A 112,621-nucleotide genomic window follows, 5' to 3' on the forward strand; every position below is an offset into this window, starting at 1 on the left:
TCTCTTTCAAAGAACCCAATCTCTTGAGTTCCGCAAGCTCCGCCGCCCACGTTTCTCTTTCTTCTCATCTTCAATTGTCAAATAACAGACGACACACAAAGCCGTCACAAAATCAACGCCCCTAACTTCCGCCAAGAGCAACAAACCAGCATTCCGCCAATCCGCTTGATTTCTTTAGAACGAGAGACTTCGTCGCCAGCAGCGCCGCCGCCCTCGTCAGTGAGTGGGCTTATAATCCCACACCCTCGAAACAGTCAACAGGCCTTTTTCAAAAAAATCATCTTTCTCGTATCCTGTTGTTTTCTCACGATATTTTATAGAGGCCATTGGAATTCGTCGATTTCCCGGATTCTGATCACGCTGGAAAGCCTGAAAAACATGACTGTTTGTCGGTTTTGTTGTGGAAGATGCGATTTTGCTCCTCTTCGCCCCGACATCATCACATTCTGCTGGTGAGAGGAAACACGTAGGATTCACGCAGGCATGCGCACGTAAGGTGCCATTCCCGGTGTGATTTGACTTCAGTGCCCAAAATATGCACATCTTTCGCCCCAGCCAGGATGGCCCGCGGATGCTCAGAACGACATCGAATGTAAGGATGCGAACTCCACTGCCATGATGACGGAGAAAATGATGATCCGCTCGCTCGGCAGCGAGCCTCCGCTTCTGGCAGACGGGCGACGCGCGCCCGACCGACGCGAAGTTTCGCTTCGCTGGCTTTCGGGCACGTTCCTCACCGGCATTACCTCTTCCATCCTCATGGGTGTCGCACTCTTTGCTGCGCTCGACGGCAGGCAGCAGCTGGCAATCCCGGCCGAAGCCTATGCAAGCGCATCGGCAGACGCACATCAGGATACATCTGTTACCCGCGGCGGTCGTCTGATCGCCCCAGTCATCGCCGCCAAACCATCCGACCGTGCCATCATGGAGGTCTCGACCGTTGTCCATGACGGCGAGAAGGAAGTCGTTCGCCGCCAGCCCTTCTCTCATGTGAAGATGATGCTGGCTGCCAATCACGTGGCAACTGAGGATTATCCGGACTTCGATCCGCTGGCGATCTTCTCAGCCGACGAGCCCCAGCCGGCACCGCAAAGCCGTACCGGCGCAATCTACGGCTCCGACGTCGAATCCGAAGTGGCATTGAAGACCGTTCCCTTCCCCACCGGCAAATCCGATCTCAACATGGCCCCTGGCCTGTCGCTTGACGAGGTTGAGGAAAACGTCCGCTCCAACGGATCCGTTCTGACGGATGGAAATGCCCAGCTAGCGGCCCTTTACTATGTGGATCCGCGCCGCTTCTCGGCCGAGGACAATGACGTCGATTTGACGGCCGGCCTTGCCGCACGCGTGCTCGAACAGAACATGACAGTCTCGGCACCGGAATCCATTACGCCGCAGACCGAGGAATTCGCCGACGACATCCTGCCTGTGCGCCAGGATACGACAATCGCCAAGGCGCTTGCCGATTCCGGCTATCCGCAGTTACAGGCAGACGGCATGTCCGGCTATATCGCCCCGCTGTTCGGCACGGATACGCTCTCGAAGGGCGACGTCCTGCGCATCGGCATCATTCAGAAGGGCGAGCAGGCGAAGATCATCCGCGCCAGCATCTATCGCGGGACACGCCATCTCATCACGGTCGCCCTCGACGACAAGGGCCGTTTCGTGGCCGGCAGCGAACCACCGATGCTGGATGCGATCGCCACCGCTTTCGAAGACAATTCCTTCGCTCCGCCCGCCGGCCAGAATCTGCCGCGCGTCTATGACGGCATTTACCGCGCAGCCCTTTCCTATGGCATGACCAAGGATATGACGGCGCTGATCATCAAGCTGCTTGCAGCCAACGTCGACTTCCAGGCGCAGTTGAAGCCGACGGATTACCTCGAAGCCTTCTTCTCGGTGGCTGACAGCAACGGCCAGGCGACCGAGGATTCCGACCTTCTCTATGTCAACGCCCGTTTTGGCGACACGTTGACGCGCTTCTACCGCTTTCAGGACCCGGAAGACGGCACGATCGACTACTTCGATCAGGAGGGCAAGAGCATCCGGCAGTTCCTGCTGCGCAACCCTGTCCCGAACGGCATTTTCAAATCCGGCTTCGGCATGCGCCGCCATCCGATCCTCGGCTTCGCGCGCATGCATACGGGTGTAGACTGGGCAGCGCCGCGCGGAACGGCAATCATCGCAGCCGGTAATGGTACGGTCGAAAAGGCCGGCTGGGATTCCGGCGGCTACGGCAACCAGACGATCGTCCGCCATGCCAATGGCTATGAATCCTCCTATAACCACCAGAGCGCCATCGCCAAGGGCATCGTGCCGGGAGCAAAGGTGCGACAGGGTCAGGTCATCGGCTGGGTGGGCACGACGGGTGAATCCACCGGCCCGCATCTGCATTACGAACTGATCGTCAATGGCACCAAGGTCGACCCACTGCGCATCCGCCTGCCGGGCGGCAAGTCGCTCCAGGGCGATGCACTCGCCAAGTTCGAGGACGAGCGCAAACGCATCGACACGCTGCTGAACAACCAGCCCGCCTCGGACCAGGTCGCCAGCAAGTAATCCTCCGTCTGCAGAAACAAAAACGGCGGCCCGAAGGCCGCCGTTTTCAATTCTCGCCAACGCGGCCTTACGCCGCTTCGCTCACCGACTGTTTCGACCGGAACAGCAAGCGATCCGAGCCGCCGGTGATCGTCACCGTCGACCCGTCCGGTACTTGGCCCGAGAGGATCTGCTCGGCGAGTGGATCCTGGACGAATTTCTGGATCACTCGCTTCAGCGGACGAGCGCCGTAGACAGGATCGTATCCCTTGTTCGCCAGCCAGTTGCGGGCGTCCTCATCGAGGTCGAGCACGATCTTGCGCTCGGACAACAACGAAACCAGCCGCTTCAGCTGGATATCGACGATCGCGCCCATTTCCTCACGCTTCAGGCGATGGAAGAGGATGATCTCATCGATACGGTTCAGGAACTCCGGCCGGAAATGACCGCGAACGACATCCATCACCTGCTCGCGAACGGTCTCGCTGTCCTCGCCCTCGCGCAACTGCGTCAGGTATTCGGCACCGAGATTCGAGGTCATGATGATCATCGTGTTGCGGAAATCGACCGTCCGGCCCTGACCATCGGTCAGACGACCGTCGTCAAGCACCTGCAACAGGACGTTGAAGACGTCAGGATGCGCCTTCTCGATCTCATCGAACAGCACGACCTGATAAGGCCTGCGGCGGACGGCTTCCGTCAGCGCACCACCTTCATCATAACCGACATAGCCGGGAGGCGCGCCGATCAGCCGGGCGACGGAGTGCTTTTCCATGTACTCGGACATATCCATGCGCACCATCGCCGTCTCGTCATCGAAGAGGAAGCGGGCGAGCGCCTTGGTGAGCTCGGTCTTGCCGACACCCGTCGGGCCGAGGAAGATGAACGAGCCAATCGGCCGGTTGGGATCCTGAAGGCCTGCGCGGGCACGGCGCACCGCACGCGAAACGGCCTGAACCGCATCGCCCTGGCCGATCACCGACTTCGCCAGCTCGTCTTCCATCCGAAGCAGTTTGTCGCGTTCGCCTTCCAGCATCTTGTCGACAGGAATGCCGGTCCAGCGGGAGACGACATGGGCGATATTGTCGGGGGTCACGACCTCCTGCACCATCGCGTTGCGGCTGTTGTCTTCCTGGTTTTCGGCATCGGCAAGCTGCTTTTCGAGACCCGGAATTACGCCATAGGCGAGCTCGCCGGCGCGCTGGAATTCACCCTTGCGTTGGGCAATCGCCAACTCGTTGCGGGCATCATCGAGCTGCTTTTTCAGGTCAGCGGCGAGACCGAGCTTCTGTTTTTCCGCCTGCCAGCGGGCCGTCAGCGCGTCTGCCTCTTCCTCAAGGGAAGTCAACTCGCCTTCCAGCCGCTTCAGCCGGTCGGCGGAGGCGACATCGGTTTCCTTCTTCAGCGCCTCGCGTTCGATCTTAAGCTGGATGATGCGGCGGTCGAGCTCATCGAGTTCTTCCGGTTTTGAATCCACCTGCATACGCAGGCGGGCGGCCGCCTCGTCCATTAAGTCGATCGCCTTGTCTGGCAGGAAACGGTCGGTAATATAGCGGTTCGACAGGGTTGCGGCGGCAACCAGCGCGGCATCGGCAATGCGCACCTTGTGATGCTGCTCGTACTTTTCCTTCAGACCGCGCAGGATCGAGATCGTGTCCTCCACCGTCGGCTCCTCGACCATGACCGGTTGGAAACGGCGGGCAAGGGCCGGATCCTTCTCGACATGCTTGCGATATTCATCCAGCGTCGTTGCGCCGACGCAATGCAGCTCGCCGCGGGCAAGGGCAGGCTTCAGCAGGTTGGAGGCGTCCATCGCTCCGTCCGCCTTGCCGGCGCCGACCAGCGTGTGCATTTCATCGATGAAGAGGATGATCTCGCCGTTTTCCGACTGAACCTCGTTCAGCACAGCCTTCAGGCGCTCCTCGAACTCGCCGCGGTACTTCGCACCGGCAATCAACGCTCCCATGTCGAGCGCCATCAGCTTCTTGTCCTTCAGGCTCTCCGGCACATCGCCATTGACGATGCGCAGTGCAAGGCCTTCGACGATGGCAGTTTTACCGACACCCGGCTCACCGATCAGGACGGGATTGTTCTTGGTGCGGCGCGAGAGGACCTGGATCGTGCGGCGGATTTCGTCGTCGCGGCCGATAACCGGATCGAGCTTACCTTCGCGGGCTTCGCCCGTCAGATCGCGCGCATATTTTTTCAGGCTGTCGAAGCCTTGCTCGGCACTCGCCGTATCTGCCGTACGGCCCTTGCGGATTTCGTTGATGACCTGATTGAGTGCCTGCGCGGTCACGCCGGCATTTTTCAGCGACTGATAGGTCGAGGCAGAGGTTTCGATCGCCAGCGCCTGCAGCAGACGCTCGACCGTAACGAAGCTGTCGCCGCCTTTCTTCGCAGCCTCCTCGGCCGTGGAGAAGACTTTTGCGAGCGGCTGGGCGAGATAGATATTGCCGTTGCCGCCGGAAATTTTCGGCAGTTTGGCAAGTGCGGCATCATTGGCAAGCCGTGCCGCCTTTGCGTCGCCGCCGGCGCGCTCAATCAGCGAAGCAGCCATGCCCTGATCGTCATCGAGCAGGACTTTCAGCACATGTTCTGCGGTGAATTGCTGGTGCCCTTGCGCCAGCGCATAGGTCTGGGCGGACTGAACGAAACCGCGCACCCGCTCGGAGTATTTCTCGATATTCATATGTTACCTCCATGAATCGCCCTGCCCTTCATAAGGCACAGACCGATGATTGAGATTGAGCTCCCTCAAAGGCAAGCCCCTGTTTGTCGCCATTAGGATTTGCGGCAAACAATCTGGTCAGGATATGGTGGAGAATCCGGAGAGTTTAAAGGGGTAAGACACTGGAAAACTGACGCCTGCGAGCACCTCCTTCGCAGACGCTATTTGCCCACCGACACGACGCCTGACAGCACCTATTCCTTGCTGAAGTCGCCTTTGGTCGCACCCTAGGCAAGGAACCCCATGACGCTCCTGGCCCCGCAGCGGCAAGGGCAACGCGACTGCGCAAAAAAGAAAGGCCGCCCGAGAGGGCAGCCTTTCAAGTTACGCGTATGAATCGAGCTTATTCGGAAGCAGCTTCAGCCAGAACCGGCGCTTCGGCGGAAGCACCTTCCTCGCCGGCGGCCTCACCTTCAGCGCCGCGGCGCGGACGGCGCGGGCGGCTTCCGGCATTGCGGCGGCGAGGCTGGCGTTCGCGCTGCGGCGCAGCAGAGCCTTCCTCTTCCATCGCAACTTCGGCAGGGATGCCTTCGATGTCAGGCTGCGGGCCGGTACCGTCGATCACTTCCGCCTGAGACTGTGCGGGCACCGGTGCGGCGGCAGCTGGCCGCTGCTGTTCGCGCTGTTGCTGGTGGGGCGGCTGAACGATGACGACGTCGTCACTATCCGCCGTGTCCAGTTCGTCGCCGTCACGGTCCGCATTATCGCGATCGTTAAAGTCGTGGCGATCATCGCGCTGGAAACGTTCCTGCATCTGCGCCTGTGCGGCAGCAATGATGCGGTTGTAGTGTTCAGCATGCTGCAGATAGTTCTCAGCTATGACGCGGTCGCCGGAACTTTGGGCGTCACGAGCGAGCTGCGCATATTTCTCGGCAATGTGCTGGGCAGTGCCGCGGATTTTCACATCGGGACCGGAACTGTCATAGGTCCGGGTCAGCGGATTGCCGCCCTTGCGGTTGAAATTGTTGTTATTGTTATTTCCACCGCCGCCATTATTATTGTTGTTATTGCCACGCCCTCGACCGCGCTTGTTCTGCTGTCCTGGCCTCATCGATCGTTCACCTGAATTCTCTGTTTGTGATTGGATACATGGCACCAACCGCCAAGACCGGTCCATCCGGATCAGGGCCTTCGTGCCGCAAGCATAGTGCGCCTTCGCGCCGACCTGCCGCTTGTCTTCAAGTCAGTTTGACTGATTCACGCATTGGGTCGTGTTCAACCTTTGAAACTCTCGTTTAAAAGAGCAGACCCCCGAAGCTGAGCAAGTACCGAACGAATCCCGTTCATTCCTATGCGCCCAACGCGTGAAGGCAACCTATATTGCTTCCTCGGGAAATCCAAGCCTTTTCTTCGCAATAGCAACAATGTCCAGTTCGATGCTGCAATTTGTCGCCGGTCATGCCAGCGTAAACACGAGCACTCTGTCGTTCTGACCATAATCCTTCACGGATTTGAGGCACTTGAAGCCTTCCGCTTCAAAGATCGCCGTCACATCGTTTCGCTGATCGTAGCCGATTTCCAGTCCGACGATCCCATTGGATCGCATGAACCTAGCCGAATCCTTTGCTATGGCTTTGTAAGCGTCAAGCCCATCCGGGCCGCCGTCCAGAGCTGCAGCCGGATCAAATTTCGTCACTTCGGGAGCGAGATCATCAATGACATTGGAAGCAATATAGGGCGGATTTGAGACAACCGCATGAAACGTCCCGTGGATGTTCTCGAACCAGTTCGATCGAATGGTCGTGAATCGATCCTGCAATCCGTTTCTTTCTGCGTTTGATCTTGCCGTCTCAAGTGCATCGGTCGAAATGTCACTGCCGATGCCTGATGCTTCCGGACATTCACTCAGGAGCGCAAGGCAAATCGCTCCGGTCCCGGTTCCTATGTCCAGAATGTGGAGATTGCCTTCCGTTTTTGCAAGGTCACGCAGATAAGGAATAATCGTATCGACAAGAATTTCCGTATCTGGCCGCGGCTCCAGCGTGCTGGCGGACAGCGAAAGCGGCAGGCCGTAAAATTCCCGCTCTCCGAGAATGCGATGCACCGGCTCGTGCTTCAGCCGCCTTTCGATCGCGCGGCCGATAGTGCCTGCCTGTTCCTCCGAAACCGACTGGCGACCTGCCGTCAGCATCTCGGTCGGCGAAAGCTTCAGCAGTCCCGAAATCAGTAACCGCGCATCGGTCTGTGGATCGGCTATGCCCGCCTCCGTGAAACGGCGCCTAGCCTCGGCAAGCATCTCGGAAACCATCGGCCCCGACACGGTCATTGTTGTTCACCAAGCTGTGCGAGCTGGCTCGCTTGATAGTCCGCCAGCAAGGCGTCCACCACTTCGTCGATTTCACCTTCCATCATTCGGTCGAGCTTATAGAGCGTCAGGTTGATGCGATGGTCGGTGATGCGGCCCTGCGGGAAATTATAGGTGCGGATACGTTCGGAACGGTCGCCGGAACCGACCTGGCTCTTACGGTCGGCGGAGCGTTCGCTATCGGCCCTCTGCCGCTCGGCATCATAAAGACGCGAGCGCAGCACCTGCATGGCCTTGGCGCGGTTCTGGTGCTGGGACTTTTCTGAGCTGGTCACGACAATGCCCGTCGGCAGGTGGGTGATGCGCACGGCAGAGTCCGTGGTATTGACGTGCTGTCCGCCTGCACCCGAGGAGCGCATCGTATCGATGCGGATATCTTCCGGCCGAATCTCGATATCGATCTCCTCGGCCTCGGGCAGAACGGCGACCGTTGCCGCCGAGGTGTGAATGCGTCCGCCCGCTTCCGTCTCAGGCACGCGCTGCACGCGGTGCACGCCGGATTCGAACTTCAGCTTGGCGAACACGCCCTTGCCGGTGATCGTTGCGATGATTTCCTTGAACCCTCCGGCTTCGCCCTCGCTCGACGAAAGTACGTCGACCTTCCAGCCATGCGTTGCCGCATAGCGCTCATACATGCGGAAGAGGTCACCGGCAAAAAGGGCCGCCTCGTTGCCGCCGGTACCGGCGCGAATTTCCAGGATCGCGCTCTTCTCGTCGGCAGCGTCCTTCGGCAAGAGCAGGATCTGGATTTCGTTCTCCAACGCCTCGATCTGCTCCTTCACATCAGGAAGTTCGAGTTCGGCAAGCTCGCGCATATCACGGTCGACAGACTTGTCCTCGAGCAGCACCTCCAGATCGGCAAGCTCCCCGACGGCCTTTTGATAGGCGCGGATCTTGGTGACGACCGGCTGCAATTCGGAATATTCGGATGCGAGCTTTACATAAACATCAGCCGAGGGGCCGGCCGACATGCGGGCTTCGATCTCGCCGAAGCGGCGCTCAAGCTCGCGCATCTTTTCAATGGGAAGCTTCGCCACCCCTTACTCCAATTCTTCTTATATATGTCTAAAGGGGAATATTGTGGCTCTCGGCGAAGTGGGCAAGCACCTCGCGCATCGGCACAGTCGCATTCCGGTCGTCCAGCGCCTCATCGACGGCCTTCGTCAGAGCCTCGGCGTTAAGGCCGAGCAGCATCGCCTTAACCGGTCCGATCGAGGCCGGCGACATGGAGATCGAACGGAACCCGACACCGAGCAACGCCATGGCCGAAAGCGGCTTGCCCGCCAGTTCGCCGCAGAGTGTCACCGGTGTTTTATTGCGACCCGCGCCACGTACGATATCACGAAGGATCCGCAGGAACGGCCGCTCCAACGGATCGAAACGCTCGGAAACCCGTGCGTTGCCGCGATCGACCGCCATGGCGAACTGGAAGAGGTCATTGGAACCGACGGAGACGAAGTCGACCGCGTCCATCAGCTCATCGAGCTGCCAAAGAAGTGCCGGCACTTCCAGCATCGCGCCAAATTGGAGCTTGCGCGGCAGCCCGTGACCGAAACGCGAAAGATGCTGCACTTCCTTCTGCAGGAGTTCGCGCACCTGCCTGATTTCCGAAACCTCGGTCACCATCGGCACCATCAGCTTCAGCTCGGCGCCGGCAGCCGCCTTGAGCATGGCGCGCAACTGCGTGCGCAACAGTCCCGGCCGGTCGAGCGACAGGCGGATTGCCCGCCAGCCTAGCGCCGGATTCTCTTCCTCATGACCGCGGAAATAAGGAACAACCTTGTCTCCGCCGATATCGAGTGTGCGGAAGGTCACGACACGCCCGCCTGCCTGCTTCAGCACATTGCGGTAGAACATCTCCTGCTCTTCCGCCTTCGGCATGGTCGAGGCGATCATGAATTGCAGCTCAGTGCGGAACAGACCAATACCCTCCGCTCCGGATTCCGCCAGCTGCGGCAGATCGACCAGCAGGCCGGCATTCATCAGAAGCTGGATGCGCTGCCCATCCCGGGTCACCGGCTCAACGGAACGCAGCGCCCGGAATTGCTCTTGCCGCCTGGCGCGGAAGCGTACCTTTTCTTCATAGGAGCGCTGATGCTCCGGCATCGGCCGGATATGCACATGCCCTTCGTCGCCATCGATAATGACGGCATCACCGTTTTCGGCAAGCGCCACGACACCCGCCGCCTGGCCGATAACAGGAATGCCCATGGCGCGTGCGACGATCACCACATGGCTGGTCACCGCGCCTTCTTCCAGCACCAGCCCGCGTACATTGGCACGCGGATAGTCGAGGAGTTCCGCCGCACCCATGGCGCGCGCCAGGATGATCGCGTCGTTCGGAAAACCCTCGGCCGTCGTGCGGCCCGTATAACCGGTCAATACGCGCAGCAGCCGGTTTGCCAGATCTTCGAAATCGTGCATGCGTTCGCGCAGATAGGGATCGGTCAGGCGTATCATGCGCGCCTTGGTGTCGCTCTGGACCTTCTCGACAGCCGCCTCCGCCGTCAGGCCGTTGCGGATCGCCTCTTCCAGCTTGCGCACCCAGCCCTGGTCGTGGGCGAACATGCGATAGGTCTCGAGCACTTCGCGGTGCTCGCCTTCCATGGAAACATCGCGGCGCGACAGCATGTCGTCGATGGAGATCCTAAGCGAGCCCATGGCTTCCGCCAGCCGCCGGATTTCCTTCTCCGCATCTTCGTTGAGCAGATTGGTGACGACGATGCGCGGCTCGTGGAGGACGACGTAACCAAGGCCGATCCCGTCATTATAGGTATCGCCATCGACTGTAACCGAACGGGTAAGATCGAGTTCGAGACCCGGCTTGGTGATCTTCTTCAGTTCGCCGGTCGCGATCATCTCGGCAAGAACCATCGCCGTCGTCTCGAGCGCCTCCAGCTCTTCATCGCGATAATTGCGGCTTGCCTTGTTCTGCACGACGAGAACCCCAAGGGAGCGCCCCGTCCGTAGGATCGGCACGCCCAGGAAGGAATGGTAGATCTCTTCACCCGTTTCCGGCAGGTAGCGGAAGGCCGGATGCGACTGCGCGTCGGAAAGATTGAGCGGCTGGGCCGAGGCGGCAATCGTGCCGACGAGACCCTGTCCCATCTTCAGCTGCGAGAGATGGACGGCTTCCTTGTTGAGACCTTCGGTAGCATAAAGCTCGAGAACACCGTCGGCGCGCAGAACGTAAACGGAGCAAACCTCCGCTACCATGTTGCTGGCGATCTGACGCACGATCCGGTCGAGTCGCTCCTGCGGCTCCAGTGGCTCCGCCATCAATTCGCGCAGCCGCTTGAGCAATACGCGCGGACCGCCGGAAAGGTCTCTCATTGCGTCTCAAGCTCCCTGAAACAAACACCTTATGCGGCCACGAGAACTGGCCGCATCTTCAACCTGAAGGGGCAGGCCGCCCGCTGGAATCAATTCTTATCCAGACCGTAGCAGGAATGCAAAGTTCTGACAGCGAGTTCTGCATAAGGACCGTCGATCAGGATCGAAATCTTGATCTCCGAGGTTGTAATTGCCTTGATGTTGATGCCTTTTTCAGCAAGTGCCCGGAAGGCAGTCGCCGCAACGCCTGCATGGCTGCGCATGCCGATGCCGATGACGGAGACTTTCACCAGACCCGATTCGCTCTGCGCAACGTCATAGCCGATCTTCTCCTTGTTGTCGGAGAGAACCTTGATGGCCTTCTCGACATCGCCCGAGGGCACGGTGAAGGTCATATCCGTCTTCGAACCATCTTCAGAAATGTTCTGGACGATCATATCGACGTTGATGTGGCTTTCTGCGAGCGGACCGAAGATCGCGGCAGAAACGCCCGGCCGGTCGGCAAGACGGCGAAGCGAAATCTGAGCCTCATCTTTAGCATAGGCAATGCCGGTGACTACTTCCTGTTCCACGATTTCATCCTCGTCACAAATCAACGTTCCGGGCGGGTTCAAGAGGTCGCCCATGCCCGGAGCATCGGGATCCTCGAAAGAAGAACGCACGAAAGTGCGCACCTTGTGCACCATGGCAAGCTCGACCGAACGCACCTGAAGAACCTTGGCGCCGAGCGACGCCATTTCCAGCATTTCTTCGAAAGCGATCTTCTTCAGGCGCCGTGCCTTGGGTTCGATGCGTGGATCCGTCGTGTAGACGCCATCGACATCGGTATAGATGTCACAGCGATCGGCTTTGACAGCAGCCGCGATCGCTACAGCCGAAGTGTCCGATCCGCCGCGTCCAAGCGTCGAGATACGATTATCCGGACCGAGACCCTGGAAACCGGCGACGACGGCAACCTGCCCCTCACCCATACGCTTAATGATGTCGGCCCCGTCAATCTCCATGATGCGAGCCGCTCCATGCGCATTGTCCGTGCGGATCGGAATCTGCCAGCCCTGCCAGGAACGGGCATTGATGCCCATACTCTGCAATGCAATCGCAAGAAGACCTGACGTCACTTGTTCGCCGGAGGCAACGACAGCATCGTATTCACGCGCGTCATAGAAAGGCGAGTTGGCGCCAATCACCTTGGGCGCGTTTTGCACCCAGCCGACAAGTTCGTTGGTCTTGCCGGACATGGCGGAGACGACGACTGCCACTTCATGGCCGGCATCGACTTCACGTTTAACATGGCGGGCAACGTTCTTGATGCGGTCCAGATCCGCGACGGAGGTTCCGCCGAATTTCATAACGATGCGTGCCATAAGCCTCTACCATGACCCGCGCGAGATTGCCGGAAAACGGATTTGCTTCCGGTACGTCACGCGCATTCGTAAACTGCCCGGAAACGCAGCGCCCTCCCGGACATCAAAAAACCCGGCTGTCCAACGGCCGAAGAGCCCGGAAATAGTGGTTTCTGGAACGCTTCTAAAGCCCCGCCAACCAAGGACGAAAGTTGGCGCGTCTCTTAGCGAGTTTGGCAGGGGGTGGCAAGGGCGGGGAAAATGTGAAGTGGAAGCGGCAGGATTTCGTCAAAAAATGGTCACTGCGACTACTGCAAAGCGCCCTGGTCCATGCCGGTGAAAGAGGCGTGGAAGCGATTGAAACTTAATGGCCTCGAATGCGTTTAAACCGCAATAGATGTGTCCAGAAAGCTGGTGAGTAGAATGAGAAGATTAGCGATAATTGCACTGTCGATAACGACTGCATTCTCCGGAATGCCCGCCTGGGCAGGACCGATCTATACGGCAACCCCGGTTCAGTCGGCAGCGCAATCGCAAACCGCCAGCAGCCAAGCCGACCTTCTTCAGGTGGGCTGCAATAACTTCACGAACTGCCCTCGTTACGACTACGGAGGCCGAGGATGGGGCAATTATCGCTACTCGGACCGTTATCGGTACGACCGCAGATGGGATCGCCGCTATTATGGGGACCGCTACCGCGACCGCTATTATCGCCGCCATGACAATACCGGCGCCATTATCGGCGGCCTGGCTGCCGGCGCGATCATCGGCAGTATCATAGCCTCGCAGCCACGCGTGCGTGCGGGCAGCTCGCATGCCGACTATTGCTACAGCCGTTATCGCTCGTACCGGGCATACGACAATACGTATCAGCCCACGTACGGCCCGCGCCGTCAGTGCCGCTAAATCGGCATCACCAGTATCCGCAACCCCGCGACGACGCGGGGTTTTAACCGCCGTCAGACGTCCTCCATTTTTACGGTCCTTTCCAAGCCTCCGGCGCGACCTGACCGCTCTTGACTTATCGCCTCGATCGTCCGACTTCACTGACAGGGACATTAAGGAGCGGCAGATGAACGAAGCGGCCAAAACCACCATCGACCAGAGCGAAGTCGATCGCTTTTCCGCCATGGCGGCCGAATGGTGGAGTCCGGCGGGCAAGTTCAAGCCGCTACACAAGTTCAATCCTGTTCGCCTGGCCTATATCCGCGACAAGGCGGCGGAGAATTTTTCACGCAATCCGAAGAGTGCCAGGCCGCTTGAAGGCCTGCGCGTGCTCGATATCGGCTGTGGTGGCGGCCTCCTATCGGAGCCGGTTGCCCGTATGGGCGCTGAAGTCGTCGGTGCCGATCCCTCGGAAAAGAACATCGGCATCGCCTCAACCCACGCCAAGGCATCGGGTGTTGCGGTCGACTATCGTGCCGTGACGGCCGAGCAGCTTGCCGAGGCAGGCGAGACCTTCGATATCGTGCTTAACATGGAAGTGGTGGAGCATGTGGCCGATGTCGAGCTTTTCATGAATACCTGCGCCAGGATGGTCAGGCCGGGCGGCCTGATGTTCGTCGCCACGATCAACCGCACCATGAAGGCCGCCGCGCTTGCCATTTTCGCTGCCGAAAACGTCCTGCGCTGGCTGCCGCGCGGCACGCATCAGTATGAGAAACTGGTGCGCCCGGAAGAACTGGAAAAGCCGCTTGCCGCAAGCGGTCTCGATATTATCGACCGCACGGGCGTCTTCTTCAATCCGCTGGCAAACCAGTGGAACCTGTCGAAGGATATGGATGTGAACTATATGCTGCTGGCAAAACGGCCGACCTGATCGCGCCGCCCGAGGATCAAAATCATATTAACCCACCCGCCCGCAAATCAGTTCACGTCTTCGGGCAGAACCGGCAGGGCCGCGATCTCGATGCCTTCTTCCACCAGCGCCTCGGCTTCGTCGGGCGTTGCCTGGCCGATGATACCGCGGGCATCCGCCTCACCGTAGTGGATCTTGCGAGCTTCCTCGGGAAAGCGGGTTCCAACATCCTCGGAAGTCGCCTTGATTGCGGCGACAGCTTCCTTGAGCTTCAGGAAGGCTTCGCGGCGGGCCGTGTCCATCGCGACCGTCTGCATCTCTTCCTTCTTGCGCGCGGTTGAGACGGAGGGAGCCATGAGCGACTTGGAGATGGAAGCGGAATTGCAGACGGGACAGGTCAGAAAGCCGCTTGCGACCTGCCGGTCAAAATCGGCGCTTTCAGAAAACCAGCCTTCAAATTCGTGAGCATTTTCGCAAATAAGGGAATAGCGGATCAAGCTGCAACGCCTCCTGAAATTCCCCCCGCAATCCTCTCGATGGAAAACTCCCGGCCGTTCTTAAGGTTCGGAATCTTGTCATGCGCAGCCTTCACCGCCGCCGGATCGATCTCCGCCAAAATGACGGCCTCGCCGGTCGGACCGGCTGATGCCAGCACCTTGCCCCAGGGATCGATGATCATCGAATGGCCGAATGTTTCGCGTCCATCTTCATGCAGGCCGGCCTGCGCTGCGGCGATGACGAAGACACCGTTTTCAATGGCGCGCGCCCGCAGCAGGATTTCCCAATGTGCCTCGCCGGTCTGCTTCGTGAAAGCGGCCGGAACGGTCATCACTTCAGCACCGGCAACAGCCTGCGCGCGGAAAAGCTGCGGGAAACGCACGTCGTAACAGATCGTGAAACCCATCTCGGCAAACGGCAACGACAGAACGCGCGCTTCCGACCCCGGCCTGTAAGCGGCACTTTCGCGCCAGCTCTCGCCATTGTCGAGATCGACGTCGAACATGTGAATCTTGTCGTAGCGATTCAGGACCTTGCCGTCGGGGCCGAACAAGAAACCGCGGTTGGCCATCTTGCCGTCATCGAGCGCAATCGCCGTTGAGCCGACATGCACGAAGATGCCGAGCTCGGCCGCAAGCGCCGAGCCGGTTTCGACGATAATGTCGTTGCTCTCATCACGCAGAACTTCCTTTGCCGCCGCGCGGTTACGCTGCAGCATGCCGGTCATTTCAGGCGTCTGCACGTAAGTTGCGCCCTTTGCAGCAGCCTCTCGGACGAGGCGCCTCATCGAATCGGCATTCCGCTCCGGATCGACACCGGAACACATCTGGATGGCGGCGGCCATGAAGCTCATCGCTCTTCCTCAGGCTGCCAGCAACGGATCGAGCTTGCCTGCCCGATCTAGCGCATAGAGATCGTCACAACCGCCGACATGCGTGCTGCCGATGAAAATCTGCGGAAAGGTGGTGCGGCCGTTCGATTTGCCAAGCATTTCCTGGCGAAGCTCTGGTGAGAAGGTCGCATCATATTCGACATAGTCAACGCCCTTCTCTTCAAGAAGAGATTTGGCGCGTGCACAATAGCCGCAGAACTGACGGGTATAGATGGCAACAGGTACCATGACGTCTCCAGACCGTGCTGTTTTCTTTCTGTCATATAGTTTCTGCAAGTGCCCTTGCAAAGGTTAAAACCGTTATATCGGCAGCTCCCGCCTTGCGCAGCGCGCGCGTTGCCGCACCAACTGTCGCCCCTGTTGTAAAGACGTCGTCGACAAGCACGATGCGTTTGCCGAAGACATCGCTTTCCCTGCCTGCGGCGACCGCAAAAGCGCCACGGACATTGTCCTCGCGCGCCCGCACGCCAAGACCGACCTGCTGGCTGGTACGCTTCACACGTAGAAGCGTTGCCGGCAGCAGCGGTTTTCCCGCAAGCTTCGCCAAATGCCGGGCAAGTTCCGCGGCTTGATTGAATTTGCGCGAGACCATGCGGGTACGATGAAGTGGAACCGGAATGACAGCGTCGCAGCGCTCGACCATGCCGTCCGAGGCGCGCAGCATCCAGCCGGCCATCATCGGCGCGAGATCCGTGCGATCCCGGTATTTGAGGCCATGCACCAGATTGCGAACGGCATGGTCGTGGGTGGCTGCTGAACGCAGCCGATCAAAGGGCGGCGGATTGGCGATCGCCTCGGCGCTCAGGATGCCGGCCCCGAGATCATGGGAAAAGGGAAGGCCCAGCACCTCGCAATAAGGCCGCTCTATGAAGCGGATCTCGGACCAGCATTCGGCACAAAGCCCGCGATGACCGGCTGTCGAAATACCGCAAGCCGCGCATGCAGGCGGATAGACAAGATCGGCAAGCATCGAAAAAGGTCGCAAAAGCTGCGCCCATATCCGCCTCGTCTCACTTTTCATCTCGATCGTCCCCATATGAGGCAGACTAAAGCATGTCGCGCAAAAGTGTGTAGCGGTTTTGCGATAACGACATGCGTAAAAACAAAGACCGAAAGCGCGGCTAGCGGATGAAGATCGCAACGCGCTTTGGCGCGTCGCGAGCCAAAGGAAAATCGCCTTGCCGCCTGCTGGACGGGGGAATATGGACATCGCCATGGATATCATCTTTGACAAGACGCAGATCGCCACAAATCGTCGGCGCGCACTCGCAAATAATGACCCGAAAGCAGCCTTCCTGCTCGATATAGCCGCCGAGGAACTGGCAGACCGTTTGGCCGTCGTCGAGCGCAGCTTTGAACATGCGGTGGAACTGCACGGCACTACAGGTGCCGTCGCCCGTGCGGCGGTCGCGACCGGCAAGGTCGGTAACCTCATCCGCGTGGAAAGCGACATACACTATGTCGCGCCGGGCGAATCTTTTCTCGAAGCGCCACTCGAAGACGTGCCGCTCGCGCCCCAATCGGCCAATCTGGTGATTGCACCGCTCAGTCTGCACCTGACCAACGACACACCCGGCGTCTTCATCCAGATCCGGCGCGCATTGAAGCCGGACGGCCTGTTCCTGGCCGCCATTCCGGGCGCCGGTACGCTGCAAGAACTGCGCGAGGTACTGCTTGCGACCGAGATCGAGATGACCGGCGGTGCAAGCCCGCGCGTCATCCCTTTCGCCGATGTCCGCGATGTCGGCGGTCTGCTGCAGCGCGCAGGCTTTGCCCTGCCCGTCATCGACGCGGAGAATTATACGGTACGCTATGATTCAATTTTTCCGCTGATGCGGGACCTGAGAGCGATGGGCATGGCCAATCCTCTCGCTGCCCGCAGCCGCAAGCCGCTGACGCGCGCCTTCTTCCTGCGCGCCGCTGAAATCTATGCCGAGCGCTATTCGGATCCGGACGGCCGTATCCGCGCGACATTTTCAGTGATCTATGTGTCTGGCTGGGCACCGCATGAAAGCCAGCAGCAGCCGCTGAAACCAGGAACGGCCAAGGCGCGGCTTGCTGACGCACTGAAGGTGGAGGAGCAGAAGCTCAGGCAGTGAGATCTTTAGCATTGGCCCAAAATCGGAATCGATTTCCGGAAAGCCTGATGCGTGGATTCAAAGAGTTGGAGCGTCCTTAATGCGTCCGAATGGCCGCACGGCGCTCTAACAGATAGCTCAGTTGATGGTCAGGTTATTCTCGACGGTGTTGAACACGCCGCGCAGGCCGTTGGTGAACACACCCAGCCCTCCAATGAGGGCAACCGACATCAGCGCTGCGATCAATCCATATTCGATCGCCGTCGCACCGCTTCTGTCCGCCACAAATTTCCTTAGCAAATTCATCAACCCGACCTTTTGCGCTCAAGACAGCAATGAAATTCATGGCTCCCTGGGATGGAGCTTCATTTCCTCAGCAGCCGGCGCCGACGCCGTAGCCCTGGACGACGCAGACGGAACCAGGCGTATCCTGGAGCACGCTGCGGCGGATTGTATAGCGCTTGCCGCTCTCGCTCTTCGGACCATTCTCGGTCTTCGGGATGGAGCCGGTGGTAATCGTGTCGAAATCTGCCGGCGCGCTGGCGAGCACGCTCTTCTTCGAAGAATCCGCCAGCATCGGCGTCAGGATGAGAGTCAGCGCCACTACGGCCGTACCGAAGAGAAGGGCAATATTCAGCGCTCCTGTCCTGCGCGAAGCAGACGAAGAAGCGCGTTCCTTCTCGCGCACAGCTTTCCAGAAATCGTCGTCCATGACGTCAAGCCCTTAAATACACACACGCCAGTTGCTTGAGTGAGGCCGATCATTGCCAGAAGGTGCTAAATGATCGATTAATATCCACAGGCGAAATCGACGTTTCGCCCCAATAATCAGCAAAAGCTAAAGTAAATCCTGCAGTACCGGGATGAGCGGCTCGTCGGCCGGCGGCATCGGGTAATCGCGCAGCGCCTGCGGGCGCACCCATTTGATTGCCTGGCCCTCGCGGCCCTGCGGAATGCCTTCATAGCGGCGGCAGACATAAAGCGGCATCAGCAGGTGGAACGTATCATAGCTGTGGCTGGCGAAAGTCAGCGGCGCAAGGCACGGGACCTTTGTCATAATGCCGAGCTCTTCGTTCAGTTCGCGCACCAGCGTTTCCTCCGGCGTCTCGCCGGGTTCGACCTTGCCGCCGGGGAATTCCCACAGGCCGGCAAGGGACTTTCCTTCCGGCCGCTGTGCCAGAAGGATACGCCCGTCCGTATCGATCAGCGCGCAGGCCGCGACCAGGAGCAGCTTCCTTCCGGCTTCGCTCATTCGCAGCGTTCCTGCCAATAGCAATAGTGATAGGCATCACGGAAACCAAGACGCTCATAAAGAGCGATCGCCGGCGCATTGGAGAGTTTCACCTGCAGCCAAGCCGTTCGGGCGCTGCGCATCCGCGCCCAGCGCAAGGCCGAGGTCAGAATCTCGATACCGAGACCTCTGCGGCGATGGCTACCCGCGACCGACAGCGACATGATGCCGGCAAGATCGTTGTCCTGCACGCAGAGGACCGTTGCCAGCGACCCATGGATGGCATCTTCGATCATGAACAGCCCGGATGGCGGCTTAATCGCAGAAATAATCTCGGCAAGCGCCGGCTTCAGAGAAAGCTGCGCCTGATCGACGGAGAGATTGGCATCGACGAACCGGCCGACATCGTGGGTAGGAAGATGATCGAGCGTATCGGGCAGATCGGCCTGCGAGAGATCGCAGACCATGACGGCCGTTTCATCAAAACGCATCCATCCCCGTTCCTTGATCAGGTCCATCAAAACAGGCGAGGCAAGCGGCGTCTCACGCACGATGGCGGGACGGCCGTATGCCTCGAATTTACGGCTCGCCTTCTCCAGCCTGATCTCGACATCTCGATGGTCGGAGGGATCGAGCGGCACGATGGAGTTCAGTCGGTTGGAGGGATGGCCTGCCGTCAGGCGAATTTGCCAGCTTCCGTCATATTGCAAGGAGGCGGCCGGCCAGGCGCGAAAGCCCACGGCTTCCAGCCGCCGGACCAGCGGCAGGTTTTGCTTCGGAAGGGATGCCTGCATCAGCGAACGATCAGCTCCGGTAGTCGCCATTGATCGCAACATATTCCTTCGTGAGGTCGCAGGTCCAGACCGTAGCTTTGCCGGAGCCGAGGCCAATATCGACTTTCACAGGTATATCCTGCTTTTTCATCACGGCTGAGGCCGCATCCTCGGAATAGGAAGGGTCGCGCTCGCCGTTGACGGCGACGCGCACATCGCCGAACCAGATGGCGAGCCGGTCGCGGTCGGCCATTTCACCGGCCTTGCCGACGGCCATGACAATACGGCCCCAATTGGCATCCTCGCCCGCAGCCGCAGTCTTGACCAGCGGCGAATTGGCGATGGAAAGGGCGATCGTCTTGGCAGCGGCATCGCTCTCGGCACCGGTCACGGTGATTTCGAGCATCTTCGTGGCGCCCTCGCCGTCGCGGGCGACCTGGATCGCCAGATCCTTGAGAAGGTCGTTCAGCGCCGAACGAAACGTGTCGAGCCGTGGGTCGTCCGCGCTCGTGATACGCGCCTGCCCATCAGCTGCAGCAGCACCAGTCGCAAACAGCATCAGCGTATCCGACGTCGAAGTATCGCTATCGACGGTCATGGAGTTGAAGCTCGGCTCGACGCCGGCAGACAGCAGAGACTGCAGGGTGGAAGACGCGATATCGGCATCCGTGACGACGAAGGAAAGCATGGTCGCCATGTCGGGCGCGATCATGCCGGCGCCCTTGGCGATTCCGTTGATCGTCACCTTGACGCCACCGATTTCGGCAGTGCGGGTCGCAACCTTCGGATAGGTGTCGGTGGTCATGATGGCCTTGGCGGCCTCGAACCAGTAATCGCCGGTAGCATCGGCATGCATCTTGTCCAGCACACCGGCAAATTTGGTAGCGTCCAGCGGTTCGCCGATGACACCCGTCGACGCGAGAAAGATCTCATTTTCGCCGCAGCCGACGGCGGCGGCGGCCGACTTCGCGGTGAGCTCAGTCGCAGCACGGCCCTTCAAGCCGGTAAAGGCATTGGCATTGCCGGAATTGACGACGACGGCACGTGCCGTACCGTGCGGCAAGTTGGCCCGGCAGAAATCGACGGGCGCCGAGGGACATTTCGACTTGGTAAAGACACCGGCAACGGTAGCCGGCGCATCAAAGACCATCATCAGCACGTCCGTCCGGTTCTTGTATTTGATGCCGGCGGAAGCGGTTGCCATGCGCACGCCGCGAAGGGCCGGCAGCGAAGCAAAGGTTTTCGGGGCAAGGGGAGAAACGGTAGCGGACATCGGATGTGACCTGTCTATCATAGTAAAGGACCCGGAAGAACCGGGTCCAGATGCTGATGATTACTGCTGCGGCGCCGGTGCCGGCGCGGGTTCGGCGCCCGGCTCAGGCTGCTTGTTCGCGTCTTCGTAACCCTTGCGGAGCGTTTCGTCCATGATATCGACCTTGGCCGAAGCCTTGGCCTGGTTCAGGAGCGCAAGATACTTGTCGCGCATGACAAGCTGACGAACTTGATCTTTTACCTGGTCGAACGGCGGCGGCGGAGCGTCGCGCTTATCCTCGACCAGGATGACGTGATAACCGAAATCGGTCTTCACAGGGGTCTTGGAATAGCTGCCCTTTTCGAGAGCGAAAGCGGCATCCTCGAATTCCTTGACCATGCGGCCACGGCTGAAATAGCCGAGGTCGCCGCCGTCGTCCTTGTTCGGATCGGTGGACTTTTCCTTCGCGAGTTCGGCAAAATTCTTGCCGGCGTCAAGCTGCTTGATAACGTCCTTGGCCTCGTCCTCGGTCTTGACGAGGATGTGGCGGGCGTGAACTTCTTCCTGCTTCGGGAGGGCGGCGACTTCCTTGTCGTAGCGTGCCTTCACGTCGGCATCGGTGACGGTGTCGACAACATGCTTCTTGAAGTAGGCGTTGTGAAGCTCACGGTCGGTCAGATACTGCATGCGCTTCTTGAAATCATCAGTCTGGTCGAGCTTCTCGGCTGTGGCGTCGGCAGCAAGCAGCTTCACATCGATGGCGGCAGAGAGGGCGGCAACCTTCTTCTGGTCGTCCGGGAGCTGCGCAAGCTGCGGGTCGAGATTGGCCACAGCCAGATCGAGTTCCGACTGGTGAATCTCCAGATTGCCGACCTTAGCGACGACGGCATCATCGGCATGGGCCGGAACCTGGAAGGCAACGAAGGCCGTAAACGCCAGCGCAGCAAGTTTGTTGGTGCTCAACATTAAATAACCCTTCACAATCATACCGCCGGCTTCCGCTTTCGTGAATCCAGCCGAAACAGGCTTCAACACCGGAATGTGGCCTTTCTATATCAGCCAAATCCGTTGACATCATTTGCCCCCCCTCTTATCTGTCACGCAACCTCGCGTCCAGAACAGTTTCCGGGCGTTTTCAAGCGTGCGCCTGTTTTTCGGCTGGGTAGCGAATAAGAAACGTCGGGGAAGAATATTCAGAAAGGACCAGTCATATGGTCAGCTTTGGCGGTATTGCCCGCAAGTTATTTGGCTCTGCCAACGATCGCCGCGTGCGGTCCTTCCAGCCGAACGTCGCCGCAATCAACTCTATTGAAGAGAAGACCAAGGCGCTGACGGATGAGCAGCTTGCCGCAAAGACGCTGGAGTTCCGCGCACTCCTCGCAGAAGGCAAGACGCTGGACGACATCCTCATTCCGGCCTTTGCGGTCGTGCGCGAAGCCTCGCGCCGCGTCCTTGGCATGCGACCTTTTGACGTACAGCTTGTCGGCGGCATGATCCTGCATTCCAACGCCATTGCCGAAATGAAGACCGGCGAAGGTAAGACGCTGGTCGCGACCCTGCCGGTCTATCTGAACGCCCTTGCCGGCAAGGGCGTGCATGTCGTCACCGTCAACGACTATCTCGCTCAGCGTGATGCCGCGACCATGGGCCGTCTCTACGGCTTCCTCGGCCTGACCACGGGCGTCATCGTCCACGGCCTTTCCGACGAAGAGCGCCGCGACGCCTACAATTGCGACATCACCTACGCGACCAACAACGAGCTCGGCTTCGATTATCTGCGCGATAATATGAAGTACGAGAAGAACCAGATGGTCCAGCGCGGCCACAACTTCGCAATCGTCGACGAAGTGGACTCGATCCTCGTCGACGAGGCGCGCACGCCGCTGATCATCTCTGGTCCGCTCGACGACCGCTCCGACCTCTACAACACCATCGACACCTACATTCCGCTGCTGACGCCGGAAGACTATGAGATCGATGAAAAGCAGCGTTCGGCGAACTTCTCCGAAGTCGGCACCGAAAAGCTCGAGAACCTGTTGAAGCAGGCCGGCCTCCTGAAGGGCGCCTCGCTCTACGACATCGAGAACGTCGCGATCGTTCATCACATCAACAATGCGCTGAAGGCCCACAAGCTGTTCCAGCGCGACAAGGACTACATCGTCCGCAACGGCGAGATCGTCATCATCGACGAATTCACCGGCCGCATGATGCCGGGCCGTCGTTATTCGGAAGGCCAGCATCAGGCGCTGGAAGCCAAGGAAAAGGTGCAGATCCAGCCGGAAAACCAGACGCTGGCCTCGATCACCTTCCAGAACTACTTCCGCATGTACGGCAAGCTCGCCGGCATGACCGGTACGGCCCAGACGGAAGCGGAAGAATTCGGCAACATCTACAACCTCGATGTCATCGAGGTGCCGACAAATCTGCCGATCAAGCGTATCGACGAGGACGACGAGGTCTACCGGACGGTCGAAGAGAAATACAAGGCGATCATCGCAGAGATCCTGGATGCCCACCAGCGCGGCCAGCCGGTGCTCGTCGGCACCACCTCGATCGAAAAGTCGGAATTCCTGGCCGAGCTGATGCGCAAGCAGGGCTTCTCGAACTTCCAGGTTCTGAACGCCCGCTATCATGAACAGGAAGCCTATATCGTCGCCCAGGCCGGCGTGCCGGGCGCGGTCACGATCGCGACCAATATGGCCGGCCGCGGTACCGACATCCAGCTCGGTGGCAACCTCGATATGCGTGTCGAGCGCGAGCTCGGAGAAATCGAGCCGGGTTCGGAACGCGACGCGAAGATCGAGGCAATCCGAGAAGAGATCAAGCAGCTCAAGGAAAAGGCGCTCGCCGCCGGCGGTCTTTACGTCATCGCCACCGAGCGCCACGAAAGCCGGCGCATCGACAACCAGCTGCGCGGCCGCTCGGGCCGTCAGGGTGACCCGGGCCGTTCCAAGTTCTATCTTTCGCTTCAGGACGACCTGATGCGCATCTTCGGCTCCGACCGTATGGACAGCATGCTGCAGAAGCTCGGTCTCAAGGAGGGCGAAGCGATCGTCCATCCTTGGATCAACAAGGCTCTGGAACGTGCGCAGAAGAAGGTCGAAGCCCGCAACTTCGATATCCGCAAGAACCTTCTGAAGTACGACGACGTTCTGAACGATCAGCGCAAGGTCATCTTCGAACAACGCGTCGAGATGATGGAAGCGCCGAATATTTCCGAGACCGTTTCCGATATGCGCCGCGAAGCCATCGATGATCTGGTCACAACGCATATTCCGGAACGCGCTTATGCCGAACAGTGGGATGCGGTCGGTCTGAAGGCACAGGTTGCCAATATCTTGAATCTCGATCTGCCGATCGAGGACTGGGTAAAGGAAGAGGGCATTGGCGAAGACGATATCCGCGAACGCCTGACGGAAGCCGCCAATGCCGCCTTCAATGAGAAGATCGAGCGCTTCGGCCCCGACATCATGCACTATGTCGAGCGCCAGGTCGTCATGCAGACGCTCGACCATCTGTGGCGCGAGCACATCGTCAACCTCGACCACTTGCGTTCCGTCATCGGCTTCCGCGGTTACGCCCAGCGCGATCCGCTGCAGGAATACAAGTCGGAAGCCTTCGAGCTCTTCCAGGCGCTGCTCAACAACCTGCGTCAGGCCGTCACCGCGCAGCTGATGCGCGTCGAGCTGGTGCAGCAGGCTCCGCCGCAGCCGGAACCGCCGGTCATGCAGGCCCATCACCTCGATCCTATGACCGGCGAGGATGAGTTCACCAACACGACCTATCAGGCGCTTGAAGTCACGGTGCCGCCGGAGAACCGCGACCCCAACGATCCATCGACTTGGGGCAAGGTCGGCCGCAACGAGGCCTGCCCCTGCGGCTCGGGCAAGAAATACAAGCACTGCCACGGTGCTTTCGAACAGGTTTGAGAATGGCGCCTTCGGGCGCCATTTTTCTTGGGTAATTTCCGTCCAATTATGGATCGGCGCGGCGGGCAATGCCGCCTCGTTGGGCATACCGTTTCTTAACTCTGATCTGGCAAGACTTGGCCGTGCGAATGCCCTGCCCTTAGAGTTTTGCGTGTTAAAATGGCGGTCATAGAAACAGCGGAAAAAATGCTGCCCGCGGGGCTGCGGCCGATCGCCGGCCGCGTGCTGCGCATGCTTACCGCAGTTCTGACGGAACGGGGCGACAAGGCCGCGGCCCAGCGTATGGCACTCATCGCGTTTTCAATCCGTATTCTCAGTGCAGCCCTCGCCTTCCTGTCGCAGATCGTGCTCGCCCGGCTGATGGGCGAATATGAATACGGCATCTTCGTTTTCGTGTGGGTGCTGGTCGTCCTCTGCGGCGATCTTTCCTGCCTCGGTTTCCACACCGCGATTGTCCGCTTCCTGCCGCAATATCGCGCTGCCGGCGCCTTCGCCGAAATCCGCGGCCTGACCGGCTCCGCGCGTGTTTTCGCGCTGCTCTCGGGGACGACCGTTCTCATCGCCGGCATGCTTGGCCTCCATTTCTTCGGCAACAGGATCGAGAGCTATTATCTGGTGCCGATCTTCCTCGGCCTCATGGCCATGCCGATGATCGCGCTTGGCGATATTCTCGAAGGCACGTCGCGGGCCAATCATTGGCCCGTCATGGCGCTCAGTCCGGTCTATATTGTCAGGCCGATCCTCATCATCCTCTTCATGCTGACTGCGATCTTCTTCGGCGCACCGCACACGGCAGTCACCGCCATGCAGGCAGCACTCGCGGCAACCTTCGTCACCGCACTCGGCCAATATGCCGCCACGCTCTACCGGATGCGCAGGCATTACGATGCCGGCCCGCGCAAGGTGGACTTCCTGGAATGGCTGGGCGTTGCTTTCCCGATCTTCCTCATCGAGGGCGTGAGCTTCCTGCTGACCAACTCCGATGTCGTCGTCGTGGGCATCTTCCTGGAGCCGCATGACGTCGCAATTTATTTCGCAGCGGCCAAGACGATGGCGCTGGTGCATTTCATCAATTTCTCAGTGAAGGCGGCCGCCGGCCCGCGCTTCTCCTCGATTATCGCCGAAGGCAACCGGGCCGATCTCGCGGTTGCGGCTGCCGATGCCGCCCGCTGGACCTTTTGGCCTGCGCTTGGAGCCGGTCTCGCGGTGTTGGCGGCCGGGCATCTGCTGCTGTCGCTTTTCGGCGGCGCCTTTACGGCCGGTTACATCCTGATGGCGATCCTGCTGGGCGGTATCCTTGCCAAGGCGCTGGTCGGCCCCGCCGAGACGCTGCTGATGATGGCAGGCAAGCAGAACCTCTGCGTCGCCCTTTATGCTGGAGCGCTCGCCGCCAATGTCGGCCTCAATCTCCTGCTGATCCCGCGTTACGGCATCGCCGGCACGGCGATCGCCACGGCCTCCGCCATGGCCGTGGAAGCGATCCTGCTGCATGTCTTTGTGCGCCGCGCACTCGGCTTTACGCTTTTTGCCTTTACAACCCCTTCCGCTGCAACGCCAGACATGAGAGCCCGATAGATGGTGCGTTTACCACCCATCACCGAGAGCACCGACAGCAACGCAAACCGCATGGTTCACGATCTTGCCGCACTCAAGTTCGAAGCCCCGCAGGCTGAAGCACGGATCGAAATCGGCCGGCTGGGGCGCGAGCTCTGCCTTTACCCCGGCAAGCTGGGTTACGATCTGCAGGAAGAATTGGACTTCCTTTCCAACCGCGCGATGGAGCCGAACGTCTTCTTCAGCGGCCGTTTCCTGGCGCCCGCCATGCCGCGGCTGGAAGACCGGCAGGTCAATTTCGCGATCATCCGCGACGAAAACGAACATCGCAGCCGCATGCGTCTGCTCATGCCCTTCTCGATCGACAAACCCGGTTTCGCCGTCGGCCCGTCGATCATCCGCGGCTGGGCAAACAGTTTCGGTCCGCTTGGCACCCCCTTGGTTGATGCGGAGGACGCGGCCGAGACGCTGGACAATCTCTTCGAAGGCCTTGTCACGCCAGATCTCGGCCTCCCGGGCACTCTGGTGCTGCCGGACGTCCGGCTGAACGGCATCTTCGTGCGCATGGCGAAGGCCGTGGCGCTTAGCCGCAACCTGCCGCTGACCGTCGCCAATCCTTACGAACGGCCGATGCTGCAGAGCAATGACGACGCCATGGTCTATCTCGGCCGCACGGTATCTTCCTCTCACCAGCGCGAGATGCGCCGCCAGTGGCGACTGCTCGATGAGCTCGGCACGGTCGTCCACACCGTTGCCCGCCAGCCGCGTGAGATTCACATGCGTTTCGAGGAATTCCTGGCGCTGGAGGCCGGCGGCTGGAAAGGCAAGCGCCGCAGCGCGCTGGTGACCGACCGTTATCACACCGCCTTTGCCCGCGAGGCTGTCTCCAATCTGGCGGAAGTCGATGCCGTGCGCATCCACACAATCGACGTTAATGGCAAGGCAATCGCTGCCGTGGTCGTGCTGATGATGGGCGGCGAGGCCTATACCTGGAAGACTGCCTATGACGAAAATTACTCCCGCTATTCGCCGGGCAAGCTTTTGATGAGCGAACTGACCGAGTGGCATCTCGATGATGCCAATGTCGTACGTTCGGATTCCTGCGCCGTCTCAGATCATCCGATCATGAGTCGCTTCTGGCAGGAACGCGAGGAGATGGGCACGCTGGTGATCGGCCTCACCCAGAACGGTGACCGCGACATGCGCCAGGTCGCAGCCCAGCTTCACATGTACCGCAGCACCCGCAATATGGCGAAGATGCTCCGCGAAAAGATCATGTCGCTTGCCGGCCGCGGCTAGTTTTTCGCTTCCACCACAGCCTTTTCCCGCAGCAGTCGGCGAATGACCTTGCCCGTGGTCGTCAGCGGCAGCGCATCGACGAATTCGACCTCGCGCGGATATTCGTGCATCGAAAGCCGGGTTTTCACCCAGTCCCGGATTTCCGCTGCCAGCTCCGCGCTTGGGTTGTAGCCTGGCGAAAGCACGATATAGGCCTTGACGATCTCCGTACGCAGAACATCTGGCTTGCCGACGGCAGCGGCAAGCTGCACGGCCGGATGGCCGACGAGACAGTCCTCGATCTCCGCCGGCCCTATGCGGTACCCGGACGAGGTGATGACGTCGTCGTCACGGCCGGCAAAGATGACATAGCCCTCCGCGTCCTGCCGGCCGATATCGCCGGTCAGCAGCCAACCCCCAGCATATTTCCTCTCCGTCGCATCGGGGTCATTCCAGTAGCCGAGGAACATCACCGGATCGGGGCTGGCGATAGCTATCTGCCCCTGTTCGCCGGCCGGCAGTTCGACGCCCTCGTCGCTGACAACAGCCACCCTGTGGCCGGGCGAAGCGCGCCCGATTGCGCCGGCCTTCGTTACCCCGAAGGCAGCGCTCGAAGACAGTACGAAATTGCACTCCGTCTGCCCGTAGAATTCATTGACGGTAATGCCGAACGTGCGGCGCGCCCACTCGTAGGTTTCGCGCCCCAGGGATTCACCTGCCGAACCGATGGTGCGCAGCACGAGACCGTATTTCGAGCGCGGCTCCTCGACGGATTTCAGAAGCCGGAGCGCCGTCGGCGGAATGAACGCATTCCGCACCTTCATCTCGGCCATGATGCGATAGGCCATATCGGCATCGAACTTCTGTGCCGGCGAGGAAACAACAGGCACGCCGAGCATCAGGCTCGGCAGCAGCGCATTGAGCAGTCCGCCGGCCCATGCCCAGTCGGATGGCGTCCAGACCTTGTCTCCCGCCTGGGGGAAACCCTCATGGACAAACTGCATGCCGGGAATGTGGCCGGCGAGAACCCGGTGGCCATGCAGCGCTCCCTTCGGCGGCCCCGTCGTGCCTGACGTGAAGATCATCAGCGCTGGCTCGTCCGGGCCTGACTGGGTAATTTCAAAAGTTGAGGAATAGGCAGAAACCAGATCGGCAAAGCCGAGCGTCCTTGCGGAGGCTCCATCGACGCTGATGACGTGTCTGACATCAGGCAATCGTTCGCGAATCTGGTTGATGCGCGCTAGCCCGAAACCATTCGTGACGACAGCTGTCGCACCTGCAGCCTTCAGCCGGTACTCCAGCGCATCGACACCGAAAAGCAACGCGAGCGGCAGGGCAATCGCGCCCATCTTGTAGATCGCCACATGCGAAATGACCGTCTCGAAGGATTGCGGCAGGAGCAGCGCCACACGATCCCCCTTGCTGATACCAAGTGCCGAAAGCGCATTGGCGAAGGATGAGGAACGGGTGGCAAGCTCGCCATAGGTCAACGACAGATGGTTGCTGTCGGGACTAAAATGTTCGAGGCAGACGCGATCAGGATCACGCGCGGCCCAGTCGTCGCAGACGGCGCGGCCGATATTGAAATCCTCGGGGACCTGCCAGGAAAAATCGCGGTAGAGCGTGTCATATCGATCGCCGGGCGGCAGTTTCATGGGCATGATCCAGTAAAATGCTGCACCAGCTAACACCTCACCGACCGAATGCGCAAGCGGTGTAACCCGCAATGATAAGACGACATTCCGCCCGCTCATCGGGTATTATTGCGCTAACTGCACAACACATTCTCTGTCAGGCTCGCTGAGACTTCGGCGATTTCTGCGCTACATCATGCGCATGCGCCTGGGAGTCGCTGAAATTCATTGCGGAGCACTTTCATGGAATATGTAAAACTAGGAAAGACCGGTCTCGAAGTTTCGAAGATCTGCCTCGGCTGCATGACCTATGGCGATCCCAACCGCGGAAACCACGCCTGGAGCTTGCCGGAAGTGGAAAGCCGTGCGCTCCTCAAACAGGCGATCGATCTCGGCATCAATTTCCTCGACACGGCCAACACCTATTCCAATGGTTCCTCCGAGGAGATCGTCGGACGCGCCATCAAGGATTTCGCCAAGCGCGAGGATATTGTTCTCGCGACCAAGGTCTTCAACCGCATGCGCCCCGGCCCGAACGGCGCCGGCCTGTCGCGCAAGGCGATCTTCGATGAGATCGACAACAGCCTGCGCCGCCTCGGCACCGATTATGTCGACCTCTACCAGATCCACCGCTGGGACTATACGACACCAATCGAGGAAACGCTGGAAGCTCTCCATGATGTCGTGAAAGCCGGAAAGGCGCGTTATATCGGCGCTTCCTCCATGTATTCGTGGCAGTTCGCCAAGGCGCTCTACACCTCACGTTTGAATGGCTGGACGGAATTCGTCAGCATGCAGAACCACGTGAACCTGCTCTATCGTGAGGAAGAGCGGGAAATGCTGCCCTTCTGCGAGGACCAGAAGATCGGCGTCATACCCTGGAGCCCGCTTGCCCGCGGCCGCCTGACCCGCGACTGGAATGAGATGACCAACCGCAGCGAGACCGATGAATTCGGCAAGACGCTCTATAAGCAGGCCGAAGATGCCGATCGCAAGATCGTCGAGAAGGTTGCCGAAGTCGCCAAGGCCCATGGCGTTTCCAGAGCGCAGGTTGCCACCGCCTGGATCTTGCAGAAGAGCGCCGTCACTGCCCCGATCATCGGCGCATCCAAGGCGCAACATCTGATGGACGCCGTCGGCGCACTGACGGTGAAACTCAGCGCCGATGATATAGCCGCACTCGAAGCACCCTACATTCCGCACAACGTCGCCGGCTTCAAGTAAAGCGCCGTCTCGCGCTTTCGCGACGACATCCGTCAAAGACCGCTGGCGTAGCGAGCGAATCCGAAACAGCGCGGTTTAAGATTGCCGTGCCGGGTCGAGCTTGCGGCGCATTGTGACTAGAAACTGCTCGGCGAGCGCCCGATCCTCCACCGCACGGGCAAGAATGACGGCCCCCATCATCGATGAAAGCGTCGATGTCGCATTGGCGCGGCGCTCTTCCTCGGTCGCACCCGGCACCACCTCCTTCAGGACATCGACCAACGTGGACAACCCTTCGCTGAAGGTCGCACGAACCGCGCCTTCGCTGCGGCTGACTTCCTGGATCAGAGAGGCAAACACGCAGCTTCCGCCGGGATCGTCGACCGTGCGCCAATGGATGTAGTGATCGAGCAGTGCCTGAAGCGGCTTGTCTGGTTCAGCGGCGATTAGCTCACGCCAGCGTTCTTCCACGCGCTCGATCAGCTTACGGCTGACCTCCAGCGCGAGGTCGTCTTTCGATTCGAAATGGCCGTAAAACCCGCCATGTGTAAGACCCGCCGCCCTCATGATGTCGGCAACACCGACGCCATCGAACCCATTCTCGCGAAAGAGCACGCTGGCGGCCGTCAGGATCTTCTCGCGGTTTTCTGCAAATTTCTCGCGGCTGACCCGCATTCTTCGTCTCCGGAAATGGTCGCTTGACAATTTATATGATGTCCATCATCAATACGCAACAAATATGATGACCGTCATGTAAAGCGGTCTTGTATATGGTCCTCACGTCATAACGGAATTTGCCCATGGTCTCTGCAGTCCTTGCGTCATCCCTTGCCCGGCGAAACATTCACTATGGATGGGTTGTCGTCGCCGCCACCTTTCTGACCATGCTGGTAACCGCCGGCGCAATGGGCGCACCGGGCGTCCTCATCAAACCGCTGCAGGACGAATTCGGCTGGGAAACCTCGCAAATTTCCTCTGCCCTCGCCATCCGCCTGATCCTCTTCGGCCTGATGGGTCCCTTCGCAGCTGCCTTCATGAACTATTTCGGTGTCCGCAAGGTCATCGTCTTCGCCCTTGCCTTGATCGGCGCAGGCTTCGTCGGTTCGCTGTTCATGACCAAGCTTTGGCATCTGCTGGCGCTCTGGGGCATCGTCGTCGGTTTCGGCACCGGCCTGACCGCCATGGTGCTGGCAGCCACGGTTTCCACGCGCTGGTTCGTCAAGCATCGCGGTCTTGTCGTCGGCATGCTCTCGGCAAGCTCAGCAACCGGCCAGCTCGTTTTCCTGCCGCTGATGGCGGAACTCACGGAACGCTACGGCTGGCGCGCCACCGTCTTCTTCGTCTGCGCGATGATCATGGTCGCGGCCCTTCTCGTGCTGCTCTTCATGCGTGACCGCCCCTCGGACGTAAACCTGCCTTCGGTCGGCGAAACCCAGGTGACGCCGGCCCCTGCCCGCGGCACGCTCGCCGCAGCGCTTGCAACACCGATCACAGTTCTCAGAGACATTTCGACGACCTCGACCTTCTGGATCCTGTTTGCCACCTTCTTCATCTGCGGCCTCAGCACCAACGGCCTTATCCAGACCCATTTCGTGACGCTCTGCGGCGATTTCGGCATTATGCCGGTCGCAGCCGCCAGCGTTCTCGCCGTCATGGGCATCTTCGATTTCTTCGGCACGATCGGCTCCGGCTGGCTCTCAGACCGCTTCGACAATCGCTGGCTGCTCTTCTGGTATTACGGCCTGCGCGGTCTCTCGCTGCTCTTCCTGCCTTTCAGCGATTTCAGCTTCTACGGCCTCTCGATCTTCGCCGTCTTCTATGGTCTGGACTGGATCGCCACCGTGCCGCCGACAGTCAAGATTGCCGCCGACCGCTTCGGCCGTGAAAAAGCCGGCCTCGTCTTCGGCTGGGTCTTCGCCGGTCATCAGCTTGGTGCTGCCACCGCAGCTTATGGTGCCGGCCTGTCGCGCACGGCGCTGGAAAGCTACCTGCCGGCCTTCTTCATCGCCGGCGCCTTCTGCCTGCTGGCCTCGGTCCTGGCGATCACGCTGAAGAAATCCGGCCTCACTGCCTCAAGTGAGGCAGTCGCCCACTAAACCCGGATTTCTAAGCGCCAAAACTTCGCCCGCCGTCTTGCACGCGCGGGCGAACGCATGTTAGACAGCCGCCTCGTATTTCGCTGCCCCATTGGCGGAATTGGTAGACGCGCTCGACTCAAAATCGAGTTTCGAAAGAAGTGCTGGTTCGACCCCGGCATGGGGCACCAAATATCTCCAATAACAGATTTCTTTTGTGTTTGCCCACGCCCCGAAGGGCGAGGGCGCTATCCGTGGCGGACGATGCTGTAGTTCCGCAAAATGCAGGACTCAGCCTGCTGCTTAGTCGCACCGCCTTACTGTTTTTGTGACAGTGCCTTCATCGGTCTGGCGCGTCACGCTACGCGTGTAGCAACGGTCACGGTCCCGATCGCGCCAGCGATCACGTTCGCGCACCGCGCCGAACGTAATGCCGCGATCACTGATGGTAACGCCGGGTCGGACCCGGTCGCGGTCATAACGGTCATATCCGTCATATCCATCATAGGAACGCTCGCGTGTGACCGTAACGCTGTCTGCCATTGCAGGTGCTGCAGCCGAGCCCAGGGCAAGGGCAGCGATTGCGCAGTTGATGATGATCTTTCGCATCTCTCTTCTCCTTGTCTTCATATATAAGCAACGACACGGGAGCTTAGTGGTTCCGCTAAAAAAGCCGGCCATCTAGGTCTAATCCATCCAAATCAACTCTTTAACTTTGCCGGCGCTTCATCCTAAAGTGCCGGCCGCGGGGCATTGTGAGAGGGCGGATGCATCAGGAAACGGGATTGATTGCGACGGTAGCTGTAAGTTTCGTCTTTGCGGCGGTTCTTGGCTATTGCGCCGACAGGCTGCGACTGCCGCCGCTGGTCGGCTATCTCTTCGCCGGCATTCTCATGGGACCGTTCACACCGGGCTTTGTCGCCGATACGGAGCTTGCGAGCCAGCTCGCCGAAATGGGCGTGATCCTGCTGATGTTCGGCGTCGGTCTGCACTTCTCCGCATCCGATCTTTTGGCTGTGCGCGGCATCGCCGTGCCGGGCGCGATTGGCCAGATCCTGCTTGCCACCCTGCTCGGCGTCGGCCTTGGCGAATTTTGGGGTTGGAGCCTCGGCGCCGGTATCGTCTTCGGCCTCAGCCTTTCGGTTGCCAGTACGGTCGTGCTCCTGAAAGCGCTGGAAGACCGCAACCTCGTCAATACAGCCGGCGGGCGCGTAGCCGTCGGCTGGTTGATCGTCGAGGATCTCGCCATGGTACTGGCGCTCGTGCTGCTGCCGGCCCTCGCCGAACTTCTGGGCGGACATGCGAACGACACCGCCTCGCATGGTCTCGACCTGCCGCTTTCGGCCACGATCGCGCTCACCTTGCTGAAGGTCGGAGCCTTTGCCGCCATGGCGATCTTCCTCGGGCCGCGTATCGTGCCCTGGCTTTTGACTTTGATCGCCCGCACCGGCTCGCGTGAACTCTTCACGCTCACCGTGCTCGCCATTGCGCTCGGCATCGCCTTCGGCTCGGCGGCGATCTTCGGCGTTTCCTTTGCGCTGGGTGCCTTCTTCGCCGGCGTGGTCATGAGCGAATCCCACCTCAGCCATCGCGCCGCCGCCGACTCCCTGCCGCTGCAGAATGCCTTCTCGGTGCTCTTTTTCGTCTCGGTCGGCATGCTCTTCGATCCATCGATCATCGTGCGTCAGCCTTTGGCTGTCATCGGGGCGTTGGCGCTGATTATCGTCGGCAAGGCAATTATCTCTTTCGGGATCGTCGCCCTGTTGCGCTATCCGATCGGCATGGGCCTGACGGCTGCCGGCGGCCTTGCGCAGATCGGGGAATTCTCCTTCATCCTTGCCGGCCTCGGCGTCTCGCTCGGGCTCCTGCCGCATGAAGGACAGGATCTGATCCTCGCCGCAGCAATCCTCTCCATCACGCTGAACCCGCTCGTCATCTTCGTGGCGGAGAAGCTGAATCGCCAGATCAAGGTGAACTGGCCGCGCATCTACGAAAGTTACGGCCGGAAAAATCAGGACGCCTTGGCGCGGGAACTAGAAAAAATCAGGGCACTAGGCGAGGAGCGCGCGCGTCAGCATTATCTGCGGATCCAGCAGTTGGTCGAGACTTTCCCGCTCTTCTCCGAAGTTGGCGAGGACGCGCTGGAAGAACTGCTCCTGCTGTTCAACCCCAAACTCGCCTCGCCCGGCGAACGCGTCATCCGCCGCGGCGACCGCGGCGACAGCATGTATTTCATCTCCTCTGGCGCGGTAGAGGTGCGGCTGGCAAGCGGCGCTGTGCGGCTCGAGCCCGGTGCCTTTTTTGGCGAAATGGCGCTGCTCAGTGGCGGACGCCGCACGGCCGATGTCATCGCTGTCGATTTCTGCCAGTTCGAAGTACTGGAGCGGCGTGACTTCAACATGTTCATGTCTCGCCACCCGAACCTTCGCGTCATCGTCAGCGAAATGGCGCAGAAGCGCACCGAGATGAACGTCATGCGCCAGCAGTGGGAAAAATCCATGGACCTGTCATAGGCGCTCGGAAACCCGATCACGCCGTCGCAGCGTCATCCAGCTTCGGCCAGTAAAGATCAGAACGAAAATCGGCCGGGATGGGATCGAGCCGGCAGATGGCATCTGCAGCGAAATCGATCTGCATGGCGAAATATTGGAACGCCGGCGGCATCGGCACGCCGGCTGCTTCCATGATGCGGGAACGGTGATAGCCGCTGGCGCTCAAACGACGAGCCGCCTCGCGCCTGATATCCTCGCGCTCCGGCCCACGACCGCTCGCTTGCCTATTTCGCTCCCCTGCGGAACTCAGCCCGCCCTCTATGACCCTGAATTTCATGACATGCCCGGATTCGTCGAACGCAACCCAGCCTGACGTAGTTTGGCGTCTTTGCCATCCCGCAAGATCTTGGGAGGGAGTGCCTGCATCAGATCACGAAAATTTTCAGCGGGAATGCCCGGAAGCCGTAGACCGAGCATTTACAGCACCATGATCGCCCCCTAATGCTTTGTGCGATGCAACAAGGAAGGGAACCGGATGCTCCGCAGACTTTACGACTGGACCATGTCTCTGGCCTCGAAGAAATCGGCCGAAGTCTGGCTCGCCGTCATCGCCTTCGTCGAAAGCTCCGTCTTTCTGGTCCCCGCTGACGTGCTCTTCCTGCCGATGGCACTTGCCAAGCCCGAACGCTCCTATCGCTACGCAATCGTCGCCACCGTCGCATCGGTGCTGGGCGGCATCGCCGGCTGGGCGCTCGGCTATTATGCCTACGAGGCTGTCGCGCGCCCGGTGCTGGAATTCTATGGCAAGCTCGATCAGTTCGAGCAGATGAAGTCCTACGTCACCTACGAGACGATCCTGCTGCTCCTCGTCACCTCGGGTCTGGCGCACCTGCCGCCAATCAAGATCGTGACGATTCTATCAGGCGTCATCCACGTCAGCCTGCCGCTCTTCATCGTTTCGGCTATCATCGCCCGCGGCGCCCGCTTCCTTTTCCTTGCCTGGCTGCTGCGCCGTTATGGCGAGCCGATCCGCCACTTCATCGAGAAGCGCCTCGGCCAGATCGTCGGCGTCGGCGCGGCGGTCGTGATCGTGCTATATCTAGCCTACCGATATTTTGCCCACTGAGCCAACTTCGCGGAGTTCCGCCATGAATGCCACCACCTCGCCGCTTGTCCGCCCGGCCTTCGTCCTCTCGCTGCTGCTCGCCATTGCTATGGCAGTAGTCGTCGGCACGGCTCTCGGCTTCCAGTATATCGGCGGCTATATTCCCTGTGCGCTCTGCCTGCTGCAGCGCCAGCCCTACTACTATGGCATTCCGATCGCGATCGTTGGCGCGGTTGCCGCTCTCCTCGGCCTGCCGAACTGGATGACGCGCGCCATCATTCTTGCGGTCGGTATCCTGATGCTCGTGGGCGCCGGCATGGGCGTCTATCACGCAGGCGTGGAGTGGCACTTCTGGCCAGGCCCAGCCACCTGCTCGACGACGGCAAGCAGCATGACCACCAACGCCGGCGATCTCCTGGGCGAACTGAACACGATCAAAGGCCCGTCCTGCACGGACGCAGCACTGCGCGTTCTCGGCCTGTCCTTTGCGGGCTGGAATGTGATCGCAAGCCTCATCCTCGCAGCCTTCGCCTTCTGGAGCGTGAAGAAGACTGCGTAGTCAATTCGATCAGGGCTGCAGCTCGGTATCCCAGTAGAGGTAGTCGAGCCAGCTGTCATGCAGATAGTTCGGCGGGAAGAGCCGACCGTTATTGTGCAGATCCTGCACGGTCGGCTGGTACGGCTTCTGCGCCGGGAACATGCTTGCCTGCTTCGGAAGCTTGCTGCCCTTACGCAGATTGCAGGGCGAACAGGCCGCCACGACATTCTCCCAGGTCGTCTCGCCGCCATGGGCACGTGGAATGACGTGGTCGAAAGTCAAATCGTCATGAGCGCCGCAATACTGGCACTCGAACCGGTCGCGCAGGAAGACATTGAAGCGGGTGAAGGCGGGATTGCGTGACGGCTGAACGTAAGTTTTTAAGCACACGACGCTCGGCAGCCGCATCGAGAAGCTCGGTGAGGAAACCTCGTGCTCGTATTCCGCGATAATGTTCACACGGTCGAGAAATACCGCCTTGATCGCGTCCTGCCAGGACCAGAGCGACAAGGGGTAATAACTCAGTGGCCGGTAGTCAGCGTTCAGGACGAGCGCTGGCAGGGCCTGTGGTGAGACTGCAATCGTCAAGGAGCCCTCCTGGATCGATTCGGCATCTGCACTTGTATATTAGGCCGGTTGTTACAGGATTGTGAAGTCCAATAAATTCAGGGGATAAAGGCAAATTGAGGGACGGCATCCGTTAGCCGACCGGCAGCACGTCGCGACGCATTTTTGCGGCGTAATAAGCCCAGAAGAGCCGGGCTGCGACTGAGCGCCAGGGCGACCAGATTTCCGCAAGCCCTGCAAGTACCTTGGCTTGCGGGCGTTCAGCGAGACCGAATGCCGCAGCGACCGCCGCCTGAAGCGCCACGTCACCCGCTGGAAAAACATCCGCATGCCCGCCGCAGAACATCAAATAGACTTCTGCCGTCCACGGCCCGATTCCCTTCTGCGCAGTCAGTTCTGCCAGTGCTTCGGCAGGTGGCTTTTGAACCAGCCCTTGCAGATCGATTCGCCCGGAAGCGACGGCTTGCGCAATCCGCGTCAGCGCGTCGGCCTTGGCACGGGAAAGCCCGAATTCGCGCCAGGCCTCCGGATGAAACAAGAGATACGTCTCCGCGCTCAGCAGTCCGCTCGCCGGCTGCATCCGCCGCCAGATCGCCTCGGCGCTGGCGCGAGATACCATCTGCGAAACGATGATATGGGCAAGGCCGGCAAAGCCCGGCTCGCGCAGCCTGAGCGGAACAGGACCAGCTTCCCTGGCAATCGCTACGAGCCGTGGATCGAGAGCAACAAGAGCGGCAAGCCCCTCTTCAATATCCTTTTCATTGACGATGACCCGCACCTTGCCTCGCGATCGCTTCAAATCCATGCCAAAAGAAAGCATGATCACGACTCCGCGTCAAAAACCCGTCTTCCGTTTCGCGCCGAGCCCCAATGGGCCGCTGCATCTCGGTCACGCGCTGTCGGCTTTCCTGAACGATGACATGGCCAAGGCCGCAGACGGCCGGCTGCTGCTGCGTATCGAAGACATCGATCTGACGCGTTGTACACCCGAATTCGAATCCGGCGTCTACACCGATCTCGAATGGCTAGGCATTGAGTGGGAACAGCCGGTCCGTCGCCAGCAGGAACATTTTTCCGAATATCAGGCGGCCCTTCATTCACTGATCGAACGCGGACTGATTTATCCTTCCTTCCTAACGCGCGGTGAAGTCAAAACACGCGTCGCCGCCTATGAGAGAATGGACGAAACCTGGCCGCGCGATCCAGACGGCACGCCGCACTACCCAGCCGACGACCGTGACCGCAGCGAGGAAGAACGCGATGCGATGCTGGTCTCCGGTCTCAAACATGCATGGCGGCTCGACATGAACAGGGCATTGGATGTGATCGGCGAACCGCTGTTCTGGACGGAGACCGGCGATGAACGAAAGGGCGAAATCCTGGCCGAGCCCGCCGCCTGGGGCGACGTCGTTCTATCACGCTCGGATGCGCCCTCGAGCTACCATCTCTCCGTCGTCATCGATGATGCGCTGCAGGGCGTGACCCATGTCGTGCGCGGCCTCGACCTCTTCCACGCCACCTCGGTGCACAGGCTGCTGCAGAACCTGCTCAACCTGCCGCAGCCCGTCTACCACCATCATCGCCTCGTCGTGGATGCAGACGGCCGCAAGCTTTCAAAGAGTGAGGGCGATACCGGCCTTGCGGAACTGCGTGCCAAAGGGCTGTCAGCTGCCGATATTCGCCGTCTTGTCGGACTTTGAACCAGCAGCGTGGTCACGTCCGACCACCGAGAAAGTTCGCGAGAAATTGCGCAGCACCCGGAACTTCATGAGCGCTGCATTGATCTCCGCGCCGACGATGAAGATGACGCCCACCATGTAGAGGAAGATCAGTACGATCATCACGGATGCTAGACCGGCATAGGTGGCAGTGTAATTGGCAAAGGTCGCCAGATAATAGGCAAAGATCAAGGCACCGGCGAGCCAGAGCAGCAAGGTGAGAAGTACGCCGGGAACAACGTCGAAGACGCGGCGCTTGCCTGCGGGTAGCCAGAGGTGCACGACCAGTAGGCCAAGTGTCAGCAGCACTAAAGTTCCGTAAATTCGCCAACCGAAGACAATTTCGAGCGTGTCGACAGCCGTCGGCAGCCATTGCCTAATGATTTCCGGAAGCAGCTCGAGGGTGTCGTTGTGCAACAGCCAATCGCGCGCATAATCGAGCCCGACGGGAACGGCAACCAGCAGGATGCTGATGGTCGCAACAATAATGACTGCGACAAGGACATAACCGAGACTGAAAAGGCGTGTCAGGTACCATGGCCTGGTTTCCTGAACTCGATAGGCACGGTTGAGCGAGATGCGCAGCGCCTCTACCCCGTTCGAGGCAAAATAGGCGGCCGCCAGCACAGAGATGGTAAGAAGACCGCCACGCGGAATTGTCAGAACCTCGACGAGTTGATCCGAAAGAGGTTTGGCGATGGCCGGCGGCCAAGTGTCGAAGATAAAATGGATCGCATAACTCGAGAATTGATCGGCGCCAAGGAAATTGGCGAGCGCCGTGCCAAAGATCAAAAAAGGAAAGACCGCGAGCAGGCTTGAAAGCGCCACATGGCTTGCCATAGCAAAACCATCATCGTCAATGAGGTGGCAGATGGCGTCGTAGACCACATCATAGAGCGTGCGCAGGAATTTCGGCATTCGGCTTCCCAATTGTATCCATCCGGCAAATATGGGAAACGAGTCCCATTTTGTACAGGAATCATTGAATGGCCGACCAGCGCACCATCGTCGTGACCGGATGCTCTTCCGGCATCGGCGCCTATTGCGTGCGCGCCCTGAAAGCGGATGGTTGGCGTGTCTTCGCCACGGTACGCAAGGTGGAGGATCTGCAGGCCCTCGAAGCGGACGGCATCGAAGCCTTTCTGATGGACTACACTCAGCCCGAAACGATTTCGGCACTCGTGGCGGCAGTCTGTGAGCGCAGCGGCGACAGGATCGATGCGCTGTTCAACAATGGCGCCTATGGACAGCCGGGCGCGGTTGAGGATCTCCCGACACAGGCATTGCGCGACCAGTTCGAAGCAAACTTCTTCGGCTGGCACGAAGTGACGCGGCAGGTCATTCCCTTCATGCGCCAGCGCGGCCAAGGCCGCATCGTGCAATGTTCCTCAATCCTGGGCCTCGTGCCCTACCGCTATCGCGGCGCCTATACCGCCTCGAAATTCGCGCTCGAAGGCCTGAGCATCACCCTGCGCATGGAGCTGCAGGGAAGCGGCATTCATGTGAGCCTGATCGAACCGGGGCCGATCGCCACGCGCTTTACGGCCAACGCCCTGACGAAGTTCAAGGAGCATATCGACCTCGAAAACTCGCCGCACGCGGTCGAGTACCGCCGGCAGCTTGCCCGCCTTGAAGGCTCGGGCCCGGTCAACCGCCACAAGCTTGGCCCCGAGGCGGTCTATGCGGTATTGACGCATGCATTGAACTCGAGAAATCCGAAGCCACATTATCCCGTAACCACTCCGGCTAAACAGGGCATATTGTTGAAGAGACTGCTTCCGGCCAATCTCTTCTACCGCCTGATGCGCTGGACGGACTGAAAAAGAAAAGAGACTGCCATGTCCACAGTCACCTACGTCATCGCGATCATCGTCATGGGCCTCGTCGCCCTCGTGCTGATCCGCGGCCTGTTCAACATGATGAAGGGTGGCGATGCGAACCTTTCCAACAAACTGATGCAGCTGCGCGTGCTGCTGCAGGCGATCGCCGTCATCCTCATTATGCTGACGCTCTGGCTGACCGGCGGCGGACGCCCGAGCTGATCTGCGAGCCGGCGATGGTAAAACTCAACAAAATCTACACCAGAACCGGCGACGACGGCACGACCGCGCTGGTCTCCGGTCCGCGCCGCGCCAAACACGACCTGCGCGTCGAGGCCTACGGAACCATCGACGAAACCAATTCGGCAATCGGCGTCGCAAGGCTGCATACGGCAGACCTGGGCGAACTCGAAGCCATGCTGGCGCTGATCCAGAACGACCTCTTCGATCTCGGCGCCGATCTCGCCACGCCTGAAACAGCTGAGCCGCCGGCCTACGAACCGCTGCGCATCATCAAAAGCCAGGTCACACGGCTGGAGCAGGATATCGACAGTCTGAATGCGGAGCTGCAGCCACTGAAATCATTCGTTTTGCCTGGCGGCAGCGCTGCGGCCGCCCACCTGCACCTCGCCCGCACGATCGCGCGCCGGGCCGAACGGCTGATGGTGGCGCTCGCCAGAAGCGACGGAGAAATGGTAAGTGCCGCGGCCCTCCAGTATGTGAACCGCCTTTCCGATTTCCTGTTCGTTGCTGCCCGTCATGCAAATAATGGTGGCAAGGCAGATGTGCTTTGGGTTCCCGGGAAAAACAGGTAGGTTCGCAACGCCACGATCGCTGGGGGCGGGCCTTCATGTTCATACCACTGCACGATGCCAATACGCTGAAACACATTAGGGTTCAGTGGGTCACGCTCGGCCTGATGGCGGTAAATATAGCCGCCTGGATCTTCACGGCAGTCGAAAGCGATCAAATCGCACAGGCGGCAACCGTCGGCCTCGGCTATATCCCGGCTATCATCTTCGGCCATGCCATGCTGGCGCCGGGACTGGAGATGGTGCCGGAAGCCGCTACCTACATCACCTATTCCTTCATCCATACGAGCTTCTGGCATCTTGCCGGCAACATGATCTTCCTCTGGGTCTTCGGCGATAATGTCGAGGATGCAATGGGACATTTGCGTTTCCTCGTCTTCTACCTCGCCTGCGCTGCCGCCGGTGCCCTTTGCCACGGCCTGCTGTCGACGACGTCGGAAGCGCCCCTTGTCGGTGCATCGGGCGCAATCTCCGGCGTGGTGGCGGCCTATTTGATGCTGCATCCGCGCGTGCGGGTCTGGGTGCTGGTCTTCTTCCGCGTGCCACTACCGCTGCCGGCCTTCATCCCGCTCCTGTTCTGGGTCGGTCAGCAGTTTTTCATGCTGTTGGTCGATCCTGATGGTAACGTCTCGTGGGGCGCACATGTCGGCGGAATCATCGCGGGTACCCTGCTCATTCTCATCCTGCGCCGGCCGGGCGTGCCGCTATTCGACCGGCAGATCATCATGCCGCGCGCCGTCAAGGATCGGCCAACTCCCATTCGTGTCACCGCCTCGGGCATGCCTGTGCCGCCGCGCCTGCCCTGGGGTCGAGATAAGCTTTGATATTGACGTGAACGTAAACGTTAATATATTGCCATTCAAATCGACCGGCTGCGTCACGGAAGCGTTGTATTTGGAGGAAAAACGCGTATCCATGTCGCCATTCGACAATCGGAGCGGCGCCCGAGCGCGCATTTTCCCAGACGTCCCTGTTGAAGGCCCATCTCTGTTCGAAGGAAGGACCCCATGAAAATTCTCGTCCCAGTCAAGCGCGTTGTCGATTACAACGTGAAGATCCGCGTCAAGCCGGATGGCTCGGGCGTCGACCTTGCCAACGTCAAGATGTCGATGAACCCGTTCGACGAGATTTCGGTCGAGGAAGCCCTTCGCCTGAAGGAAGCCGGCAAGGCCGAGGAAGTGGTCGTCGTCTCGATCGGCCCGGCCAAGGCAGAGGAAACTTTACGCACCGCGCTCGCCATGGGCGCCGACCGCGCCATTCTCGTTGAGACTGATGACGCCGTCGAGCCGCTCACTGTGGCAAAGATCCTCAAGGGTATTGCAGACGCCGAAAAGCCGGGCCTTGTTATCGTCGGCAAGCAGGCGATCGATGACGATTCCAATCAGACCGGCCAGATGCTGGCAGCCCTCCTCGGCTCCGCACAGGCGACCTTTGCCTCCAAGATCGCGATCGAGGGCGACAGCGCCACTGTCACCCGCGAGATCGACGGCGGCCTGCAGACGATCAAGGTCAAGCTTCCAGCCGTCGTCACGACCGACCTGCGTTTGAACGAGCCGCGCTACGCCACGCTGCCGAACATCATGAAGGCGAAGAAGAAGCCGCTCGACAAGAAGACCCCTGCCGATTTCGGCGTTTCCACTGCGCCGCGCCTTAAGGTGCTGAAGACGGAAGAACCGTCCGGGCGCAAGGCGGGCGTGAAGGTGAAGTCGGTCGCCGAGCTTGTCGACAAGCTCAAGAACGAAGCCGGCGTCCTCTAAGGTTCGAGAAAGGAATTACGACCATGGCCATTCTTCTTCTGGCTGACCACGACAACGCAACCCTTTCCGACCAGACCGCCAAGGCCCTGACGGCCGCCGCACAGATCGGCGGAGATGTTCACGTTCTCGTTGCCGGCAAAGGCGCGAAGACAGCTGCGGACGCGGCTGCGAAGCTTTCCGGCGTTTCCAAAGTATTGCTCGCCGAGAGCGACGAACTCGCCAACAACCTCGCCGAGCCGCTCGCCGACCTGATCATTTCGCTGGCCGGCAGCTATGACACGATCATCGCCGCGGCGACCTCGACCGGCAAGAATGTCATGCCGCGCGTCGCCGCTCTCCTCGATGTCGCCCAGATCTCCGAAATCATCGAGGTTGTCTCGGCCGATACATTCAAGCGTCCGATCTATGCCGGCAATGCGATCCAGACGGTGCAGGCGACCGACACCAAGAAGGTCATCACAGTACGTACCGCCTCCTTCGCCTCTGCTGGCGAGGGCGGTTCGGCTGCCGTCGATGCAATCCCGGCCGTTTCCGATCCGGGCCTTTCGAACTTCGTATCCGACGCGCTGTCGGCATCCGAGCGTCCGGAACTGACCTCCGCCAAGATCATCATTTCCGGCGGTCGTGCGCTCGGTTCGGCGGAAAAGTTCAAGGAAGTCATTCTGCCGGTCGCCGACAAGCTCGGTGCAGCCGTCGGCGCCTCGCGTGCCGCCGTCGATGCCGGTTACGCCCCTAACGACTGGCAGGTCGGCCAGACCGGCAAGGTCGTTGCCCCGCAGCTCTACATCGCCTGCGGCATCTCCGGTGCAATCCAGCATCTCGCCGGCATGAAGGACTCCAAGGTCATCGTCGCGATCAACAAGGACGAGGAAGCTCCGATCTTCCAGATTGCCGACTATGGACTTGTCGCCGATCTCTTCGACGTCCTGCCGGAACTCGAAAAAGCCCTCTGATCGGGCACAATGCCTTCTTTTCGCACTTGCGAATGACTGGAAAATTGTCTTCTATCGGTCTACTACTTTTGCCGGGCGATCTTTCGTCCGGCAATTTCATATAAGAATACCGGCAGCGCGGGGCGTATGCCGGGCGGGGGTGGAGATGAGTGCGGTGTTGAAGAATATTGGTATCATCGGTGCGGGCCAGATGGGCTGCGGCATCGCGCATGTTTCGGCCGCCGCAGGATACAAGGTTCACATCTACGATCTGTCGCAGGATCGTATCGAGTCCGGCCTTGCCACCATCAACGGTAATTTTGCGCGCCAGGTGACGAACGGCAAGATGACCGATGAAGAGCGCAGCGCAGCGCTTGCGCGGATCACCGGCTCAGCCGATGTCAACGATCTTGCCCCCTCCGATCTTCTGATCGAGGCGGCGACCGAGGATGAAAGCGTCAAGCGCAGGATTTACGCGCAGGTCTGTCCGGTATTGAAGCCGGAAGCGATCCTTGCCACCAACACCTCCTCGTTGTCGATCACGCGTCTTGCGGCCGCAACGGACCGCCCCGAGCGCTTCATGGGCATCCACTTCATGAACCCGGTTCCGGTCATGAAGCTCGTGGAGCTGGTGCGCGGCATTGCGACCGAGGAAGCGACTTTCTCTGCCGCCAGGGAATTCGTCGCATCGCTGGAAAAGACGGTGACGGTGGCTGAAGATTTCCCAGCCTTCATCGTCAACCGCATCCTGCTGCCGATGATCAACGAAGCGATCTATACGCTGTACGAAGGCGTCGGCACGGTCGATGCCATCGACACCGCCATGAAGCTCGGCGCCAACCATCCGATGGGGCCGCTGCAGCTTGCCGATTTTATTGGCCTCGATACCTGCCTGTCGATCATGCAGGTTCTGCATGACGGCCTCGCCGACAGCAAATACCGCCCTTGCCCGCTGCTGGTGAAATATGTCGAAGCCGGCTGGCTCGGCCGCAAATCCGGCCGCGGCTTCTACGACTATCGCGGCGAGACACCTGTTCCGACCCGCTAAGCCGGGCCATCGCCCGAACGGGCGAATGGAACAAGCGCCCGCGAAATGCTTTCCTTGCCGTGAACGGAAGGAAATATCATGTCGAGCGAATTGCCGATGTTTCTGCTGCAGTGCTGCGTCCTCATCGGGCTTGCCGGCGTCTTCTTCATTCGCGGCGCCGGCGATCCCTGACGATCATTTATGATCCGACTGCGCCCTTGATCAGTGCCTTGGCGTCTTCGCTGTCCCAGGCGGCCGGTCCATTCATCGCCGAGATCAGGCAACCCTTGTCATCGAGCAGCAGCGTGACCGGAAGACCGAAGGCAAGTCCTTCCTTTTTCAGGCTATTGAAAACACCGATCGTATTGTCACGGTAGAGCTGCAAAGCATCCACACCGATTTCGCTGAGAAACGCCTTCGGCTTTTCATCGTCACCGGTGTCGATATTGACGGGCACGACCTGGAACTTGTCGCTGCCCATCTCCTTTTCAAGCGCATTCAGCGCCGGCATCTCCTCGCGACAGGGCACGCACCATGTGGCCCAGAGATTGAGAAGCACGGTCTTGCCGGCGAAATGATCGAGCGTCATCGGCTTGCCGTCGGGACCGTTGAAGGCCACCGTCTCGAGTTTTTTCGGCTGGTTGGCGGCGACCATCGCGGCGACCTGACCCTTCATGAGCGGCGTCAGGTTGGCAGCATGTTCCTTCGTCAGCGGGCATTCGGCCGAGGCCGTATCGCCGATACCATTGCCAATGCCCGCCTCCTTCACGTATACCGCTGCCGCACCGGCAACGATGCCAGCAACGGCAGCGATTGCGATCAGTTTCACGGACGGCAGGCCGAAGGGTTTTTTCGTCGTCATTTCATTCTCCAGGACGGGCATCTTCCATGGCCGAGGACAACACGGACACCAAATCCTCCAACCAGATGTGGGGCGGACGTTTCGCCTCCGGCCCCGATGCGATCATGGAGGAGATAAATGCCTCGATCGGTTTCGACAAGAAGCTGTTTGCCCAGGATATCCGCGGATCGATCGCCCACGCGACGATGCTCGCCCATCAGGGCATTATTTCCGCCGACGATAAGGACAAGATCGTTCACGGGCTAAACACGATCCTGTCAGAAATCGAAAGCGGCAATTTCGAATTTTCGCGTCAGCTCGAAGACATTCACATGAACGTCGAGGCCCGGCTTGCGACCCTGATCGGCCCAGCGGCCGGCCGCCTTCACACGGCCCGTTCGCGCAATGACCAGGTGGCGCTCGACTTTCGCCTCTGGGTGAAGGAAGAATTGCAAAAAACCGAGGCCATGCTGACCGATTTGATCGCAGCCTTCCTCGATCGCGCCGAGGAACATGCAGACAGCGTCATGCCTGGCTTCACGCATTTGCAGACAGCCCAGCCGGTGACCTTCGGCCACCATTGCATGGCCTATGTGGAAATGTTCGGCCGCGACCGCTCCCGCGTTCGCCACGCGATCGAACATCTGGATGAGAGCCCGATCGGTGCGGCGGCACTTGCCGGCACCGGCTACGCGATCGACCGCCACATGACGGCCAAGGCCCTCGGCTTCCGCGAACCGACCCGCAACTCGATCGATACGGTCTCCGATCGTGACTTCGCCATCGAATTCCTGGCAATTGCCGCTATCTGCGCCGTGCATCTGTCGCGCCTTGCCGAGGAAATCGTCATCTGGTCGACGCCGCAATTCGGCTTCGTGCGCCTCTCCGACGCCTTCTCAACCGGCTCCTCGATCATGCCGCAGAAGAAGAACCCGGATGCGGCCGAGCTGGTGCGCGCCAAGACCGGTCGTATCAACGGCTCGCTTATCGCCTTGCTGACGATCATGAAGGGCCTGCCGCTTGCCTATTCCAAGGACATGCAGGAAGACAAGGAACAGGTCTTCGACGCCGCCGAAAGCCTGGAACTCGCGATTGCCGCCATGACTGGCATGGTGCGCGACATGACGATCAACACGATCAGAATGAAAGCGGCTGCCGGATCCGGTTATTCGACCGCGACGGATCTCGCCGACTGGCTGGTGCGTGAGGCGGGCCTTCCCTTCCGCGACGCCCACCATGTTACCGGCCGCGCCGTTGCACTTGCCGAAAGCAAGGGCTGCGATCTCTCGGAGCTTCCGCTCGCCGATTTGCAGGCAATCAATCCCGCCATCACCGACAAGGTCTACGACGTGCTGACGGTCGAAGCTTCGGTCGCCAGCCGCAAAAGCTTCGGAGGTACGGCACCGTCCGAAGTGAGGAAGCAGATCGCCTATTGGCGCACCCGTAACTAACGCATTTCCCGGCGGAGCGGAAAACGGTTCGTCCGGAATGCGCACAGCACGAAGCTTCAACAATCAGGGTGCACAAGGCTGATAAACTTCGCTATGAAGATGCCAGCCAGTGCCGATATGAGGATCTCCATGCAGACGAGCTTGCCGCATTTCATCCGCCTTACGGTGGTTTTTGCCGTCATCGGCCTTGCCGTTGCCGGATGCGGCCGCAAAGGTGATCTCGATCCGCCGAGCGCGAACGCCTCGAAGGGCGGCGATATCTCCAAGCCGACGAAACAGCCCGGTACCGTCGATAAGCCTTTCCTCCTCGATCCCCTTCTTTAAGGCCCGACTCCCGTGAACCATTTCCAGCACCGCGACGGCATTCTCTACGCCGAGAACGTTCCCGTTCCCGAGATCGCCAAAGCGGTCGGTACGCCCTTTTATGTCTATTCGACAGCAACGCTCGAGCGCCATTACCGGGTTTTCTCCGAGGCTTTCGGCGATGTCGACTCCATGGTCTGCTATGCGATGAAGGCCAATTCGAACCAGGCCGTACTGAAGACGCTCGGCCGGCTCGGCGCCGGCATCGATGTGGTTTCCGAAGGCGAGCTGCGCCGCGCGCTTGCGGCCGGAATTCCCGCCGATCGCATCATGTTCTCCGGCGTCGGCAAGACGCCGAATGAGATGGATTACGCGCTGGAAGCCGGCATCTACTGCTTCAATGTCGAATCCGAACCGGAACTCGAAGTGCTGAACCAGCGTGCCGTGCGCGCCGGCAAACAAGCGCCCGTTTCCTTCCGCATCAATCCCGATGTCGATGCCCGCACCCATGCGAAGATTTCGACGGGCAAGAAGGAAAACAAGTTCGGCATCTCCTGGGAGCGCGCCCGGGCCATCTATGCCCGCGCCGCCAGCCTGCCCGGCATCGAAGTAACCGGCATCGACATGCATATCGGCAGCCAGATCACTGAGCTGCAGCCCTTCGATGACGCCTTCAAGCTATTGCACGATCTGGTCAACACGCTGCGCGCCGATGGCCACAATATCCACCACGTCGATATCGGCGGCGGTCTCGGCATTCCCTATAAGGACGATAACAACCCGCCGCCCTTGCCGGATGCCTATGCCGCTGTTGTCAAGAACCAGCTTCGCGCTCTGAACTGCAAGATCATTACCGAGCCGGGCCGGCTGATCGTCGGCAATGCCGGTATCCTGGTGACCGAGGTCATCTATGTGAAGGATGGCGGCGAGAAGACCTTTGTGATCGTCGACGGCGCGATGAACGACCTCATCCGTCCGACACTCTACGAGGCCTATCATGAGATCCGCCCCGTGGTGATTTCGGCCGCCAACGCGCCGCGCATCCGCGCCGATATCGTGGGCCCCGTCTGCGAGACCGGCGATTACCTCGCGCTCGACCGGGAAATGGCGACCCCGAAGCCGGGCGATCTCCTCGCCGTCGGCACGGCCGGCGCCTATGGCGCAGTTCAGGCAGGCACCTATAATAGCCGCCTTCTGGTGCCCGAAGTCCTGGTCAAGGGTGATGAATTCCATGTGGTTCGCCCCCGCCGTACCTATTCGGAGCTGATCGGTCTCGATTCCGTTCCAGCCTGGCTGGACTAAAAGCCGCAATCACTTTTTGGCGACCACACGCGAAATACCGGTATTGACGGGTGCTCGCCCTCGCCTTCGCCACAAAGAGTGTTATCCTTTTCTTTCGTGAGCGTATTGCCCAGCAATCGCCGGAAGCGCCCTCTGTTCCCTGAACACCAGATCGCGGAGACCGGATTGATGACAAGCCCCGCAAGGCAGAAGAAAGGCGCATTCGCGCTTCAACCCTCTCTTGCGCGGCTGGTGGCGGCAAAACGTTTCCTGGCCCGGCTCGTGCTTTTCGCCGAGCAGGTCCTTCCGTCGCTGGTGCCAGCTCTTTCCGTCATCGCGATTTATCTTTCGGTCTCCTGGTTTGGCTTCTTCCGCATCCTACCAGACTGGCTGCGGGTCCTCCTTCTGATCGCCTTTGCTGCCGGCTTCTTTGTTTCTCTGCTGCCGTTCCGCAATCTTCGCTGGCCGCGGATTGTCGATGCCGACCGCATGCTGGAAGAGCGCAACGGCCTGCCGCATCAGCCAGTCATGGTGCAGGAGGATGAACCCGCCTTCGATACACCCTTCTCCCGCACCCTGTGGCGTGAACACCAGACGCGCATGGCGCGGAAGATCGCGACATTGGACGCCGGCCTGCCGCGACCCGATATCGCCCGACACGACCGCTTCGCGTTGCGTGCCATTCCGGCGCTGCTGGTCGTCACCGCATTCGGTTTTTCGCTGTCGATCAACGGCGGCTCCGTCGCCGACGCATTCCAGCCTGCACCCGCGCACGTAACGAGCAATCCGGCCGTGCGTATCGATGCATGGGTGACCCCTCCCTCCTATACCGGCCGCGCACCGATCTATCTGACGACTGACGGCAGTGAGCAGGCGCCGATCAGTGTTCCGCAGTTTTCCAGCCTGACGGTGCGCGTCAGTGGCGGCCAATCGACCGAAAAGGTGCTGTTCAGAAAGGCCGATGGCGAAAGCCAGGAAATCGCCGTTCAGGAAGACACCCGGCCGCAGCAGCCGGCCACAAATGCCAATACCGAACAGGCGTCGGGTACTCCAGTTACACCTCAGTTGATGGCGCAGACGCACGTCATGAAGCTCGAGGAAAATGGCGCGCTGCAGGCAAACGGCCGCACCTGGAATTTCGACGTGCTGCCCGACAAGGCGCCGGAAATCGGCTTCGACGGCATGCCGCGCCGCACTGTCAACGGCGCGCTGGAAATCGGCTTTATGGTGAAGGACGATTACGGCGTGCAGGAAGCCCGTGCCGAGATCGGGCCGGTCGAATCCGATCCGTCTGCAACACCGCTCTTTCCGCTGCCGGAATTCCGGCTGGACATTCCCCGCCGCAATGCACGTGACGGCAAGGGCTTGACCAGCAAGAACCTGACCGAACACCCGCTGGCCGGCAAACGCGTGCGCATCACCCTCGTCGCCAAGGATGCCGCCGGGCAGACCGGTCGCAGCCCGCCCTATGAGATGATCATGCCGTCGCGTCCGTTTAGCGAGCCGCTGGCTGCCGCCGTCGCCGAAGAGCGCCAGACCTTCGCTCTCGATACCCGCAAGATGCCCGAGGCGATCGCCCTCAACGAAGCCCTGACGATCCGGCCCGAGGAGACGATCCCGAACACCACCCATTACCTGCTGATCGAGTCCGCACTGACCCGCATGAAGCTCGCCAAGGGTGATGAGCAGCTCAAGGATACGGCTCAATATCTCTGGGACATCGCGCTTGGAATCGAGGAAGGCGATCTTTCGCTTGCCGAACGGCGGCTGCGCGACGCCCAGCAGAACCTTGCCGACGCGCTGAACCGCAATGCGCCAGACGCCGAAATCAAGAAGCTGATGGACGAGCTTCGGAAAGCGATGCAGGACTATATGAGCGAGCTCGCCCAGCGCCTGCAAAACATGCCGATGCAGCCGAACCAGAATGCCCAGAATTTCCTGCGCCAGCAGGATTTGCAGCGCATGATGGACCAGATTGAAAATCTGGCACGTTCTGGCAATCGCGATGCCGCCCAGCAGATGCTCTCCGATCTGCAGCGTCTGATGAACAACCTGCAGACGGCGCGCCCGCAGCGCGGTCAGCAGCAGGAAAACAGCCAGCTGACTCAGCAGATGAATAAACTCGGCCAAATCCTGCGCGACCAGCAGAAGCTGATGGATGAGACCTTCCGCCTCGACCAGCGGTTACGCGACCGCATGCAGCGCGGCGATCCCAACATGGACGACATGATGCCCGACGAGGAAGGCCAGCAGCAACAGCAGCAGGGTCAACAGCAGCAGCAAGGCCAGCAGCCCGGTGACCAGATGTCGGCCGAGCAACTGCGCGAAGCGTTAAAACAACTCCGTACCCAGCAGGATGCGCTCGGCAAGCAGTTGCAGGAACTGCAGAAGGGCCTTGGCGATATGGGTATGAAGCCGGGCGAAGGCTTCGGTCAGGCGCAGCGCGAAATGGAAGGCGCCGGTCGTGACCTCGGCCAAGGCAACGGCAGCAGCGCCGTGGAAGGCCAGGGACGGGCGCTTGAAGCCCTGCGGCAAGGCGCCCGTGACATGATGAGCCAGATGATGCAGGCGCAGCAAGGTCAACAAGGACAGCAGGGTCCGAACGGCCAGCTCGGCCAAGGCAACCAGAACGGCCGCGATCCGCTCGGCCGCCCCCGCCAGACCGATCTCGGGCCGGATATGAACAACGATGTGAAGATACCCGACGAGATCGATGTTCAGCGTGCCCGAGAGATTCTCGACGCTATTCGCGAAAAGCTAGGCAACAATCCGACCCAGGCGATCGAACGTCAATATCTCGAGCGTCTGCTGGATATTCAGTGATGCTTGAAGATGTGGGAGCTGTTGGCGTGCCTTAAAGCACGCCCACCCCACAAAATGTTAAGCCACCAGCGCCCGCGCTACGGCCTTGCGGATGTCAGGCAGGGCGAACGGCTTCGGCACGACATCGATGATCTTTTCGGCGAGATCGTCGGCCCGTTCGCGCTGCTCGGCATAACCCGTCATCAGCAGGATTTTCAGCGCGGGAAAGGCGTCCTTAGCCTGATGCGCAAGTTCGATGCCGTCCATGACCGGCATGCGAATATCGGAGAGCAGCAGATCGTAACTGCCGCCCTTCAGCTTTTCCAGCCCTTCCGCCCCATCGGCGGCTTCATCGGTCTCATGACCGTCAAGGCGTAGTGCCCGGGCTACGAAAATACGAAGGGAATCTTCGTCTTCCGTGATCAGAATTTTTGCCATCTGTGCATTGCTCCGTCGTCATGCCCCGCGACGGAGATCGCATGCGGTTCCCTAGCGATCGGTAAACATATCAGGCCGATCGACGGAATGGTTAACAAGCCGTCTTGAAGGAGGACGCTTACGCGTCGCCGGTAACCACGCCGACAAAGGGCAGCTCGCGGAAGGCATAAGCGACATCCATGCCGTAACCGACGACGAAATAGTCAGGGCACTCGAAACCGACATAATCAGCTTCCAGCTTTTCCTTGCGCTTCACACTCTTGTCTAGCAGCACGGCGATGGTGACGTTGCGCGCCCCACGCTCATAGAGTAGTTCCTTGGCGAACAGCAGCGTGCGGCCGGATTCGAGTATATCGTCGATCAGCAGGACGTCACGATCCTTCACGTCACTGTCGATATCCTTCACGATACGCACCCCCTGCGACACCGTACCGGTGCCATAGCTCGAGAGCGTGACGAATTCGACTTCGGGAGCAAGGCCGGTATCGTGCAGGGCGCGCAGCAGATCGGCTGCGAAAATGAAAGAACCCTTGAGTATAGCGATGACCAGGAGGTCCTTCGTTGGACCGGCGGCGATCTCCTGCGCCATGGAGTGATTGCGCTCGGCTATCTGCTCGGCGGTGAAGAGCGGCTCGATGTTTTTTCCGCGCACGACAGGCATAAAGGCTTGCTCCATAAAATGAAGGGTAAGCCGTTAGCACATTAATTTCGGCGACACACCCCGCAAGGAAAGGTTTTCCTCTCAATCAGGCTAAAAGCGCCTGCCGGCGATCACGGCATGAAGGAAAGCCGGACCTCCGGCAGCTTGCCGCCGGCATGCTGCACGCGGGTCGAAAAACCCCGGCTCTGCCCGGCATAGATGGCGTCCGTCGGCGGCTCAATGACGATGCTGGCAGTCAGCCGCTCGTCTGCGACGAGGTCGGCACGGATCGGTTTGACCTGTTGTGTCACACCGCTTGCGTTCTCAATGATGCCATTGATCAGCAGAATGCGCATGCCGTTGGCGTCGCGCGGGGTAATCGTCACATGTGAGAAGTGGAGTGCAGCAGCGGGCGACGCTCCGCTGTTCGAAAGACCGGAAAATCCGCCGGCAAATCCGAAGACCAGTACGAAGAGCGAGATCACCAGTGCCGCAAAGCCCGGTCGCGACGCCCGTTGCAGCCAGACCTCCATACCGCGCACGACTGCGGCAGCGGTGGCAAGCAAGATTGGAGGCCGAGCCTTGGATGGGACGTGACGGCGATTGTCGTTATGGGTCGCATCACGGGCTCTGACAGATGCACCTTGCTGCCGCACTTTGCCGACGACAATGAATTCGGCATCGGCAACGTCATCCCTGCGCGGCATGCGGCGGGGTTGGCGGATAACAGGCTCCGGCGGCAGAAAATCATAGGCCCGGCCTGCGGCCTGTCGTCTGAAGAAGGATGCTTCCATGGTGGCGGCCTCTCGGATGTCCACATGGTTTCACTGCCTGAGACAATCTTGGCATTGAAACGAATCCAGCCCAGTCGTAAATTTAAATGGTTAATGCTTCGCAAAGATCGCCATCAAACGGGCGTCTTTCCGGCAAAATTTACCGGCTGTTAACGGTGTTGGTTAACAAGTCATGCGGTGAAACCACGAAAGACTGAGCTGCCCGTTGATCCACTTCGAGAATGTCGGTTTGCGATATGGTATGGGTCCGGAAATCCTCCGGGACCTGACCTTCGACATCCCGAAAAAGTCGTTTCAGTTTCTGACTGGCCCCTCCGGCGCCGGAAAGACGACGCTTCTGCGCCTGCTCTTCATGTCACTGCAGCCGACCCGCGGCCTGATCCGCATGTTCGGACGCGACATCTCCGAAATCCCGCGTCCTGAACTGCCGCTGCTGCGTCGCCGCGTTGGCCTTGTCTTTCAGGATTTTCGTCTTCTCGACCATCTGACGACCTATGAAAATGTGGCCCTGCCGCTTCGCGTGCGCGGCAAGGATGAAAGTACTTACAAGACTGACGTGCTGGAACTTTTGAAATGGGTCGGTCTCGGCGAACGCATCAACGTGCTGCCGCCCGTGCTCTCAGGTGGCGAGAAACAGCGCGCTGCAATCGCCCGCGCATTGATGGATCGACCGGAAGTGTTGCTTGCCGACGAGCCGACCGGCAATGTCGATCCGCCTATGGCCAAGCGCCTGCTGAACCTTTTCATGGAACTCAATCGTCTGGGCACCGCCGTGGTGATCGCCACTCACGATCTCTCGCTGATGGACCAGGTAGAAGCCCGCCGCATGATCCTCTCGGAAGGGCATCTCGATATTTATGACTAAAACGCCGACCAGGACCCGAGCAAAAACGCCCGCCGCTGCTCCTGCCCAGCAGCCCAAGCGCCCGGAGATGCGCGTGCGCCCGACGGCGCCGATCCTGCCGCCATCAAACATTCAAGGCAATGCGCTGATGGTCGTCATCGCCATCATGGCTTTCCTCGCCTGCCTGACGCTCGGGGGCGTCAGCATGGTTCGCTCGACGGCAGCGAGCTGGGAAAGCCAGATCTCCCGCGAAATCACCATTCAGATCAAGCCAGACGACAATCTGGATATGGAAAAAACTCTCGTTCAAGCCCGCGATATCGCGCTGACCTTCGTCGGCACGAAGAGTGGGCAGATCGTCGATGAAGCCGCCACCGCGCGCCTTCTGGAGCCCTGGCTCGGCAGCGGCCTCGACATCAGGGAACTCCCCGTGCCGCGACTGGTGATCATCACCATCGACGAGAACCATCCGCCCGACTTTGCGGCAATGCGGGATCTCCTGAAGGAAAGCGTTCCGCAAGCCTTCCTCGACGATCACCGCACCTGGGTCGACCGGCTGGTAGCGATGGCTCGCACCACGGTCATGATCGGTACTGGCATCCTGCTGCTTGTTTTTGCCGCCATGGTGCTGACGGTGGTCTTTGCCACGCGCGGCGTGCTCTCGGGCAACCGCCACATCGTCGAAGTGTTGCATTTCGTCGGTGCCGAGAGCTCCTTCGTCGCAACGGAATTCCAGAAGCATTTCCTGAAGATCAGCCTCAAGGGTTCGGCAATCGGCAGTGCACTGGCCGCCCTCTTTTTCGCCGGCGCCGGCTTCTTGCAGAGCAAGACACTGGCCACGCCAGAAACCGATCAGGCAACGGCCCTCTTCGGTACTTTTTCGGTCGGTGTCCTCGGCTATCTCGGCATCTTCGCGACGATGATCGTCATCGCACTGCTGACGACGCTCACGGCGCGGCTCACCGTCATGCGCACGATCTATGAAATCGACACATTGCGTTCCGATCCAACACGCGCGGACGGCATCGTGAATTAGCCGCAGGCATGCCTTTTTGCCATGAAAGCGTCTGTTCCGCGCCGCAATCAGCGTATAATCACGACTCATGACGATGGGCCATACGACACGCAATCCGATTCGCCCGGACCCGGAGCTTGAACGCCCCGAGAGCGTTTCGCCGCGGCGTGGCCCGGTCCGTCGCGTATTGCGCTGGATGGGCTTCTCCTGCGTGTTGCTCGCAGCGCTAATCTTTGGCGGCTTTTTGCGCTTCGCAGATTCGGTGACGACGCTGAAGCCTCCCGCCGAGCCGCGGGCAGACGCAATCATCGTGCTGACCGGCGGTTATCAGCGCATCGACCAGGCCGTCGAGCTCCTGCAGAAAGGCGCCGGCAAGCGGCTGCTTATCTCGGGGGCGCATCCGTCCACGACGCCGACGCAGATCCGGAAAATGACTCAAGGGCCGGCCGATCTTTTCTCCTGCTGTGTCGACATCGGCTACGACGCTCTCGATACGATCGGCAATGCGGAGGAGGCGTCGAACTGGATCCACGACAGAGGCTACAAGAGCATACTCGTCGTCACCAATAACTACCACATGCCGCGCAGCCTCGCCGAACTCGCATATGTGGATCCCGACATCGAATTCATCCCCTATCCTGTCGTCAATTCCGATCTGAAGACACGCGATTGGTTTACCGATCCGAATGCGTTGCGCGTCATGCTGGCCGAATACGCGAAGTTGCTGCTGGCAGGCGCGCGCAATATCCTCGGCCTGCGCCATACCGGCCTGCGTTCCGCCAGCCTGGCCAGCCAGAGCTGAGGCTTTTACGCGCTATAGCACCGGCCTGAAAATCGGAATCGATTTTCAGAAAGCCTGATGCGTAGATTCTAAGAGTTAGAGCGTCCTTTGTGCGTCCGAATGGACGCACGGCCCTCTAGCGGCAATCAGGCGCTTTTTCTGATAGACAATATCGTGTAGGCCGGTCGGCGTGACCGTGCTTCGGGAAAGTTTCATGATCGCTCTGCGTTCCGTTCTGTTCAACACGATCTTCTATGCCAACCTCATCGTCAGGATGATCGTGCTCTCCCCCTTCTACTTCATCGCGCCGCGCAAGCTCGCCTACAACGTCCCCAAGAACTGGGCGCGCTCCAACCACTGGCTGATGCGGGTGATCGTAGGCACCACCTTCGAGATCGAGGGCTTGGAGAACCTGCCTGACGGCAGCTACATCATCGCGCCAAAGCATCAGTCCTTCTGGGACACCTATGCGCTGCTGCCAAACCTCAAGGACCCGGTCTATATCCTCAAGCGCGAGCTTATGTGGATTCCGTTGTTTGGCTGGTACGCCAAGAGGCAGCGCATGATCCCGGTCGATCGCGGCGCGCGCGGCAAGGTGATGGTGGAGGTGCTGAAGCGCACCAAGGAAGAGCTCGCCACCGGCCGCCAGCTCATTATCTATCCCGAGGGCACGCGCCGCCCACCGGGTGCCGAGCCGATGTACAAATACGGCATCGCCCGCATGTATCGCGATCTGCAGCTTCCGGTCGTGCCCATCGTTATGCATCCCGGCCTGTTCTGGCCGCGCCGCAGCACCATGCGTTATCCCGGTCATTTCAAGGTACAGATCCTGCCGCCCATCATGCCCGGCATGGATCCCGACGCCTTCTTCGCCCATCTGATCGACGTTACGGAAAGCGCCAGCGATCAGCTTCTGATCGATACGGTCGAACGCAACCCGCATGTGCCGCTGCCGCCGACGGCGGTAGAACGGCTGGCTGAACTGCGCAAAAAAAGGGCTGTTACTGCTTAAGCTGTGTTACGCAGCCGCGTAACTTCCTGGACCACCTGCTCCAGCCACTGGTCGCGGATACCCATCTCCTTGAGATGTGCCAGCGTGTTGAAGACATAGGCATCGTTCGGTCCCGACTGGCCGACCGAAACGTTGACGATCCGCGCGGCGGCAAGCGCATCCAGCGCGCCGGCATATTGCTCATGGGCACGATCGACCACATAGGCGACGGCCCGCACGTTGCGACCATCGGAAAGCTGCAGCGGCAGGTGCCGTTCGAGATAGACATTGGTGACGAGTTCGCGCGCGCGTAAATAGTCGATCACCTCGTCCCAATTGTCAGGCGCGACCTGGAAGGCCATGCCGCGGCAAGCACCGCCCCGGTCGAGGCCGAGAACGAGACCGGGATTTTCACGGTTGCCGCGATGGACGAAGGAGCGGACACAGAGCGAGCGCCTATAGCCATAAACCAGGGCTTGCGATCGCTCGACGAATTCGAAGCCCGGATTCCACATCAACGAGCCGTAGCCAAATACCCAAAATTCGTCCATATCGCACGCCAGATCAAATCAGATTTCGCTCTCACCATTGGAGAACATCATGGCAGCGTCAAGCCAATCCGGCAGCGGCCAATACAGCAGCGGCAGGAAATTCTGGTTGTTGGGCGGCGCCATTCTTCTGGTGATCGCTCTTTATACGGGCGGCTGGCTTTATGCGGCCTCCGCGCTGAAACAGACCGTACTGACCGCGATCGCGCCCCGCGCCGATGTCGGCGTGAGCGGCGAGTGCTCCGATATCGAATTCCGCGGCTTTCCTTTCCGCATCGGACTTTTTTGCTCCAAGGTGGATGTGGACGACAATGTAAATGGTATTTCCGCCACCTTCGGCGCGCTTCGCTCCGCCGCTCAGGTCTATGCCCCCGGCCATATCGTCTGGGAACTCGACGCCCCGGCAGAAATCCGTACCGCGCAAGGCCTGACCGTCAATGCCCAATGGGACAATCTGCAATCGAGCCTCGTCACCAAGGCACAGGGCATCGGCCGTACCTCGACGGTCATCGACGGACTGAAGGCCGTGGCCATCTCCTCCTTTACCGGCCAGACCGTCAATTTCGATGCCGCCCGCACCGAAATCCACCTGCGGCAGAACGGAGCGGATCTTGACGGCGCAATCTCCGTGGAAAACGCCGATGCTGTAATCAAGGACTGGCCGCAGGTCTTCCCGAAATTCTCCGCCAGCGCCGACCTGACCTTGATTGGCAAAGCCGGAATGATCGACGGCACCGACGAACAGGGCATCCACGGCTCTCAGGGCGAGCTTCGCCGCATCGTCGCCGATATCGGCGATGGCAAGGTGATGACCGTCTCCGGCCCCTTCTCCTTCGACGAGCAGGGCTTCCTATCCGGCAAGTTCAAGCTGGAGATCGAACAGCTCGGTCCCTGGGGCAAAAGCATCAAGGAGGCCTTCCCCGATATCGCCTCGACCGTCGATACCGCGACCAAGCTGTTGAAGGCGCTTGCCGGCGGCGGCGACAAGGTTTCCGTCGATCTCGTCGTCGATCACGGCAATGCAACGGTGAGCGGCTTCATCCCGCTCGGCAAGATCCCGCCGGTTTAATCGAGTTTTTTAAGGAAAAAGACTTCCGGCACCATCTGGATGCCGGGCAGTTCGATCGACCCCGTTTCGGAAAAGCCGTTGCGGCGATGCCAATCCTGCGGATGGCTTTCATCACACTCGCTCGACGTCATCAAAAGACGCGCGCCGCTCTCGCGCATCTCGGTTTCCCAGGCGAGAAACAGCGCCGTGCCGATGCCGGACCGACGATGGCCATCCAGCACCAGGATCATTTCCATATAGGGAATCCGGCCCCAGAAACGGGAGAAGCGCAGGAAGCCTACGATTTCATCTTGCTCGCGGGCGATCAGGTATTCGCCGAGATCGATGCAGCGGGAAACCCAGGCTTCGCCGACATGATGATCTTCGCGAAGCAGCCATTCCTTCTCCGTCCGGCCCGGCTTCGCGATCTCGATCATGACTATTTCTTTTCCAGCGGATGCGGGCGGCCGAAATCCGGCGCATCCACATCCTGCCCTGCCTGGACGATCGAGCGGCGGATGGCACGGGTACGCGTGAAGAGTTCGAAGATCTTGTCGCCCTCGCCCCAGCGGATCGCCCTCTGCAGATAGGCGAGATCTTCCGAGAAACGCGCCAGCATTTCCAAGATCGCGTCACGATTGTGCAGGCAGACATCCCGCCACATCGTCGGATCTGATGCAGCAAGACGGGTGAAGTCGCGGAAGCCGGAGGCGGAATATTTGATGACCTCCGATTCCGTGACGGTTTCCAGATCGTCGGCAGTGCCGACGATATTGTAAGCTATGAGATGCGGCAGATGAGAGACGATGGCGAGCACCTTGTCATGATGCTGGGCGTCCATCTCGTCGACTCGGGAGCCGAGTGCTTCCCAGAAGCTGCGCAGCGTCTTCAGCGCCGTCGGGTCCGTTCCTTCGAGCGGCGTCAGGATGCACCAGCGCCCTTGGAACAGGCCGGGGAAGCCTGCATCCGGGCCGGACTTTTCCGTGCCCGCGATCGGATGGCCGGCAATGAAATGCACATGGCTGGGCATGTGCGGCTGCATCTGCGCGATCACGGAAGCCTTGGTGGAACCGACATCCGTGACGATCGCGCCGGGTTTCAGGCTGCCGGCGATCTCTTTCGCCACGCTTTCGGAGGCGCCGACCGGCACCGACACGATAACCAGATCGGCATCCTTTACCGCCTCGGCCGAGGAGGTCGTATAGTGATCGCCAAGCTTCAGCTCTTCAGCGCGCTTCAGCGTCTCGGCGCTGCGCGTGGCGACGATGACTTCTTTGGCAAGTCCGAGCCGCTTGATATCATGAGCAAGGGAGGAGCCGATCAGGCCGATACCGATCAGGGTAATGCGATCGAACTGCGCCGTCATGCCTTGCGCCCCATGAATTCGCCGAGCGCCTCGATGACACCGTGATTGGCCTCTTCCGGACCGACGCTCATGCGCAGCGAATTCGGAAAGCCATAGCTGCGTACTGCGCGCAGGATATAGCCGCGGCTCGTCAGGAATTCATCGGCATCTGCCGCACGCTTACCGTCGGTTTCGGGGAAATGAATGAGAACGAAGTTGGCGACCGAGGGCGTGACCTTGAGGCCAATGGCCTCTAATGCGTTCGTCAGCTTCTCGATCCACATCTGGTTGAAGGACACGGCTTCCTGAATGAAGGACTGGTCGCGAATGGCTGCCGCACCCGCCGCGATTGCCGGCGCATTCATATTAAACGGACCCCGCACACGGTTCAGCGCATCGATGATCTCGACGGGGGCATACATCCACCCGACGCGTAGAGCTGCAAGACCGTAAGCCTTCGAAAAAGTACGGGTCATGACAACGTTGGCGTTCGAGGAGACGACCTCGATGCCGGATTCGTAGTCATTCCGGCGGACATACTCCGCGTAGGCTGCATCGAGCACGAGGACGACGTGCTTCGGCAGGCCGGCCTGCAGGCGGCGGATCTCGCTGACCGGAATATAAGTGCCGGTCGGATTGCCGGGATTGGCGATAAAGACGATTTTCGTCTTGTCCGTCACCGCGGCAAGGATCGCATCGACATCGACCGTATGGTTCTTTTCCTTGACCACGACAGGTGTTGCGCCCGCGCCCATGATCTGGATCTTATAGACGAGGAAGCCGTGCTCGGTGATAATGCCTTCGTCACCGGGGCCGAGGTAGACGTGGCAGAGCAAGCCCAGCAATTCGTCGGAGCCGTTGCCGCACAGGATGTTTGCCGGGTTGAGCCCATGTACCGAAGCGATAGCCTCGCGCAACTCAAGCGCCTGTCCATCAGGATACCGCTCAAGATTGCCTGCGGCCGCCTTGAATGCTTCGATCGCCTTGGGGCTCGCGCCAAGCGGGGTCTCGTTGGAGGAGAGCTTGTAGACGCGGGTAACACCCGCTGCATGCTCCTTGCCCGGCACATAGGCTGCGATATCGAGAATGCCGGGACGCGGAACGGGTTTGCTCATCTCAACGCTCATGGATCGACCTTGGAAACTGCCGGAAAGCCGGCGAAAGACTTGAGTGCAATTAAAGCGGAACGACGATTTTGTCGAGTGCTGCAAGCCTAGAGCATTTCCTGGTCAGATTGCAGCATTCTGACCAGGAAATGCTCTAGCGGCTGCGCGTCGTCGGCACGCCGTGCGGCGCAAGCACAGGCACAAAGACGCGGCGGGAGGCGCGGGCGGCGACCGGCAGGCCCTGGTAAAGCCGCTTCTGTGCCTCAACGATGATCACGCCGGAAAAAGCCGGCCAGAGCATGCGGCCGATCCGCTCGAAGCCGCGACGCAAGCGCAGCACGGCGCGCAGTTTCGATGGCGGGAAGAACAGAGCCTCGGCTGTGGCACCCGGCGTGAAATTGGTCTCCCGCAGCAGATGGGTCAGCTGGCCGCGGGAATATGGCCGACCGGAGCCGAAGGGCGTATGCTCCATGCGTGCCCAGACACCGCGGCGGTTCGGCACGACGATGATGAGCCGGCCGCCCGGCGCCAGTACCCGCCAGAGTTCCTTCAGCGTCTCGCGTGGACTTTCCGCAAATTCCAGCGAATGCACCATCAGGACGCGATCGATCGAAGAATCCGGCAGCGGCAGTTCCTCGTCAAAAATCAGCGCGGTGGAGGAAAGCGAGCCGACAGGCCAGTTAACCGCCCCCTGGCCGGCCGGCATAAAGGCGAAGGTGCGCTCCGTATCGGCCTGGAACCGGTCGAGGAAAGGCACGGAATAGCCGATGCCCACAAGCCGCTCCTGCGGCAATCGGACCCAAAGCGACGACAACGCCATGGCGATCGACTGCTCGGCCATGCGCCCCAGTTCGGAATGATAGAATTGGCGAAGATCGACGATATCGGCGTGCATTATTTCAAATGTTATCAGCGACCGGTTGGACTTCAAGGCCGGAACCTCTACATTCCCGGTCAGTTCGAGGGATAAGGGATTATTTGAGCGATGAAACCTTTGGAATTAGAAGTTTTTCTTTGCCGCAGCGACAATTTCGGCGTTCTGGTCCATGATACGGAGACTGGGCAGACTGCCTCGATCGATGCGCCCGATGCGGCAGCCGTCGAAGCCGCTGCTGCACGCCGCGGCTGGAACGTCACTCATATCTTCACGACCCACCACCACATCGACCACGTGGAAGGCAATCTGTCGTTGAAGGAACAGTATGGCCTTGAGATCATCGGCCCAGTTAATGAAGCCGTGGCAATCCCCGGCCTCGACAAGACGATGAGCGACGGCGACAGCTTCCTCTTCGGCGACCATACGGTGAACGTCATCGAAACGCCGGGCCATACTGCAGGCCATATCTGCTACCACTTTGCCGACGATAAGCTGCTTTTTGCCGCCGACACGCTCTTTGCGCTCGGCTGCGGCCGCTTGTTCGAACGACCTGCCGCCGACATGTGGCATTCGCTGCAGAAGCTTGCGGTCCTGCCGGATGAGACCGCTGTTTATTTCGGCCACGAATACACGCTCTCCAACGCCCGCTTCGCAGTCACCATCGACCCGGACAATGAGCGTCTGAAAAGCCGCGCTGCGGAAATCGAGGCACTACGCGCCGAAGGCAAGTTCACCATTCCGACAACGCTGGCGCTCGAAAAAGAAACCAATCCCTTTCTGCGCGCGGCCGATCCCGCTATCCGCCGCAACCTGCTGATGGAAGGCAAGACGAACGAAGAGGTCTTCGCTGAGATCCGTAAGCGCAAGGACAATTTTTAGGCATGGCCGGAAAAGAACTCACTTCCGAGGAGATCATTCGCGAACTCAGCATGCAGCCGCACCCCGAAGGCGGCTGGTATGTCCAGACCTTCCGCGACACGAATGGCGGGGAGCGCGGCCATTCGACGGCGATCTATTATCTGTTGGCCAAGGGCCAGCGCTCGCATTGGCATCGTGTACACGACGCGGCAGAGGTCTGGCACTACTATGCCGGCGCGCCGCTGGCTCTCCATCGCTCCGAAGATGGTGGCAGCAGCGAGACGCTGAAACTCGGGATGGATATTGCGGGCGGCGAGCGGCCGCAGGCGATCATCCCCGCCAACTGGTGGCAATCGGCTGAGACGCTGGGCGACTATACGCTGGTCGGTTGTACGGTGGCCCCTGGCTTTGAATTTTCCAAATTCGAGATGGCGCCACCGGGCTGGAAGCCCGGTATTAGCTAAGCCCGCTCAGCCTCGACCGTCTGCATCTGCGGCTTGCGGCGGAACATCTCCTGCGCTGCCAGCACTGCACCTCCAGTGATCAGGAGGCAGGCAAGCGCGATACGCCAGCTCGGCTCGGCAATGCCGAAAACGGTCAGGATTAGTGTCGACAGTAGCGGCGCGGCGTAACTTGCGGCACCCAGGATCTGGATGTCGCCGTTCTTGACCCCATGGTCCCACGCATAGAAGGCCGCGCCGACCGGAAAGAGACCGAGGCTGACCACGGCAAGCCATTCGAAGCCGGTCTCCGGCCAGACAGTCGTCTCCAGTCCCAGATGGCAGATCAGCGAAAGCACTGAGGTCGCAAGGCAAAAGCCAGTGACCACATCGGTCGAGACGGCATCGAAACGCCGCGTCAGCAGTGAATAGCCGGACCAGGTGAAGGCACAGAGGAAGGCCGCCCCATAACCGACGGCATAAGCGCCGTCGAAGTCGATTCCGTTGCGCCCGACAATCAGGGAGGTGCCGCAAAGACCCGCCAGTGCACCGATGATATGATACCAGCGCAGTCTCTCGCCGGGCAGCAGTGCCGAACCGACCACGATCAGCAGCGGCCACAGATAGGCAATCAAGCCCGCCTCGACGGCCGGTGCGTTTCTCAGCGCCGTGAAATAGAGGAAATGGTAGCCGAACAGGCCGGCAATACCGGTGATCCAGACTTTTGCCGGCTGCCTCAGGAGGGCGATGCGCGATGGGTTGAGGATAAGCACGAGAATGCCGGGAAGACTGCCAATGGCAAAGCAGATGGCCGAAAGCTGGAATGGCGGCATCTTGCCTGACGCAGCCGTAAAGAGCGCCAGGAACGACCACATCACAATGGCCGTAAAGCCGATCAACGTTGCCCGAAGTTTCACGCCGTCCCCCCTCGCGGAGACTGCGCAAGCTCCGTCAGCTGTTCACGCGGCCGTATTTCACAGCCGTGATCGTCACCGTACCGTATTCCGTGGGAATGCGGACGTAGACCGGAGCATATACATTTGCCGCCTCCGCCTTGGCAAACCAAATTTCCATGCGATTGCTCTTGCTGAGGTAGACGAGATCCTTGCGACCCTTCTTGTAACCGGAGCGCGGAATGAAGCGCACGCCGCAGACGATCGCCTTGCCCTTGAATCCATCGGTCGAAAAATCCTCATCGCCCTTCGGCGAAAGAACCAAGTCCATGCGCGTCTCGCCGTCGAAGATCGGGAGCTTCTGTGAGCAGACATTCGTATCACCGGTAAAGATGAGGCCCGAGATCGGGTCAAGCACGGAGCGCATATCGCCCTCTGTTACCGGAATCCACTCCTTCGGCCGGCGCGGCTCAGGCGTCGTGGTAGCCGACACGATGTTGCCGTTGCGGTAGCTCACCTCGTAAGTCCGCACCTTCTTGCCGGTCTTGTAATAGAGAACGTATTTCGCAGCTTGCAGCCGGTCGTTGCGCACCACGCCTGTGACACTGGTCTTGGCCAGGATATCGGTCACCAGATCGGCAAGACCGGCCGACTTGATATCTCCGTCAATATTGTAGCTACGATCGTCTTCGATCTTTGTCACGAAGGCTGCCCGCGCAATCGTCAGGCCGGCAAGGGCCACCTTATATTCGGTACGGTGCTGTACTTCACTCGCACCGGCCGGCAGGGCCAGAAGTGCCGCGAATGCCGAAACTAAAATCCGTCTGCCCAGATGAGCCATGGTGAGAGCCTTGTCTTGCCGGGCCGATTGCGCCCTTGCACTGCGGTCTATACTCCTGCAGCATTGCGAAGAAAACAGCAGCTTTTTGACAGAATTGCGGGAAAGGCCAAGGTTTGGCTTGACGCGCGCGACCGGTCTGACTATAGAACCGCAACTTTCCAATCATGGCCTGATGGATTGCGCAGCCGGTTGTTGCCGGATTGTCATTCAATGGCCCGAGAAAAACAAGAATAGGTGTTCCATGTCCCGCATGTGCGAATTGACCGGCAAGGCAGTCCTGACTGGTAACAATGTCAGCCATGCCAACAACAAGACCAAGCGCCGGTTCCTCCCGAACCTGTGCCAGGTTACGCTGATCTCCGACGCGCTCGGCCAGCGTTACCGTCTTCGCGTTTCGGCTGCTGCTCTTCGTTCCGTCGAGCATCGTGGCGGCCTCGATGCCTTCCTGCTGAAGGCAAACGAAGGCGAACTTTCGATGCGCGCCCGTCTGCTGCGTCGTCAGATCGTCAAGAAGACCGCTGAAGCCGCTGCTGCTTAAGCTTCGGCCTACGTTCTTCTGCAGCTTTGAAAGGCTTGCACGGATAACATCCGGTCAAGCCTTTTGCTTTGCCAGGCTGGCCCTCATTCCAGTCTGAAATTTTGCTCGAACTGGTGGCATCACCCAGGATAAAAAAATGCTGAAGACCCGCTATACGCTTGCCTATGTCGCCCTGATGACGCTCGTCGTCGTCGCCTCCAACTTCCTCGTCCAGTTTCCGCTGAACGCGACAGTTGCCGGCATCAATCTCGCCGACATTCTCACCTGGGGCGCCTTTTCCTATCCGATTGCCTTCCTGATCACCGACCTGACGAACCGCCAGTTCGGCCCGCAGGCTGCGCGTAAGGTGGTTTTCGCCGGCTTCGTCGTTGGTGTCGCCCTTTCCTTCTTTACCTCGGTTCCGCGTATCGCGATCGCCTCCGGCTCCGCCTATCTCGCCGGCCAGCTTCTCGATATCGCTGTCTTCAACCGCCTGCGCCGTCAGGCCTGGTGGCGCGCGCCGCTCGTAGGCTCGCTGATCGGCTCGGCGCTGGATACGGTGATGTTCTTCTCGCTCTCTTTCGCCGCCTTCTTCGTCTTCCTCGGCCCGAACGAACCCTTCGCACTGGAAAACGCGCCGATCTTCGGTGTCCTCTCGACGGAAGCTCCGCGCTGGATCTCCTGGGCACTCGGCGATTTCGCGGTAAAGATGCTTGTCGGCCTGGTGATGCTGCTGCCCTATGGCGCGCTCATGAACGTGCTGCGCCCCATGCAGTCGGCCGCTGCGCGGTAAAGACCATCTTACAATCCACCTCGGATCGGAATCTCTGAATTCCCCACCTTGCTCCTCACTTTGGATGGGATCATTTCTGGCTGAGCGACCCAGGAAAACGCTCTGACCATGAATGCTGGACGGACTGGCTGTAGACTTGCTGCAGCCAGTCCGCACAAGCCGTTGCGCACCGGCCGGAGATCTCACGACACCTGCGGGCGCCTTGCAATGACCGCCGGATGGCTCAGCACCTCCGCAACGAGTTCTCCTACAGGCCGTGATGAATCGAGCCGCAGGATTGGCTTCGTCAGCGTCTTCAGCCACTCCTCATGTCCAACGAGACTTCGGCGTTCCGGTCCCGCCGTATCGTAACTCTCTGCCCATTCCATGAATTCGCGGCTTTTCACCGCCATGTCGCCACCAGGCCTGATCCTGTGGCCGTATCGCTCTTCCTCGCGCCTGCGGATGCGCTCCATACGCGCGACGGGATCGATCCTCAGAAAGACCACCAGATCGTAAAGCGGCTCGAATTCCGAGCCCCATTTCATTGCCGAGCCAGAAAGCACCCAACCGGCATGGGGCAACGCTTCCTGCCTGAGCATCGCGATACGCGCCCCAACCTCGCGCTGCGTCGTGAAGGGCGGATCAGTCGGCATCCAGAAGAAATGATCGGTATCGAGATGACGGATGCCGAGCAACTCGGCCAGGGCCAGGCCAAGCGTGGTCGTGCCGGAGCCCGACGCTCCCGTGATGTGGATGTGCATGAGACGCTCTCAAAGGCTTATGTCGAAAGGGACGGTCCGCATAGCGCAGAGTTATGACACCCGTTCGACGGCCGCTCAATCGAGCAGCCGGAACTCCAGCATCAGATTGCGCTGCAGGATGGAGTGATTGTCGTCAGACACCAGGATGACATGCGTCGTGCCATCGGCCGCCTGGAAGGCATCGAACCCTTCCATATTGTCGATATTGTAATTGAAATTACCCTCGACGAGCAGTTCCCCATTCACAACGGCGCCAGGTTTGATATCCGCCTCTTTGATACGGCGGATGCGCAAGCCGATGCCTTCGGCCATATTGAAGCGTCGCTCTAGCAGCAGCAGGTCGCCATCCGGCAGGAAGGCACCGTCAGTCACATCGAAGCTGCCATCCTTCTCGACCGTGAACTGCCCCTTCAGCGGCCCATCCAGTATAGCCGCAAGCCGGTTGCCGTCCTCGTCGAGGCTGCGCTCCGCCACGATTACGGGCGCGCCTTTCAACGGGCTCGAGGCGGGGGCCACAACAACGGTTTCAATTCCACGGTTTGACCGCATCTCGTCACGTGGAATCAGGATCCCGACCGTCGACAGGGATCGCGAGTCGAGAAAACCGGGATCCGGATAGACGTCGACGCGATGATACTGTTCGAAAGAGACAAGAATCCGGTCGCCATCCAGCGCGAGGCCTTCGGCATCCATATGCCCCTTACCCTCATAGGTCCGGCCAACCCGATCCCGCATCGGGGTAATTTCGACACCGGAAAGACTGGACAGCCTGCCCTTGGCATCGCGCTCGATGCTGCCCGTCAGCCAGTGCCCGGTATCGAGAACGCCGACGAAATTCTTGCCGTCAGGGCGCATGCGGATGGAGGAAAGCGAGCCAAAGAGCGAATTGCTCGATACCATCTCCAGCCCACCGATAAACTCCAGCGGGCCGAAACGGGTTTCGTCCCGACCGATATGGAAATCCGAAATCTTGCGGCTGATGATCTTCGCAGGCTCGCCCGCATGAGCGCTTGAGAACCCTGTCGCAAGGCCGAGAGCGACCAGAGCGGCGCGAGACAGGTTTTCAAACGCCATATGGAGCTTCTCCAGGACGGTATCAGCCAGCGCGGCGCAGACGGCCACCGCGCGGCTGTGCGGCATGATCCTCAAACAATTCGGCAAGCTGCTCGGTCATGGCGCCGGCGAGCTCATCCGCATCGACGATCGTCACGGCGCGGCGATAGTAACGCGTCACGTCATGGCCAATTCCGATTGCCAGAAGCTCGACCGGAGAACGCGTCTCGATCTGCTCGATCACGGCACGCAAATGCCGCTCCAGATAATTGCCCGGATTGACCGACAGCGTGGAATCATCGACCGGCGCACCATCCGAAATCATCATCAGGATACGACGCTGCTCACGGCGCGCCAGCAGGCGATTATGCGCCCAGATCAGCGCCTCGCCATCGATGTTTTCTTTCAGCAGGCCTTCGCGCATCATCAGGCCGAGATTGGTGCGCGCGCGCCGCCATGGAGCATCGGCCGACTTGTAGACGATGTGGCGCAGGTCGTTGAGACGGCCGGGTGTCTGTGGCTTGCCATTCGCAAGCCAGTTCTCGCGTGCCTGACCGCCCTTCCAGGCCTTCGTCGTGAAGCCGAGGATTTCCACCTTGACGCCGCAGCGCTCCAGCGTGCGCGCCAGAATATCGGCGCAGGTCGCGGCAACAGTGATCGGCCGGCCCCGCATGGAGCCGGAATTGTCGATCAGCAATGTCACGACCGTATCGCGGAACTGCGTGTCGCGCTCCATCTTGAAGGAGAGAGGCTGCGTCGGATCGATGATAATGCGCTGCAGGCGGGCCGTATCGAGATAACCTTCCTCGAGATCGAAATCCCAGGAACGGTTCTGCTGTGCCATCAGCTTGCGCTGCAGACGGTTGGCAAGACGACCGACAGCGCCCTGCAGGTGCGCCAGCTGCTTGTCGAGGAAGGCACGCAGGCGCTCCAGTTCGGCGGCATCGCACAGCTCTTCGGCCGTGATGATTTCGTCGAATTCCTCCGTATAGACGTGGTAATCGACCTTCTCGTTGAAATCGGCAAACGGCGTGTTCGGACGGCGGGTTTCGCCAGGCGTCTCGGAATCGTCCTCGCCTTCTTCCATCATGTCGTCGTCGGAGATCTCGGCGCCTTCGGTTTCGCCGTCCTCCATCTGCTCGTCAGCGACTTCGCTGTCTTCGACCGGTGCGGCATCGCTGCCGGCATCCTCGTCGATCTCGTCCTCGTTCTGCTCGTCGCCTGTCGGCTGATCATCATCGCTGGACTGGTCGTCGTCATCCGGATTGCTGTCGTCGTCTCCATATTCCTCGGCCATTTCCATGGCCGACAGCATATTGCGGATGACCTTCGAGAAAGCCTGCTGGTCGTTGATGACACCGGAGAGATTATCGAGCTCGCTGCCGGCCTTGTCTTCGATGAAGGAACGCCACAGGTCGAGAACTTTTCCGGCCGACGCCGGCGGCTTCTGACCGGTGAGCTTCTCGCGCACCATCATCGCAACGGCTTCGCCGATCGGCGCATCTTCCTGCCGTTCGATAACGGTAAAATTCGCCTTGGCGTATTTCTCCTCGGTCATGGAACGCAGGTTGGCAGCCATGCCTTCCATGCGCAGCGAACCGATCGATTCCACCCGCGCCTGCTCGACGGCGTCGAAGATCGCCCGGGCATCCGAGCCTTGCGGCGCCATACTGGAATGGACCTTCTCGTCGTGGCAGGCGATACGCAGTGCCATGGAATCGCCAAGACCGCGCGTCACCGCCAGCTCATGCGCCGTCGGGCGCTTGGAAAGCTCCGGCAGACGAATGCGCTCGCCCGTCATGCCGGGACGCTCATTGGCGAAAGCTACCTCGACTTGGTCATCGCCCGCGATTGCGCGCACGCAGCCGGTTATCGCCCGCCGCAACGGCTCGACATCGACGGGCGCACCGGGCTTTGCTTTCGAATTGTCACCACGAGATGCCATGATCGACTGGCCTTAAGCCCCCAGAACGATGTTGGCAGCGCTTTCCTTGAGTTCCACGCCGAAGGCGCGCTGATAGTGCTCGGCCACCAGAGGACGCTCCAGCTCATCGCACTTGTTGAGGAAGGTGACGCGGAAGGCGAAGGCGATATCGCCGAAAATCTCGGCATTCTCGGCCCAGGTGATGACGGTACGCGGGCTCATGACGGTCGAAAGATCGCCATTCATGAACGAAGCGCGCGTCAGATCGGCAACGCGGACCATCTTGGAAACTGTATCGCGGCCTTCCTTGTCCTTGCCGAAGCTCTTCACCTTGGCAGCGACGATATTCACTTCGTGGTCGTGCGGCAGATAGTTCAGCGTCGAGACGATCGACCAGCGGTCCATCTGTGCCTGGTTGATCTGCTGCGTGCCGTGATAGAGGCCTGTCGTATCTCCAAGACCGATGGTGTTGGCGGTTGCAAACAGGCGGAAGGCCGGGTGAGGACGGATGACACGGCTCTGGTCGAGCAGCGTTAGCCGGCCGGAGGATTCCAGAACGCGCTGGATGACGAACATCACGTCCGGGCGGCCGGCATCATATTCGTCGAAGACAAGCGCGACATTGTGCTGATAGGCCCAGGGCAGGATGCCGTCCTTGAATTCGGTGACCTGCAGCCCGTCCTTGACGACGATCGCATCCTTGCCGACGAGATCGATACGGCTGACATGGCTGTCGAGGTTGATACGCACGCAAGGCCAGTTGAGGCGCGCGGCAACCTGCTCGATATGCGAAGACTTACCCGTGCCGTGGTAGCCGGAGATCATCACACGTCGATTATGGGCAAAGCCGGCGAGGATCGCGAGCGTCGTCTCGCGGTCGAAGAGATAGTCGGGATCGAGATCCGGAACATAGGCGTCGCCCTTGCTGTAAGCGGGCACACGAATGTCGGAATCGATGCCGAAGACCTCCCGGACCGAAACGGTGGTGTCGGGCAGTTCGGAAATATCAAGGTCAATCTTGCTCATCATGTCTCCAAGGCGGGTGACGGCCACCCGACCACACTATCTCAGCCATTGCGCGACCATGGCGCCGCAGTATCGTTTCCGCGTTCTCCAAGGGTCGGAACGTCGGCGATACTTCTCCGGGACTGAAACGAAACCTCGGCGGGATAATGACCGCTGGCGAGCATTCTTGAAAGAGTCCCGGACAAGAAACGCAGCGTCCGGAAGGTCGGCAGAGGCGATGTCGGGAAAACGCACAAATATATATGCCGCGGTTGCCTGCGGCCTCAGCCGATGTGGACCATACCCGATTGAAGCTTAAGAGCAAGGACGGGAATTAACAAAAACCGTTCTGCTTCAATAATTGATAGGCCTGGATGACGGCGCGGAAACGCTCTTCCGAGCCGCGATCGCCGCCATTCGCATCGGGGTGATGCTTCTTGACCAGTTCCTTGTACTTGCTCTTGATCTCCGCCGAAGTGGCGTTCGCTGCAAGTCCCATCGTATCGAAAGCCTTGGCCTCCAGCGATTTCAGCTTGCGGGCCTGCGGAAAGCGCGGGCCGCTGCCCTTGCCGCCACCTTCCTTCACGAAACCGAACGGATCACGCACGCGCGAATAGGCGCCGGAGCGGACCTCGGCATGCAGCGGGCTATTTTTGGCATCCTTGTTGACGCCGACCGTCCAGGTGGGGCGATGACCGGTGATCGCCTCCTTCTGGTAGCGTGCAATTTCGCCGTCCGAGAGGCCGGAGAAATAATTATATCCCTTGTTGTAGTCCTTGACGTGCTCGAAACAGAACAAGAAGAACTGGCCTTCCGCATTACGTCCGACAGGAGCGCGATGCGTGCCTTTTTTGTCGCAGCCGTCCCACTGACAGCTTGGAGGCGCCTGTTCGGGCTCCTGCTCTCGCCTGCGGCGCGTTCGGATGCGATCGAAATATTTGGAATCAAGTCTCATGGCGGCGCTAATTATGGGGCTGCTGACTGACGACAACAAGAATTGACAAACGGGAATGTTGCTGGCTTGGTGGAAACCTTTTTCGTGAATTCAAAAGACCCGGTGATGACACTCCAGAGCAGCATCGAAGAGAAGCTCAAAGAGGCATTTGCGCCCGAACGCCTCTCCGTGATCAACGAGAGCCATCTGCACGCCGGTCACCAGCCGGACATCACGGGCACCGGCGAGACGCATATGCGCGTTCGTATCGTCTCTGCAAAATTCGTCGGCATGTCGCGGCTGCAACGGCATAAGGCGATCACCGACCTCTTGAAGCCCGAGTTGGACGCCGGGCTTCACGCACTGGCCGTCGAGCCGTCAGCGCCGGACGAACCGACGCGCTGGTAGCGCTTGCTTTTGATGCAATTCCGGGCGCAAATCGCCGCGCGCTTTTGCTGGAATTGCTCTAGCGGATAATGAGCGCCGTTGCGTAAAGCCCGAAGCCGAAGACGGTATGGGCGAGCAGATTGAGCACACGGGCCTTCGTGGGATTCGGCGTCTTCGATGCCGCCCAGCCGAGGCCGAGGCCCGGTTGCATCAGAAACCAACCCGCGCCGACGGTGACGATGCCTAGGATCCAGGCCGGCAGGAAAGTCGGCGCAGCAAACCAGGCCGGGCCGACGAAGATCGCCAGCAGGATGCCGTAGAGGATTCCGACCGCATAGTGGCCGATCCAGCCGAGCGCCAGCTCGCTGGCGTAGGGCGCGGCATCAGCGATATTATCATGAAAGACCTTGCCCTTGCCGAGGTGCCAGAACCAGCGTCCGGCCGGCGCCCAGTTTGGCGACGGCGTCACGCCGAGCTTTGCGAGCAGGATCGCCCAGATATCCATGAGGACTGTCGCCCCGATGCCGATGGCGACGGATCGCCAGAGAATGTCGAACATGTCAGTTCCTCTAGGATGAGCCGGCGCACGGAAATGGTGCCGGTAACGGAAATCTTGTTCAGGCGGGTTTAGTCTCGTCTTCCTCAGCGGGACGGATGCGCAGCTTGGTGATGCGGTTTTTCTCCCGCTTCATGACGACGAAGCGCTTGCCGTAGAAGGTGAAGGCCTGCCGCTCTTCGGGAATGGTCATCGATTCATGGATGACGAGACCGGCGATCGTCGTCGCTTCTTCATCCGGCAGGTTCCAGTCGAGCGCACGATTGAGATCGCGGATCGGCACGCCGCCATCGACGACGATGGAACCGTCGGCCTCCTGTCGTACGCCCTGCATGTCGATATCATGCTCGTCCGAGATGTCGCCGACGATCTCTTCGAGAATATCCTCGAGCGTAACGATGCCCTGCACCTCACCATATTCGTCTACGACAACGGCGAAATGCTGTTTGCGGCGCAGAAAGGCATTGAGCTGATCTTCGAGTTTGGTGCTGTCGGGCACGAACCAGGGCTTCTGGGCGATCTTCACGATATCGAGCTGCTGTGGCTCCATGTTCGGCTCGGCGAGCGCCCTGAGCAGATCCTTGGCGTGCACGACACCGATGATGTTGTCGATCGTACCGCGCCACAGCGGCATACGCGTATAGGGACTTTCGAGGATCGCCCGAACCACTGACTCCGGCGGATCGTCGGCATTGATCGCGCGCATCGCCGTCCGGTGGACCATGATATCGGAAAGCTCGAGCTCACCCAGATCGAGCACACCGCCGAGGCGGTCGCGGTCCGCCTTCACCACCGAGCCTTCGCGATGCAACAGGTCGACAGCGCCTCGCAACTCTTCGTGTGCCGACAGCATCGAAACTTCGCGCGACAGATTGATTCCGAAAAGGCCGAGGATCCGGCGAACGATACCATTGACGAAGGAAGAAATCGGACCGACCACGGCGACGAATATCCGCGTCGGTATCGCAACGGTGAGGGCAAAACGCTCCGGCGTCGAGATCGCCCAACTTTTCGGCAGGACTTCCGCGAAGATGACCAGGATAATGGTCATGGCAAGAGTTGCCAGCGCCACACCGGAATTGCCGAAGATTCCCAGAAACACGCTTGTAGCCAGCGACGACGACAGGATGTTGGCGAGATTGTTGCCGATCAGCAGCGCACCGATCAGCCTGTCACGACGCTCGATGAGGGTTCTGACGAGACCGGCACGCTCATCGCCATTGGCTTCCAGCGTATGGATCCGGCTTCTCGAAACAGCGGTCAGCGCGGTTTCGGATCCCGAAAAGAAGGCAGACATCAATACCAGGGCCGCGATCGAAATGATCTCCGGCCAGTAGACCGATAAAAACGCCAGGGTGCCCTCGACTGACATCAGGGATGTTTTTCCTTGAGAAAGCTGATCACTTCGGAAGCCGGCACGTCATCGGCGACGAAAGACTGGCCGATGCCACGGGTGAGAATGAAGGTGAGCTTGCCGCCCTTGACCTTCTTGTCCTGCGCGATCGCATCCATCAGCACTTCGGCCGGCGGGAGGATCCCTGGGATCTCCGACATGCGTGTCGGCAGGCCGACGGCCTTCAGGTGCGCCTCGACACGGCGGGCGTCGTCGGGGCTTGCAAGGTTCATACGCGCCGAAAATTCATGCGCCAGCACCATGCCGATCGAAACGCCTTCACCATGGACCAGCCGGCTGCTGTCATAGGCGGTCGCGGCCTCCAGCGCATGGCCGAAGGTGTGGCCGAGATTGAGCAGCGCCCGCTGGCCGTTTTCCCGCTCGTCGGCAACCACGACATCTGCCTTGGCTTGGCAACTCACCGCAATCGCTTCGATACGAGCCGAGCCACCGGCAAAGACCGCCTGCCAGTTGTTCTCCAGCCAGGCGAAGAAATCCGGCTTGTCGATCAGGCCATACTTGGCGACTTCGGCATAACCGGCGCGGAATTCGCGTTCGCTCAGGGAATTCAGGACATCGGTATCGGCAAGAACCAGATCCGGCTGATGGAACACACCGATGAGATTCTTGCCGTGGCGGCTATTGATGCCGGTCTTGCCGCCGACGGAGGAATCAACCTGGGAGAGCAGCGAGGTCGGCACCTGTACGAAACGCACACCACGCCTGACGATGCCGGCGGCAAAACCCGAGAGGTCGCCCATGACGCCGCCACCGAGCGCGATGACGTAGTCGTTGCGTTCAACGCGGGCTTCCAGAACCTTATCACAGACATTGATCAAATGCTCGAAACTCTTGGTCTTCTCGCCGGCCGGCAAGACGACTGACGCCGAGGCGATGCCTGCAGCATCCAGACTTGCCTTCAAGGCATCGAGATAAAGCGGTGCCACATGCTCGTCGGTGACGATCGCGGCCTTGCGGCCCTTGATCCGCGAGGCGATCTCACTGCCGGCACGTGCGATCAGCCCCGGCCCGATCATAATATCATAGGCTCGCTCGCCAAGCGGCACATGCACCTTGCGGACGGCGGAAGCTGACGTGATCGTGTTCATGATACTGCACTTTCTTTCTGAGCCTCGACCACGGCTCTCAGCACTTCATCGGCCATGACTTCCTTACGCACATCGCGCGAAAGCACCGTGAGATCGGCCTCCGCATAAACGGGGTAGCGGGCATTCATCAGATTTTCGAGCGTCTGCTTCGGGTTTTCGGTCTTCAGCAGCGGACGTGTATCGCGCTTATTGACCCGATCCCAGAGCACGTCGAGATCTGCCTTCAGCCAGACCGAAAGGCCGCCCTTCTTGATATGCTTGCGCGTGCGGGCATTGATGAAGGCGCCGCCACCGGTAGAGACGACACGCGGGCCGCCCTTCAGCAGACGCTTCATCACCCGAGCTTCGAGCGCCCGAAACTCTTCTTCCCCATAAGCGGCGAAAAGCTCGGTGATCGTCATGCGCGAGACGCGCTCGATTTCTATATCGCTGTCGATGAAGGGAATGCCGAGCTGGTGCGCAACGAGGCGACCGACCGAGGATTTTCCGGCTCCCATGAGGCCGACGAGGATGAGATTGCGTGAACCGAGCGCGGCGCGAGCTCTATCTCTCAGGCTGTCTGCAACGGAAACTGGGGGTTCACTCATCGGTCCATTCACACTTTGTTTGCAAACGGTATCGACAAATGCGGGTGTAGCGTCAAGTCGCGGGCAAGGGAATCATGGTCTCACTGCGCCTTCTTGCACTTGCAAACATGCTTCTTATAACAGAAGCAGTTCTAAGGAGTAGCCGGATGCCGAGCCTGATCCGTTTCCTGTCCGTCCTGGCGGTCATTGCCGGATTGATCTATGGAGCGATGTGGGCGCTCGTCACCTTCGTCGAGCCGCAGGAGCGGGATGTGACGATCCGCATCCCTTCCGAGCGGGTAAACCCGCCCTCGACAGGCACCATCAACACCACGAAGAAGTGACGCGATGAAGGACCTCGGCCGCGTCCATGTGGAGTCATTCCTGGAAATGATGAGTGCCGAGCGGGGTGCTGCAGTCAATACGCTGCAATCCTACGAACGCGATCTGGACGACCTGCGCTCCTTCCTGCACGGCCGCAGCATCCGCCTGACAGAGGCGGCATCCGGCGATCTCGGCGCTTATCTTGGCTCGCTGTCCGCGCAGGGTTTCAAGCCTTCCTCGCAGGCCCGCCGCCTTGCCGCCATGCGCCAGTTCTACAAGTTCCTCTATGCCGAGGGCCTACGCACCGACGATCCGACCAGCATTCTCGACGCACCGAAGAAGGGCCGCTCCCTGCCGAAGACGATGGGCGTCAATGAAGTGACCAAGCTGCTTACTCAGGCAGAAACCGAGGCCGCTGACCCTGCCGCCGGCCAGCTTTACCGCATGCGCATGCTGGCACTGCTGGAACTGCTCTATGCCACGGGTATGCGTGTCAGCGAGCTCGTCTCGCTTCCCGCCCGCGTTCTCGATCAGGAAGGCCGTTTCCTGATGATCCGCGGCAAGGGCAACAAGGAGCGGCTGGTACCGCTTTCCCAATCGGCAATTGCCGCGCTGAAAGCCTACGGCCGTATGCTGGCGGCCGAAAACGCCGCATCAAAACAGCCCCAGGACAGCCCCTGGCTATTCCCCGCTGCCTCGAAGGAAGGCTACCTCCCGCGACAGGTCTTCGCCCGAGATCTCAAGACTTTGGCGATCCGCGCAGGCCTGACGCCTTCCATGATTTCTCCGCATGTCATGCGACACGCCTTCGCGAGCCACCTTCTGGCTAATGGCGCGGACCTGCGCGTGGTTCAGGAACTTCTCGGCCATCAGGACATTTCGACGACACAAATCTATACGCATGTTCTGGAAGAACGGCTCCTGCAACTCGTCCATACGCACCACCCCCTTGCAAAACAGGCGAAAAAGCACGAATAGGACCGGCGACAAGGGACGGAACCAGGAAACTGCCCCGCGCACAAGGAACGGAAACGCACCTCATGCACAACTATCTCGACTTCGAAAAGCCGATCTCCGACCTCGAAGGTAAGATCATCGAGCTTAAGAAGCTGGCGACGGAAGACGAAAGCATCGACACCTCCGACGAAGTCGGCAGGCTCGAAGTCCGCGTCCGCGAGGCAATCGTCGAGATCTATTCGAAGCTCAACGCCTGGCAGAAGACGCAGGTCGCGCGCCACCCGCAGCGTCCGCATTTCGTCGATTATGCCAAGACGCTCTTCCAGGAATTCACGCCGCTTGCCGGCGACCGCAAGTTTTCCGAGGATGCCGCCATCCAGGCTGGTCTTGCCCGCTTCCGCGGCCAGCCGGTCGCCGTCATCGGCCAGGAAAAGGGCAACGACACCAAGAGCCGCCTGAAGCACAATTTCGGCAGCGCCCGTCCCGAAGGCTACCGCAAGGCGATCCGCATCCTCGAAATGGCCGATCGTTTCCAGCTTCCGGTCATCACGCTCGTCGATACCGCAGGCGCCTATCCGGGTGTCGGCGCCGAAGAACGCGGTCAGGCCGAGGCCATCGCCCGTTCGACCGAAATGTGCCTCGCCGTCAAGGTGCCGCTGATCTCGATCGTCATTGGCGAAGGCGGCTCGGGCGGCGCGATCGCGATCGCCACCGGCAACCGCGTCTACATGCTCGAACATTCGATCTACAGCGTCATCTCGCCGGAAGGTGCCGCCTCGATTCTCTGGCGCGATTCCACCCGCGCCAAGGAAGCGGCGACCAACATGAAGATCACTGCCGAAGACCTGAAGGGGCTCGGCGTCATCGACGGCATCATCCCCGAACCGCTCGGCGGCGCACACCGTGATCCCGACAGCGTCATCGCCGCGACGGGCGACGTCATCGCCAATGCGCTGGCCGAAATGGCTTCCCGCTCCGGCGAACAGTTGCGCAACGACCGCCGCCAGAAATTCCTCGCCATGGGCCGCAATCTGTAAGTTCCACAAACCGGCGCAGCCGATTGGGGCCAAATCTTGGCCACAATAATGTTATCTGTAACATTGCGCTTGCAGGACACGTCCGCGCAAGTCATAGGCTGGTAAGGATTTATCAAGTATAAGCCGCCTATGATTCCGCGCTACGCCGGTTTCCATAAGCGGGTTGGGTCGCATTTTTGATGGGCTGATTGAATGCGCATACGTCATTTTGCCTATGTTTCACTCATGGCGCTGGCTCTGACCGGCTGCAATGACGCATTGGAATCGGCTCAAGGCATCGACCTTTCGACCGTCAAGAACAAGGTGGAACAGCCGCTTCCCGCCCATATCCTTGCCGACATGTCGGCCAAGGGCATGGACCGCAACTCGCCGATCATGATCCGCATCTTCAAGGAAGAAGGTGCGCTGGAAGTCTGGAAGGCGAAGACGGACAACCGGTTTGAGAAGATCGCCGGCTACAAGATCTGCGCCTGGTCCGGCAAGCTCGGTCCGAAGGTCAAGACCGGCGATCGGCAGGCGCCGGAAGGCTTCTACAACCTGAGCCGCGCCAACCTGAATCCCAATTCCAAATATTATCTGGCAATCAATACCGGTTTTCCGAACCGCTATGACGCCGTCAACGGCCGCACTGGCAGCGATCTGATGATCCACGGTGCCTGCTCATCCTCCGGCTGCTATTCCATGACCGATCAGCAGGTTCTGGAAATCTACGCCTTTGCCCGTGACGCCTTCAAGGGCGGCCAGGAGAGCGTCCAGCTTCAGGCCTTCCCCTTCCGCATGACGGCCGAGAACATGGTCAAGCACCGCCTCGACCCAAACTATGATTTCTGGAAGATGCTGAAGGTCGGCTACGACAATTTCGAAGTCACCAAGCGCCCGCCGGAAGTGAACGTCTGCGAGAAGAAATACGTCTTCAACCAGCAGGCCATCAACGGCGGCAGCTTCAATCCGGCCGGCGCGTGCCCGGCCATGTCGACGCCGCCAGCGCTGACAGCCGCTCTCGCTTCGTACGGCAAGACCTATGATGCCGAATACCAGGCGGCCCTGAAAAAATATGACGGGCTTGCCTGGTACGACCCGACGGAAGCAGAACGTAAGGCTGTCGTCGCCAAGCTGCGCAAGGGCCGCGAACTCGCCTATGCTCCAACCGGCACGTCGCTTGAGGCCGGCCGCATGGTCAAGGTTGCCGAACTCGAAGACATGCTGGCCAATCAGGCCGCAAAGAGCGTGACTGCAAAGACCGCAGCTGCCGCTACGCCGACGACGCAGGCTCAGGCTGCGACCGTTGCCGCAGCGCTGCCAGCCAATATTCCGGTGCCGATGCAAAACCCGCTGGCCTATGCCGCGCCTGAACCCGCGCCGCAGGAAACCGCCGACGCCACCAAGAAGCCGTTCTGGAAGTTTTGGGCCAGGAACTGATCGGCTTGGACGCCGTTCTCTATGATCTGCGCGGGCTGAAATGCCCACTTCCCGTCATCAAGACGCGCAAGAAGCTGAGGTCTATGCCGAGCGGCGCAACGATCCTCGTCGATACCAGCGATCCGCTTGCCGTCATCGACATCCCGCATTTCTGCAATGAAGACGGCCACGAGCTTATCAGCACCGAAAAGACCGAGCGCGGCCACCGTTTCCTGATCCGCAAGGGATGATCGTCAGATCCGCATGCCCGGAATGGCGAGCGGATTGTCGCTGAGGGCTGCCCGATCCGGCGCATCGATCCGCGGCTTGCCCACGAACGCGTCGAAAAGATCCTTCACGAAAGCCTCAGGCAGATCCTTGGTGATCAGCACCATGCGCGTGCGCCGGTCCTCGGAATCCGGCCAGGCTGGAAGCCGAACCGGCGGATGAAAGATGCTCTGAACGCCATGTAACACCAGCGGTCGCTCCGGCCGGTCGGACGTCGCGATGATCGCCTTCATGCGCAAGAGCTTTTCCCCATGCGCCGAACGCAGGAGATCGATGAACATTTCGAGCGCCACGGGATCGATAGGCTTCTCTTCGATGATCGAGAAGGAGCGGATCGAAGCATCGTGACGGTTGACGTCGTGCGGGTCCTGATGTTCGTGGCCGTGATGGTGGTGATGCCCATGATCATGATCGTGGCCATGCTGGTGATGATGGTGCCCCTTGTGCTCTTCCTCATCATGCAGCCAACGGCGGACATCGGCGATTTTTGTACCGGGATCATAAAGCCCGTTGACGAAAATACGCGCCGAGCCTGCCGCATCGCTGTCGGCATCCATGATGGCGGCGCGCGGATTGAGGCCATGCAGACGTGCCATCAGTGCATCCGTATCGCCGGCTATGTTCCGTTTCGAAACGATCAGCCGATCGGCAACAGCCGCCTGCTTGCGCGCCTCCTCATGATTGTCGAGTGTCTGCAGGCCATTCACGGCATCGACAACAGTGACCACACCATCCAGCTCGAAATTCTGCGCGATGACAGGATTGCCCATGATCGCCTGCATGACAGGAGCCGGGTCGGCAAGGCCGGTGGTTTCGATGACCACGCGCTTAACCGGCTTCACGCGGCCCGTCTGCACCGCATCCATGAGGTTTGCCAGCGTGTCGACCAGTTCTCCGCGCACGGTGCAGCAGAGGCAGCCATCGGAGAGCTCGATGATGGAATCGCCTGAGCTTTCGACCAGCAGATGGTCGATACCAACATCGCCGAATTCATTGATGATGACGGCTGCATCCTTCATGGCGGGATCTTTGAGGATGCGATTCAGCAGCGTCGACTTTCCGGCGCCGAGAAAGCCGGTCAGGATGGTGACCGGAATCTTGTCGCTAAACGTGCTCATGGTTTTTCCTTAGAAGGATGTCGGCCGCGGAAGCGGAACCGGTACGTTGGCGAGTGCTTCGACTGCATCGCCCTTGGCAGACTTGTCGTTCTGGGCGACCGGCTGCGCATCCTGGCCCGGAATGAGGCCCGCGAACACGAATTGCGGCTCATGATCCATCTCGTGGATATAGGGTGACTGCACCTTCATGCGGCCAACCTCGTCGCGCGTTTCGCTACGCACTTTTGCGCCCTTTGCGCTGCAGATATCGGCCGTGATGTCATTCACCTGGTCCTGCCCGGGACCGTAAGGCTTCAGCGAGCCCAGCGTATCGTTCGCCGCAAATTGCGTGGTAAAGCCCTTCTGGAGCAGATTTGCGGTGGCGTCGGCGCGGGCCGCCAGGCTGTCGGTACCGAGAACGACCGACACCAGCGTACGACCGTTACGTGTCGCAGAACCGATCTGATTGAAGCCAGACGCGCAGATGAAGCCGGTCTTCATGCCATCGGCGCCAGCAAAGCGGCCGATCAGCATGTTGATGTTCGGAACGTTCTGCTTGCCGGTCGTAAAACCTTCCAGCGAGAAATAGCCGGCATATTGCGGGAAGTCGCGGCGCAGCGCCACCGTCAGAATCGCAAGGTCGCGGGCCGTTGTATATTGCCCGTTGCCCGGCAGGCCGTTCGGATTGACAAAATGCGAATCCGTCATGCCGAGCTTCGCCGCCTCGGAATTCATACGCACGACGAAAGCTTCCTGGGTGCCGCCGACCGCTTCCGCAACGGCAACGGCGATGTCATTGGCCGACTTCACCATCAGGATCTTCAACGCGCTGTCGAGCGTGAATTTCTGGCCCGGCTTGAAACCCATCTTTGCCGGCGGCGCAGACGCGGCCCGCTTGCTCATGACAACGGGGGTGTCGAGACTGATCTGGCCGGATCGGATCGCATCGAAAACCGTATAGACAGTCATCAGTTTGGTGAGCGAAGCCGGATACCACTTGCGGAAGGCTTCTTCATGCTCCAGCACGCGGCCGGTCTGCACGTCGACGAGAATATGCGGATTGGCGTGAGCAAGTGTAACGGACGAGACAAGAACCGCCGTTGCTGTCGCTATAAAAGAAAAGGGCCGCAAAGCGGCGAACAAACGATCGTGGCGCGTCGACAAGTGCTCGTCCTTCAGGGAATTATCTCGAAACCTTCCCCTATTTACCCTATATGGCTATGACATGGCAAAGGTCATTGACTAAGTTATTTCCAAGGCATCACGCCCCGTGATGCTTTCAGACAGGCCCCACGCATTTCACTCACAGGAAGCCAAGAATGCCGATTCTGAATAGAGCCGCCGAACTTCAGGACGAAGTCGCAGAGTGGCGCCGCCATATCCATGCACGGCCGGAACTTCTTTTCGCAGTCGAAAATACGGCCGCCTTCGTTGCTGAAAAGCTTAAAGAATTCGGCGTCGACGAAATCGTCACCGGCATCGGCCGCACCGGCGTTGTCGGTCTCATCAAGGGCAAAGGCGACGGCAGCCGCACGGTGGGCCTGCGCGCCGATATGGATGCCCTGCCGCTCACCGAAATCACCGGCAAACCCTGGGCATCGAAAACACCTGGCAAGATGCATGCCTGCGGTCATGATGGCCATACGGCCATGCTGCTGGGTGCAGCGAAATATCTCGCAGAGACCCGCAACTTCAATGGCAATGTCGCTGTGATCTTTCAGCCCGCCGAAGAAGGCGGCGGCGGCGGCAACCTGATGGTCAAGGACGGCATGATGGAGCGCTTCGGCATTGAAGAGGTTTACGGCATGCACAATCTCCCGGGTCTGCCCGTCGGCCAGTTCGCCACCCGCAAAGGCCCTATCATGGCGGCGACCGACGAGTTCACCGTCACCATCAAGGGCCGCGGCGGCCATGCGGCCCAGCCGCACCGTACGATCGATCCTATCGCCATCGGCGCACAGATTGTCACAAACCTGCAACTGATCGCCTCGCGCAGCGTCAACCCGCTGCGCTCGGTCGTGGTCTCCGTCACCAAGTTCAATGCCGGCTTCGCCCATAACGTCATACCCAATGACGCAACCTTCGCCGGCACGATCCGCACGCTGGATGACAAGGTGCGCGCCCAAGCCGAAGCACGCCTGCGCCAAGTGGTCGATGGCATCTGCCTCGCCCATGGCGCGGAAGCCGATATCAACTTCCACCGCAACTACCCCGTCACCTTCAACCATGCGGATGAAACGGAGCACGCCGTCGCCATCGCCGGCGACATAGCCGGCGAAGCCAACGTCAATCCTGAGGTCGATCCGATGATGGGCGGCGAGGATTTCTCCTACATGCTGAACGCTCGCCCCGGCGCCTTCATCTTCATCGGCAATGGCGACACTGCCGGTCTGCATAACCCCGCCTACGACTTCAACGACGATGCAATCGCCCACGGTATTTCTTATTGGGTGCGCCTCGCCGAACAGCGCCTCGGCGCCTGAAGCGAAACGACATTGGATATACTGAAAGGGCTTGGCTTAACGCCAAGCCTTTTGTATGCATGGCATCCAAGTGGTCCCGTAGCTCAGCAGGATAGAGCACCAGATTCCTAATCTGGGGGTCGCGCGTTCGAATCGCGCCGGGATCACCATTAATTTCAAGCGCCTAGCCCAGATCATCTGCCCCAGTATCGCATTAACGTTGCAGTTAGGTTGCCTGCATTTCCCGGTGATTCCCTGCAATATCGGCGATATCCATGCGACACAGAGAAAAATTCTGGCGCGCAGCTGCGATGATGAACAGAATCCGCGTCAGTCAAGCCGATTCGCCGCGGTTGATCTTTGCCGCAAAATCAACTGAGAGCCTATAAAAAGCCATGCTGGAGATTATCAAAGGATCAAGAGATTACCTGGAAGCGGCCTACTTTCTTTCACAAGTGGCCCTTTTTGTCGTGGCAATTGCGGCGGCTCGCTTCGCCTATAATCAAGTGAAAACAGCCGGCAACCTGGAGCTCGTTAAGCTCTTGCAGGAACCAAGGATTCAAGCAGCTAGAACGCGCGTCATCCTCGATTTAGCCGACAAGTCATTTGAAGAATGGAATGGGGATGATTGGGCTGCGGCAAGAGATGTTGCGGCCAGCTACGATATCGCCGGATTGCTGCTTCAAAGACGCTTCGCGCTCCGGCAGATGTTCATTCCAAGTTACGCAAGTAGCATTCAGAAGTGCTATCAGATCTTGGAGCCATACCGAAAAGAGATTTTGAAGCGAACGAATGGAGATGAGGGCTATTTCCGAGGCTTTGACTGGTTGAACGCTAAAGCCGAGAAAATCCATCTCCTTCCTCCTCACAAGCCGCCGGTGACTTCGGAAGAAACTGCGCGATAGTTCCGCGCGAGAGCCTCTTACCGATAAGCAGGTTGCCATCGGGCCGCGTGCTTTACGCCCTTCCCAAACAGCGCCGCGACGATCCACCCGCCACAGAAGCCGATCGCTGCCCAGACGAGGCCGGCGAAGCTTACGGGGACCCCGGGCACGAAGTCACGCCATGTATTGGCAAGTATCCCTTCATCAGCGCTGCCCATGAGAATGAGGGGCTTGGCGACCGGCGTCGCGCTGCCTAGATCCGATTGCTGGGTGACGAGACGCTCATAGCGCTCCAGCGTACCGCGCATCGAAAGGCCGCGATCGCGTAGGAAGTCGTCGGTAGAACGGGCATAGACCTCGAGTGCTTGCTGACGATCGAGATGATGGTCGGCCGCCTGTTTCGTGAAGTCGTCGACGATGATTTTGAGCTCATCGATTGCCCCACCGATGCGCTGGCGATATTGCTGGGCGAATTCCGGCGCCTGCGAGAAAAGCGTGCCGCCGGCAAGTCCGACGGCCAGTGTGACGGCCCTTCCGATTTGTCCCATGACGATGTCTCCGGCTTCTTCGACACGAGAACGATTTCGGGCGGGCAAAGGTTGCCATCGACATAATTGGTAACGCTATGTGATTGAACTGACTGCGCTTCGTTCGAGTTCATCTCCCGACCAACTTAGAAAGAGAGGCTAGTCATGAAGAATATCGCCATCGCTTCCGCATGTGTTGCGGCTACCATTCTCGCAGGTGCTCTTCCTACCCAGGCTGCCAGTGTAACCATCACAACCGACAACGACGGATACGGATATGACCGCATGATGGAGCGTCCCTACTACCGCCGCCACCTGCCGCCGCGCCGCGTCTCGCATGATTGTTTTACCCGCACGGAACGCTTCCATAGGCACGGCCATATCGTGATCGAAAAGACCCGGGTCTGCCGCTAAGGCATGAAAACCCTGGCTGGAGACCAGCCAGGGTTTGCTGTTCTGAAACACGAGGAACTTCGGAATTTCCCCCGCGTTTTAACGGAAAAACAGGAGTGTCCGTCATGCGTATTCGAATGACCCTCCTTGCAATTGGCTGTGCAATCGCCGGCAGCCTGCTGCTAGCCATCAGCTACCAGCCTCATGGCTCGGTCACGACGCCGAAGACCGATCGGCTTGTCGGTGAAAAAGCCCCCGCCGATTTCCTGACCGAGCGCTTCGGCTGATCAGCTGAGCCATGGCTTGAAGTGGGGAGCCGGATGCGCAGCTCCATCGGAGGATTACAGCAATGGAATGGGCGCGGTTTTCGCCAGACCATCAGTGGCGATTGAGCGTCGAAAGACAAATGCGCCGTCTGCCTCATAAGGACCGATCTGCAGCCCCAACATCGAGGAGCCGATGCCGTTATACTGAATAGCGGAAGTCGAATGTTTGTTTAATGGCTAATGCCGAACGTCGCTCATCGAACCCGCAAGCAAAATGCGGTTTCGAACCGTGTGCACGCCCTCAACTGCTCTGGCGATGACAGTTGCCCGCTCGATTTCATCGACTGTACCGACACTGCCGCTCAAAACGATCTCGTCGCCTTCGGCCGTAACCTCGACATCGGCGGCATCTATACCACCGGCGACAGCCAGCGCATTTGCAACCGCAGCTTCCAACGTCGCGCGATTGGCATATTCGGCCTCAGCTTCTGGCTGATGGCCATGAAATGTCTGTTCCTTGAAGACCATCGTTCTGTCCTCCTTGCTGGTGGGAAGAAACGCATCTGACGGGGCTTTGGTTTCGCTTACCAGTGAAGCTGATAATTCAAATTCACATTTCCCGTCCGCCCCGTCGAAAGCGGATCGGACACGGACGCGCTGAGTCCGAGATTAGGCAGGATATTCTGGTTGACGCCAACGGTGCTGGAAAAATCGCCATTGGTATCACTGATGCTGCTGCCGGCAGAGATAGATGTGCCGGTCCACGGATAGATCAGCTTGACCGCCTGCGAAGCCGACACCGTCGCCTGCCGCGCATCGACCGCGTTGTAACCGAGGCTTACCGTGCGCGTCGTCTGCATGTCGAGCGAGTCGGAGAGTATCCAACTGCGCGAGCGGCTAAGCATAAGCGCACCGCTGCCGCGCAACGTGTCGACCTGCAGCGTCACATCCTGCTGCGCACGGCTGGCCGGCGTAACGCTAACCTTCTGCAGCTTGCCCCAGAGCATCGCCTGGCCGGAATCCGGCAGAGGTGTCCCGTTCTTGTTCGAGGCCAGCGCGAGATCTGCGCCGGCGCTCGTCTCCCATTCCATCGGCAGGCGGAACCCCACCGTTGTTTTGTAGGAGCGGGCGGACACCTTCACCGGCGACCAGATCACCAGATCATCCGCAAATACCGGATTGGCCAGAGGCAGAAGGGCAAAAACAAAGCATGCAATCTTTATTTTCGTCATAATGTCGCACCGTTTGAACTTCACATCGATCGCGCACCGACAAGCACAGAGCGGACGTGGAAGCGCTCGCGTCGAACGCAATGAAGGACGGCGCATGCACGCAATCCCGGTTCCGTCTTCGATTTGTTATGGCCCGCGGCCGGTGGCGCAAATTGCCGGTTGCTCGTCGGACGCATCAGCGCCCAGCGGATTTGCCTTTCGACCGTAACCGGCCTCAGCAAATGATCATCCCCGTGAGGAACGTTATCAGGATCACACCGTGGCGAAGCTATGTAAACCCCTCTGGAGCTGAAATTTGCTGCATCGCACACTTGCTGCCACTTCCGATCCCCTGTAGAGCCGATGCCGGATATGCAATTTTTTGCGAAATCGACTATGATGACGAGCATGATTGCGCCTCGGCGCCTTAGTATCTTCGGTTCGACCGGCTCGATCGGCCAAAATACGCTCAATGTCGTCGATCATCTGGGCGCCCGAGAAAGTTTCGAAATCTCCGTCCTGACCGGCAACGGCAATGTCGAATTGCTGGCGCAGCAAGCAAGATCATCAGGCGCGCGCCTTGCCGTCATCGCCGATGACCGCCACTACGAATCACTGAAGAGCGAACTGTCGGGCAGCGGCATCGCGGTCGCTGCCGGCAAATCCGGCATGATGGAGGCAGCAGACTGCGAGGCCGACTGGGTGATGGCAGCTATCGTCGGCACGGCTGGTCTTGCTCCTACGCTTGCCGCGGCGCGCCGCGGTGCCGATATCGCGCTCGCCAACAAGGAATGTCTCGTTTCGGCAGGCGATCTTTTCATCGAGTCGGTGAAAAAAGGCGGCGGCAAGCTCTTGCCAGTCGACAGCGAACACAATGCGATCTTTCAGGTGCTGGAGGAAAACCAGCGCCATGCCGTTGAACGTATCATTCTGACGGCATCGGGCGGTCCGTTCCGCACATCCTCGCTGGAGGAAATGGCCGATGTCACGGTGGAAACCGCACGCGCCCATCCGAGGTGGTCGATGGGCCTGAAGATTTCCATCGATAGTGCGTCGCTGTTCAACAAGGCGCTGGAGATGATCGAGGCGAAGCACCTTTTCGGCCTGCGCCCCGAGCAGGTGGAGGTGATTGTCCATCCGCAATCGGTCATCCATTCGATGGTCGGCTATACGGATGGCTCCGTGCTGGCCCAGCTCGGCGCACCGGATATGCGCACCGCAATCGGCTATGCCCTTTCCCACCCGCGCCGGGCGAACCTGCCGATCGAGCGGCTGGATTTCGCCAAGCTCGCGCGGCTGGATTTCGAGGCGCCCGATGAAAAACGTTTCCCAGCTTTGCGGCTTGCCCGGCTGGCCATGACGCGCGGCGGCGTGCAGGGCGCGGTGCTCAACGGCGCCAAGGAAGTCGCGCTCGAAGCCTTTATCGAGGGCCGCCTGCCCTTCCTCGCCATGGCCGAGATTACTGAGAAAGTGATGGACGATCTCATTGATCTGCCGGCGGCCGCGACGATGGACGATGTCTTCGCCGCAGATAAGGAAGCCCGGCAGCGGGCTGCCGGGCTCATCCGATAAAGAAATTTTCCTGAAAAATCAGGCGACGTGACTTCAGGCGACGTGACGGGCAAGCGCGCAGCGCGACCAGAGCGAATGCAGCGCGCCGACGAGATGCTCGATATCGGCATCCGAATGCAGCGGCGTCGGCGTGATGCGCAGGCGCTCGGTTTTCTTCGGTACCGTCGGGTAATTGATCGGCTGCACATAGACGCCGCAATTGTCGAGCAGCAGATCTGAGATCCACTTGCATTTCGAGGCATCGCCGACCATGACCGGTACGATATGGCTTGGGTTGGGCATATGCGGAATACCCTGCTGGTCAAGCAGCGTGCGCAACTTTCGCACGCGGTCTTGATGACGAGCCCGCTCGAAGGGGCTTGCCTTGAGATGCCGGATCGACGCGACCGAGCCGGCAGCGAGGGCCGGCGGCAGCGACGTCGTGAAGATGAAGCCCGATGCAAAAGAGCGGATGAAATCGCAGAGCGCCGCGGAAGCTGCGATGTAACCGCCCATGACGCCAAAACCCTTGGCAAGCGTGCCTTCGATGACGGTGACGCGGTCCATCAGGCCTTCACGCTCGGCAATGCCGCCACCGCGCGGACCGTACATGCCGACGGCATGCACTTCATCGAGATAAGTCATGGCGCCATACTTGTCGGCAAGATCGCAGATTTCCTTGATTGGAGCGATATCCCCGTCCATCGAATAGACGGATTCGAAGGCGATGAGCTTCGGCGCTTTAGGATCGGCAGCGGCCAGCTTGGCCTCGAGGTCGGCCACGTCATTGTGCTTCCAGATGACCTTCTCGCACTTGGCGTAGCGAATACCCTCGATCATCGAGGCATGGTTGAAAGCATCGGAGAAAATGATGAGGCCAGGGATCCTGGCACCGAGCGTGCCAAGCGCTGCCCAGTTGGAAACATAGCCTGACGTGAAAGTCAGCGCGGCTTCCTTGCCGTGCAGATCGGCGAGCTCCTGCTCGAGCAGAACATGGTAGTGGTTGGTGCCAGAGATATTCCGGGTGCCTCCCGCACCCGCGCCACAGTGATCGATGGCCTCCTTCATCGCCTCGATCACCTTGGGGTGCTGGCCCATCCCGAGATAATCGTTGGAGCACCAGACGGTCACTTCCTGTTCGCCGTTCGCCGTGTGGCGCGTCGCACGCGGAAAGTTACCGCGATGGCGTTCCAGATCGGCAAAAACGCGGTAACGGCCTTCAGTGTGAAGCCCATCCAGCTCGTTTTTGAAAAACGCTTCGAAATCCATCATATGCTCCAGTTCGTACGGCTGTTTCTTGCTGAGACGACAACCGGACGTCAACCCTTACGTCTCTGATTTAACATCAACTGCGGCAAAAGGCGCCGACTTTTGAATGATTCCAGATAAAAAATATACGAGCCGTGATCGGGGAAATTGATCGACGTCAATTCCGGCGGAAAATCCGCTTTTAATCGTGGAAAGAAACCCGCGCCTTACGAAAAAAGCTCCGCGGTAGTGGACAAGCCTTTCTTGCGACATAGTTTCCGGGCTAGCCTGACAAAAAACAGGTTAGGGACGACATCCGCCCACTGGGGCGCCAAAAAACCTCGGAGAGAAGAGATGAAAAAAATCCTCGTACTCGCATTGGTCGGCCTTTCGATCGCAAGCTGCACGCCCACACAACAAGGTGCCGGTATCGGCGCGGCGTCGGGCGCCATCATCGGCGGCGCAGTCACCGGCAATGTGCGCGGCGCGGCGGTCGGTGCGGCGATCGGTGGCGTTTCGGGTGCGTTGATAGGCAGGGTCGCAGAGCAGCCCGGCCAATGCTATTACCGAGACCAGTATGGTCGCCGCTACATCGACGATTGCCGCTGATATCTGCAATCAGAATGGAAAAGATGGAAATCCCGGACCACGTCCGGGATTTTTTTGTACTAAATTAGTGCGCCAGCAGATTAAATTGGTACACGTGGCGCGATTTTGTCGCTAAGCTTGCTATCGGCTGGGCAACGCAGAGCTTGATTTTAATATAACCCAAAAGCGGCGGATGCGGATTAGAGGGACGGGCCTGAAAACTGGTATTGCGTATCGAGCAGGCGCCGTGATGGTGGTCGCAGCTGCGGCTGCGTTTTCACCCGTCCTCGCGGGCAACGCTTACGCATTCAAGCTTTTTGGCATCACCATATTCGGCAAGGACGAGGACGAGAACCTGCAGGTGCCCGATCCTGTGCGCTATGACGTCGACCTCGAAACTGGAACGGCAGATAGCGACCTCAAAGAGGCGCTGGAGAACAGCTCTCGTCTTGTCGGCGATAAGAACCGTCCGGTTTCGGGGGATCTAGGCGTCGTCGTGAAAGCCCGCGACGACCGCGACAGGCTGATCGCCACACTCTACGAAAAGGCGCGCTACGGCGGCGTGGTGACGATCACCATCGACGGCCGCAACATAGACGATCTGCCGCCGAACCCGACTTTTGACCGCTCAAAGCCCGTCCCAGTGAAAGTGGATGTAGCCCCTGGCCCGATCTTCACCGTGAATGAAGTGCAATTCGGCGGCGATGCTGCGCACCGCAATCCCGCCGATTACGATCTGGCTCCCGGCGAGCAGGCTGGTTCACTGGCCATCATCAAGGCCGGCGATACGATCGTCGACCAGTTGAAAAGCGAAGGAAGGCCCTTTGCCAAACTGACCGAACGACGCGTGGTCGCCGACCATAGCAAGAATACCGTCGATATCGTTCTCGCTGCCGAAGGTGGTCCGGTTGCACCGATCGGCGACGTCGGCGTGACTGGCGAGGAAAGGGTCAAGCCGGAATTCATCCAGCGCTACTCCCGCCTGCGGAAGGGCGAAGCCTATTCGCCCGTAGCGCTGAGGAAGGCGGGCGAGCGCCTGCGGGCGCTTGGCGTGTTCTCCAGCGTGACGATCCACGAGGGTGACGCACTGGCCTCCGATGGTACCTTGCCCATGACGATTGAAGTTTCCGAAGGTAAGCGGCGCTACCTCGGCATCGGCGCACAATATTCGACGATCGACGGTTTCGGCGTCAACGGCTACTGGGGCCATCGCAACCTGTTCGGGGGGGCAGAATCGCTGCGCATCGAAGGCGCCGTTTCGCGGCTCGGCGAAGCGTCCGACCTCGGCGATCTCGATTACTCCGCCGGAATCCTCTTCACGAAACCGGCTTTCATCCATCCGTCCGCCACCTTGAAGGCCGGCATCGTCGCGAAGACGGAAAATCCGGACGCCTATAATGCAAAGCTTGTCACTGCCTCGCTCGGCCTCTCCTACGAATTGACGGATCAGGACACTATTTCCGCAGCCGGCGAGGTGAGCTTCGAGAACGACGACGATGCGTTCGGCAACAACAATTATCTGACCTTCACGCTGCCGATCACCTACGATCGCGACGCCCGCGACGACAAATACAATCCGACCGGGGGCTACCACGCCACGCTGTCCGCAAAACCGGGCTATGAGTTCATGAACGGCACGGTCTATTCGGCTTTCGAGGGCTCGATATCAGGTTATCTCGGTCTCGGTGCCGAAGACGGCGTCGTCCTGGCTGGCAAGCTCGCAGCCGGCACGCTGATCGGCGGCGGCGGTGTCGAGAATATTCCCGCCACCCAGCGTTTCTTTGCCGGCGGCGGCGGCTCTGTGCGCGGCTACGGTTATCAGGAGATTTCGCCCTATAACGAAAACAATGACGCGACCGGCGGCCGCTCCTACGTGACCGGCTCCTTCGAGGCGCGCATCAAGATCACCGACACGATCGGCATCGTTCCTTTCATCGATGTGGGCACGGTTTCGGACGGCATCGCGCCTGATTTTTCCGATATCAGAGCCGGTGCGGGCGCTGGTGTCCGCTATGCAACCCCTTTCGGCCCACTCCGGCTTGATTTTGCCGTACCGCTGAACAAGTACGATGGTGGGACGGATTATGGAATTTATGCCGGCATAGGCCAGTCGTTCTAGGCCAGTTATCAGCAATGCCGATTTCGCAGTGTTTTCCGACCTGTGAGCTGTCATGAAAACGGGATAGTGTCCGCTCTTATGCAAATGTTGGCGAAAATCATGAACTGGATGATGCGGCTCATCGGCTACGGCCTCGGCGCGGCGACCATCCTTGCCGTCATTGCTTTGGCGATCTTCGGCTTCACCTCCTTCGGTGCCCGCATCATCACTGAAAATGTCGCTTCAGCACTTTCCAACCGCGATATGACGATATCGGTGCGCGAACCCGAGGGCCTGCTGACCGGCGGCTTACGCGCAGCCGAGATCACCCTGTCGGACACGCGTGGCACATTTGCAGAAATCCGCGGCATCTCCGTCGACTGGAATCCCCTGGCGCTGTTGACCGGCACCTTCCACGCCAGACAGGTCTCGATCGCCTCCATCGACGTGCGCCGCCGGCCGGTCCGCACTCTGCCTTCGAGGCCAGCTAATCCGGAGGAAGAAAGCGGCGGGGGCTTCCGGCTGCCGCTGAAGATCGATATCGAGCATATTGCCCTGCCGGATATCGCGCTTGGGGCACCTCTGACCGGCCGCGCGTTCTCGCTTGCCGCTACCGGCAACCTCAGAGCCGATGGTGATGGCGGTGAAGGGGTTGTTAACGTCAACCGCCACCAGGTTCCGGACGCAAAACTCTCCGCCGATGTCGCCTTTACCCCGGCAAACAGCCGCCTGCGGCTGAACGCCCAGCTTGCCGAACCGCAGGGCGGCCTCCTCGCTGGCTTTCTCGGCCTGCCCGGTAGCCCGGCCGTCAATATCGCGCTCAACGGCGAAGGTCCGATTTCAGACTGGAACGGCAAGCTGCAGGCTGCCCTCAATGGCCAGCAACGCGCCTCCCTGGAAGGCAAGCACGCGATCACGCCTGACGGCCTGCATCATCTCGATCTCAAGGGCGGCGGCGATGTGAGCTCCCTGCTTCCCATGGCATTCCGGCCGCTTTTTGCGGGCCAGACGAATATCGATGTATCCGCAACCTTCAACGATCACGGCAAAATCGATATTCAGACCGGCAATCTGGCGACCGGCAGCGTCGTCATCGCCGCGTCCGGTACGCTCGATCCTGCCGGCAATAACAGCCTGAATGCCAATGTGCTCGGCACCTCGGGTCCAGTCGATTTCCGCTGGCCGCTTGCCGATGGCGAAGCGCGCTTCATGATTTCAGGTCTCAATCTGGCGATGACCGGACAGGCGCAGGCTGTACGCATTAATGCCAGCGGATCGCTGGATTCAGCCACGATGCCGCAGGCCGATATCGGCAACGTCAAGCTCACGGCCAAGAGCGATGCTTTCAATCTCACCAACAGTGCCGGCGATATCCAGTTGCGCCTCGTCGCGGGTGACGCGACATTCACCGAGCCCAACCTCAGCCGCGCGGTTCAGGGACCGATTACGCTTGTCGCTCCGCTTCAGATTTCACGCAACGGCATCGGCTTCAACGGTACGACGATCGAAAGCGCTAATATCGGCGCCGATCTCAACGGCTCCTATCGCCTGGCTGACAACGCATTGACCGGCAATGCCAAATTGACCGTCCAGTCCGCCGCCCTGCCGATGGCTATCGCCGGAAAGTTCGACGCGCCGATCGACCTCGAAACCCAGGTTGCCGGCACGATCCCCTCCAAGGTGACGCTGTCGAACATCACGATCAAATCCCCGACCATCGAGGCAGGCGGCAACGTCGCGCTCGATGATGACGTGCTGACGGCCGATCTCGCCGGCAAGCTTCCCGATATCGGCAAGCTGTTGTCAGGCACGAGCGGGGAAGCGGCTTACAGCGTCAAGGCAAGCGGCACGCTTCCAGCCCTTGCACTTACCGCCAATGTGAAGGCCGCCAGCCTGCAGATGGCCGATCGCAAGGTCGGCGATCTCAACATCGACCTGACTGGCTTCGCCGATCCCGCCGCTCCGCAGGCGAAAATTGCCGCGACCGGCACGATCGACGGCCAGCCGATCGGCATCAATGGCGACGTCAAATCCGAGAACGGAACGATTTCCGTCCCCGCGCTGACAGCCGATGTCGGCCGCAATCGCCTGGCGGGCAACCTCACGCTTTCATCAGGCATGACGCCGGCGGGTGCACTGACCTTCGACTTCCCCGATATCAGCCTGCTTGCCGCTCTCGGCGGCCAGAAGGCGGAAGGCGACCTCAAGGGTTCAGTCGACATTACCGGCACTGAAGGCAAGATTGCGCTCAAGGTCGCCGCCAGCGGCAGTGGCATCCGCCGCGACACGCTGACGATCGCCAGGCCGACGATCGACGTGACCGTCAGCGATATCAAGGCTTTTGCAGCCAGCGGAACAATAAGGGCCGACGAGTTCGGCGTCGGGACCAATAAGCTCACCGGCATTGCGCTCGATTTCGTCCAGCAGCAGACCCGCACCGACTTCAATCTGGATGCGGGCTATGACGGCAATCCGCTGCAGGCCGCCGGCAACGTGCAGTCGGCAGGCGGCATGATCGATCTCAGTCTCGACCGTTTCGCCGCCAAGCCGCACAACATTCCGGTCGAGCTGGCGTCACCCGCACAGGTCAACATCACCAAGGGAGTTGCCAGCTTGAACGGTCTGACCGTCAAGACCGGCAGCGGCTCGGTATCGGTCACCGGTTCGGCTGGTGAGACCCTGAAGCTCGATGCCGTCATCACTGACCTGCCGGCAAGCCTTGCCAATAGCTTCGTTCCTAATCTTGCCGCCGACGGCACGATTTCCGGTACGGTGAACGTAACCGGGACACCGGCCACCCCCGTCGTCAATTTCAAGCTCGACTGGAAGGATGCGGCCACTAGCCATACAAGGGGGGCCGGCATCGCTCCTCTCGGCATCTCGACATCTGGCACGTTCGCCGACAACCAGCTGAACTTCGATGGCGACATTAGCGGCCCTGACGGTCTTTCCCTGAAGGCGGCGGGCGACGTCGGTCTTGCGGATTCGAACAGCCCGACCCTCAACATCAACGCCGACATCGTCAGCCTGCCGGCGAAGGTCGCCAATGGCTTTGTTCCCGATCTTGCTGCCGAAGGTACGGTTTCGGGTGCGGTCACTGCAACGGGCACGCCCGCAGCACCAGCGGCCGATTTCAGGCTGAACTGGAAAGGCGCCGCGACAAGCCAGACAAAGGCAGCCAGGCTTGCTGGTCTGTCGCTCAATGCATCCGGCAGGTTTGCGGATAACAAGCTCGATTTCGATACGGCGCTCACCGGCAAGGGCGGGCTATCGCTGAAAGCGCTCGGTAATGTCGCTATTACCGGAACCACGATCGGCAACATCAAGGTCGATGCCGAACTTGCGAATGTTCCGGCTAATATCGCCAACGGTTTCGTGAAGGATCTCGATGCCGGCGGTGTGATTTCCGGCACTGCCTCGGCATCAGGGACGCCTGCCGCACCGGCTGCGAATTTCAAGCTCAGCTGGCAGGACGCCACGACGCGGCACACCAAGACGGCCGGCCTGACTGGACTGGACCTTGCGGCAACCGGCCATTTTGCCGACCAGAAACTCGATTTCGATGCCAACCTCATCGGACCGAAGGCCCTGTCGCTGAAGGCGACGGGCAATGTCGAGCTTGCTGGGACGGCAGTGCGCAATCTGAAGGTCGATGCCGATCTCGCAAACCTTCCAGCCGGCCTTGCCAACGGCTTCGTTCCCGATCTGGGCGCTGAAGGCACGATTTCCGGCAAGGCGTCAGCCTCCGGCTCGCTGCCCACACCGGCAGTCACCTTCGATCTGGCCTGGGCGAATGCGGCAACCCGCCAGACAAGGAGCAACGGCCTTACCGATCTCTCCGCCAAGGCCACCGGCAAATATGAAAATAACAGGGTCGATTTCAATGCCAATCTCGGCAGCGGCAATGGCGCGCTGTTGAAGGCGAACGGCGGCGTGACGATCGATGGCGCCGCCATTCGCGACCTCGCCGTCAACGCCGACATTGCCGGCCTGCCCGCAAACCTCGCCAATGGCTTCATGCCTGGTCTTGGCGCCGAGGGCATAATCTCCGGCACTGCCATCACCTCGGGCACGCCGACAGAACCGGTGGTCGATTTCAAGCTCGACTGGGCAAACGCAGCAACAAACCAGACGAAGACCGCCGGTCTCTCTGGCCTGGCGCTTGCCGCCTCGGGCAAATACGTCAGCGACCGACTGGATTTCGATGCCAATCTCAATGGCAAGGGCGGCGTCTCGCTGAAGGCCTCCGGTAATCTTGCGCTGGCTGGCACCACGATCCAGGGCATCGATGCAAAGGCCGATATTGCCAATCTGCCGGCTGCCATCGCCAATGGCTTCGTTCAGGATCTTGGAGCAGAAGGCACCATCACGGCAACGGCCACGGCCTCAGGATCGCTGACCGCTCCCTCCGCCGATTTCAGCATCGACTGGAAAAACGCGGAGACGAAACAGACGAGAACCGCCGGCCTCTCCGGTCTGACGCTCGCCGCTTCGGGCAAACTCAGTAAGGACCGGCTGGATTTCGATGCCAATCTCAACGGCAATGGCAGTGTGTCGCTGAAGGCATCGGGCAATCTCGATATAGCCGGAACGACCATAAAGGGCGTCAATGCCAAGGCCGATGTCACTAATCTGCCGGCGGCCGTCGCCAATGGCTTTGTTCCGAACCTGGGTGCAGCCGGCGCCATCTCGGCAACGGCAACCGCCTCGGGATCGCTTCCCCTTCCGTCGGTCGATTTCAAGGTCGACTGGAAAAATGCCGAAACGAGCCAAACGAAAGGCGCCGGCCTTGCGCCGCTCACCCTCGGCGCCAACGGCAAGCTGGCCGACAACAAGCTGACGGTCGATACCAGCCTTGCCGGCGACGGCGGATTGTCGCTGAAAGGCGGCGGCACTCTTACAATGACAGGCAACCGCGCCATGTCGATGCGCTTCAACGGAAGCCTCCCCTTCGCCGTTCTCGGCGCACAGCTCGCCCAGCAGGGTCTCGTTGCCGAAGGCGTCGCCAATGTGAACCTGGAAGTCAGCGGCACGACGGCTGCCCCTGTCATCAACGGAACGGTCACCACTGATGGCGCAAAGCTGATCGACGTGCGCCGCAACCTCGCCCTCGAAGGCCTCGGCGCGACCATCACGTTCAACGGCCAGCAGGCTGTCATTTCGCGGCTGAACGGCAGGCTCGCAAGCGGCGGCTCGATCTCGGCGAGCGGCTCGGTTGGTATCAGCGGTACCTTCCCCGCCGATCTTTCCATCCGCCTGGACCGAGCGGTCTATGTCGACGGCACGCTGGTAGTCGCAACGGTCGACGGCACGCTCGGCCTTAAGGGACCGCTGCTTTCCAATCCCACGTTGAACGGCCGGCTTCACATCGACAAGGCTTCGATCACCGTGCCGGAGAGGCTGCCGACATCGCTGCGTGAAATCGATATCCGCCATATCCACGCGCCGCCCGCCGTGCTCGCCCAGCTCAGAGACAATGCTCAACAGCAGCCCCGGGAAAAATCCTCGACCATCATGCTGGATATCGAGCTCGATGCACCCTCGCAGATTTTCGTGCGCGGCCGTGGCATCGATGCGGAAGTCGGCGGTAACATCACGATCCACGGCTCGGCTGCCGCGCCCGAAGTTGCTGGTGCCTTCACCATGCGCCGCGGCCGTCTGACGATCCTCAATCGCCGTCTCAATTTCTCCGATCGCAGCCGCATCACATTTGCCGGCGACCTGACACCCGCCCTCGACTTGGAGGCCACGTCCACGTCAGGTACGACGACGCTCACGGTGGATGTCGCAGGCCTCGTGACCGACCCCGCCATAACCTTCTCCTCGTCGCCTGCCCTGCCGCAGGACGAAGTGTTGGCCCAGCTCATCTTCGGTCAATCCATGTCCCGGCTGTCGCCGGTGCAGATCGCCCAGCTTGCCGATGCTGTCAGCCAGCTCGCCGGCAATCGCTCAACCTCACTCTTCGAGGGGCTCCGCAACCAGCTCGGCGTCGACGACCTCGACATCAGCACGGACGAAAAGGGCCGGACCAGCGTCAGTGTCGGCCGTTATCTCAACGAACGGACCTATTTCGAGCTGCAGCAAGGCGGAGAAGCCGGCGCCAAGGCCATCATCAATCTGGATGTCGGCCGCGGAGTGAAGCTGCGGGGTGCTGCCGGTGGCAACGGCGCAGGCGAAGCCGGCATCGTCTACGAGCATGAATATTGAGGCCAGCCTGGAAGACAGAAGCCTAAAAGCTCGTCTTGCTGGTCTTCAGCAGAATGCTGGTTTCGGTAGTATTGATTCCGTCGATGAGGCGTATCCGGCGCAGCGTCTCATCGAAGGAGACGAGGTCACGGTCTTCGAGCTCGGCGACGAAATCCCATTTGCCATTGGTGCTGTGCAGCGCGCGCACCTGCGGCAAGCCGCGCAGTTGGGTAGCGACCTTGTCGGCAAGCTTGCCGTGCACTTCGATCATGACGATCGCCCGGACACCGGCCGAACGCGTCTCGTGACCGGTGCGGATCGTGAAGCCGGCGATCGTGCCGTTTTCGACCAGTCGGTCGATGCGCGTGGCCACTGTGGCCCGTGAAGCACCAGTCATGGCGGCAAGCGAGGAGACGGAGATTCGTGCATTGTGCCGAAGCGCACTCAAAAGCTCGTTGTCGAGGTCGTCCATGTTTTCACTTTGTCAAATTAGCTTTATCAATCTGCGCAATCATAATCCATTTCTGACCTTTTTCCATCTATTTGTCGCCGCCACTTTATCCCACTATTGGCCGAAACAGGCCTCACAACGGAGCCCGAGGAATGGAAGTACAAACTCAATCTGTCGCCCTTATCGGTGTTCCCCTTGAAGAGGGTTCCGGCCGCAGAGGCGCGGGAATGGGGCCGACAGCATTGCGCATCGCGGGTATCGACAAGGCGCTTGCCGACCTCGGCCACACCGTTGTTGATACCGGCGATCTCAGCATCGTCCCGGCCAGGGACCTTCCCAATCATCCGAAGGCACATAATCTGCGCGTCGTCGGCGCCTATACGCGTGCGCTCGAAGCAGCCACCTATGATGCAGCGAAAGCCGGCCACTTCCCGCTGATCCTCGGTGGCGACCACAGCCTTTCCATGGGCAGCGTCTCGGGCATGGCGCGTTATGCCGCCGAAGAGGATCGCCCGCTCTTCGTGCTGTGGCTCGACGCCCATTCGGATTTCAATACGCCGGAGACCTCGCCGTCAGGTAATATTCACGGCATGCCCGTCGCCTTCTTCTGCGGCCTGGCGGATTTCGCCGAAATCCTGCCGAAGGACCGCGCACTCATCGATCCCCAGAAGATCTTCCAGGTGGGTATCCGCTCGGTCGATGCCTCCGAGCGCGTCGAAATCCGCAAGCACGGCGTCAACGTCTTCGACATGCGCTCGCTCGATGAACAGGGCGTGGCTGTAATCCTCCGCCAGATCCTGGAAACGATCGAGAAGGCAAACGGCCTGCTGCATGTCAGCTTCGACGTCGATTTCCTCGATCCCGATTTTGCGCCCGGCGTCGGCACCACCGTGCCCGGCGGCGCCACCTTCCGCGAAGCCCACCTGATCATGGAGATGCTGTCCGACAGCGGCCTCGTCTCCTCGCTCGACCTCGTCGAGCTTAATCCCTTCCTTGATGACCGCGGCAAGAGCGCCCGCATCATGGTAGAGATGACGGCAAGCCTCTTTGGTCGCCGTATCTTCGATCGCCCCACACGTGCCGCTTAAGGGAGCACCGGCCATGAACATCTCGTCGAACCTCATCGCCACCGAACAGCGTCTTGGAGCCAATAACTACAAGCCGCTCGATGTCGTGCTGACGCGGGGTGAAGGTGTTCATGTCTGGGATACGGATGGCAAGCGCTATCTCGATTGCCTGTCGGCCTATTCGGCCGTCAACCAGGGCCATTGCCATCCGAAGATCCTTGCCGCCATGGTCGAGCAGGCCGGCCGCCTGACGCTCACCTCGCGCGCCTTCCGCAACGACCAGCTCGCCTATCTCTATGAGGAGTTGGCGGCACTGACCGGCTCCCACAAGATCCTGCCGATGAACTCGGGTGCCGAAGCCGTCGAGACCGCCATCAAGGCGGTTCGCAAATGGGGCTACGAGGTGAAGGGCGTCCCGGAGGGCAAGGCGGAGATCATCGTCTGCGCCAACAATTTCCACGGTCGCACGCTGAGCATCATCAGCTTCTCGACTGACCCTGACGCCCGTACCGGCTTCGGCCCTTACACGCCGGGCTTCCGCATCGTTCCCTTCGGTGATGTCGAGGCCTTCGAAGCCGCCATCAATGCCAACACCGTCGCAACACTGATCGAGCCGATCCAGGGCGAGGCTGGCGTCATCATTCCGCCGGCCGGTTACTTCACCCGCGTGCGCGAACTCTGCACAGCAAACAACGTCACGCTCATCCTCGACGAAATTCAGACCGGCCTTGGCCGCACCGGCAAGCTGCTCGCCGAAGAACATGAAGGTATCGAGGCCGACGTGACGCTCATCGGCAAGGCGCTTTCCGGCGGCTTTTATCCGGTCTCGGCAGTGCTTTCGAATTCGGAAGTCCTTGGCGTGCTCAAGCCCGGCCAGCATGGCTCGACCTTCGGCGGCAACCCGCTGGCTTGTGCGGTCGCCCGCGCGGCGCTGAAGGTATTGACCGAAGAAGGAATGATCCAGAACGCCGAGACGATGGGCGACTATTTCCTCGAAGGTCTGCGCTCCATTCGCTCCAACATCGTCAAAGATGTGCGCGGCCGTGGCCTGATGCTCGCGGTCGAATTGGAGCCGGAGGCCGGTGGTGCCCGGCAATATTGCTATGCGTTGAAGGATCGCGGTCTTCTCGCCAAGGATACGCACGACCACACGATTCGCTTTGCACCACCACTCGTCATCAATAAGGAACAGGTGGATTGGGCGGTAGAGCAGATCGAAAAAACCCTCACCTGAAGTAAAGCAGAATATATTACGGCAATCGTCAAATCCTCGTGCGAACAATCCACTGGGATTGTCGAAAATCTAATAGGGCCGTCGACGTTCTGGATCAGAGCACACAGCAGAATGCCGCCATGGGTGGAGGAGGCGACGGCGGCAGCGCCCCACTTTCATCCGAGGCAGAAAACCTTCGCGATCTCGTCTTACAGTTTAGATTTGGGCAACACTCTTCCGTTAATGTCTTCGATAACCGTAACGATGCTTCGCTAAGTGCAAAGCCATCGCGTGGGGTGAAGGCAAAGCTCGTCCGCGCCAATGGTGGCGCATCCGCTTCTGCCCTGGCTTACGACAGTTGGGAAGAATTCTAATGGCCACAATCAATTCCACTAGCTTCAGCGGCGATACGCTCGAAATCATTGCCTTCCGCCTGCATGATCAGGAATTCTGCGTCAAGACCACGACCATCCGCGAAATCCGTGGCTGGGCGCCGTCGACGCCGATCCCGCACTCTCCGGCCGACGTCATCGGTGTCATGAATCTGCGCGGTTCGGTCATCCCGATCATCGACCTCGCCTATAAGCTCGGCATGAAGAGCACTGTCGCCAATGAGCGCAGCGCCATTGTCGTCGCCGAAGTGCACAATATGGTCATCGGCATGCTGGTCGACCGCGTATCCGACATTCTGACGATTTCTTCCAGCCAGGTACAACCCGTTCCGGAAGTAACTGCTTCCTTCGACCGTGCTTTCTGCGAAGGTATCATCGCTTCCGAAAACGGCATGATCTGCTTCCTGAACCTCGCAAAGATGTTCAAGGAAAACGAGACCGACGAACTGGCCGCTTGATCGCTTTGCGATATACATGAACGAGGAACCGCCCACGAGGGCGGTTTTTGTTGTTCAAGCTCTCTTGTGTGCCGGAGGTTCGCTCTCGCAATGTCGTTGGAGACAAGCAGTTTCGACGCCAACCTCGTCAAGCTTTGCAAGATCGTTCCTGCAAATGATCCTCCTAAAAACCGGGCGGGAAGCAGGCCTCCCGCCCGGTCTCCTCCAACTCCAATCTCCCCGCAGCTCCCGCAAGGGAGCTGTTAGCCGAACAATGCCAGGGTCGCCTTCAGTGTGACCCAGACGCCCCAGAGCAGCGGAATGCCGACCACAGCCCAGGCAAGCGCCGCCTTGGCGTCGAGGCCGCCCGTGCCAATGCCGAAAGAGCCTGTGGGGCCTGCGTTGGCCGCAGCGCTCCTCGCCTGAAATGCAGCGACTTCATCATCCGACATGAACCATTTGTCGGAGAGCGGCCGGACGAACGCATTCGCGATCAGGCCGAGCGCCAGCATGCAGGCGAGAATGTACATCGTGCCCGTATAGAGCGCCGGTCCGGGCTCCACGCCAGCAGCGATCTGTGCTTCGCGGATATAGTTGACGACGACAGGCCCGACGATCCCCGCTGTTGCCCAGGCCGTTAACAGGCGGCCGTGAATAGCGCCGACGAACTGCGTGCCGAAGATATCGGCGAGATAGGCGGGGATAGTTGCGAAGCCACCGCCATACATCGACAGGATGATGCCGAAGGCAAGCACGAAGAGGGCCTTGTTGCCCATATCTGCCAGTGTCGGAGCCGCGGCGTAAAGCACGATGCCGAGGATGAAGAAAGTATAATAGGTATTCTTGCGGCCGATCTTATCGGACAGCGAAGCCCAGAAGAACCGGCCGCCGATATTGAAGAGCGAGAGCAGACCGGCAAAGCCGGCAGCAATCGTCGCAATTGACGCCTTCTGACCGGCATCAAGCTGCGCAAAGCCGATATCCGGCAACCCAATCAGCGAACCGGCGAAGATTTCCTGCAGCATCGGCGAAGCCATGCCGATAACGCCGATACCAGCCGATACATTGAGGCAGAGCACCGCCCAGATCAACCAGAACTGCTTCGTCTTGTGGGCATCGCGCAGATGCACGTGCTTGGTCGTGATCATCGTGCTTTTGGCGGCAGGTGGTGTCCAGCCTTCCGGACGCCAGCCGGCCGGCGGAATGCGATAGCCGAAGGCACCGCCGATCATGAAGACGAAATAGATGGCCGCCATGACGAGGAAAGTCTGCCAGACGCCGACGGACGTATCCGTCTTGAAGCTGTTCATCAGCAGGTTGGCCAGCGGAGCGCCGATCATCGCGCCACCACCGAAGCCCATGATCGCCATGCCGGTTGCCATACCGCGTCGGTCCGGAAACCATTTGATAAGCGTCGAAACCGGTGAAATGTAGCCGAGACCGAGGCCGATGCCGCCGATCACACCGGCACCGATCCACATGATCCAGAGCTGATGCGAAATGACGCCGAAAGCTGCGATGATGATGCCGCCGCACCAGCAGCAGGCCGAGACGACACCCGCCTTGCGCGGACCGACCCGTTCCAGCCAGCCGCCCCAGATGGCAGCGGACGAACCGAGCAGTACAAAGAAGAGCGTATAGATCCAGCCGAGGTCGGCAACGCGCCAGTCGCAGGTCGTGGTGAAGAGCGCCGATACCAGCGTCAGATCCGGGCAGGCCGTCGAAGCGGTAATGCCGAGGGATTTTGACAGCGGCAGCCAGAATACGCTGAAGCCATAGGCCATGCCGATGCAAAGATGGATGGCGAGCGCGGCCGGCGGTACGAGCCACCGGTTGAAGCCGGGCCTTGCGATGATCCTTTCGCGATCCAGCAGGCCCGCGCCTGCCGGAATTCCGCCTGAACTTGTATCCGCTGCAGTCATGAACAACTCCTCCTTGATTCAGACCTTGCTGTCACAAGCGCACATGCAAGCGGGCTTATCCGGCCTCGCCTCTTTCATGCGCCGATGTTGGTTTATCGAAGCGGTTGTTCTGCCGGCTCCGGTTTGCGGATCAGAGGAACGGCCTGCAGCACGAGCGCGTCGAGGCCATTGTCTTGCTTTTCCAGGATTTCGAAGAGTTGTCGCCGCATACGCGGCTCCCAAAATTTGTTGATATGCGTCGCCACCCCCTGCGCAGCCTCGCTTTCGGGCTGGGTCTTGAAGAAGGTTGCGATCTGGTTTGCCATATAGACAAGCTTGGTCTTGGTATCATGCGACATCGGCGATGCTTCCGGGCGACAGGCGATGTGGGTGGGTGAAAATCTCGAAATCCTCGCCGCGCACGAGGGCGACAAGCGTCATGCCGGCTTCCTCGGCAGTGCGGATGGCAAGTGCCGTCGGCGCGGAAATGGCGATCAGGACGGGCGCGCCGAGGATCGCCGTCTTCTGGACCATTTCGACGGAGAGGCGGCTGGTAACGGCGACAGCGCCTGACGCGCCCGTACCGCCGGCTCTGATGACGGCTCCGCAGAGCTTGTCGAGCGCATTGTGCCGGCCGACATCCTCACGCACGGCGATCAATCCCTTACCGGGAACATAGAAGCCAGCCCCATGAACTGCCCGCGTCTCGCGATGCAGCGGCTGGGAATCGTTGAGCAGCGCGATCGCCTGCACAATATCGGCATGCGACAATGACAGCCCGACCTTGGAAACGTCAGGCACTTTGCGGACTGCCTGCTCGATCGATTCGATACCGCAGAGGCCGCAACCGACGGGGCCGGCCATGCTCCGCCTGCGCCTTCTCAGCGCATCCTCGACGTCGTCGAGAAGCGTCACCTGGACGTCGATACCTTTCTCGTCTTCGAGGAGTTCGATACCGGCGACCTGACTGCGATCAGTGATAATGCCTTCCGTCAGGCTGAAACCGACAGCAAAATCCTCGAGATCGGCAGGCGTGCCCATCATGACCGCATGCGAGCTGCCGCCATAGGAAAATGCGATCGGTACTTCCTCGGGCACGATGCGCTCGCCCCGCACCATGATGCCGTCCCTTCGGGCGATCTCCGTCACGCCTATGCGGGTCGGCCTTTGCGTCATTATTCCGCCGCCTCCATCTTGCTGGCGATGCGGCGGGACTGACGGGCCTGCTCGTCATACTCGACCTGCCACTCGGACGGACCATTGGAGGGCGAGACCTGCACCGCCGTCACCTTGTATTCCGGGCAGTTGGTTGCCCAGTCGGAGAAGTCGGTTGTGATGACGTTTGCCTGCGTATCCGGATGATGGAAGGTCGTATAGACGACTCCCGGTGCTACGCGATCGGTGATCAATGCGCGAAGCGTCGTATCGCCCGAGCGGCTGCCAAGTTTTACCCAGTCGCCATCGCGGATGCCGCGCTGCTCGGCATCATGCGGGTGTATCTCCAGCCTGTCTTCGGAATGCCAGACGACATTATCGGTGCGCCGTGTCTGCGCCCCGACATTATACTGGCTGAGAATACGCCCGGTGGTGAGAAGCAGCGGGAAGCGCGGACCGGTGCGCTCGTCGGTCGCGACGTATTCCGTACGGATGAACTTGCCCTTGCCGCGCACGAACCCGTCCACATGCATGATCGGCGAACCGAGCGGATGCGCCTCGTTGCAAGGCCATTGAACCGAGCCCATCTTTTCGAGATAGTTGTAAGAGACCGAAGCGAAGCTCGGCGTCGTCGCGGCAATCTCGTCCATGATCTCGGACGGATGCGCATAGTGCCAGTCGAGGCCCATGGCCTGAGCGAGCTTCTGCGTCACTTCCCAGTCGGCATAGCCGTTGCGCGGCGTCATGACCTTGCGCACGCGGTTGATGCGGCGCTCGGCATTCGTGAAGGTGCCGTCCTTTTCCAGGAAAGTCGAACCCGGCAGGAAGACATGGGCATAATTCGCCGTCTCGTTCAGGAAGAGATCCTGCACGACGACGCATTCCATCGCGGCAAGACCGGCGGCGACATGTTTGGTGTCCGGATCGGACTGCAGGATATCTTCGCCCTGGATATAGATACCCTTGAAGGAGCCGTCGACGGCAGCGTCCAGCATATTCGGAATACGCAGGCCCGGCTCGTTGTTGAGCTTCACGCCCCAGAGCTTTTCAAAAATATCGCGCGTCGCATCGTCTGAGATGTGGCGATACCCCGGCAGCTCATGCGGGAAGGATCCCATGTCGCAGGAGCCCTGCACATTGTTCTGGCCGCGCAGCGGATTCACGCCGACGCCGGGACGGCCGATATTGCCGGTCGCCATGGCAAGATTGGCGATCGCCATGACCGTCGTCGAACCCTGGCTATGTTCGGTCACGCCGAGACCGTAATAGATGGCGCCATTGCCGCCGGTCGCATAAACCCGGGCGGCACCACGCACGTCTTCCGGCTTGACGCCGGTGAATTTCTCGACGGCTTCAGGGCTATGCTGCGGGTCGGCCACGAAAGCTGCCCAGTCCTCAAACTCCGACCAGTCGCAACGCTCGCGGATGAATTTTTCGTCGTAGAGACCTTCGGTCACGATCACATGCGCAAGCGCCGTCATGATTGCCACATTGGTGCCGGGCTTCAGCGGCAGATGGAAAGATGCCTCCACATGCGGCGAGCGAATAATATCGATACGACGCGGATCGATGACAATAAGCTTGGCACCCTGCCGCAGCCGCTTCTTCAGACGCGAAGCGAAGACGGGATGGCCATCGGTCGGATTAGCACCGATGATGACGACCACATCGGACTGCTCGACGCTGTCGAAATTCTGCGTGCCGGCCGAGGTGCCGAAAGCCTGGCCGAGACCATAACCTGTCGGCGAATGGCAGACGCGGGCGCAGGTATCGACATTATTGTTGCCGAAGCCGGCGCGAACCAGCTTCTGGACAAGATAAGTCTCTTCATTGGTGCAGCGGGACGATGTGATACCGCCGATCGCTTCGCGGCCATATTGATACTGGATGCGGCGGAATTCGGAGGCGACATGCGCATAGGCCTCATCCCACATCACCTCACGCCAGGGATCAGTCACTTTCTCGCGGATCATCGGATTGAGGATGCGGTCTTTGTGAGTCGAGTAGCCATAGGCGAAGCGGCCTTTGACGCAGGAATGGCCGCGATTGGCCTGCCCGTCCTTCCACGGCACCATGCGCACCAGCTCCTCGCCGCGCATTTCCGCCTTGAAGGAGCAGCCGACGCCGCAATAGGCGCAGGTGGTAACAACCGAATGTTCCGGCTGGCCGATGCGGATGACTGATTTTTCCGTCAGCGTCGCCGTCGGGCAGGCCTGCACGCAGGCGCCGCAGGATACGCATTCGGAATCCACAAAATGCTCGTGCATACCAGGCGAAACGCTCGAACTGAAACCGCGCCCTTCGATCGTCAGTGCAAAGGTACCCTGCACCTCCTCGCACGCGCGCACACAGCGGGAGCAGACGATGCACTTCGACGGATCAAAGGTGAAGTACGGATTGGACTCGTCCTTCGGCATCCATTTCAGATTGATCTCGCCATTATTGCGGGCCTTGACGTGATTGTCGCCGTCATAGCCGTAACGCACGTCGCGAAGACCAACGGCGCCTGCCATGTCCTGCAGCTCGCAGTCACCGTTGGCAGCGCAGGTCAGACAGTCGAGCGGATGGTCGGAGATATAAAGCTCCATCACGCCGCGGCGGATATTCTTCAGCCGCTCCGTCTGCGTATGGACGACGATGCCCGAAGCCACCGGCGTGGTGCAGGAGGCCGGCGTTCCGTTGCGGCCGTCGATCTCGATCAGACAGAGGCGGCAGGAACCGAAGGCATCGACCATGTCGGTCGCGCAGAGCTTCGGCACCTCGATGCCGGCCTCCATCGAGGCGCGCATGATCGAAGTCCCCTCGGGAACCGTCACCTGACGGCCGTCGATGGTCAGCGTCACCATCGTTTCGGATTTCGAGGCCGGCGTTCCGTAGTCGATTTCGTGAACAAGAGACATGGTCTATTCGGCCGCTTCTATCAGAGGAGTCGGAGCAAAATCTTCGGGAAAGTGCGTCATGGCGCTCATGACGGGATAGGGCGTGAAGCCGCCGAGCGCGCAGAGCGAACCGAATTTCATCGTATTGCAGAGATCGGCCAACAGCTCGCGGTTCTTTTCCGGATCGATGCCTTGCGCGATCTTGTCGGCCGTTTCGACGCCGCGTGTCGAGCCGATGCGGCAGGGCGTGCACTTGCCGCAGCTTTCCACCGCGCAGAATTCCATTGCGAAACGCGCCTGCTTCAGCATATCGGCAGTATCGTCGAAGACGACGAGACCGGCATGGCCGATTAGGCCGTCCTTGGCTGCAAAGGCCTCGTAGTCGAACGGCGTGTCGAAGAGCGCGCGCGGGAAATAAGCTCCGAGCGGCCCGCCCACCTGCACCGCTTTCACCGGCCGGCCGGACGCCGTACCTCCGCCGATCTTCTCGACGATATCGCCGAGCGACAGGCCGAAGGCGGTTTCATAGAGACCGCGATATTTCACATTGCCGGCGATCTGCAGCGGAATGGTGCCGCGCGACCGGCCCATGCCGAAATCGCGATAGAAGACAGCCCCCTTTTCCATGATCACAGGCACAGAGGCGAGCGAGATGACGTTATTGATGACGGTCGGACAGTCAAACAGGCCTTTATGCGCCGGCAGCGGCGGCTTGGCGCGTACGACGCCCCGCTTGCCTTCAAGGCTGTTGAGCAGCGCCGTCTCCTCGCCGCAGACGTAGGCGCCCGCACCGGTGCGGATCTCCATGTCGAAGGTCTTGCCGGAGCCGAGCACCGAGGTGCCGAGAATGCCGGCCTTGCGGGCAATCTTCACCGCCTCCGTCATCGTGGCGATCGCATGCGGATATTCCGAGCGCGTATAGACGAAGCCTTTCGCAGCACCCGTCGCAAGCCCGGCAATTGCCATGCCTTCGATGAGCACGAAGGGGTCACCTTCCATGATCATCCTGTCGGCGAAGGTGCCGCTGTCGCCCTCATCTGCATTGCAGACGATATATTTGCGCGTACCCGCCGCATCGAGCACCGTCTTCCACTTGATGCCGGTCGGAAAGCCTGCGCCGCCGCGGCCGCGAAGGCCGGAACCGGTGACTTCCTTGACGATATCGGCAGGCTGCATCGACACTGCGCGGCGAAGACCGGCAAGCCCCCCATGCGCTTCGTAATCCTCAAGCGAAAGCGGATCGGTAATGCCGCAGCGGGCAAAGGTGAGACGCGTCTGGCCTTTTAGGAAAGGCAGGTCCTCGACCTCCTCAAGACAGAGCGCATGCGCCCCGCCGTCCAGCAGTCCTGCATCGAACAGCCCTGCGACATCCTTCGCCTTGACTGGCCCATAGCCGATTCGTTTCCCGGAAATCTCAACCTCGACCAACGGCTCCAGCCAGAACATTCCGCGCGAGCCATTGCGCACGACGGTCGCATCGAGGCCGCGGGCGGCGATCTCCTGGGTAATCGCCTTTGCCACCTTGTCGGCCCCGAGCGAGAGCGCTGCGGCATCGCGCGGAACATAAATCTTCACAGTCATCGGCGCGCTTCCTCGACGAACTCGGCCGCCAATTCGTCATCGACGCGGCCATGCACTTCGCCATCGAACATGGCGGCGGGCGCGCAGGCACAGAGACCGAGACAGTAGACAGGCTCCAGCGTGACGCTGCCGTCGAGTGTCGTCTGATGAAAATCGATGCCGAGCAGGGTCTTGATACGCTCGGCCAGTGCATCGCCACCCATAGACTGGCAGGCTTCGGCGCGACAGAGCTTCAGCACGTGTCGACCGGCAGGATGATCACGATAATCATGATAGAAGGTGACGACACCGTGGACCTCGGCGCGGGAAAGATTGAGCTCGTCAGCGATGATCGGCAGAGCCTCCTGCGGCACGTAACCGAACTGGTCCTGAACCTCATGCAGAATGGGGAGCAGTGGTCCTTCAAGGGATCGAAGATCAGCAACGATCGAGCGGATACGTTCGGCGATATCGCCCTGACCGATATGTATGTTCATCAGCAGCCCTCCCTTCGGCTTGCGCATTCGGTGAAACCGCAAACTCCCCATGCCATTGCGAATTCAATGGAACTGTCTCAGGGAAGCAGACTGCAATCAATAAAGCAGTCTTGTTGCTTGATAGCTTTTTCCTATCAAAGTTCCGCGTCTTCGACGAGTGTTCTTGCTTCATGCAACAAGGCGGAAACAAGCGGCGTGAAAGGCTCCCGATAGGGAGCGACAAGGCCGACGAGGTGGTGTGCCTCCGGCTCGACGATCGGGATCATCCGGATCTCGACAGGAAAACCGAACGATTTCGCGACGTTATGCGGCATGATGCTCGCCCAGCGGCCGGTCCGCACGTGCGAAAAAAGCACGATCATCGAGTTCGATTCGAGTGTCGGATGGACTGTCGCGCCTGCTTCGGCCAAATGTCGGTTGATGATACGCCGGTTCTGCATGTCGGCCGTCAATAGGCAAAGCCGAAGATCACCCACTTCACGCCATGTCACACTATCGCGATCCGAGAGCGGACTGCCGGCGGCGGTGATGAGATTATAGCGTTCCGCATAGAGCGGCACCGAAGTGACGCGCCCGAGCGGCTCGTTTTCCAGATAGGTGATGCCGGCATCGATCTCGAGATTTTCGAGCATGCTCAGCACCTGCAGTGAATTGCGCGAGACGATGGAGAAGGTGACGTCGGGATGCCGTTCCTGGAAGGGCGTCGTGATTCGCGACAGCATGGCGAGCGCGGTCGGAATGGAGGCCAGGCGCAGATGGCCGGAGAGACCCTTGCGGGCGGCGCGCATTTCCTCGCGCATTGTGCGCGTATCGCCGACGATGCGCCGCGCCCATTCGAGCACGCGCTGCCCTTCCGGCGTCAATCCTTGAAAGCGGGAGCCGCGCTGCACCAGCATCACGCCCAGCTGATCTTCGAGCTGGCGAATGGCGGCCGAGAGCGTAGGTTGGGAAACGCCGCATTCCTCTGCCGCACGACCGAAATGTTTCTCGTTGGCGAGTGCGATGAAGAATTCCAGCTTGTCGATCATCCGGCCTCCCCGCCGAATTCGGGATAAGGCCTATCTTTGCGGGTTGACGACCGCTTCGCAAGAGCCAGCAGGCTCAGCTCGCCTCGGCAACCGGAAAGAGACTGAAAAGCGATTCGAGGAAAGCCATAATGCTTTCATTGCCCATGCTGTAATAGACGAGCCGTCCTTCGCGCCGCGTATTGACGAGACCTTCGAGCCTCAGCCGCGCAAGCTGCTGAGACACCATAGCTTGCTGTATACCAAGGATATCCTCGATCTCGCCAACCGTTTTTTCCCCTTCCGACAGGATACACAGGATGAGCAACCGGGTCTGATGGGCTAGCGCCTTCAGGAGATCGCTCGCCTCGTGGGCTTTATCAGCAAGCTTCTGCAAGTCCTGGCTGGTCAGGCCCAGCTTCGGTTTAGGCAATGGCATTTGCTTCTCGGAAGGAGGTAATAGGGTAGATCAGTACAATATCATATTCGCAGAAACGAATTGGTCAAATGTTGTGAAACACCAAAAAAAGTCCAACTAAATCAGCAGATAAGCTGGCCGCCATTGATCTCCAGGACTTGACCTGTGATGTAACCGGAGAGCGACGGAGCCGCCAGGAAGAGATAGGCGGGAGCACAATCTTCCGACGTTCCAAGCCGCTGCAGCGGGATCGACTTGCGGGCCTGTTCCAGTTTTTCGCGGGATGAATAGCGTGCATGGAAATCGGTATCGATCGTACCGGGCGAGACGCAGTTGACCCTGATATTGTCGGGCGCGAGCTCACGGGCGAGCGCCTTCGAATAGGTTGCGACGAAGGCCTTTGATGCGGAATAGATCGCCGAACCCGGGCTTCCCCCCGTTAGCGCTGAAATCGAAACCGTGTTGACGATGGCGGCACCGTGCGCTGCCCGGAGCGCGGGAAGCAAGGCCCTCGTGAGCTCTACCACCGATGTCTGGTTGAGGCGTACGATGGTCTCATAATCGGCATCAGTCAGCTCGCCTGCGGGAAAACGGCCATGCATGGTGCCGGCATTGTTGATCAACACATGCACCCTGTCGAAGAAATCGAGTGCCTCTCCTGCAAACTTTGCAGCTCCGCCCGCCTGCAGGAAATCTGCCGACAACAGCAGGGCCCGGCGTTCCGATTCGGCGGTCAGGAGAAAATCCGGCAGTTCGCGCTCCCCATCGCGCCCGGTATGGACAAGCACGCGCGCACCGCAAT

109 protein-coding genes and 2 tRNA genes (1 of these 111 cut by a window edge) are annotated in these 112,621 nt (G+C 59.9%); 52 read left to right on the forward strand and 59 right to left on the reverse strand.

Going from position 1 to position 112,621, the window contains the following annotated elements; translation table 11 throughout:
* The first annotated feature begins 615 nt into the window (after positions 1 to 615).
* Complete coding sequence (locus FHT92_RS19610) at positions 616 to 2,559, forward strand: M23 family metallopeptidase (protein ID WP_183828528.1); 1,944 nt, start codon at positions 616 to 618, stop codon at positions 2,557 to 2,559.
* Positions 2,560 to 2,626: 67 nt separating this feature from the next.
* Here FHT92_RS19610 and clpB read toward each other — a convergent pair whose 3' ends face one another.
* From clpB to FHT92_RS19640, 6 genes are all read right to left on the reverse strand, one after another.
* Complete coding sequence (gene clpB, locus FHT92_RS19615) at positions 2,627 to 5,230, reverse strand: ATP-dependent chaperone ClpB (RefSeq protein WP_183828531.1); 2,604 nt, start codon at positions 5,228 to 5,230, stop codon at positions 2,627 to 2,629.
* A 382-nt stretch (positions 5,231 to 5,612) separates the two neighbouring features.
* Positions 5,613 to 6,320, reverse strand: a complete 708-nt coding sequence (locus FHT92_RS19620; protein WP_183828534.1) for a DUF4167 domain-containing protein — start codon at positions 6,318 to 6,320, stop codon at positions 5,613 to 5,615.
* Positions 6,321 to 6,665: 345 nt separating this feature from the next.
* Positions 6,666 to 7,535 carry a peptide chain release factor N(5)-glutamine methyltransferase gene (prmC, locus tag FHT92_RS19625; protein ID WP_183828537.1) on the reverse strand — a complete coding sequence of 290 codons (870 nt, stop codon included), beginning with the start codon at positions 7,533 to 7,535 and terminating at the stop codon, positions 6,666 to 6,668.
* Entirely contained in the window at positions 7,532 to 8,611 is a 1,080-nt protein-coding gene (gene prfA / locus FHT92_RS19630; protein ID WP_183749648.1) for a peptide chain release factor 1, read from the reverse strand. The genes prmC and prfA overlap by 4 nt, the downstream gene beginning before the upstream one ends.
* A gap of 28 nt (positions 8,612 to 8,639) precedes the next feature.
* Complete coding sequence (ptsP, locus tag FHT92_RS19635) at positions 8,640 to 10,907, reverse strand: phosphoenolpyruvate--protein phosphotransferase (RefSeq protein WP_183749647.1); 2,268 nt, start codon at positions 10,905 to 10,907, stop codon at positions 8,640 to 8,642.
* An 89-nt stretch (positions 10,908 to 10,996) separates the two neighbouring features.
* Complete coding sequence (locus FHT92_RS19640) at positions 10,997 to 12,271, reverse strand: aspartate kinase (RefSeq protein ID WP_183749646.1); 1,275 nt, start codon at positions 12,269 to 12,271, stop codon at positions 10,997 to 10,999.
* 402 nt (positions 12,272 to 12,673) lie between these two features.
* On the opposite strand from FHT92_RS19640, the gene FHT92_RS19645 reads away from it, so the two are divergent.
* A complete protein-coding gene (locus FHT92_RS19645; protein WP_183828540.1) occupies positions 12,674 to 13,156 on the forward strand; it encodes a BA14K family protein in 483 nt (160 codons plus the stop codon).
* A 166-nt stretch (positions 13,157 to 13,322) separates the two neighbouring features.
* Positions 13,323 to 14,069, forward strand: coding sequence for a bifunctional 2-polyprenyl-6-hydroxyphenol methylase/3-demethylubiquinol 3-O-methyltransferase UbiG (gene ubiG / locus FHT92_RS19650; protein ID WP_183828542.1), 747 nt, complete (start codon positions 13,323 to 13,325; stop codon positions 14,067 to 14,069).
* Between the two features lie 47 nt (positions 14,070 to 14,116).
* Here the strand turns inward: ubiG and FHT92_RS19655 are convergent, their stop codons facing one another.
* The 4 genes from FHT92_RS19655 to FHT92_RS19670 are packed head-to-tail and all read right to left on the reverse strand — an operon-like array spanning position 14,117 to position 16,459.
* The gene (locus FHT92_RS19655) at positions 14,117 to 14,545 is read right to left on the reverse strand and encodes a DUF1178 family protein (RefSeq protein WP_183828545.1); all 429 of its coding nucleotides are present in this window, start codon (positions 14,543 to 14,545) and stop codon (positions 14,117 to 14,119) included.
* Positions 14,542 to 15,399, reverse strand: a complete 858-nt coding sequence (locus FHT92_RS19660; RefSeq protein WP_183828548.1) for a carbon-nitrogen hydrolase family protein — start codon at positions 15,397 to 15,399, stop codon at positions 14,542 to 14,544. The genes FHT92_RS19655 and FHT92_RS19660 overlap by 4 nt, the downstream gene beginning before the upstream one ends.
* Before the next feature lie 9 nt (positions 15,400 to 15,408).
* Positions 15,409 to 15,666: a glutaredoxin 3 gene (gene grxC, locus FHT92_RS19665; protein ID WP_183749641.1), complete on the reverse strand. Its 258-nt coding sequence runs from the start codon at positions 15,664 to 15,666 to the stop codon at positions 15,409 to 15,411.
* Positions 15,667 to 15,697: 31 nt separating this feature from the next.
* The gene (locus FHT92_RS19670; protein ID WP_409527160.1) at positions 15,698 to 16,459 is read right to left on the reverse strand and encodes a ComF family protein; all 762 of its coding nucleotides are present in this window, start codon (positions 16,457 to 16,459) and stop codon (positions 15,698 to 15,700) included.
* A gap of 193 nt (positions 16,460 to 16,652) precedes the next feature.
* Here FHT92_RS19670 and FHT92_RS19675 point away from each other — a divergent pair, with 193 nt between their 5' ends.
* Positions 16,653 to 17,537 (forward strand): methyltransferase domain-containing protein, encoded by an 885-nt coding sequence (locus FHT92_RS19675; protein ID WP_183828553.1) that lies wholly within the window; start codon positions 16,653 to 16,655, stop codon positions 17,535 to 17,537.
* A gap of 117 nt (positions 17,538 to 17,654) precedes the next feature.
* Here FHT92_RS19675 and FHT92_RS19680 read toward each other — a convergent pair whose 3' ends face one another.
* The 6 genes from FHT92_RS19680 to FHT92_RS19705 all read right to left on the reverse strand — a co-directional run bounded on the left by FHT92_RS19680 (position 17,655) and on the right by FHT92_RS19705 (position 21,738).
* Complete coding sequence (locus FHT92_RS19680; RefSeq protein WP_183749638.1) at positions 17,655 to 17,822, reverse strand: Flp family type IVb pilin; 168 nt, start codon at positions 17,820 to 17,822, stop codon at positions 17,655 to 17,657.
* Between the two features lie 67 nt (positions 17,823 to 17,889).
* Positions 17,890 to 18,228 carry a hypothetical protein gene (locus FHT92_RS19685; RefSeq protein ID WP_183749637.1) on the reverse strand — a complete coding sequence of 113 codons (339 nt, stop codon included), beginning with the start codon at positions 18,226 to 18,228 and terminating at the stop codon, positions 17,890 to 17,892.
* A 126-nt stretch (positions 18,229 to 18,354) separates the two neighbouring features.
* On the reverse strand, positions 18,355 to 18,768 hold the full coding sequence (gene mutT, locus FHT92_RS19690; RefSeq protein ID WP_183749636.1) for an 8-oxo-dGTP diphosphatase MutT: 414 nt from the start codon (positions 18,766 to 18,768) through the stop codon (positions 18,355 to 18,357).
* On the reverse strand, positions 18,765 to 19,571 hold the full coding sequence (locus FHT92_RS19695; RefSeq protein ID WP_183828557.1) for an N-acetyltransferase: 807 nt from the start codon (positions 19,569 to 19,571) through the stop codon (positions 18,765 to 18,767). Before FHT92_RS19695 ends, mutT begins: the two co-directional genes overlap by 4 nt.
* Positions 19,552 to 20,793 (reverse strand): bifunctional glutamate N-acetyltransferase/amino-acid acetyltransferase ArgJ, encoded by a 1,242-nt coding sequence (argJ, locus tag FHT92_RS19700; RefSeq protein WP_183749634.1) that lies wholly within the window; start codon positions 20,791 to 20,793, stop codon positions 19,552 to 19,554. The genes FHT92_RS19695 and argJ overlap by 20 nt, the downstream gene beginning before the upstream one ends.
* A gap of 60 nt (positions 20,794 to 20,853) precedes the next feature.
* Positions 20,854 to 21,738 carry a peptidylprolyl isomerase gene (locus FHT92_RS19705; protein ID WP_183828559.1) on the reverse strand — a complete coding sequence of 295 codons (885 nt, stop codon included), beginning with the start codon at positions 21,736 to 21,738 and terminating at the stop codon, positions 20,854 to 20,856.
* A gap of 245 nt (positions 21,739 to 21,983) precedes the next feature.
* Here FHT92_RS19705 and secA point away from each other — a divergent pair, with 245 nt between their 5' ends.
* The 3 genes from secA to FHT92_RS19720 all read left to right on the forward strand — a co-directional run bounded on the left by secA (position 21,984) and on the right by FHT92_RS19720 (position 27,554).
* Positions 21,984 to 24,701: a preprotein translocase subunit SecA gene (gene secA, locus FHT92_RS19710; protein ID WP_183749632.1), complete on the forward strand. Its 2,718-nt coding sequence runs from the start codon at positions 21,984 to 21,986 to the stop codon at positions 24,699 to 24,701.
* Between the two features lie 159 nt (positions 24,702 to 24,860).
* Entirely contained in the window at positions 24,861 to 26,276 is a 1,416-nt protein-coding gene (locus FHT92_RS19715; protein WP_183828562.1) for an oligosaccharide flippase family protein, read from the forward strand.
* Positions 26,277 to 27,554 (forward strand): GNAT family N-acetyltransferase, encoded by a 1,278-nt coding sequence (locus FHT92_RS19720; protein ID WP_183828565.1) that lies wholly within the window; start codon positions 26,277 to 26,279, stop codon positions 27,552 to 27,554.
* On the opposite strand, the gene FHT92_RS19725 is transcribed toward FHT92_RS19720, so the two are convergent.
* Entirely contained in the window at positions 27,551 to 29,188 is a 1,638-nt protein-coding gene (locus FHT92_RS19725) for an AMP-binding protein (RefSeq protein ID WP_183828568.1), read from the reverse strand. The two genes, FHT92_RS19720 and FHT92_RS19725, sit on opposite strands and share 4 nt — an antisense overlap.
* 222 nt (positions 29,189 to 29,410) lie before the next feature.
* Between FHT92_RS19725 and FHT92_RS19730 the strand changes: the two genes are divergently transcribed.
* Complete coding sequence (locus tag FHT92_RS19730) at positions 29,411 to 30,391, forward strand: aldo/keto reductase (protein ID WP_183749628.1); 981 nt, start codon at positions 29,411 to 29,413, stop codon at positions 30,389 to 30,391.
* 75 nt (positions 30,392 to 30,466) lie between these two features.
* Here FHT92_RS19730 and FHT92_RS19735 read toward each other — a convergent pair whose 3' ends face one another.
* Entirely contained in the window at positions 30,467 to 31,045 is a 579-nt protein-coding gene (locus FHT92_RS19735; RefSeq protein WP_183749627.1) for a TetR/AcrR family transcriptional regulator, read from the reverse strand.
* A 125-nt stretch (positions 31,046 to 31,170) separates the two neighbouring features.
* Between FHT92_RS19735 and FHT92_RS19740 the strand changes: the two genes are divergently transcribed.
* On the forward strand, positions 31,171 to 32,466 hold the full coding sequence (locus FHT92_RS19740; RefSeq protein ID WP_183749626.1) for an MFS transporter: 1,296 nt from the start codon (positions 31,171 to 31,173) through the stop codon (positions 32,464 to 32,466).
* An 85-nt stretch (positions 32,467 to 32,551) separates the two neighbouring features.
* A tRNA-Leu gene (locus FHT92_RS19745) sits at positions 32,552 to 32,636 on the forward strand.
* A gap of 112 nt (positions 32,637 to 32,748) precedes the next feature.
* Here FHT92_RS19745 and FHT92_RS19750 read toward each other — a convergent pair.
* The gene (locus FHT92_RS19750; RefSeq protein WP_183749625.1) at positions 32,749 to 33,054 is read right to left on the reverse strand and encodes a hypothetical protein; all 306 of its coding nucleotides are present in this window, start codon (positions 33,052 to 33,054) and stop codon (positions 32,749 to 32,751) included.
* A 158-nt stretch (positions 33,055 to 33,212) separates the two neighbouring features.
* On the opposite strand from FHT92_RS19750, the gene FHT92_RS19755 reads away from it, so the two are divergent.
* Positions 33,213 to 34,958, forward strand: coding sequence for a cation:proton antiporter (locus FHT92_RS19755; protein ID WP_183828571.1), 1,746 nt, complete (start codon positions 33,213 to 33,215; stop codon positions 34,956 to 34,958).
* Between the two features lie 16 nt (positions 34,959 to 34,974).
* Here FHT92_RS19755 and FHT92_RS19760 read toward each other — a convergent pair whose 3' ends face one another.
* Positions 34,975 to 35,274: a hypothetical protein gene (locus FHT92_RS19760; protein WP_183749623.1), complete on the reverse strand. Its 300-nt coding sequence runs from the start codon at positions 35,272 to 35,274 to the stop codon at positions 34,975 to 34,977.
* A gap of 198 nt (positions 35,275 to 35,472) precedes the next feature.
* On the opposite strand from FHT92_RS19760, the gene FHT92_RS19765 reads away from it, so the two are divergent.
* Positions 35,473 to 36,063, forward strand: coding sequence for a YqaA family protein (locus FHT92_RS19765; protein WP_183828574.1), 591 nt, complete (start codon positions 35,473 to 35,475; stop codon positions 36,061 to 36,063).
* A 22-nt stretch (positions 36,064 to 36,085) separates the two neighbouring features.
* Positions 36,086 to 36,601, forward strand: coding sequence for a disulfide bond formation protein B (locus FHT92_RS19770; protein ID WP_183749621.1), 516 nt, complete (start codon positions 36,086 to 36,088; stop codon positions 36,599 to 36,601).
* A gap of 9 nt (positions 36,602 to 36,610) precedes the next feature.
* On the opposite strand, the gene FHT92_RS19775 is transcribed toward FHT92_RS19770, so the two are convergent.
* Positions 36,611 to 37,168: an HNH endonuclease gene (locus FHT92_RS19775; RefSeq protein ID WP_007825539.1), complete on the reverse strand. Its 558-nt coding sequence runs from the start codon at positions 37,166 to 37,168 to the stop codon at positions 36,611 to 36,613.
* Positions 37,169 to 37,280: 112 nt separating this feature from the next.
* The gene (locus FHT92_RS19780) at positions 37,281 to 37,967 is read right to left on the reverse strand and encodes a DNA-3-methyladenine glycosylase (protein WP_183749620.1); all 687 of its coding nucleotides are present in this window, start codon (positions 37,965 to 37,967) and stop codon (positions 37,281 to 37,283) included.
* Here FHT92_RS19780 and gluQRS point away from each other — a divergent pair.
* Positions 37,966 to 38,847, forward strand: a complete 882-nt coding sequence (gene gluQRS, locus FHT92_RS19785; RefSeq protein ID WP_183828578.1) for a tRNA glutamyl-Q(34) synthetase GluQRS — start codon at positions 37,966 to 37,968, stop codon at positions 38,845 to 38,847. The genes FHT92_RS19780 and gluQRS overlap by 2 nt on opposite strands.
* On the opposite strand, the gene FHT92_RS19790 is transcribed toward gluQRS, so the two are convergent.
* Complete coding sequence (locus tag FHT92_RS19790) at positions 38,812 to 39,783, reverse strand: YihY/virulence factor BrkB family protein (RefSeq protein WP_183828580.1); 972 nt, start codon at positions 39,781 to 39,783, stop codon at positions 38,812 to 38,814. The genes gluQRS and FHT92_RS19790 overlap by 36 nt on opposite strands.
* 68 nt (positions 39,784 to 39,851) lie before the next feature.
* Between FHT92_RS19790 and FHT92_RS19795 the strand changes: the two genes are divergently transcribed.
* The 7 genes from FHT92_RS19795 to FHT92_RS19825 all read left to right on the forward strand — a co-directional run bounded on the left by FHT92_RS19795 (position 39,852) and on the right by FHT92_RS19825 (position 45,234).
* Positions 39,852 to 40,685 (forward strand): SDR family oxidoreductase, encoded by an 834-nt coding sequence (locus FHT92_RS19795; protein ID WP_183828583.1) that lies wholly within the window; start codon positions 39,852 to 39,854, stop codon positions 40,683 to 40,685.
* A gap of 18 nt (positions 40,686 to 40,703) precedes the next feature.
* The gene (locus FHT92_RS19800; RefSeq protein WP_007825545.1) at positions 40,704 to 40,907 is read left to right on the forward strand and encodes a twin transmembrane helix small protein; all 204 of its coding nucleotides are present in this window, start codon (positions 40,704 to 40,706) and stop codon (positions 40,905 to 40,907) included.
* A 14-nt stretch (positions 40,908 to 40,921) separates the two neighbouring features.
* Positions 40,922 to 41,500 (forward strand): cob(I)yrinic acid a,c-diamide adenosyltransferase, encoded by a 579-nt coding sequence (locus FHT92_RS19805; protein ID WP_183828586.1) that lies wholly within the window; start codon positions 40,922 to 40,924, stop codon positions 41,498 to 41,500.
* Between the two features lie 35 nt (positions 41,501 to 41,535).
* Positions 41,536 to 42,321, forward strand: a complete 786-nt coding sequence (locus FHT92_RS19810) for a rhomboid family intramembrane serine protease (protein ID WP_183828589.1) — start codon at positions 41,536 to 41,538, stop codon at positions 42,319 to 42,321.
* A gap of 183 nt (positions 42,322 to 42,504) precedes the next feature.
* Positions 42,505 to 43,254 (forward strand): electron transfer flavoprotein subunit beta/FixA family protein, encoded by a 750-nt coding sequence (locus FHT92_RS19815; protein ID WP_183749614.1) that lies wholly within the window; start codon positions 42,505 to 42,507, stop codon positions 43,252 to 43,254.
* A 23-nt stretch (positions 43,255 to 43,277) separates the two neighbouring features.
* On the forward strand, positions 43,278 to 44,207 hold the full coding sequence (locus FHT92_RS19820; RefSeq protein WP_183828592.1) for an electron transfer flavoprotein subunit alpha/FixB family protein: 930 nt from the start codon (positions 43,278 to 43,280) through the stop codon (positions 44,205 to 44,207).
* Positions 44,208 to 44,352: 145 nt separating this feature from the next.
* Entirely contained in the window at positions 44,353 to 45,234 is an 882-nt protein-coding gene (locus tag FHT92_RS19825; RefSeq protein WP_183749612.1) for a 3-hydroxybutyryl-CoA dehydrogenase, read from the forward strand.
* A 178-nt stretch (positions 45,235 to 45,412) separates the two neighbouring features.
* On the opposite strand, the gene tlpA is transcribed toward FHT92_RS19825, so the two are convergent.
* Positions 45,413 to 46,075 (reverse strand): thiol:disulfide interchange protein TlpA, encoded by a 663-nt coding sequence (tlpA, locus tag FHT92_RS19830; protein WP_183828594.1) that lies wholly within the window; start codon positions 46,073 to 46,075, stop codon positions 45,413 to 45,415.
* 26 nt (positions 46,076 to 46,101) lie between these two features.
* Here tlpA and argH point away from each other — a divergent pair, with 26 nt between their 5' ends.
* The 4 genes from argH to FHT92_RS19850 all read left to right on the forward strand — a co-directional run bounded on the left by argH (position 46,102) and on the right by FHT92_RS19850 (position 51,912).
* The gene (argH, locus tag FHT92_RS19835) at positions 46,102 to 47,505 is read left to right on the forward strand and encodes an argininosuccinate lyase (RefSeq protein WP_183828597.1); all 1,404 of its coding nucleotides are present in this window, start codon (positions 46,102 to 46,104) and stop codon (positions 47,503 to 47,505) included.
* 129 nt (positions 47,506 to 47,634) lie between these two features.
* Entirely contained in the window at positions 47,635 to 47,829 is a 195-nt protein-coding gene (gene lptM, locus FHT92_RS19840) for an LPS translocon maturation chaperone LptM (protein WP_183749609.1), read from the forward strand.
* Positions 47,830 to 47,841: 12 nt separating this feature from the next.
* Positions 47,842 to 49,110: a diaminopimelate decarboxylase gene (lysA, locus tag FHT92_RS19845; protein ID WP_183828600.1), complete on the forward strand. Its 1,269-nt coding sequence runs from the start codon at positions 47,842 to 47,844 to the stop codon at positions 49,108 to 49,110.
* Positions 49,111 to 49,278: 168 nt separating this feature from the next.
* Positions 49,279 to 51,912 (forward strand): TIGR02302 family protein, encoded by a 2,634-nt coding sequence (locus FHT92_RS19850; protein ID WP_183828603.1) that lies wholly within the window; start codon positions 49,279 to 49,281, stop codon positions 51,910 to 51,912.
* A gap of 57 nt (positions 51,913 to 51,969) precedes the next feature.
* Here the strand turns inward: FHT92_RS19850 and FHT92_RS19855 are convergent, their stop codons facing one another.
* The 3 genes from FHT92_RS19855 to FHT92_RS19865 form a co-directional block, all read right to left on the reverse strand.
* Positions 51,970 to 52,329: a response regulator gene (locus FHT92_RS19855; RefSeq protein ID WP_183749606.1), complete on the reverse strand. Its 360-nt coding sequence runs from the start codon at positions 52,327 to 52,329 to the stop codon at positions 51,970 to 51,972.
* Between the two features lie 118 nt (positions 52,330 to 52,447).
* A complete protein-coding gene (gene hpt, locus FHT92_RS19860) occupies positions 52,448 to 52,990 on the reverse strand; it encodes a hypoxanthine phosphoribosyltransferase (protein ID WP_183749605.1) in 543 nt (180 codons plus the stop codon).
* Between the two features lie 110 nt (positions 52,991 to 53,100).
* Positions 53,101 to 53,763 (reverse strand): hypothetical protein, encoded by a 663-nt coding sequence (locus FHT92_RS19865; protein WP_183828606.1) that lies wholly within the window; start codon positions 53,761 to 53,763, stop codon positions 53,101 to 53,103.
* A 205-nt stretch (positions 53,764 to 53,968) separates the two neighbouring features.
* On the opposite strand from FHT92_RS19865, the gene ftsE reads away from it, so the two are divergent.
* The 4 genes from ftsE (at position 53,969) to FHT92_RS19885 (ending at position 57,415) form a co-directional block, all read left to right on the forward strand.
* Positions 53,969 to 54,628 carry a cell division ATP-binding protein FtsE gene (ftsE, locus tag FHT92_RS19870; protein ID WP_183749604.1) on the forward strand — a complete coding sequence of 220 codons (660 nt, stop codon included), beginning with the start codon at positions 53,969 to 53,971 and terminating at the stop codon, positions 54,626 to 54,628.
* A gap of 67 nt (positions 54,629 to 54,695) precedes the next feature.
* Positions 54,696 to 55,643, forward strand: coding sequence for a cell division protein FtsX (locus FHT92_RS19875; protein ID WP_409527163.1), 948 nt, complete (start codon positions 54,696 to 54,698; stop codon positions 55,641 to 55,643).
* Positions 55,644 to 55,710: 67 nt separating this feature from the next.
* Positions 55,711 to 56,424 carry a YdcF family protein gene (locus FHT92_RS19880; protein WP_183828612.1) on the forward strand — a complete coding sequence of 238 codons (714 nt, stop codon included), beginning with the start codon at positions 55,711 to 55,713 and terminating at the stop codon, positions 56,422 to 56,424.
* Between the two features lie 193 nt (positions 56,425 to 56,617).
* Positions 56,618 to 57,415 (forward strand): lysophospholipid acyltransferase family protein, encoded by a 798-nt coding sequence (locus FHT92_RS19885; RefSeq protein WP_183749601.1) that lies wholly within the window; start codon positions 56,618 to 56,620, stop codon positions 57,413 to 57,415.
* Here FHT92_RS19885 and FHT92_RS19890 read toward each other — a convergent pair.
* Positions 57,412 to 57,945, reverse strand: coding sequence for a gamma-glutamylcyclotransferase (locus tag FHT92_RS19890; protein ID WP_183749600.1), 534 nt, complete (start codon positions 57,943 to 57,945; stop codon positions 57,412 to 57,414). The genes FHT92_RS19885 and FHT92_RS19890 overlap by 4 nt on opposite strands.
* A gap of 49 nt (positions 57,946 to 57,994) precedes the next feature.
* On the opposite strand from FHT92_RS19890, the gene FHT92_RS19895 reads away from it, so the two are divergent.
* Complete coding sequence (locus FHT92_RS19895) at positions 57,995 to 59,011, forward strand: DUF2125 domain-containing protein (RefSeq protein WP_183828615.1); 1,017 nt, start codon at positions 57,995 to 57,997, stop codon at positions 59,009 to 59,011.
* On the opposite strand, the gene FHT92_RS19900 is transcribed toward FHT92_RS19895, so the two are convergent.
* From FHT92_RS19900 to FHT92_RS19915, 4 genes are all read right to left on the reverse strand, one after another.
* Positions 59,008 to 59,427, reverse strand: a complete 420-nt coding sequence (locus FHT92_RS19900; protein ID WP_183828618.1) for a GNAT family N-acetyltransferase — start codon at positions 59,425 to 59,427, stop codon at positions 59,008 to 59,010. The genes FHT92_RS19895 and FHT92_RS19900 overlap by 4 nt on opposite strands.
* Before the next feature lie 2 nt (positions 59,428 to 59,429).
* Complete coding sequence (locus tag FHT92_RS19905) at positions 59,430 to 60,374, reverse strand: prephenate/arogenate dehydrogenase family protein (RefSeq protein WP_312858781.1); 945 nt, start codon at positions 60,372 to 60,374, stop codon at positions 59,430 to 59,432.
* A complete protein-coding gene (gene hisC / locus FHT92_RS19910; protein WP_183749596.1) occupies positions 60,353 to 61,450 on the reverse strand; it encodes a histidinol-phosphate transaminase in 1,098 nt (365 codons plus the stop codon). Before hisC ends, FHT92_RS19905 begins: the two co-directional genes overlap by 22 nt.
* Positions 61,451 to 61,595: 145 nt before the next feature.
* Positions 61,596 to 62,372: a class I SAM-dependent methyltransferase gene (locus FHT92_RS19915; RefSeq protein WP_183749595.1), complete on the reverse strand. Its 777-nt coding sequence runs from the start codon at positions 62,370 to 62,372 to the stop codon at positions 61,596 to 61,598.
* A 54-nt stretch (positions 62,373 to 62,426) separates the two neighbouring features.
* Between FHT92_RS19915 and gloB the strand changes: the two genes are divergently transcribed.
* Together gloB and FHT92_RS19925 are read left to right on the forward strand one after the other, a co-directional pair.
* Entirely contained in the window at positions 62,427 to 63,197 is a 771-nt protein-coding gene (gloB, locus tag FHT92_RS19920; protein ID WP_183749594.1) for a hydroxyacylglutathione hydrolase, read from the forward strand.
* Positions 63,198 to 63,199: 2 nt separating this feature from the next.
* Positions 63,200 to 63,640 carry a cupin domain-containing protein gene (locus tag FHT92_RS19925; RefSeq protein WP_183749593.1) on the forward strand — a complete coding sequence of 147 codons (441 nt, stop codon included), beginning with the start codon at positions 63,200 to 63,202 and terminating at the stop codon, positions 63,638 to 63,640.
* On the opposite strand, the gene FHT92_RS19930 is transcribed toward FHT92_RS19925, so the two are convergent.
* Both FHT92_RS19930 and FHT92_RS19935 read right to left on the reverse strand, forming a co-directional pair.
* Positions 63,637 to 64,533: a DMT family transporter gene (locus FHT92_RS19930; RefSeq protein ID WP_183828621.1), complete on the reverse strand. Its 897-nt coding sequence runs from the start codon at positions 64,531 to 64,533 to the stop codon at positions 63,637 to 63,639. The two genes, FHT92_RS19925 and FHT92_RS19930, sit on opposite strands and share 4 nt — an antisense overlap.
* Positions 64,534 to 64,567: 34 nt before the next feature.
* Complete coding sequence (locus tag FHT92_RS19935) at positions 64,568 to 65,350, reverse strand: DUF3108 domain-containing protein (protein ID WP_183749591.1); 783 nt, start codon at positions 65,348 to 65,350, stop codon at positions 64,568 to 64,570.
* A gap of 241 nt (positions 65,351 to 65,591) precedes the next feature.
* On the opposite strand from FHT92_RS19935, the gene rpmB reads away from it, so the two are divergent.
* Both rpmB and FHT92_RS19945 read left to right on the forward strand, forming a co-directional pair.
* A complete protein-coding gene (rpmB, locus tag FHT92_RS19940; protein WP_007822210.1) occupies positions 65,592 to 65,888 on the forward strand; it encodes a 50S ribosomal protein L28 in 297 nt (98 codons plus the stop codon).
* A 136-nt stretch (positions 65,889 to 66,024) separates the two neighbouring features.
* Positions 66,025 to 66,660, forward strand: a complete 636-nt coding sequence (locus tag FHT92_RS19945; protein ID WP_183749590.1) for a VUT family protein — start codon at positions 66,025 to 66,027, stop codon at positions 66,658 to 66,660.
* 182 nt (positions 66,661 to 66,842) lie between these two features.
* Here the strand turns inward: FHT92_RS19945 and FHT92_RS19950 are convergent, their stop codons facing one another.
* The 5 genes from FHT92_RS19950 to FHT92_RS19970 form a co-directional block, all read right to left on the reverse strand.
* A complete protein-coding gene (locus FHT92_RS19950) occupies positions 66,843 to 67,403 on the reverse strand; it encodes an AAA family ATPase (RefSeq protein ID WP_183828624.1) in 561 nt (186 codons plus the stop codon).
* Positions 67,404 to 67,478: 75 nt separating this feature from the next.
* A complete protein-coding gene (locus tag FHT92_RS19955) occupies positions 67,479 to 68,477 on the reverse strand; it encodes an esterase-like activity of phytase family protein (RefSeq protein WP_183749588.1) in 999 nt (332 codons plus the stop codon).
* Between the two features lie 22 nt (positions 68,478 to 68,499).
* Complete coding sequence (gene cobT / locus FHT92_RS19960; RefSeq protein ID WP_183828627.1) at positions 68,500 to 70,401, reverse strand: cobaltochelatase subunit CobT; 1,902 nt, start codon at positions 70,399 to 70,401, stop codon at positions 68,500 to 68,502.
* A gap of 12 nt (positions 70,402 to 70,413) precedes the next feature.
* Positions 70,414 to 71,406, reverse strand: coding sequence for a cobaltochelatase subunit CobS (gene cobS, locus FHT92_RS19965; protein ID WP_183828629.1), 993 nt, complete (start codon positions 71,404 to 71,406; stop codon positions 70,414 to 70,416).
* Between the two features lie 313 nt (positions 71,407 to 71,719).
* Positions 71,720 to 72,340 (reverse strand): J domain-containing protein, encoded by a 621-nt coding sequence (locus FHT92_RS19970; RefSeq protein WP_007822228.1) that lies wholly within the window; start codon positions 72,338 to 72,340, stop codon positions 71,720 to 71,722.
* 105 nt (positions 72,341 to 72,445) lie between these two features.
* On the opposite strand from FHT92_RS19970, the gene FHT92_RS19975 reads away from it, so the two are divergent.
* Positions 72,446 to 72,727 (forward strand): BolA family transcriptional regulator, encoded by a 282-nt coding sequence (locus FHT92_RS19975; protein ID WP_183829197.1) that lies wholly within the window; start codon positions 72,446 to 72,448, stop codon positions 72,725 to 72,727.
* A gap of 58 nt (positions 72,728 to 72,785) precedes the next feature.
* Here FHT92_RS19975 and FHT92_RS19980 read toward each other — a convergent pair whose 3' ends face one another.
* From FHT92_RS19980 to FHT92_RS19995, 4 genes are read right to left on the reverse strand one after another with little or no spacing between them, the layout of a single operon-like run.
* Positions 72,786 to 73,265, reverse strand: coding sequence for a DUF2938 domain-containing protein (locus tag FHT92_RS19980; RefSeq protein ID WP_183828632.1), 480 nt, complete (start codon positions 73,263 to 73,265; stop codon positions 72,786 to 72,788).
* 58 nt (positions 73,266 to 73,323) lie between these two features.
* Positions 73,324 to 74,634 carry an HlyC/CorC family transporter gene (locus FHT92_RS19985; RefSeq protein WP_183828635.1) on the reverse strand — a complete coding sequence of 437 codons (1,311 nt, stop codon included), beginning with the start codon at positions 74,632 to 74,634 and terminating at the stop codon, positions 73,324 to 73,326.
* Entirely contained in the window at positions 74,634 to 75,764 is a 1,131-nt protein-coding gene (gene aroB / locus FHT92_RS19990; RefSeq protein ID WP_183828638.1) for a 3-dehydroquinate synthase, read from the reverse strand. The genes FHT92_RS19985 and aroB overlap by 1 nt, the downstream gene beginning before the upstream one ends.
* Positions 75,761 to 76,351, reverse strand: a complete 591-nt coding sequence (locus FHT92_RS19995; RefSeq protein WP_183749581.1) for a shikimate kinase — start codon at positions 76,349 to 76,351, stop codon at positions 75,761 to 75,763. The genes aroB and FHT92_RS19995 overlap by 4 nt, the downstream gene beginning before the upstream one ends.
* Positions 76,352 to 76,497: 146 nt before the next feature.
* Between FHT92_RS19995 and FHT92_RS20000 the strand changes: the two genes are divergently transcribed.
* The 5 genes from FHT92_RS20000 to FHT92_RS20020 all read left to right on the forward strand — a co-directional run bounded on the left by FHT92_RS20000 (position 76,498) and on the right by FHT92_RS20020 (position 80,297).
* The gene (locus FHT92_RS20000) at positions 76,498 to 76,674 is read left to right on the forward strand and encodes a hypothetical protein (protein WP_007822234.1); all 177 of its coding nucleotides are present in this window, start codon (positions 76,498 to 76,500) and stop codon (positions 76,672 to 76,674) included.
* A gap of 4 nt (positions 76,675 to 76,678) precedes the next feature.
* Positions 76,679 to 77,632: a site-specific tyrosine recombinase XerD gene (gene xerD, locus FHT92_RS20005; protein WP_183828641.1), complete on the forward strand. Its 954-nt coding sequence runs from the start codon at positions 76,679 to 76,681 to the stop codon at positions 77,630 to 77,632.
* 62 nt (positions 77,633 to 77,694) lie between these two features.
* On the forward strand, positions 77,695 to 78,648 hold the full coding sequence (locus FHT92_RS20010; RefSeq protein ID WP_183828644.1) for an acetyl-CoA carboxylase carboxyltransferase subunit alpha: 954 nt from the start codon (positions 77,695 to 77,697) through the stop codon (positions 78,646 to 78,648).
* A gap of 192 nt (positions 78,649 to 78,840) precedes the next feature.
* Positions 78,841 to 80,067: a murein L,D-transpeptidase family protein gene (locus tag FHT92_RS20015; RefSeq protein WP_183749578.1), complete on the forward strand. Its 1,227-nt coding sequence runs from the start codon at positions 78,841 to 78,843 to the stop codon at positions 80,065 to 80,067.
* 5 nt (positions 80,068 to 80,072) lie between these two features.
* On the forward strand, positions 80,073 to 80,297 hold the full coding sequence (locus FHT92_RS20020; protein WP_183749577.1) for a sulfurtransferase TusA family protein: 225 nt from the start codon (positions 80,073 to 80,075) through the stop codon (positions 80,295 to 80,297).
* 3 nt (positions 80,298 to 80,300) lie between these two features.
* Here the strand turns inward: FHT92_RS20020 and FHT92_RS20025 are convergent, their stop codons facing one another.
* Positions 80,301 to 81,452, reverse strand: a complete 1,152-nt coding sequence (locus FHT92_RS20025; protein WP_183828648.1) for a GTP-binding protein — start codon at positions 81,450 to 81,452, stop codon at positions 80,301 to 80,303.
* Positions 81,453 to 81,461: 9 nt separating this feature from the next.
* Positions 81,462 to 82,595, reverse strand: coding sequence for a D-alanyl-D-alanine carboxypeptidase family protein (locus tag FHT92_RS20030; protein WP_183749575.1), 1,134 nt, complete (start codon positions 82,593 to 82,595; stop codon positions 81,462 to 81,464).
* A gap of 155 nt (positions 82,596 to 82,750) precedes the next feature.
* Here FHT92_RS20030 and FHT92_RS20035 point away from each other — a divergent pair, with 155 nt between their 5' ends.
* From FHT92_RS20035 to FHT92_RS20045, 3 genes are all read left to right on the forward strand, one after another.
* Positions 82,751 to 83,914, forward strand: a complete 1,164-nt coding sequence (locus FHT92_RS20035; protein WP_183828651.1) for a M20 aminoacylase family protein — start codon at positions 82,751 to 82,753, stop codon at positions 83,912 to 83,914.
* A gap of 72 nt (positions 83,915 to 83,986) precedes the next feature.
* Positions 83,987 to 84,063, forward strand: a tRNA-Arg gene (locus tag FHT92_RS20040).
* Between the two features lie 225 nt (positions 84,064 to 84,288).
* Positions 84,289 to 84,798, forward strand: a complete 510-nt coding sequence (locus FHT92_RS20045; protein WP_183828654.1) for a hypothetical protein — start codon at positions 84,289 to 84,291, stop codon at positions 84,796 to 84,798.
* 17 nt (positions 84,799 to 84,815) lie between these two features.
* Here FHT92_RS20045 and FHT92_RS20050 read toward each other — a convergent pair whose 3' ends face one another.
* On the reverse strand, positions 84,816 to 85,325 hold the full coding sequence (locus tag FHT92_RS20050) for a DUF2937 family protein (RefSeq protein ID WP_183828656.1): 510 nt from the start codon (positions 85,323 to 85,325) through the stop codon (positions 84,816 to 84,818).
* A 144-nt stretch (positions 85,326 to 85,469) separates the two neighbouring features.
* Here FHT92_RS20050 and FHT92_RS20055 point away from each other — a divergent pair, with 144 nt between their 5' ends.
* Positions 85,470 to 85,718: a hypothetical protein gene (locus FHT92_RS20055; protein WP_183828659.1), complete on the forward strand. Its 249-nt coding sequence runs from the start codon at positions 85,470 to 85,472 to the stop codon at positions 85,716 to 85,718.
* 104 nt (positions 85,719 to 85,822) lie between these two features.
* Positions 85,823 to 85,984, forward strand: coding sequence for a hypothetical protein (locus tag FHT92_RS20060; RefSeq protein ID WP_183828662.1), 162 nt, complete (start codon positions 85,823 to 85,825; stop codon positions 85,982 to 85,984).
* A gap of 216 nt (positions 85,985 to 86,200) precedes the next feature.
* Here the strand turns inward: FHT92_RS20060 and FHT92_RS20065 are convergent, their stop codons facing one another.
* Together FHT92_RS20065 and FHT92_RS20070 are read right to left on the reverse strand one after the other, a co-directional pair.
* Complete coding sequence (locus tag FHT92_RS20065; RefSeq protein ID WP_183828664.1) at positions 86,201 to 86,491, reverse strand: BON domain-containing protein; 291 nt, start codon at positions 86,489 to 86,491, stop codon at positions 86,201 to 86,203.
* Positions 86,492 to 86,547: 56 nt separating this feature from the next.
* On the reverse strand, positions 86,548 to 87,195 hold the full coding sequence (locus FHT92_RS20070) for a hypothetical protein (RefSeq protein WP_183829200.1): 648 nt from the start codon (positions 87,193 to 87,195) through the stop codon (positions 86,548 to 86,550).
* Between the two features lie 375 nt (positions 87,196 to 87,570).
* Between FHT92_RS20070 and dxr the strand changes: the two genes are divergently transcribed.
* Positions 87,571 to 88,746 carry a 1-deoxy-D-xylulose-5-phosphate reductoisomerase gene (dxr, locus tag FHT92_RS20075; protein ID WP_183828667.1) on the forward strand — a complete coding sequence of 392 codons (1,176 nt, stop codon included), beginning with the start codon at positions 87,571 to 87,573 and terminating at the stop codon, positions 88,744 to 88,746.
* Positions 88,747 to 88,779: 33 nt separating this feature from the next.
* On the opposite strand, the gene hemA is transcribed toward dxr, so the two are convergent.
* Positions 88,780 to 89,994: a 5-aminolevulinate synthase gene (gene hemA / locus FHT92_RS20080; protein ID WP_183749657.1), complete on the reverse strand. Its 1,215-nt coding sequence runs from the start codon at positions 89,992 to 89,994 to the stop codon at positions 88,780 to 88,782.
* A 333-nt stretch (positions 89,995 to 90,327) separates the two neighbouring features.
* Between hemA and FHT92_RS20085 the strand changes: the two genes are divergently transcribed.
* From FHT92_RS20085 to FHT92_RS20095, 3 genes are all read left to right on the forward strand, one after another.
* On the forward strand, positions 90,328 to 90,582 hold the full coding sequence (locus FHT92_RS20085; protein ID WP_183749516.1) for a YMGG-like glycine zipper-containing protein: 255 nt from the start codon (positions 90,328 to 90,330) through the stop codon (positions 90,580 to 90,582).
* A gap of 172 nt (positions 90,583 to 90,754) precedes the next feature.
* Complete coding sequence (locus FHT92_RS20090; RefSeq protein ID WP_183828670.1) at positions 90,755 to 92,680, forward strand: autotransporter assembly complex protein TamA; 1,926 nt, start codon at positions 90,755 to 90,757, stop codon at positions 92,678 to 92,680.
* A gap of 78 nt (positions 92,681 to 92,758) precedes the next feature.
* Positions 92,759 to 98,866 carry a translocation/assembly module TamB domain-containing protein gene (locus FHT92_RS20095; RefSeq protein ID WP_183828672.1) on the forward strand — a complete coding sequence of 2,036 codons (6,108 nt, stop codon included), beginning with the start codon at positions 92,759 to 92,761 and terminating at the stop codon, positions 98,864 to 98,866.
* A gap of 22 nt (positions 98,867 to 98,888) precedes the next feature.
* Here FHT92_RS20095 and FHT92_RS20100 read toward each other — a convergent pair whose 3' ends face one another.
* On the reverse strand, positions 98,889 to 99,317 hold the full coding sequence (locus tag FHT92_RS20100; protein WP_183749513.1) for an Lrp/AsnC family transcriptional regulator: 429 nt from the start codon (positions 99,315 to 99,317) through the stop codon (positions 98,889 to 98,891).
* 131 nt (positions 99,318 to 99,448) lie between these two features.
* On the opposite strand from FHT92_RS20100, the gene rocF reads away from it, so the two are divergent.
* From rocF to FHT92_RS20115, 3 genes are all read left to right on the forward strand, one after another.
* On the forward strand, positions 99,449 to 100,384 hold the full coding sequence (gene rocF, locus FHT92_RS20105; protein WP_183828675.1) for an arginase: 936 nt from the start codon (positions 99,449 to 99,451) through the stop codon (positions 100,382 to 100,384).
* Between the two features lie 13 nt (positions 100,385 to 100,397).
* Positions 100,398 to 101,597 (forward strand): ornithine--oxo-acid transaminase, encoded by a 1,200-nt coding sequence (gene rocD / locus FHT92_RS20110; RefSeq protein ID WP_183749511.1) that lies wholly within the window; start codon positions 100,398 to 100,400, stop codon positions 101,595 to 101,597.
* 352 nt (positions 101,598 to 101,949) lie between these two features.
* Positions 101,950 to 102,426: a chemotaxis protein CheW gene (locus FHT92_RS20115; RefSeq protein WP_029868938.1), complete on the forward strand. Its 477-nt coding sequence runs from the start codon at positions 101,950 to 101,952 to the stop codon at positions 102,424 to 102,426.
* 242 nt (positions 102,427 to 102,668) lie between these two features.
* On the opposite strand, the gene FHT92_RS20120 is transcribed toward FHT92_RS20115, so the two are convergent.
* From FHT92_RS20120 to FHT92_RS20160, 9 genes are all read right to left on the reverse strand, one after another.
* Positions 102,669 to 104,327 carry an OFA family MFS transporter gene (locus tag FHT92_RS20120; RefSeq protein WP_183828678.1) on the reverse strand — a complete coding sequence of 553 codons (1,659 nt, stop codon included), beginning with the start codon at positions 104,325 to 104,327 and terminating at the stop codon, positions 102,669 to 102,671.
* Positions 104,328 to 104,419: 92 nt separating this feature from the next.
* Positions 104,420 to 104,665: a formate dehydrogenase subunit delta gene (locus FHT92_RS20125; protein WP_183749510.1), complete on the reverse strand. Its 246-nt coding sequence runs from the start codon at positions 104,663 to 104,665 to the stop codon at positions 104,420 to 104,422.
* Complete coding sequence (gene fdhD, locus FHT92_RS20130) at positions 104,655 to 105,482, reverse strand: formate dehydrogenase accessory sulfurtransferase FdhD (protein ID WP_183749509.1); 828 nt, start codon at positions 105,480 to 105,482, stop codon at positions 104,655 to 104,657. The genes FHT92_RS20125 and fdhD overlap by 11 nt, the downstream gene beginning before the upstream one ends.
* On the reverse strand, positions 105,482 to 108,361 hold the full coding sequence (fdhF, locus tag FHT92_RS20135) for a formate dehydrogenase subunit alpha (RefSeq protein ID WP_183828681.1): 2,880 nt from the start codon (positions 108,359 to 108,361) through the stop codon (positions 105,482 to 105,484). The genes fdhD and fdhF overlap by 1 nt, the downstream gene beginning before the upstream one ends.
* Before the next feature lie 3 nt (positions 108,362 to 108,364).
* The gene (locus tag FHT92_RS20140) at positions 108,365 to 109,921 is read right to left on the reverse strand and encodes an NADH-quinone oxidoreductase subunit NuoF (RefSeq protein ID WP_183828684.1); all 1,557 of its coding nucleotides are present in this window, start codon (positions 109,919 to 109,921) and stop codon (positions 108,365 to 108,367) included.
* On the reverse strand, positions 109,918 to 110,397 hold the full coding sequence (locus FHT92_RS20145) for a formate dehydrogenase subunit gamma (RefSeq protein ID WP_183828687.1): 480 nt from the start codon (positions 110,395 to 110,397) through the stop codon (positions 109,918 to 109,920). The genes FHT92_RS20140 and FHT92_RS20145 overlap by 4 nt, the downstream gene beginning before the upstream one ends.
* A 134-nt stretch (positions 110,398 to 110,531) precedes the next feature.
* Positions 110,532 to 111,425 (reverse strand): LysR family transcriptional regulator, encoded by an 894-nt coding sequence (locus tag FHT92_RS20150; protein ID WP_183749505.1) that lies wholly within the window; start codon positions 111,423 to 111,425, stop codon positions 110,532 to 110,534.
* A gap of 73 nt (positions 111,426 to 111,498) precedes the next feature.
* Entirely contained in the window at positions 111,499 to 111,840 is a 342-nt protein-coding gene (locus FHT92_RS20155) for an ArsR/SmtB family transcription factor (protein ID WP_183749504.1), read from the reverse strand.
* Between the two features lie 101 nt (positions 111,841 to 111,941).
* A protein-coding gene (locus FHT92_RS20160) for an SDR family NAD(P)-dependent oxidoreductase (protein ID WP_183749503.1) crosses the window boundary here: on the reverse strand, positions 111,942 to 112,621 show its 3' portion. Its footprint extends 91 nt past the window's final position; only the last 680 of its 771 coding nucleotides appear in the window; its start codon lies beyond the right edge, outside the window — the gene reads right to left on this strand; its stop codon occupies positions 111,942 to 111,944.

This window comes from Rhizobium sp. BK377 (genome assembly GCF_014193935.1).
Classification (GTDB): Bacteria; Pseudomonadota; Alphaproteobacteria; order Rhizobiales; family Rhizobiaceae; genus Rhizobium.

Bases quoted from the DNA above. Each gene is read 5' to 3' on its own strand.
- FHT92_RS19610 (WP_183828528.1), top strand. From the start codon at position 616: ATGATGACGGAGAAAATGATGATCCGCTCGCTCGGCAGCGAGCCTCCG.
- clpB (WP_183828531.1), bottom strand. From the start codon at position 5,230: ATGAATATCGAGAAATACTCCGAGCGGGTGCGCGGTTTCGTTCAGTCC.
- FHT92_RS19620 (WP_183828534.1), bottom strand. From the start codon at position 6,320: ATGAGGCCAGGACAGCAGAACAAGCGCGGTCGAGGGCGTGGCAATAAC.
- prmC (WP_183828537.1), bottom strand. From the start codon at position 7,535: ATGACCGTGTCGGGGCCGATGGTTTCCGAGATGCTTGCCGAGGCTAGG.
- ptsP (WP_183749647.1), bottom strand. From the start codon at position 10,907: ATGAGAGACCTTTCCGGCGGTCCGCGCGTATTGCTCAAGCGGCTGCGC.
- FHT92_RS19640 (WP_183749646.1), bottom strand. From the start codon at position 12,271: ATGGCACGCATCGTTATGAAATTCGGCGGAACCTCCGTCGCGGATCTG.
- FHT92_RS19645 (WP_183828540.1), top strand. From the start codon at position 12,674: ATGAGAAGATTAGCGATAATTGCACTGTCGATAACGACTGCATTCTCC.
- ubiG (WP_183828542.1), top strand. From the start codon at position 13,323: ATGAACGAAGCGGCCAAAACCACCATCGACCAGAGCGAAGTCGATCGC.
- FHT92_RS19660 (WP_183828548.1), bottom strand. From the start codon at position 15,399: ATGAGCTTCATGGCCGCCGCCATCCAGATGTGTTCCGGTGTCGATCCG.
- grxC (WP_183749641.1), bottom strand. From the start codon at position 15,666: ATGGTACCTGTTGCCATCTATACCCGTCAGTTCTGCGGCTATTGTGCA.
- FHT92_RS19670 (WP_409527160.1), bottom strand. From the start codon at position 16,459: ATGAAAAGTGAGACGAGGCGGATATGGGCGCAGCTTTTGCGACCTTTT.
- FHT92_RS19675 (WP_183828553.1), top strand. From the start codon at position 16,653: ATGGATATCATCTTTGACAAGACGCAGATCGCCACAAATCGTCGGCGC.
- FHT92_RS19680 (WP_183749638.1), bottom strand. From the start codon at position 17,822: ATGAATTTGCTAAGGAAATTTGTGGCGGACAGAAGCGGTGCGACGGCG.
- FHT92_RS19685 (WP_183749637.1), bottom strand. From the start codon at position 18,228: ATGGACGACGATTTCTGGAAAGCTGTGCGCGAGAAGGAACGCGCTTCT.
- mutT (WP_183749636.1), bottom strand. From the start codon at position 18,768: ATGAGCGAAGCCGGAAGGAAGCTGCTCCTGGTCGCGGCCTGCGCGCTG.
- FHT92_RS19695 (WP_183828557.1), bottom strand. From the start codon at position 19,571: ATGGCGACTACCGGAGCTGATCGTTCGCTGATGCAGGCATCCCTTCCG.
- argJ (WP_183749634.1), bottom strand. From the start codon at position 20,793: ATGTCCGCTACCGTTTCTCCCCTTGCCCCGAAAACCTTTGCTTCGCTG.
- FHT92_RS19705 (WP_183828559.1), bottom strand. From the start codon at position 21,738: ATGTTGAGCACCAACAAACTTGCTGCGCTGGCGTTTACGGCCTTCGTT.
- secA (WP_183749632.1), top strand. From the start codon at position 21,984: ATGGTCAGCTTTGGCGGTATTGCCCGCAAGTTATTTGGCTCTGCCAAC.
- FHT92_RS19715 (WP_183828562.1), top strand. From the start codon at position 24,861: ATGGCGGTCATAGAAACAGCGGAAAAAATGCTGCCCGCGGGGCTGCGG.
- FHT92_RS19720 (WP_183828565.1), top strand. From the start codon at position 26,277: ATGGTGCGTTTACCACCCATCACCGAGAGCACCGACAGCAACGCAAAC.
- FHT92_RS19725 (WP_183828568.1), bottom strand. From the start codon at position 29,188: ATGAAACTGCCGCCCGGCGATCGATATGACACGCTCTACCGCGATTTT.
- FHT92_RS19730 (WP_183749628.1), top strand. From the start codon at position 29,411: ATGGAATATGTAAAACTAGGAAAGACCGGTCTCGAAGTTTCGAAGATC.
- FHT92_RS19735 (WP_183749627.1), bottom strand. From the start codon at position 31,045: ATGCGGGTCAGCCGCGAGAAATTTGCAGAAAACCGCGAGAAGATCCTG.
- FHT92_RS19740 (WP_183749626.1), top strand. From the start codon at position 31,171: ATGGTCTCTGCAGTCCTTGCGTCATCCCTTGCCCGGCGAAACATTCAC.
- FHT92_RS19750 (WP_183749625.1), bottom strand. From the start codon at position 33,054: ATGCGAAAGATCATCATCAACTGCGCAATCGCTGCCCTTGCCCTGGGC.
- FHT92_RS19755 (WP_183828571.1), top strand. From the start codon at position 33,213: ATGCATCAGGAAACGGGATTGATTGCGACGGTAGCTGTAAGTTTCGTC.
- FHT92_RS19760 (WP_183749623.1), bottom strand. From the start codon at position 35,274: ATGAAATTCAGGGTCATAGAGGGCGGGCTGAGTTCCGCAGGGGAGCGA.
- FHT92_RS19765 (WP_183828574.1), top strand. From the start codon at position 35,473: ATGCTCCGCAGACTTTACGACTGGACCATGTCTCTGGCCTCGAAGAAA.
- FHT92_RS19770 (WP_183749621.1), top strand. From the start codon at position 36,086: ATGAATGCCACCACCTCGCCGCTTGTCCGCCCGGCCTTCGTCCTCTCG.
- gluQRS (WP_183828578.1), top strand. From the start codon at position 37,966: ATGATCACGACTCCGCGTCAAAAACCCGTCTTCCGTTTCGCGCCGAGC.
- FHT92_RS19780 (WP_183749620.1), bottom strand. From the start codon at position 37,967: ATGCTTTCTTTTGGCATGGATTTGAAGCGATCGCGAGGCAAGGTGCGG.
- FHT92_RS19790 (WP_183828580.1), bottom strand. From the start codon at position 39,783: ATGCCGAAATTCCTGCGCACGCTCTATGATGTGGTCTACGACGCCATC.
- FHT92_RS19795 (WP_183828583.1), top strand. From the start codon at position 39,852: ATGGCCGACCAGCGCACCATCGTCGTGACCGGATGCTCTTCCGGCATC.
- FHT92_RS19800 (WP_007825545.1), top strand. From the start codon at position 40,704: ATGTCCACAGTCACCTACGTCATCGCGATCATCGTCATGGGCCTCGTC.
- FHT92_RS19805 (WP_183828586.1), top strand. From the start codon at position 40,922: ATGGTAAAACTCAACAAAATCTACACCAGAACCGGCGACGACGGCACG.
- FHT92_RS19810 (WP_183828589.1), top strand. From the start codon at position 41,536: ATGTTCATACCACTGCACGATGCCAATACGCTGAAACACATTAGGGTT.
- FHT92_RS19815 (WP_183749614.1), top strand. From the start codon at position 42,505: ATGAAAATTCTCGTCCCAGTCAAGCGCGTTGTCGATTACAACGTGAAG.
- FHT92_RS19820 (WP_183828592.1), top strand. From the start codon at position 43,278: ATGGCCATTCTTCTTCTGGCTGACCACGACAACGCAACCCTTTCCGAC.
- FHT92_RS19825 (WP_183749612.1), top strand. From the start codon at position 44,353: ATGAGTGCGGTGTTGAAGAATATTGGTATCATCGGTGCGGGCCAGATG.
- tlpA (WP_183828594.1), bottom strand. From the start codon at position 46,075: ATGACGACGAAAAAACCCTTCGGCCTGCCGTCCGTGAAACTGATCGCA.
- argH (WP_183828597.1), top strand. From the start codon at position 46,102: ATGGCCGAGGACAACACGGACACCAAATCCTCCAACCAGATGTGGGGC.
- lptM (WP_183749609.1), top strand. From the start codon at position 47,635: ATGCAGACGAGCTTGCCGCATTTCATCCGCCTTACGGTGGTTTTTGCC.
- FHT92_RS19850 (WP_183828603.1), top strand. From the start codon at position 49,279: ATGACAAGCCCCGCAAGGCAGAAGAAAGGCGCATTCGCGCTTCAACCC.
- FHT92_RS19855 (WP_183749606.1), bottom strand. From the start codon at position 52,329: ATGGCAAAAATTCTGATCACGGAAGACGAAGATTCCCTTCGTATTTTC.
- hpt (WP_183749605.1), bottom strand. From the start codon at position 52,990: ATGCCTGTCGTGCGCGGAAAAAACATCGAGCCGCTCTTCACCGCCGAG.
- FHT92_RS19865 (WP_183828606.1), bottom strand. From the start codon at position 53,763: ATGGAAGCATCCTTCTTCAGACGACAGGCCGCAGGCCGGGCCTATGAT.
- FHT92_RS19875 (WP_409527163.1), top strand. From the start codon at position 54,696: ATGCGCGTGCGCCCGACGGCGCCGATCCTGCCGCCATCAAACATTCAA.
- FHT92_RS19880 (WP_183828612.1), top strand. From the start codon at position 55,711: ATGACGATGGGCCATACGACACGCAATCCGATTCGCCCGGACCCGGAG.
- FHT92_RS19885 (WP_183749601.1), top strand. From the start codon at position 56,618: ATGATCGCTCTGCGTTCCGTTCTGTTCAACACGATCTTCTATGCCAAC.
- FHT92_RS19890 (WP_183749600.1), bottom strand. From the start codon at position 57,945: ATGGACGAATTTTGGGTATTTGGCTACGGCTCGTTGATGTGGAATCCG.
- FHT92_RS19895 (WP_183828615.1), top strand. From the start codon at position 57,995: ATGGCAGCGTCAAGCCAATCCGGCAGCGGCCAATACAGCAGCGGCAGG.
- FHT92_RS19900 (WP_183828618.1), bottom strand. From the start codon at position 59,427: ATGATCGAGATCGCGAAGCCGGGCCGGACGGAGAAGGAATGGCTGCTT.
- hisC (WP_183749596.1), bottom strand. From the start codon at position 61,450: ATGAGCAAACCCGTTCCGCGTCCCGGCATTCTCGATATCGCAGCCTAT.
- gloB (WP_183749594.1), top strand. From the start codon at position 62,427: ATGAAACCTTTGGAATTAGAAGTTTTTCTTTGCCGCAGCGACAATTTC.
- FHT92_RS19925 (WP_183749593.1), top strand. From the start codon at position 63,200: ATGGCCGGAAAAGAACTCACTTCCGAGGAGATCATTCGCGAACTCAGC.
- FHT92_RS19935 (WP_183749591.1), bottom strand. From the start codon at position 65,350: ATGGCTCATCTGGGCAGACGGATTTTAGTTTCGGCATTCGCGGCACTT.
- rpmB (WP_007822210.1), top strand. From the start codon at position 65,592: ATGTCCCGCATGTGCGAATTGACCGGCAAGGCAGTCCTGACTGGTAAC.
- FHT92_RS19945 (WP_183749590.1), top strand. From the start codon at position 66,025: ATGCTGAAGACCCGCTATACGCTTGCCTATGTCGCCCTGATGACGCTC.
- FHT92_RS19950 (WP_183828624.1), bottom strand. From the start codon at position 67,403: ATGCACATCCACATCACGGGAGCGTCGGGCTCCGGCACGACCACGCTT.
- FHT92_RS19955 (WP_183749588.1), bottom strand. From the start codon at position 68,477: ATGGCGTTTGAAAACCTGTCTCGCGCCGCTCTGGTCGCTCTCGGCCTT.
- cobT (WP_183828627.1), bottom strand. From the start codon at position 70,401: ATGGCATCTCGTGGTGACAATTCGAAAGCAAAGCCCGGTGCGCCCGTC.
- cobS (WP_183828629.1), bottom strand. From the start codon at position 71,406: ATGAGCAAGATTGACCTTGATATTTCCGAACTGCCCGACACCACCGTT.
- FHT92_RS19970 (WP_007822228.1), bottom strand. From the start codon at position 72,340: ATGAGACTTGATTCCAAATATTTCGATCGCATCCGAACGCGCCGCAGG.
- FHT92_RS19975 (WP_183829197.1), top strand. From the start codon at position 72,446: ATGACACTCCAGAGCAGCATCGAAGAGAAGCTCAAAGAGGCATTTGCG.
- FHT92_RS19980 (WP_183828632.1), bottom strand. From the start codon at position 73,265: ATGTTCGACATTCTCTGGCGATCCGTCGCCATCGGCATCGGGGCGACA.
- FHT92_RS19985 (WP_183828635.1), bottom strand. From the start codon at position 74,634: ATGTCAGTCGAGGGCACCCTGGCGTTTTTATCGGTCTACTGGCCGGAG.
- aroB (WP_183828638.1), bottom strand. From the start codon at position 75,764: ATGAACACGATCACGTCAGCTTCCGCCGTCCGCAAGGTGCATGTGCCG.
- FHT92_RS19995 (WP_183749581.1), bottom strand. From the start codon at position 76,351: ATGAGTGAACCCCCAGTTTCCGTTGCAGACAGCCTGAGAGATAGAGCT.
- FHT92_RS20000 (WP_007822234.1), top strand. From the start codon at position 76,498: ATGCCGAGCCTGATCCGTTTCCTGTCCGTCCTGGCGGTCATTGCCGGA.
- xerD (WP_183828641.1), top strand. From the start codon at position 76,679: ATGAAGGACCTCGGCCGCGTCCATGTGGAGTCATTCCTGGAAATGATG.
- FHT92_RS20010 (WP_183828644.1), top strand. From the start codon at position 77,695: ATGCACAACTATCTCGACTTCGAAAAGCCGATCTCCGACCTCGAAGGT.
- FHT92_RS20015 (WP_183749578.1), top strand. From the start codon at position 78,841: ATGCGCATACGTCATTTTGCCTATGTTTCACTCATGGCGCTGGCTCTG.
- FHT92_RS20025 (WP_183828648.1), bottom strand. From the start codon at position 81,452: ATGAGCACGTTTAGCGACAAGATTCCGGTCACCATCCTGACCGGCTTT.
- FHT92_RS20035 (WP_183828651.1), top strand. From the start codon at position 82,751: ATGCCGATTCTGAATAGAGCCGCCGAACTTCAGGACGAAGTCGCAGAG.
- FHT92_RS20045 (WP_183828654.1), top strand. From the start codon at position 84,289: ATGCTGGAGATTATCAAAGGATCAAGAGATTACCTGGAAGCGGCCTAC.
- FHT92_RS20050 (WP_183828656.1), bottom strand. From the start codon at position 85,325: ATGGGACAAATCGGAAGGGCCGTCACACTGGCCGTCGGACTTGCCGGC.
- FHT92_RS20055 (WP_183828659.1), top strand. From the start codon at position 85,470: ATGAAGAATATCGCCATCGCTTCCGCATGTGTTGCGGCTACCATTCTC.
- FHT92_RS20060 (WP_183828662.1), top strand. From the start codon at position 85,823: ATGCGTATTCGAATGACCCTCCTTGCAATTGGCTGTGCAATCGCCGGC.
- FHT92_RS20065 (WP_183828664.1), bottom strand. From the start codon at position 86,491: ATGGTCTTCAAGGAACAGACATTTCATGGCCATCAGCCAGAAGCTGAG.
- FHT92_RS20070 (WP_183829200.1), bottom strand. From the start codon at position 87,195: ATGACGAAAATAAAGATTGCATGCTTTGTTTTTGCCCTTCTGCCTCTG.
- dxr (WP_183828667.1), top strand. From the start codon at position 87,571: ATGATGACGAGCATGATTGCGCCTCGGCGCCTTAGTATCTTCGGTTCG.
- hemA (WP_183749657.1), bottom strand. From the start codon at position 89,994: ATGGATTTCGAAGCGTTTTTCAAAAACGAGCTGGATGGGCTTCACACT.
- FHT92_RS20085 (WP_183749516.1), top strand. From the start codon at position 90,328: ATGAAAAAAATCCTCGTACTCGCATTGGTCGGCCTTTCGATCGCAAGC.
- FHT92_RS20090 (WP_183828670.1), top strand. From the start codon at position 90,755: ATGCGGATTAGAGGGACGGGCCTGAAAACTGGTATTGCGTATCGAGCA.
- FHT92_RS20095 (WP_183828672.1), top strand. From the start codon at position 92,759: ATGCAAATGTTGGCGAAAATCATGAACTGGATGATGCGGCTCATCGGC.
- FHT92_RS20100 (WP_183749513.1), bottom strand. From the start codon at position 99,317: ATGGACGACCTCGACAACGAGCTTTTGAGTGCGCTTCGGCACAATGCA.
- rocF (WP_183828675.1), top strand. From the start codon at position 99,449: ATGGAAGTACAAACTCAATCTGTCGCCCTTATCGGTGTTCCCCTTGAA.
- rocD (WP_183749511.1), top strand. From the start codon at position 100,398: ATGAACATCTCGTCGAACCTCATCGCCACCGAACAGCGTCTTGGAGCC.
- FHT92_RS20115 (WP_029868938.1), top strand. From the start codon at position 101,950: ATGGCCACAATCAATTCCACTAGCTTCAGCGGCGATACGCTCGAAATC.
- FHT92_RS20120 (WP_183828678.1), bottom strand. From the start codon at position 104,327: ATGACTGCAGCGGATACAAGTTCAGGCGGAATTCCGGCAGGCGCGGGC.
- FHT92_RS20125 (WP_183749510.1), bottom strand. From the start codon at position 104,665: ATGTCGCATGATACCAAGACCAAGCTTGTCTATATGGCAAACCAGATC.
- fdhD (WP_183749509.1), bottom strand. From the start codon at position 105,482: ATGACGCAAAGGCCGACCCGCATAGGCGTGACGGAGATCGCCCGAAGG.
- fdhF (WP_183828681.1), bottom strand. From the start codon at position 108,361: ATGTCTCTTGTTCACGAAATCGACTACGGAACGCCGGCCTCGAAATCC.
- FHT92_RS20140 (WP_183828684.1), bottom strand. From the start codon at position 109,921: ATGACTGTGAAGATTTATGTTCCGCGCGATGCCGCAGCGCTCTCGCTC.
- FHT92_RS20145 (WP_183828687.1), bottom strand. From the start codon at position 110,397: ATGAACATACATATCGGTCAGGGCGATATCGCCGAACGTATCCGCTCG.
- FHT92_RS20150 (WP_183749505.1), bottom strand. From the start codon at position 111,425: ATGATCGACAAGCTGGAATTCTTCATCGCACTCGCCAACGAGAAACAT.
- FHT92_RS20155 (WP_183749504.1), bottom strand. From the start codon at position 111,840: ATGCCATTGCCTAAACCGAAGCTGGGCCTGACCAGCCAGGACTTGCAG.